Annotated in this window: 98 protein-coding genes (2 of these 98 cut by a window edge); 58 read left to right on the top strand and 40 right to left on the bottom strand. The window is 64.6% G+C overall.

Annotation, left to right across the window (positions count from 1 at the left end; translation table 11 throughout):
• The 5 genes from AC3WLM_RS19260 to AC3WLM_RS19240 form a co-directional block, all read left to right on the top strand.
• A protein-coding gene (locus AC3WLM_RS19260) for a TonB-dependent receptor (RefSeq protein WP_193828593.1) crosses the window boundary here: on the top strand, positions 1-365 show its 3' end. 1,996 nt of this gene lie to the left of the window's left edge; only the last 365 of its 2,361 coding nucleotides appear in the window; its start codon lies off the left edge, out of view; its stop codon occupies positions 363-365.
• Between the two features lie 132 nt (positions 366-497).
• Positions 498-1,271: an enoyl-CoA hydratase/isomerase family protein gene (locus AC3WLM_RS19255; RefSeq protein ID WP_492478520.1), complete on the top strand. Its 774-nt coding sequence runs from the start codon at positions 498-500 to the stop codon at positions 1,269-1,271.
• A gap of 75 nt (positions 1,272-1,346) precedes the next feature.
• Positions 1,347-1,574 (top strand): hypothetical protein, encoded by a 228-nt coding sequence (locus AC3WLM_RS19250; RefSeq protein ID WP_039335700.1) that lies wholly within the window; start codon positions 1,347-1,349, stop codon positions 1,572-1,574.
• A gap of 194 nt (positions 1,575-1,768) precedes the next feature.
• Positions 1,769-3,895, top strand: coding sequence for a catalase (locus AC3WLM_RS19245; protein ID WP_492478519.1), 2,127 nt, complete (start codon positions 1,769-1,771; stop codon positions 3,893-3,895).
• An 11-nt stretch (positions 3,896-3,906) separates the two neighbouring features.
• On the top strand, positions 3,907-4,512 hold the full coding sequence (locus AC3WLM_RS19240; protein WP_082734507.1) for a hemerythrin domain-containing protein: 606 nt from the start codon (positions 3,907-3,909) through the stop codon (positions 4,510-4,512).
• Here AC3WLM_RS19240 and AC3WLM_RS19235 read toward each other — a convergent pair.
• Positions 4,509-5,486 carry a quinone oxidoreductase family protein gene (locus AC3WLM_RS19235; RefSeq protein ID WP_492478486.1) on the bottom strand — a complete coding sequence of 326 codons (978 nt, stop codon included), beginning with the start codon at positions 5,484-5,486 and terminating at the stop codon, positions 4,509-4,511. The two genes, AC3WLM_RS19240 and AC3WLM_RS19235, sit on opposite strands and share 4 nt — an antisense overlap.
• Before the next feature lie 87 nt (positions 5,487-5,573).
• Between AC3WLM_RS19235 and AC3WLM_RS19230 the strand changes: the two genes are divergently transcribed.
• From AC3WLM_RS19230 to AC3WLM_RS19210, 5 genes are read left to right on the top strand one after another with little or no spacing between them, the layout of a single operon-like run.
• Positions 5,574-6,596, top strand: coding sequence for an alpha/beta hydrolase (locus AC3WLM_RS19230; protein WP_244885371.1), 1,023 nt, complete (start codon positions 5,574-5,576; stop codon positions 6,594-6,596).
• Entirely contained in the window at positions 6,593-7,633 is a 1,041-nt protein-coding gene (locus AC3WLM_RS19225) for a DUF3089 domain-containing protein (protein WP_492478485.1), read from the top strand. The genes AC3WLM_RS19230 and AC3WLM_RS19225 overlap by 4 nt, the downstream gene beginning before the upstream one ends.
• Positions 7,634-7,664: 31 nt before the next feature.
• On the top strand, positions 7,665-8,039 hold the full coding sequence (locus AC3WLM_RS19220; protein WP_492478484.1) for a c-type cytochrome: 375 nt from the start codon (positions 7,665-7,667) through the stop codon (positions 8,037-8,039).
• Positions 8,039-8,944: an alpha/beta hydrolase family protein gene (locus AC3WLM_RS19215; protein WP_492478483.1), complete on the top strand. Its 906-nt coding sequence runs from the start codon at positions 8,039-8,041 to the stop codon at positions 8,942-8,944. Before AC3WLM_RS19220 ends, AC3WLM_RS19215 begins: the two co-directional genes overlap by 1 nt.
• A 20-nt stretch (positions 8,945-8,964) precedes the next feature.
• Positions 8,965-9,471, top strand: coding sequence for a DUF3237 domain-containing protein (locus AC3WLM_RS19210; protein WP_062343750.1), 507 nt, complete (start codon positions 8,965-8,967; stop codon positions 9,469-9,471).
• On the opposite strand, the gene AC3WLM_RS19205 is transcribed toward AC3WLM_RS19210, so the two are convergent.
• From AC3WLM_RS19205 to AC3WLM_RS19195, 3 genes are all read right to left on the bottom strand, one after another.
• Positions 9,456-9,974 carry a hypothetical protein gene (locus AC3WLM_RS19205; RefSeq protein WP_492478482.1) on the bottom strand — a complete coding sequence of 173 codons (519 nt, stop codon included), beginning with the start codon at positions 9,972-9,974 and terminating at the stop codon, positions 9,456-9,458. The genes AC3WLM_RS19210 and AC3WLM_RS19205 overlap by 16 nt on opposite strands.
• Positions 9,971-11,302 (bottom strand): TonB-dependent receptor domain-containing protein, encoded by a 1,332-nt coding sequence (locus AC3WLM_RS19200; protein ID WP_492478481.1) that lies wholly within the window; start codon positions 11,300-11,302, stop codon positions 9,971-9,973. The genes AC3WLM_RS19205 and AC3WLM_RS19200 overlap by 4 nt, the downstream gene beginning before the upstream one ends.
• 149 nt (positions 11,303-11,451) lie before the next feature.
• Positions 11,452-12,147 (bottom strand): TonB-dependent receptor plug domain-containing protein, encoded by a 696-nt coding sequence (locus AC3WLM_RS19195; RefSeq protein WP_492478480.1) that lies wholly within the window; start codon positions 12,145-12,147, stop codon positions 11,452-11,454.
• A gap of 326 nt (positions 12,148-12,473) precedes the next feature.
• On the opposite strand from AC3WLM_RS19195, the gene AC3WLM_RS19190 reads away from it, so the two are divergent.
• Together AC3WLM_RS19190 and AC3WLM_RS19185 are read left to right on the top strand one after the other, a co-directional pair.
• Entirely contained in the window at positions 12,474-12,746 is a 273-nt protein-coding gene (locus AC3WLM_RS19190) for a hypothetical protein (protein ID WP_492478479.1), read from the top strand.
• Positions 12,747-12,768: 22 nt separating this feature from the next.
• The gene (locus tag AC3WLM_RS19185) at positions 12,769-13,389 is read left to right on the top strand and encodes a hypothetical protein (protein WP_492478478.1); all 621 of its coding nucleotides are present in this window, start codon (positions 12,769-12,771) and stop codon (positions 13,387-13,389) included.
• On the opposite strand, the gene AC3WLM_RS19180 is transcribed toward AC3WLM_RS19185, so the two are convergent.
• The 4 genes from AC3WLM_RS19180 to AC3WLM_RS19165 form a co-directional block, all read right to left on the bottom strand.
• A complete protein-coding gene (locus tag AC3WLM_RS19180) occupies positions 13,381-14,022 on the bottom strand; it encodes an isochorismatase family protein (protein WP_492478477.1) in 642 nt (213 codons plus the stop codon). The genes AC3WLM_RS19185 and AC3WLM_RS19180 overlap by 9 nt on opposite strands.
• Positions 14,019-14,648 carry a 3-isopropylmalate dehydratase small subunit gene (leuD, locus tag AC3WLM_RS19175; RefSeq protein ID WP_492478476.1) on the bottom strand — a complete coding sequence of 210 codons (630 nt, stop codon included), beginning with the start codon at positions 14,646-14,648 and terminating at the stop codon, positions 14,019-14,021. The genes AC3WLM_RS19180 and leuD overlap by 4 nt, the downstream gene beginning before the upstream one ends.
• Positions 14,648-16,054 carry a 3-isopropylmalate dehydratase large subunit gene (gene leuC / locus AC3WLM_RS19170; protein ID WP_492478475.1) on the bottom strand — a complete coding sequence of 469 codons (1,407 nt, stop codon included), beginning with the start codon at positions 16,052-16,054 and terminating at the stop codon, positions 14,648-14,650. Before leuC ends, leuD begins: the two co-directional genes overlap by 1 nt.
• Before the next feature lie 74 nt (positions 16,055-16,128).
• Positions 16,129-17,175, bottom strand: coding sequence for an alpha/beta fold hydrolase (locus tag AC3WLM_RS19165; protein WP_492478474.1), 1,047 nt, complete (start codon positions 17,173-17,175; stop codon positions 16,129-16,131).
• A gap of 198 nt (positions 17,176-17,373) precedes the next feature.
• On the opposite strand from AC3WLM_RS19165, the gene AC3WLM_RS19160 reads away from it, so the two are divergent.
• Together AC3WLM_RS19160 and AC3WLM_RS19155 are read left to right on the top strand one after the other, a co-directional pair.
• Complete coding sequence (locus tag AC3WLM_RS19160) at positions 17,374-18,879, top strand: aldehyde dehydrogenase family protein (RefSeq protein WP_492478473.1); 1,506 nt, start codon at positions 17,374-17,376, stop codon at positions 18,877-18,879.
• Between the two features lie 37 nt (positions 18,880-18,916).
• Positions 18,917-20,296 carry an MFS transporter gene (locus AC3WLM_RS19155; RefSeq protein WP_492478472.1) on the top strand — a complete coding sequence of 460 codons (1,380 nt, stop codon included), beginning with the start codon at positions 18,917-18,919 and terminating at the stop codon, positions 20,294-20,296.
• Between the two features lie 105 nt (positions 20,297-20,401).
• Here AC3WLM_RS19155 and AC3WLM_RS19150 read toward each other — a convergent pair whose 3' ends face one another.
• Positions 20,402-23,356: a TonB-dependent receptor plug domain-containing protein gene (locus AC3WLM_RS19150; RefSeq protein WP_492478471.1), complete on the bottom strand. Its 2,955-nt coding sequence runs from the start codon at positions 23,354-23,356 to the stop codon at positions 20,402-20,404.
• A gap of 371 nt (positions 23,357-23,727) precedes the next feature.
• On the opposite strand from AC3WLM_RS19150, the gene AC3WLM_RS19145 reads away from it, so the two are divergent.
• The 3 genes from AC3WLM_RS19145 (at position 23,728) to AC3WLM_RS19135 (ending at position 27,719) form a co-directional block, all read left to right on the top strand.
• The gene (locus AC3WLM_RS19145) at positions 23,728-24,960 is read left to right on the top strand and encodes an MFS transporter (protein WP_492478470.1); all 1,233 of its coding nucleotides are present in this window, start codon (positions 23,728-23,730) and stop codon (positions 24,958-24,960) included.
• Positions 24,957-26,573, top strand: a complete 1,617-nt coding sequence (locus tag AC3WLM_RS19140) for a glycoside hydrolase family 43 protein (RefSeq protein WP_492478469.1) — start codon at positions 24,957-24,959, stop codon at positions 26,571-26,573. Before AC3WLM_RS19145 ends, AC3WLM_RS19140 begins: the two co-directional genes overlap by 4 nt.
• Positions 26,574-26,654: 81 nt before the next feature.
• Positions 26,655-27,719, top strand: a complete 1,065-nt coding sequence (locus AC3WLM_RS19135) for a LacI family DNA-binding transcriptional regulator (RefSeq protein WP_492478468.1) — start codon at positions 26,655-26,657, stop codon at positions 27,717-27,719.
• Here AC3WLM_RS19135 and AC3WLM_RS19130 read toward each other — a convergent pair.
• Positions 27,716-28,873 carry a serine hydrolase domain-containing protein gene (locus tag AC3WLM_RS19130; RefSeq protein WP_492478467.1) on the bottom strand — a complete coding sequence of 386 codons (1,158 nt, stop codon included), beginning with the start codon at positions 28,871-28,873 and terminating at the stop codon, positions 27,716-27,718. The two genes, AC3WLM_RS19135 and AC3WLM_RS19130, sit on opposite strands and share 4 nt — an antisense overlap.
• A gap of 279 nt (positions 28,874-29,152) precedes the next feature.
• On the opposite strand from AC3WLM_RS19130, the gene AC3WLM_RS19125 reads away from it, so the two are divergent.
• Both AC3WLM_RS19125 and AC3WLM_RS19120 read left to right on the top strand, forming a co-directional pair.
• Positions 29,153-30,361, top strand: a complete 1,209-nt coding sequence (locus tag AC3WLM_RS19125) for an FAD-dependent oxidoreductase (RefSeq protein WP_492478466.1) — start codon at positions 29,153-29,155, stop codon at positions 30,359-30,361.
• 58 nt (positions 30,362-30,419) lie between these two features.
• Positions 30,420-31,166, top strand: coding sequence for a maleate cis-trans isomerase family protein (locus AC3WLM_RS19120; RefSeq protein WP_492478465.1), 747 nt, complete (start codon positions 30,420-30,422; stop codon positions 31,164-31,166).
• 44 nt (positions 31,167-31,210) lie between these two features.
• Here the strand turns inward: AC3WLM_RS19120 and AC3WLM_RS19115 are convergent, their stop codons facing one another.
• From AC3WLM_RS19115 to AC3WLM_RS19060, 12 genes are all read right to left on the bottom strand, one after another.
• On the bottom strand, positions 31,211-32,044 hold the full coding sequence (locus AC3WLM_RS19115; protein WP_492478464.1) for a kinase: 834 nt from the start codon (positions 32,042-32,044) through the stop codon (positions 31,211-31,213).
• A gap of 54 nt (positions 32,045-32,098) precedes the next feature.
• Positions 32,099-33,202, bottom strand: coding sequence for an NAD(P)-dependent alcohol dehydrogenase (locus AC3WLM_RS19110; protein ID WP_492478463.1), 1,104 nt, complete (start codon positions 33,200-33,202; stop codon positions 32,099-32,101).
• Positions 33,203-33,282: 80 nt separating this feature from the next.
• The gene (locus AC3WLM_RS19105; RefSeq protein WP_492478462.1) at positions 33,283-35,925 is read right to left on the bottom strand and encodes a TonB-dependent receptor; all 2,643 of its coding nucleotides are present in this window, start codon (positions 35,923-35,925) and stop codon (positions 33,283-33,285) included.
• Positions 35,926-36,020: 95 nt separating this feature from the next.
• Positions 36,021-36,950 (bottom strand): helix-turn-helix domain-containing protein, encoded by a 930-nt coding sequence (locus AC3WLM_RS19100; protein ID WP_492478461.1) that lies wholly within the window; start codon positions 36,948-36,950, stop codon positions 36,021-36,023.
• A gap of 75 nt (positions 36,951-37,025) precedes the next feature.
• Positions 37,026-37,556 (bottom strand): VOC family protein, encoded by a 531-nt coding sequence (locus tag AC3WLM_RS19095; protein WP_427465223.1) that lies wholly within the window; start codon positions 37,554-37,556, stop codon positions 37,026-37,028.
• Positions 37,553-38,992 carry a dihydrolipoamide acetyltransferase family protein gene (locus tag AC3WLM_RS19090; RefSeq protein WP_492478460.1) on the bottom strand — a complete coding sequence of 480 codons (1,440 nt, stop codon included), beginning with the start codon at positions 38,990-38,992 and terminating at the stop codon, positions 37,553-37,555. Before AC3WLM_RS19090 ends, AC3WLM_RS19095 begins: the two co-directional genes overlap by 4 nt.
• Positions 38,993-39,003: 11 nt before the next feature.
• A complete protein-coding gene (locus tag AC3WLM_RS19085) occupies positions 39,004-40,017 on the bottom strand; it encodes an alpha-ketoacid dehydrogenase subunit beta (protein WP_062343830.1) in 1,014 nt (337 codons plus the stop codon).
• 17 nt (positions 40,018-40,034) lie between these two features.
• A complete protein-coding gene (locus AC3WLM_RS19080; protein ID WP_039335658.1) occupies positions 40,035-41,009 on the bottom strand; it encodes a thiamine pyrophosphate-dependent dehydrogenase E1 component subunit alpha in 975 nt (324 codons plus the stop codon).
• Positions 41,010-41,021: 12 nt separating this feature from the next.
• Positions 41,022-42,236: an acyl-CoA dehydrogenase family protein gene (locus tag AC3WLM_RS19075; RefSeq protein WP_492478459.1), complete on the bottom strand. Its 1,215-nt coding sequence runs from the start codon at positions 42,234-42,236 to the stop codon at positions 41,022-41,024.
• Between the two features lie 5 nt (positions 42,237-42,241).
• Positions 42,242-43,393 carry a thiolase family protein gene (locus tag AC3WLM_RS19070; RefSeq protein ID WP_492478458.1) on the bottom strand — a complete coding sequence of 384 codons (1,152 nt, stop codon included), beginning with the start codon at positions 43,391-43,393 and terminating at the stop codon, positions 42,242-42,244.
• Entirely contained in the window at positions 43,390-43,785 is a 396-nt protein-coding gene (locus tag AC3WLM_RS19065; RefSeq protein WP_492478457.1) for a Zn-ribbon domain-containing OB-fold protein, read from the bottom strand. The genes AC3WLM_RS19070 and AC3WLM_RS19065 overlap by 4 nt, the downstream gene beginning before the upstream one ends.
• Positions 43,786-43,907: 122 nt before the next feature.
• Positions 43,908-45,074, bottom strand: a complete 1,167-nt coding sequence (locus AC3WLM_RS19060; protein WP_492478456.1) for an FAD-binding domain-containing protein — start codon at positions 45,072-45,074, stop codon at positions 43,908-43,910.
• Positions 45,075-45,183: 109 nt separating this feature from the next.
• Between AC3WLM_RS19060 and AC3WLM_RS19055 the strand changes: the two genes are divergently transcribed.
• From AC3WLM_RS19055 to AC3WLM_RS19035, 5 genes are all read left to right on the top strand, one after another.
• Positions 45,184-45,633 (top strand): DUF3429 domain-containing protein, encoded by a 450-nt coding sequence (locus AC3WLM_RS19055; RefSeq protein ID WP_492478455.1) that lies wholly within the window; start codon positions 45,184-45,186, stop codon positions 45,631-45,633.
• 115 nt (positions 45,634-45,748) lie between these two features.
• Positions 45,749-46,081: a c-type cytochrome gene (locus tag AC3WLM_RS19050; protein ID WP_052242517.1), complete on the top strand. Its 333-nt coding sequence runs from the start codon at positions 45,749-45,751 to the stop codon at positions 46,079-46,081.
• Positions 46,078-47,706 carry an FAD-binding oxidoreductase gene (locus AC3WLM_RS19045; RefSeq protein WP_492478454.1) on the top strand — a complete coding sequence of 543 codons (1,629 nt, stop codon included), beginning with the start codon at positions 46,078-46,080 and terminating at the stop codon, positions 47,704-47,706. Before AC3WLM_RS19050 ends, AC3WLM_RS19045 begins: the two co-directional genes overlap by 4 nt.
• A gap of 1 nt (position 47,707) precedes the next feature.
• Complete coding sequence (locus AC3WLM_RS19040) at positions 47,708-48,460, top strand: SDR family NAD(P)-dependent oxidoreductase (protein ID WP_039335649.1); 753 nt, start codon at positions 47,708-47,710, stop codon at positions 48,458-48,460.
• A gap of 10 nt (positions 48,461-48,470) precedes the next feature.
• On the top strand, positions 48,471-49,364 hold the full coding sequence (locus AC3WLM_RS19035; RefSeq protein WP_492478453.1) for an MBL fold metallo-hydrolase: 894 nt from the start codon (positions 48,471-48,473) through the stop codon (positions 49,362-49,364).
• Between the two features lie 69 nt (positions 49,365-49,433).
• On the opposite strand, the gene AC3WLM_RS19030 is transcribed toward AC3WLM_RS19035, so the two are convergent.
• Complete coding sequence (locus AC3WLM_RS19030) at positions 49,434-50,201, bottom strand: helix-turn-helix transcriptional regulator (protein WP_039335645.1); 768 nt, start codon at positions 50,199-50,201, stop codon at positions 49,434-49,436.
• A 144-nt stretch (positions 50,202-50,345) separates the two neighbouring features.
• Between AC3WLM_RS19030 and AC3WLM_RS19025 the strand changes: the two genes are divergently transcribed.
• On the top strand, positions 50,346-51,440 hold the full coding sequence (locus AC3WLM_RS19025) for an acyl-CoA dehydrogenase family protein (RefSeq protein WP_492478452.1): 1,095 nt from the start codon (positions 50,346-50,348) through the stop codon (positions 51,438-51,440).
• 42 nt (positions 51,441-51,482) lie between these two features.
• On the opposite strand, the gene AC3WLM_RS19020 is transcribed toward AC3WLM_RS19025, so the two are convergent.
• Positions 51,483-52,856 (bottom strand): methyl-accepting chemotaxis protein, encoded by a 1,374-nt coding sequence (locus AC3WLM_RS19020; protein ID WP_492478451.1) that lies wholly within the window; start codon positions 52,854-52,856, stop codon positions 51,483-51,485.
• Between the two features lie 314 nt (positions 52,857-53,170).
• On the opposite strand from AC3WLM_RS19020, the gene adh reads away from it, so the two are divergent.
• The 5 genes from adh (at position 53,171) to AC3WLM_RS18995 (ending at position 58,983) form a co-directional block, all read left to right on the top strand.
• A complete protein-coding gene (gene adh / locus AC3WLM_RS19015; protein WP_492478450.1) occupies positions 53,171-54,691 on the top strand; it encodes an aldehyde dehydrogenase in 1,521 nt (506 codons plus the stop codon).
• A gap of 154 nt (positions 54,692-54,845) precedes the next feature.
• Positions 54,846-55,154 (top strand): EthD family reductase, encoded by a 309-nt coding sequence (locus tag AC3WLM_RS19010; protein ID WP_492478449.1) that lies wholly within the window; start codon positions 54,846-54,848, stop codon positions 55,152-55,154.
• A complete protein-coding gene (locus AC3WLM_RS19005; protein WP_492478448.1) occupies positions 55,151-55,576 on the top strand; it encodes a DUF779 domain-containing protein in 426 nt (141 codons plus the stop codon). Before AC3WLM_RS19010 ends, AC3WLM_RS19005 begins: the two co-directional genes overlap by 4 nt.
• Positions 55,577-55,630: 54 nt before the next feature.
• Positions 55,631-56,776, top strand: a complete 1,146-nt coding sequence (locus AC3WLM_RS19000; protein WP_492478447.1) for an FIST N-terminal domain-containing protein — start codon at positions 55,631-55,633, stop codon at positions 56,774-56,776.
• Positions 56,773-58,983 (top strand): hybrid sensor histidine kinase/response regulator, encoded by a 2,211-nt coding sequence (locus AC3WLM_RS18995; protein ID WP_052242515.1) that lies wholly within the window; start codon positions 56,773-56,775, stop codon positions 58,981-58,983. Before AC3WLM_RS19000 ends, AC3WLM_RS18995 begins: the two co-directional genes overlap by 4 nt.
• A gap of 25 nt (positions 58,984-59,008) precedes the next feature.
• Here AC3WLM_RS18995 and AC3WLM_RS18990 read toward each other — a convergent pair whose 3' ends face one another.
• The 5 genes from AC3WLM_RS18990 to pedF form a co-directional block, all read right to left on the bottom strand.
• Positions 59,009-60,298: an NADH:flavin oxidoreductase/NADH oxidase family protein gene (locus tag AC3WLM_RS18990; RefSeq protein ID WP_492478446.1), complete on the bottom strand. Its 1,290-nt coding sequence runs from the start codon at positions 60,296-60,298 to the stop codon at positions 59,009-59,011.
• A 64-nt stretch (positions 60,299-60,362) separates the two neighbouring features.
• Entirely contained in the window at positions 60,363-61,046 is a 684-nt protein-coding gene (locus tag AC3WLM_RS18985) for a response regulator transcription factor (protein ID WP_193828866.1), read from the bottom strand.
• An 83-nt stretch (positions 61,047-61,129) separates the two neighbouring features.
• Complete coding sequence (locus tag AC3WLM_RS18980) at positions 61,130-62,872, bottom strand: methanol/ethanol family PQQ-dependent dehydrogenase (protein ID WP_492478445.1); 1,743 nt, start codon at positions 62,870-62,872, stop codon at positions 61,130-61,132.
• 279 nt (positions 62,873-63,151) lie between these two features.
• Positions 63,152-64,012: a substrate-binding periplasmic protein gene (locus AC3WLM_RS18975; RefSeq protein WP_492478443.1), complete on the bottom strand. Its 861-nt coding sequence runs from the start codon at positions 64,010-64,012 to the stop codon at positions 63,152-63,154.
• A 5-nt stretch (positions 64,013-64,017) separates the two neighbouring features.
• Positions 64,018-64,464 carry a cytochrome c-550 PedF gene (gene pedF / locus AC3WLM_RS18970; RefSeq protein WP_039335630.1) on the bottom strand — a complete coding sequence of 149 codons (447 nt, stop codon included), beginning with the start codon at positions 64,462-64,464 and terminating at the stop codon, positions 64,018-64,020.
• Positions 64,465-64,612: 148 nt separating this feature from the next.
• Between pedF and AC3WLM_RS18965 the strand changes: the two genes are divergently transcribed.
• The 4 genes from AC3WLM_RS18965 (at position 64,613) to AC3WLM_RS18950 (ending at position 71,549) form a co-directional block, all read left to right on the top strand.
• Positions 64,613-65,587: a PQQ-dependent catabolism-associated beta-propeller protein gene (locus tag AC3WLM_RS18965; protein ID WP_492478442.1), complete on the top strand. Its 975-nt coding sequence runs from the start codon at positions 64,613-64,615 to the stop codon at positions 65,585-65,587.
• Between the two features lie 129 nt (positions 65,588-65,716).
• Positions 65,717-67,138, top strand: a complete 1,422-nt coding sequence (locus tag AC3WLM_RS18960; protein WP_492478518.1) for a porin family protein — start codon at positions 65,717-65,719, stop codon at positions 67,136-67,138.
• A gap of 119 nt (positions 67,139-67,257) precedes the next feature.
• Positions 67,258-69,294, top strand: coding sequence for a TonB-dependent receptor (locus AC3WLM_RS18955; protein ID WP_492478441.1), 2,037 nt, complete (start codon positions 67,258-67,260; stop codon positions 69,292-69,294).
• Entirely contained in the window at positions 69,294-71,549 is a 2,256-nt protein-coding gene (locus AC3WLM_RS18950) for a TonB-dependent receptor (RefSeq protein ID WP_492478440.1), read from the top strand. Before AC3WLM_RS18955 ends, AC3WLM_RS18950 begins: the two co-directional genes overlap by 1 nt.
• Here the strand turns inward: AC3WLM_RS18950 and AC3WLM_RS18945 are convergent, their stop codons facing one another.
• Both AC3WLM_RS18945 and AC3WLM_RS18940 read right to left on the bottom strand, forming a co-directional pair.
• Positions 71,550-72,488 (bottom strand): quinoprotein relay system zinc metallohydrolase 1, encoded by a 939-nt coding sequence (locus tag AC3WLM_RS18945; protein WP_492478439.1) that lies wholly within the window; start codon positions 72,486-72,488, stop codon positions 71,550-71,552.
• Entirely contained in the window at positions 72,485-73,237 is a 753-nt protein-coding gene (locus AC3WLM_RS18940) for a quinoprotein dehydrogenase-associated SoxYZ-like carrier (protein WP_492478438.1), read from the bottom strand. The genes AC3WLM_RS18945 and AC3WLM_RS18940 overlap by 4 nt, the downstream gene beginning before the upstream one ends.
• 86 nt (positions 73,238-73,323) lie before the next feature.
• On the opposite strand from AC3WLM_RS18940, the gene AC3WLM_RS18935 reads away from it, so the two are divergent.
• Entirely contained in the window at positions 73,324-73,914 is a 591-nt protein-coding gene (locus tag AC3WLM_RS18935; RefSeq protein ID WP_492478437.1) for a rhodanese-like domain-containing protein, read from the top strand.
• A gap of 47 nt (positions 73,915-73,961) precedes the next feature.
• Here the strand turns inward: AC3WLM_RS18935 and AC3WLM_RS18930 are convergent, their stop codons facing one another.
• From AC3WLM_RS18930 to AC3WLM_RS18920, 3 genes are all read right to left on the bottom strand, one after another.
• Positions 73,962-74,327: a c-type cytochrome gene (locus AC3WLM_RS18930; RefSeq protein WP_193828554.1), complete on the bottom strand. Its 366-nt coding sequence runs from the start codon at positions 74,325-74,327 to the stop codon at positions 73,962-73,964.
• 73 nt (positions 74,328-74,400) lie between these two features.
• Positions 74,401-75,177 carry a ThuA domain-containing protein gene (locus tag AC3WLM_RS18925; protein ID WP_039335621.1) on the bottom strand — a complete coding sequence of 259 codons (777 nt, stop codon included), beginning with the start codon at positions 75,175-75,177 and terminating at the stop codon, positions 74,401-74,403.
• The gene (locus AC3WLM_RS18920) at positions 75,174-76,574 is read right to left on the bottom strand and encodes an aromatic ring-hydroxylating oxygenase subunit alpha (protein ID WP_492478436.1); all 1,401 of its coding nucleotides are present in this window, start codon (positions 76,572-76,574) and stop codon (positions 75,174-75,176) included. Before AC3WLM_RS18920 ends, AC3WLM_RS18925 begins: the two co-directional genes overlap by 4 nt.
• A 151-nt stretch (positions 76,575-76,725) precedes the next feature.
• Here AC3WLM_RS18920 and AC3WLM_RS18915 point away from each other — a divergent pair, with 151 nt between their 5' ends.
• The 6 genes from AC3WLM_RS18915 (at position 76,726) to AC3WLM_RS18890 (ending at position 86,653) form a co-directional block, all read left to right on the top strand.
• On the top strand, positions 76,726-77,508 hold the full coding sequence (locus AC3WLM_RS18915) for an SDR family NAD(P)-dependent oxidoreductase (RefSeq protein ID WP_193828552.1): 783 nt from the start codon (positions 76,726-76,728) through the stop codon (positions 77,506-77,508).
• A 5-nt stretch (positions 77,509-77,513) separates the two neighbouring features.
• A complete protein-coding gene (locus AC3WLM_RS18910) occupies positions 77,514-78,329 on the top strand; it encodes an SDR family NAD(P)-dependent oxidoreductase (protein ID WP_492478435.1) in 816 nt (271 codons plus the stop codon).
• On the top strand, positions 78,326-79,105 hold the full coding sequence (locus AC3WLM_RS18905; protein ID WP_492478434.1) for an SDR family NAD(P)-dependent oxidoreductase: 780 nt from the start codon (positions 78,326-78,328) through the stop codon (positions 79,103-79,105). Before AC3WLM_RS18910 ends, AC3WLM_RS18905 begins: the two co-directional genes overlap by 4 nt.
• Positions 79,106-79,314: 209 nt before the next feature.
• Complete coding sequence (locus AC3WLM_RS18900; protein WP_230487893.1) at positions 79,315-82,281, top strand: TonB-dependent receptor domain-containing protein; 2,967 nt, start codon at positions 79,315-79,317, stop codon at positions 82,279-82,281.
• Between the two features lie 488 nt (positions 82,282-82,769).
• Complete coding sequence (locus AC3WLM_RS18895) at positions 82,770-85,382, top strand: glycoside hydrolase family 2 TIM barrel-domain containing protein (protein ID WP_492478433.1); 2,613 nt, start codon at positions 82,770-82,772, stop codon at positions 85,380-85,382.
• Between the two features lie 23 nt (positions 85,383-85,405).
• Complete coding sequence (locus AC3WLM_RS18890; protein WP_492478432.1) at positions 85,406-86,653, top strand: MFS transporter; 1,248 nt, start codon at positions 85,406-85,408, stop codon at positions 86,651-86,653.
• Positions 86,654-86,668: 15 nt separating this feature from the next.
• On the opposite strand, the gene AC3WLM_RS18885 is transcribed toward AC3WLM_RS18890, so the two are convergent.
• From AC3WLM_RS18885 to manD, 4 genes are read right to left on the bottom strand one after another with little or no spacing between them, the layout of a single operon-like run.
• Positions 86,669-88,534: a sulfatase-like hydrolase/transferase gene (locus AC3WLM_RS18885; protein ID WP_492478431.1), complete on the bottom strand. Its 1,866-nt coding sequence runs from the start codon at positions 88,532-88,534 to the stop codon at positions 86,669-86,671.
• 33 nt (positions 88,535-88,567) lie between these two features.
• Positions 88,568-89,446 (bottom strand): sugar kinase, encoded by an 879-nt coding sequence (locus AC3WLM_RS18880; protein ID WP_492478430.1) that lies wholly within the window; start codon positions 89,444-89,446, stop codon positions 88,568-88,570.
• Positions 89,446-90,963, bottom strand: coding sequence for a hypothetical protein (locus AC3WLM_RS18875; protein ID WP_039335608.1), 1,518 nt, complete (start codon positions 90,961-90,963; stop codon positions 89,446-89,448). Before AC3WLM_RS18875 ends, AC3WLM_RS18880 begins: the two co-directional genes overlap by 1 nt.
• A gap of 27 nt (positions 90,964-90,990) precedes the next feature.
• Entirely contained in the window at positions 90,991-92,199 is a 1,209-nt protein-coding gene (gene manD / locus AC3WLM_RS18870; protein ID WP_039335606.1) for a D-mannonate dehydratase ManD, read from the bottom strand.
• Positions 92,200-92,299: 100 nt separating this feature from the next.
• Here manD and AC3WLM_RS18865 point away from each other — a divergent pair, with 100 nt between their 5' ends.
• From AC3WLM_RS18865 to AC3WLM_RS18855, 3 genes are read left to right on the top strand one after another with little or no spacing between them, the layout of a single operon-like run.
• Positions 92,300-93,052 carry a FadR/GntR family transcriptional regulator gene (locus AC3WLM_RS18865; protein ID WP_039335594.1) on the top strand — a complete coding sequence of 251 codons (753 nt, stop codon included), beginning with the start codon at positions 92,300-92,302 and terminating at the stop codon, positions 93,050-93,052.
• 41 nt (positions 93,053-93,093) lie between these two features.
• On the top strand, positions 93,094-94,509 hold the full coding sequence (uxaC, locus tag AC3WLM_RS18860) for a glucuronate isomerase (protein ID WP_039335592.1): 1,416 nt from the start codon (positions 93,094-93,096) through the stop codon (positions 94,507-94,509).
• Entirely contained in the window at positions 94,506-95,870 is a 1,365-nt protein-coding gene (locus tag AC3WLM_RS18855; protein ID WP_492478429.1) for a mannitol dehydrogenase family protein, read from the top strand. The genes uxaC and AC3WLM_RS18855 overlap by 4 nt, the downstream gene beginning before the upstream one ends.
• 10 nt (positions 95,871-95,880) lie before the next feature.
• Here AC3WLM_RS18855 and AC3WLM_RS18850 read toward each other — a convergent pair whose 3' ends face one another.
• Positions 95,881-96,549, bottom strand: a complete 669-nt coding sequence (locus tag AC3WLM_RS18850; protein ID WP_062346523.1) for a GntR family transcriptional regulator — start codon at positions 96,547-96,549, stop codon at positions 95,881-95,883.
• A gap of 131 nt (positions 96,550-96,680) precedes the next feature.
• Between AC3WLM_RS18850 and AC3WLM_RS18845 the strand changes: the two genes are divergently transcribed.
• Genes AC3WLM_RS18845 through AC3WLM_RS18790 form a run of 12 tightly spaced genes read left to right on the top strand, consistent with a single transcriptional unit; the run spans position 96,681 to position 112,726 of the window.
• Entirely contained in the window at positions 96,681-98,429 is a 1,749-nt protein-coding gene (locus AC3WLM_RS18845; RefSeq protein ID WP_492478428.1) for a CocE/NonD family hydrolase, read from the top strand.
• Positions 98,430-98,483: 54 nt separating this feature from the next.
• Positions 98,484-101,186 (top strand): TonB-dependent receptor domain-containing protein, encoded by a 2,703-nt coding sequence (locus AC3WLM_RS18840; protein ID WP_492478427.1) that lies wholly within the window; start codon positions 98,484-98,486, stop codon positions 101,184-101,186.
• A 17-nt stretch (positions 101,187-101,203) separates the two neighbouring features.
• Positions 101,204-102,307 (top strand): CapA family protein, encoded by a 1,104-nt coding sequence (locus AC3WLM_RS18835; protein ID WP_492478426.1) that lies wholly within the window; start codon positions 101,204-101,206, stop codon positions 102,305-102,307.
• Positions 102,304-102,753: a TRAP transporter small permease gene (locus AC3WLM_RS18830; RefSeq protein WP_492478425.1), complete on the top strand. Its 450-nt coding sequence runs from the start codon at positions 102,304-102,306 to the stop codon at positions 102,751-102,753. Before AC3WLM_RS18835 ends, AC3WLM_RS18830 begins: the two co-directional genes overlap by 4 nt.
• Entirely contained in the window at positions 102,753-104,060 is a 1,308-nt protein-coding gene (locus AC3WLM_RS18825; RefSeq protein ID WP_492478424.1) for a TRAP transporter large permease, read from the top strand. The genes AC3WLM_RS18830 and AC3WLM_RS18825 overlap by 1 nt, the downstream gene beginning before the upstream one ends.
• A gap of 2 nt (positions 104,061-104,062) precedes the next feature.
• Positions 104,063-104,941, top strand: a complete 879-nt coding sequence (locus AC3WLM_RS18820; RefSeq protein WP_427467528.1) for a hypothetical protein — start codon at positions 104,063-104,065, stop codon at positions 104,939-104,941.
• The gene (locus tag AC3WLM_RS18815) at positions 104,938-107,025 is read left to right on the top strand and encodes a CaiB/BaiF CoA-transferase family protein (protein ID WP_492478423.1); all 2,088 of its coding nucleotides are present in this window, start codon (positions 104,938-104,940) and stop codon (positions 107,023-107,025) included. Before AC3WLM_RS18820 ends, AC3WLM_RS18815 begins: the two co-directional genes overlap by 4 nt.
• The gene (locus AC3WLM_RS18810) at positions 107,022-108,323 is read left to right on the top strand and encodes a 2-hydroxyacyl-CoA dehydratase subunit D (RefSeq protein WP_052242614.1); all 1,302 of its coding nucleotides are present in this window, start codon (positions 107,022-107,024) and stop codon (positions 108,321-108,323) included. Before AC3WLM_RS18815 ends, AC3WLM_RS18810 begins: the two co-directional genes overlap by 4 nt.
• Positions 108,320-109,351 carry a TRAP transporter substrate-binding protein DctP gene (gene dctP / locus AC3WLM_RS18805; RefSeq protein WP_039336793.1) on the top strand — a complete coding sequence of 344 codons (1,032 nt, stop codon included), beginning with the start codon at positions 108,320-108,322 and terminating at the stop codon, positions 109,349-109,351. Before AC3WLM_RS18810 ends, dctP begins: the two co-directional genes overlap by 4 nt.
• Positions 109,348-110,271, top strand: coding sequence for an alpha/beta hydrolase (locus tag AC3WLM_RS18800; protein WP_492478422.1), 924 nt, complete (start codon positions 109,348-109,350; stop codon positions 110,269-110,271). The genes dctP and AC3WLM_RS18800 overlap by 4 nt, the downstream gene beginning before the upstream one ends.
• Positions 110,268-111,443, top strand: coding sequence for a CaiB/BaiF CoA transferase family protein (locus AC3WLM_RS18795; protein WP_492478421.1), 1,176 nt, complete (start codon positions 110,268-110,270; stop codon positions 111,441-111,443). Before AC3WLM_RS18800 ends, AC3WLM_RS18795 begins: the two co-directional genes overlap by 4 nt.
• Positions 111,440-112,726: an alpha/beta fold hydrolase gene (locus AC3WLM_RS18790; RefSeq protein WP_492478420.1), complete on the top strand. Its 1,287-nt coding sequence runs from the start codon at positions 111,440-111,442 to the stop codon at positions 112,724-112,726. Before AC3WLM_RS18795 ends, AC3WLM_RS18790 begins: the two co-directional genes overlap by 4 nt.
• Positions 112,727-112,744: 18 nt before the next feature.
• On the opposite strand, the gene AC3WLM_RS18785 is transcribed toward AC3WLM_RS18790, so the two are convergent.
• On the bottom strand, positions 112,745-113,677 hold the full coding sequence (locus tag AC3WLM_RS18785) for an alpha/beta hydrolase (RefSeq protein WP_492478419.1): 933 nt from the start codon (positions 113,675-113,677) through the stop codon (positions 112,745-112,747).
• Positions 113,678-113,763: 86 nt separating this feature from the next.
• On the opposite strand from AC3WLM_RS18785, the gene AC3WLM_RS18780 reads away from it, so the two are divergent.
• On the top strand, positions 113,764-114,912 hold the full coding sequence (locus AC3WLM_RS18780) for a CapA family protein (protein ID WP_492478418.1): 1,149 nt from the start codon (positions 113,764-113,766) through the stop codon (positions 114,910-114,912).
• A protein-coding gene (locus tag AC3WLM_RS18775) for a hypothetical protein (RefSeq protein WP_492478417.1) crosses the window boundary here: on the top strand, positions 114,909-115,343 show its start. It continues 594 nt past the right edge of the window; 435 of the gene's 1,029 nt are visible here — the first part of the coding sequence; the start codon lies at positions 114,909-114,911; the stop codon falls past the right edge of the window. Before AC3WLM_RS18780 ends, AC3WLM_RS18775 begins: the two co-directional genes overlap by 4 nt.

The raw sequence follows: 115,343 nt of genomic DNA, 5'->3' as shown, positions 1-115,343 counted from the left end.
ACCTTGCCGGCAACACCCCGCCGATGACGCCCGAGTGGACGATCACTCTGGCCTACGACAAGGTGATCCCGCTGGGCGACATGGGCAGCCTGACGGCCAGCGTGTTCTCCACCTTCAAGAGCGCGTACTTCGGCGACGTGTTCAACTACCGCGATTCGAAGCAGACGGCCTTTACCCAGACCGACCTGTCGCTGACCTATGCGCCTGAAAACAAGCGCTTCAGCCTGCAGGGCTTCGTCCGCAACATCGAGAACACCCGTCCGCTGACCTATGCCGGGTTCACCGTGGCGGGGCCGGACGACATCTATAACTGGCAGTTCGCCGCGCCGCGCACCTATGGCGTGCGGTTGAGCGTCGACTTCTGATCGGCGTGATCGCCTGACGGACAGAAGAGGCGGGCCGCAAGGTCCGCCTCTTTTCATTGGGCGTCACGATATTGCCAAGCGACGGTTGCGCGTCCAGAGCGGCTCGGGTTGGACGACGATCGGGGATGCGCGATGGGTGACGAGGCGGGCACAACCTTGCGGCTGGAACGCGATGGCGCAGTGGCGCGCCTGCTGATCGACCGGGCGGACAAGCGCAACGCCTTCAACATCGCGATGTGGCAGCGCCTGCCCGAATTGCTGGCCGAGGCCGACGCCGATCCGGACGTCAGGGTGCTGGTGGTGAAATCCGCCAATGGCGGCGCGTTCTGCGCTGGCGCCGACATTGCCGAACTGCTCGCCAACAAGGACGATGCGGCATGGCGCGCGGCAAACCAGACCGCGATCAACCGCGCGCAATACGAATTGACCCGCTTTCGCCTGCCGACCGTGGCGATGGTCGAAGGCGATTGCGTGGGTGGCGGCTGCGGCATCGCGCTGGCCTGCGACATCCGCGTGGCGGGGCCTGAGGCGCGGTTCGGCATCACGCCGGCCAGGCTGGGCCTGGTCTATCCGCTGCATGACGTGAAGCTGCTGGTCGATCTCGTCGGGCCGGGACAGGCGCGGCGGATGCTGTTTACCGGCATGCTGCTGGGGGCAGAGGAGGCGAGGGACGTCGGGCTGGTCGAGGAACTGGCCGCGAGCGAGGACGCGCTGGTGGCGCAATTGCTGGCGGCATCGCCCTTTTCCACGCAGGCGATCAAGGGCTTCGTGCGTAGCGTGCTCGACGGGCAGGTTGGCGATGACGCCGAAAGCCTGCAGGTGTTCGCCTCGGCATTCGAAGGCACGGATTTCCGCGAAGGCACCACCGCCTTTGTCGAGAAGCGAAAGCCGGTGTTCGGCAAATAGCGTTCGGCAGTTAGCGTGCCCTTTGGAACCAAGTCCGGCCCGCGCGGTTCTGGAAGGGTTCCAAAGAGGTAATCCATGATAGGCAAGATCATTTCCGCAGTGGTCGGCAAGAAGATTGCCGACCGCACCCCCGGCATGAGCGAAGGCACTGGCGCGCTGATCGGCGTTGCTGCGGCCACGGTCATGCGGCGCATGGGGCCGCTGGGCATGCTGGCAGCCGCCGGCGGCACCTGGGCGGTATCGCGCGCCATGAAGAAGAAGCAGGCCCGTCAGGGCGCTTCGGGCACGACACGCACGTATTGATCCCGTTCCCCTCGGACCGTCGCGCGCTCTTCCCCCCTCCCGGCGCGCGGCGGTCCACCCCTCGGGAACCGACTTTCTCAACCTTTCCCGCGTGGACGGGCGGGCGCAGTGTTCCTGCGCCCCTCACCCGTGCGCGCAATCCAAGGACACGCGCCATGGCCAAGACCGGCAAGACCACCAATGAATCGTCCTCGATGTCGCCCGCGCTCGACAATGCGCTTGCCGATCATCAGCCGGGGGCCGGGCAGGGCGCCTATGCCACGCAGACCGGCAATGCCGGTGAAACGCATCAGGACGCTGCCGCCGGAGCCGATGGCGCGGCCTATCTTACCGACAACTTCGGCCACCGCCTGTCGGACAACCAGAACAGCCTGAAGGCGGGCACACGCGGGCCGACGCTTCTGGAAGACTTCATCCTGCGCGAGAAGATCTTTCACTTCGATCACGAGCGCATTCCCGAGCGCATCGTCCACGCCCGTGGCTCTGCCGCGCATGGCGTGTTCGAGGTGACCAAGGCGATCCCGGAACTGACCAAGGCGGGCCTGTTCCAGAAGGAGGGCACGACCTGCCCGGTGTTCGTGCGTTTTTCGACCGTGGCCGGTGGTGCCGGATCGATCGACACCCCGCGTGACGTGCGCGGCTTTGCGGTCAAGTTCTATACCGACGAAGGCAACTGGGATCTGGTTGGCAACAACATCCCGGTGTTCTTCATCCAGGATGCGATGAAGTTCCCCGACCTGGTCCATTCGGTGAAGATGGAGGCCGATCGCGGCTATCCTCAGGCAGCGAGCGCCCACGATACGTTCTGGGACTTCGTGGGCCTGATGCCCGAGACCATGCACATGATCATGTGGGCGATGAGCGACCGCACCATCCCGCGGACGCTGCGCATGATGCAGGGCTTCGGCGTCCACACCTTCCGCTTCGTCAATTCGGCGGGCGAGGGCAAGTTCGTGAAGTTCCACTGGAAGCCGGTGCTGGGCATGGAATCGCTGATATGGGACGAGGCGGTGAAGATTGCCGGGGCCGATCCCGATTTCCACCGCCGCGACCTGTTCGAAAGCATCGCCATGGGCAGCTTCCCGGCATGGGACCTGGGCGTGCAGGTTTTCGACGAGGAGTTCGCCGCAGCGCAGCCCTATGACGTGCTCGACGCGACCAAGCTGATCCCCGAAGAGGACGTGCCGGTGGAGATCATCGGGCGCATGACGCTCAACCGCAATGTCGACAATTTCTTTGCCGAGACCGAACAGTCGGCGTTCCTGCCGAGCAATGTCATCCCCGGCATCGACTTTTCGAACGATCCGCTGCTGCAGGGGCGGCTGTTTTCGTACCTGGATACGCAGAAATCGCGCCTCGGCACGACCAACTTCCACCAGATTCCGGTCAATGCGCCCAAGTGCCCGTTCCACAACATGCAGCGCGATGGCCTGATGCAGACGCTGGTGCCGACGGGACGCGCCAATTACGAACCCAACTCGCTGAACGAGGCGGGCGAGGATAGCGGTCCGCGCGCTTGCCCCGACACCGGCTTCACTTCCTTCCGCGAGAACGGCGAACGCAACGATCCGACCGAGAAGGTGCGCGTGCGGGCCGAACTGTTCGCCGATCACTACAGCCAGGCGGCGCTGTTCTATCACTCGCAGACCGAGAACGAGCAGGCGCACATGGCCTCGGCGCTGGTGTTCGAGCTTTCGAAGTGTGCAATGGAGCATGTGCGGATGCGCGTGCTTTCGCGCCTGCGCAACGTGGACGAGAATCTGGCCGCACGGGTGGCTGATGGCCTGGCCATGGACCTGCCCGAGAAGGCGCCTGCTGCGCGCGAGCCGGTGGAGATGAAGCCATCGGACGCGCTGTCGATCCAGAAGCAGGCGAAGATGACCTTCGAGGGCCGCAAGGTCGGCATCCTCTTTGCCGAAGGATCGGACAAGGCGACGATCGACAAGCTGAAGGCGGGCGTGGAAGCGGCGGGCGGATCGGTGTTCCTGGTTGCGCCCAAGGTTGGCGGCTTGTCCGTCAAGGGCGGAACGCTCAAGGCCGATGGCAAGCTTGATGGCTCGCCCTCTGTCCTGTTCGATGCGGTGGCTTCGGTGCTGATGCCGGCGGAGGCCGAGAAACTGTCGAAACAAGGCGCGGCGGTGCAGTGGTTCATGGACGCCTTTGGCCACTGCAAGACCATTGCCCACTGCAATGGCACGAAGGTCATCCTCGAGAAGGCGGGCGTGGAGCCGGACGAAGGCGTGGTGCCGAACGAAAAGCTGCTGGAAGTGGGGCCGGTGCGCCACTTCGGGCGTGAGCCGAAAATCCGCGATCTCGCCTGAGGAGACGACAGATGGCGACAGTGACCAAGATGAAGCCTGCCGAGGCCAAGGCGAAGGCTATCGCCAAGGCCAAGGCGATTGCTCCTGACGTCCCGGCGCAGATCGGGCAGACCCCGGCAACCGATCTGCGTGGCCTGCCCGACGTGTTCGGGCGGCTGATCGAGGACCATGACCGGCACCGTGCGCTGCTCGCCATGCTCGAGGCGACGGGCGGCAAGGGCGATGATGCCCAGGCGCTGTTCGAGGAGCTGGTCTATGAGCTGAAGGGCCACGCCGCTGCCGAGGAGCAGGCGCTGTGGTCAACCGTGCTGCGCAATCCTGAAACCACCGAGTTTGCCCGCCATGCCGTGGCCGAGCACAAGGACATCGACAAGATGCTCGATGATCTTGCCGCGCGCGACATGGGCACGCCCAAGTGGCTCGAGCGCTTTGCCGCGCTCAAGCATGAATACCTGCACCATATCCGCGAGGAGGAGCAGGAGCAGTTCGTCGAAAGCGAGAAGATCCTGACCGCGGCTGATCGCAAGCACATGCTGGCCGTGTTCGAGCGGCGCAAGGAGGCGGAAAAGGCGGCGGCGGAAGTGAAGCCGAGGCTGAGGATCAACGATATCGCCTAAGGCATCAGTACCGTCGATCCGGTGGTTTTCCTCGCCTCGAGATCGCGGTGCGCCTGGGCGACTTCGGCGAGCGGGTAGGTCTGGCCAATGGTCACGGCAACCGCGCCGCTGGCGATCATGTCCCACACCCGCGCCGATCCCGCCGCGCGTTCGGCCGGGTCGGCGTAGTAGTGGTGGAGTGTAGGGCGGGTCACGAACAGCGAACCCTTTTGCGACAATGTGCCGAGCGCGACACCGCTGACCGGACCGGAGGCGTTGCCATAGCTGACGATCAGCCCGCGCCGCGCGGTGGAATCGAGGCTGGCTTCCCAGGTATCCTTGCCCACGCCATCGAAGGCGACGCGCACTCCGGCGCCGCCAGTCCGTTCACGCACGCGCGGGCCGACGTCCTCGCGCGAATAGTCGATCACGTGGTCCGCTCCGGCAGCGCGTGCAATCTCGGCCTTTTCAGGCGTGGAGACGGTGCCGATCACCGTGGCGCCGATGTGCTTGAGCCACTGCACCAGCATCAGACCGACGCCGCCCGCTGCGGCATGGACCAGCACCGGCCAGCCCGGCTGAACCTGTGCGCAGCGCTCGACCAGGAATTCGACGGTGAAGCCCTTGAGAATGGCGGCCGCAGCGGTCGCATCGCTGATGGCATGGGGCAGCTTGAACAGTGCGCCTTCGGGATAGATGCGCGCCGTGGCATAGGCGCCAAGTTCCGGCCCGAAGGTGGCGACGCGATCACCGGCCGAAAACGCGGTAACGCCATCGCCCACCGCAACCACGCGCCCTGCCGCTTCCACGCCCAGGCCGCCGGGAATCGGGATCGGATAGAGCCCGCCACGGTGGTAGGTGTCGATCATGTTGAGGCCGACAGCGGTATGTTCGACCAGCACTTCGCCCGCAGCCGGTGCAGGCAGGTCGATATCCGCCCACGCGATAACTTCCGGGCCTCCGGTGGCGGCAAGGCGGACGGCTTTGGCGTGCATGGGGGGCTCTCCTTCGATGGCGAACGGTTTGGCCGACCCTAGACCGCCGATGCCGCGCTTTGCAAACCGCTGACCGATGGGCGGATAGTGGCGACGCAGGCCTGCTGCGCAGGCGCGCGCATTGCCACTGTCCCCGCTTTCGAACCTTCCGGAGAAGCGTGGATGCTGCGGATCGTCCTTGCCGGCCTTGCCCTGCTGCTTTCGCTGCCAGCCTTGGCGCAAGAGGGCGAACTTGCGCCGATGCCGGTGTGGCCCGCTGGCGTGCCTTCGATGAAGGGATGGCCCGGCTTGGCCAAGGTGCCGGTGCAGGAAGGCCTGCTCGAGAATGGCGAGCAGGTGTGGAACGTCACCGTGCCGACGCTGCAGCCGTTCCTGCCCGATCCGGCCAAGGCCACCGGCATGGCGGTGGTGATCGCACCGGGCGGGGGCTTTCGCCTGCTGGCGATCCACCACGAAGGCACGCGCGTGGCGCGCTGGCTGGCGGCGCACGGGATCGCGGCTTTCGTGCTGAAGTACCGCCTGATCCAGTCACCTCCGGGTGAGACCAACGAGGCGATGCGGCAGCGAGTGCAGGCAACGCTGGCGCCGGGCGTGGGCGGCATTCCCGGCGTCGAGGACGGGATGGAAGCGTTGCGCATCGTCCGTGCCAATGCGGCGAAGTGGAAGATCGATCCGCATCGCGTGGGCGTGATGGGCTTCTCGGCGGGCGGGCATGTGGCGGGGATGACGATGCTTGCGCCCAACCCGGCGGAGCGCCCGGATTTCGCCGCGCTGATCTATGGCATGCCGTTCGGGCCGACGCCGCCGATTCCGCCCGCGAACCTTCCTTCCGCGCATGGCACTTCAAAGAAGCCGTGGCTGCTGCCGCCACCGGCCCCGGCGCCGGGCCGCCTGCCGCCGATGTTCATGGTCATGGCGCAGGATGACATGGCCGTGGATCAGGGATTCCGCGCCTTTTACGACCGGGTGTTTGCCGCAGGGTATCGGCCAGAGCTGCACCTCTATCAGCGGGGGGCACACGGTTTCGGCATGGCAACGCGCGGCACGACGGCCGACCACTGGATCGAGCAGTTCGGCTGGTGGCTCGACGCCGAGATGGTGCGCAAATGAGGCTGGTGACGTTGCTCGGCATGGCGCTTGCCGCGATGGGAGTGCCCGCGCTGGCCGATGTGCCGGTGCCCGATTATGCGCAAGGCCAATACTGGAGCACGGTGGAGAGCCTGCCGCAGGGCATGGCGGCGCCGAAGGGCCTGCGCGGCGTCGACGTGTTCTGGATCCACCCGACGACGACGCGCTCGCCAACGGATTACAACCACGATCCGCTCGATCCCGCAGTGCTCAAGTGGACCGAGGAAAGCGCGGTGCAGCGGCAGGGAAGCGCGTTTTCGGCGTGCTGCCGGGTGTTCGCGCCGCGCTATCGCGCTGCAACGACCAAGGCGCTGGCCGATCCTGCCAATCGCGAGAAGGCCTTTGCGCTCGCCTATTCGGATGTCGAGCGCGCGTTTGACTGGTACATGGCCCACGAGAACAAGGGCCGCCCCTTCATCATCGCCGGGCACAGCCAGGGCGGGGCGCATACAACCTCGCTGCTGGAAAAGCGGATCAAGGGGACGAAGCTGCAGGGCCGCATGGTGGCGGCCTATGTCATCGGCATCAACCTGATGGAGGGTGACCTTTCCCCGCGGCTGGCGGGCATTCCGTTTTGCGAAAGCCCCGCGCAGACCGGGTGCTTCGTGCAGTGGAACGCGGTGTTGGCGGGCAGCGACAACGCCCCGATGCTCAAGTCCTACCGCGACATTTTCGTGGCGCAGAACGGTGGCGAGGCCAGTGGCAGGGACGGCGGCAAGCCGCTCTGCGTGAACCCCGTCACGTTCGACATGCGCCGTGGGCTGTCGCTTTCCGCCGAGGCGAAGGGCGCCGTTGCCGGTGATCCGGGCTTCGGGCCGATGGGGCCGCTCAAGGCCGGAGCCGTGGCCGCCGAGTGCCGCGATGGACTCCTGACCGTCTGGCCTGCGCCATCGCTGGGCCTCAAGCCGCTGCCGGGCGGTTCGATGCATTATCACGACGTCGGCCTGTTCTGGGCCGATATTTCCGCCAATGCCGCGCTGCGTGCCAAGGCTTGGCTCAAGGCGCATGGTTCGCGTTGATCGCGCGCTGCAAACAATGGAAAAGACTGCAATGCTGAAGTTTGTTGCCCCCCTCGCCGCCGCCCTGGTTCTTGCCGCCCCTGCACAAGCGCAGGATGACGCTGCGGGCAAGCGCGCGTTCCTCAAGTGCGTGGCCTGTCATTCGATCGCCAAGGGTGCGCCGAACAAGATCGGCCCGAACCTGTTCGGCGTGGTCGGCCGCAAGGCGGGCACGGCGCCCGGCTTCCGCTATTCGGCGGCGATGAAGGCCAAGGGCGCGGCCATCGTGTGGAACCCGGCCACGCTCGACAATTGGCTGGCGCGTCCTTCGGCGGTGATCCCCGGCACGTCGATGGCCTTTGGCGGCGTGCCCAACGCTGCCGAGCGCGCAGCGATCATCGCCTATCTCAAGAAGCCGGTGCCCTGATGGCCGGAATCCCGATCGATCGGCGTGGTCTTCTGGTCGGGGCAGGGGCGCTGGTCGCCTCGGCCCGGCTGAGCGCAATGGCGGCAAGGCCAGCGGCAGAGCGGCAGTTCAGGCTGGCCGGACCCGGCGGGCGCGAGATCCGGGTGAGCGAGTGGAAGCCGCGGGGCAAGGCAAAGGCGCTGGTGCTGTTCAGCCATGGCGCCGCGTCCTCGCCCCGGTTCTGTGAGGCAATCCTCGCGCCCTGGCTGGCGGCGGGATTTCACATCCTCGCCCCGCTGCACGTCGATTCGAGCGAGCATCCGCACACCAAGGACTATCCCGGCCTTGCCAGCTGGAAGGCCCGGCTGGAGGACATGCGCGCACTGTCTGCCCACGTTGGCAAGCGGCCCTGGATCGCGGCCGGGCATTCCTATGGCGACCTGGTAGCGCTGACCATGGGCGGCGCGGCGGCAGTTCCGCCCGAAGGCTGGAGCGGCCCGATGCGCGATCCCAATGCGCGCGCGGTGGTGGCGTACAGTCCGCCCGCGCCGATCCCGGTGCTATGTACGGCCGAAGGTTATGGCAAGATTGCGGTCCCGGCGGTGGTCCAGACTGGCACCAAGGACATCGTGCCGGGCATCACCAGCACCGATGGCGACGGCTGGCGCGGCCATCTCGTGCCTTATGAGGCGGCAGCGCCGGGCGGAAATCGCTATGGCCTCGTGCTCGAAGGCGTGGACCACTACTTCGGCGGCGCGATCTGCCGCTATGATCTGCCGGGGCCGAAGCAGCTGGATCGGCTGGCAGATGCGGCGCTGATATCGGCGTTGTTTGTCGACGCTTACGGGCGGGGCGAGAAAGCTGCGGCCAAGCGGCTCGATGCAATGTTGACAGACCGCCTGCCGGTGATGCTCTTGCGCAAGTAGGAGCATTGGCGGGAGAAAGCATGAAATCTGGATTTGCCGGGGCCATTCTGGCCCTTGTGGGCGCAGCATCCGCATCTGCGGCTGACAAGCCTCCGATGCCCGAGCCCTCGCTCGAATTCGTGTTCGAGGAAGAGGTCCTTCTCGCCCAGAGTGTCACTCCCGGCACGACGCCGCTGGGTGGGCGCAACATCATTCCGATTACCGGCGGCACGTTCAGCGGCCCGGGGATCAGTGGCGCGGTCATGCCCGGCGGGTGGGACTGGCAACTGATCCGCCCCGATGGCTGCGTGCAGCTGAAGGCCGACTATTTCCTAAAGACCGACGACGGCGTGGTGATCAACATCGTCAACACCGCGACTGCCTGCCGCGATGCGCAAGGCAAGCCCGTGCCGGTTCGGACACACGCCGTGTTCGAGGCGCCGAATGGCAAGTACGACTGGCTCAACCGCCAGACCTTCATCGGCGCGCTGGTGCCGGGGGATGCCAAGGTCCCATCGGTGCGAATCCGGTTCTACCGGGTGAATTGAGGGCTTCGCGAACCAAAGTTCCTCGTCACCCCGGGCTTGACCCGGGACAGGCGGCGCAGGAAATCCTGGCGGCGCTCCTCGCGCTCTTCCAGCGCGGCCTGATCGAGTTCGAGCGTCTCGATGCCGGCGGCAAGATCAATGCCCGATGCCTTGGCCACGCGCTCTGCGCTGTCCATGCGGTCACGCAGGACCGAGACTTCGTTGGCCAGCACCATGACCATCGACATGACGTGATCGAGGCCGGGGGTTTCGTAGAATTCCGGGCGCTTGCGGCGGGCGTGGCGGATGACGTGGGGGCGTTCGGTCATGGTTTCGGTTCCGGTCATGCTGCCATCTGCTTTTCGAGCGGCTTGCGGGCGATCAGCACTTCCCAGCCGCCGCCGGGGGCAAATTCGCCCGCGGTGAAATTTACGTTCGGCCACGGCCTCGCTGGCTTCCTGGCTGTAGCCTTCGGCGGCGGCGGCAAATTCCATCACCGCCATGGGCGCGGTATCGAACTTCACGTCCGCCCGATCGAACCCGGCCTTTTCGGCCAGCGCGACTTGTAATTCACGTCGCTGCGGATGAACCAGGTAGCATTGTCGCGGCCCGGAATGTCGCCCGAGAATTCTGGCGTGATCGCAAAAGAGTACTTTGAAGTCAGCGGCAGGCTGTTGCCCTTGAAGCCATCGCCCGTAACGCCCGTGACACGAGTGATCGCCGGGTCATTGAACGAACGGATGTTGGTGTCGTTGTAGGCCCCCGAGAACGTGAGCGACACGCCTTCCATGGGAAGGATTGTCGTATCGAGTTCGATTCCCTTGACCTTGGTCCGGCCCGAGTTTGCGATGCCGGTGACGGTTGAGCTCAGCGGCGGGTTCAGCGAATTGTCCACGAAGAAGACGCTGCGCGTGTTGTACTGGTTCTTCCAGTCACCGTAGTAAGCCGAAAGAGCAAAGATCAACTTGTTGTCAAAGGCCCGGCCCTTGAGGCCGATTTCGTAGTTCGTCAGCTTTTCCGGAACGGTAATGCTACGCAGGCCAAGCGACTGGGACGCGGCGATTTCGCCGGCGGTGCCCGAGAACAGACGGGCGTTTAACGACGAGATGCTGACGTTCGCTGCCTTCGACCATGACGCGTAAGCCATGATTTCGGGCGTGATCTTGTAGTTGACGATCACGCGCGGCATGAAGTTGTCGTAGTTCTTCGAAAAGAACTGCGTCAGCGGCGCATAAGTGCCAGCCGGAACACCGTTTTCAGCAGCAGCGGCCGCCGAGATCGTTGCGCCCAGACCACCGGTGAAACCGAACACCTTGTCGCGCTGGTAACGGCCTTCAAGGCTGATCTCGAGCGCGTCGGTAGGCTTGATGTTGACGCTGCCGAAGATACCCTTGGTTTCCACCCGCTGCGGGGCAGAAGCCGTGCCAGCACCGCGAGCCAGGCCCAGAACAGCTTCTCCATAGACGTTGAACAGGTCACGCTTGACCTTGGTGTCCATGTAGTTGGCGCCGATCATGCCCGAGATCATGCTGCCATTGTCAAAGGAAGCGCGCAGTTCCTGCGAGAAGTCCTTGTTGTGGCGTTCGATCGCGAACGGGAAGTTGTAATAGGGAAGCAGGCCGTTGGTCGGCGTGGCGGCCGTGTTGATCAGCGACGAGCTGTTATAGTTGTCGAGCTCGGACATCTGCGACCACTTTTCGTCGTTGACGCCGGTGAGCGACGAGAGCGTGATGCCCGTGTCGCCCAGTTCGTAATCGATGTTGGCGTGGGCATGGAGGTACTTGCGCTTGAGGCCATAGCCCTGAACGCCATCGCTGGGCGAGACGGGGCGGAAACGGCCAACGGCCAGCACGGCCGAGGTCTTGGCATCGATGTAGGTGTTCTGGGCAGGCGAGAACGCTGCCGGCAGCGCCGGGGCCTGACCGCAGATGAACGGGTTGACGCCGTTCAGCGTGCAGTTGGACAGGCCGGGGACGATGATCGTGCCGTTGGTGTTTCCGCTCAGCGCCGGGATGTTGACGACGCCGTTGTCGAGCGGACTTCGTAGGTCGAAAGCATTCCCTGTGCGGCTGGGCCGTCATTGTCTTCGCTGTAAAGACCAAAGACCTTCATCGTCAGCTGGCTGGAGGGCGTGAACATCAGCATGCCGGTGACGGTGCGGGTGCGCTGATCGCCGAGACGCTCGTTGGGGTTTGCGCGATTGCGGTAGGAACCGCCGCGCTCGAGCGCGCGCCCGGAAATGCGGAAGCTCAGGATGTCGCGCGCGATCGGGCCTTCGAGCGAGCCCTGCACATCATAACCATCGCGGCTGAAGACCGAGGCGTTCATGCTGCCGCCAAAATCGCTCTTCGGGGTCTTGTTGACCACGTTGACCGCGCCGGCGAAGGCGTTGCGGCCAAAATAGGCGTTCTGCGGGCCCTTGAGCACTTCGACACGGGCCGGATCCGTGATCGAGTTCAGCGCAGAAGCCGACGAAACCGGCACGCCGTCGATAAAGGTCGCGGTCAGCGTCGAGTCCGTGGTCGAGGGCGTGAAGCCGCGCAGCGAGATCTGCTGGAACGAGCGGTCATTGCGGCCCGAGTTGTTGCCGGTGACGTTGATGCCGGGCGTTGCGTCGATCAGGTCGGTCAGCGAGATGATGCCGCGCTGGCCGATTTCCTCAGACGGCATCGCAGCAATCGCGATCGGCGTAGTCAAAAGGGTTTCAAACGCCGATATCCGGCAGGCCAATATTGATCGAGATCATGGACTGAGCTGTAACTCCATGCCCTGACTCCATCGAACAATGGCAAAGTTGCGTCGCTGCCTCGCAGCGAATCTTTGGCGTGTCCGTCTGTCGGATGGAAGCGCGTTCTCCGCGAATGCAGTGGTGGAATGCTTCAGAAGCGTTTCGGTGGCCGATTGTGAGAGCAAACGTCTGTCCGCTCAGTGGCTTTTTGGCACTCGTGATCCCTGCAATCGGATGTGCATGATTTCGCTGCCCCATGATTGCACTGGATAACGGGTTTCAGGAAGTCGTCGGCATGGTTGCCGACGCGGACGAAGCAAGTCGGCGCCTCGCTGGCGCGCTGGGGTATGACATCAGCTACGCTGGCGATCTTGCAGCTCCACTGAGTGCCGCATGGGGTGCGGATCAGGGCGCGAAAGGTCGCGAGGTCCTGATCGTCCATCGCGACATGGCCCGGGGTGCCATTCGCTTGTTTTCCTTTGGCGGCGAGCATCCCGCCCTTATGCGCGACGGCGCGCAGCCATGGGATGCTGGCGGCATTTTCGACATCAATATGCGCCCTGGATGATATCGAGACTCTGCATCACGCCTTGGGCCGTGCCGGACATCGCGCATTCGCGCCGATCACCAACTGGCAGTTTGGCGCATTGGCTGTCCGCGAAGTCGTGGAGAACGATTCCGACGGGCTCTGCATTGCCCTGATGCAGCGCATGAGTCCGCCACTGCAAGGATACGAAGGCGTGGGCGGTAATGCCTCATGGGTGTTCAATTCCACTCAGGTGGTCACTGATTTTGTGCAGGCCCGTGCGCTTTTCGTTGACCATCTGGGCTGGGTGCCGGTGCAGGAAACGGAAGGGGTCGCCGGCAACGCTGGCGGCGTCAATTGCATGGGTCTGCCGCTTTCCCTTGCCGAACAGATCCCGATGCGGATCGGCATCTACCAGGCGCAGGGCCGCATGGAAGGTTCGGTCGAGATCATCAGCTTCGGCCTCGGCGGGCACGACTTTTCCGAGGCGCGCCCTCCCTTGCGAGGGTGGGCGGCCCTGCGTTTTCCGGTTTCCGAACTCGACGGCTTTGCCAAAGCGATGATCGCAGGTGGATGCGAGATCGTTGACGAAGGCCGTTTCGAGTGGGCGCCTTATGGCAGAGCCGAATTCGTTGCTGCGGTTACGCCTTGGGGAGCCCGGCTGGAGGGTCTACGGTTAGACTGAGGGCCGCAGGGTTTCCAGAAACGCGATCGTCTCCGCTTCGCTGACCACGTCGGCATATTTTGCGTTCATGTCGAACAGGTTCGCCTCATGCGGCCCTGCGTGACGATCGCCGCAGGCCTCGGCAACGACGGCGGTCTTGAAGCCATGGCTCATCGCGTCGACACAGCTCGCGCGGACACAGCCCGATGTCGTCAGGCCGGTCAGGATCACGCAGTCAATGCCGGCGGCCGTGAGCGTCGATGCGAGCGAGGTGCCGAAGAATGCGCTCGGATACTGCTTGGAGACGACCAATTCCGTTTCCAGCGGTTCAAGGCCCGGTCCCCAGGCGGCCATCGGATTGCCTTGCGTGAAATTGCGCAGCGGCATGGCCTTTTCGAAGAAGCGACCGCCGTTGAACCCGCTGGGGTGGTAGACAACATTCGTCAGGATAACCGGCACCCCGGCCGCATGCGCGACAGAGCGGATGCGCAGCGCGGATGCAAGCGCCTCATCCACCTCGGCATAGAGGGCATTGCCCTTTTCAAAGTAGGCCTGGCAGAAATCGATCAGCAGCAGTGCCGGCCTTGTCCCGAAACCAACCCGGTTGTCATAGGCCTTCTTGTAGTTGGCCAGCAGGTCTTCTTCGGTGCTCACGCGGCAAACTCCCTGGTGTAGAGCCACGGCTGGCTCTGGCGCTGACGGACCTCGAACGCCTCGATCTCGCCACTGTACTGATTCACGATCTGATCGGTTTCGTCCCACCCGTTCAAAAGGGCAAGACGGCGTTGAGGCGGGATCGAGAACGAGATGGGCGCAAGGCCTTCTGCGCTCAGCTGCTGACTCTCAAGATCCACGGAAACGTTTGCGCCTGCTTCTGCCAGATCCATCAGCGCGGCAACCTGTCCTTCGGGCAGGACGATCGGCACAATGCCGTTGCGCATGCAGTTGGACTGGAAAATCTCGCCGAAGCTGGAGGAGATAACGGTCCGGACGCCAAGGCCGAGGAGCGCCCAGACGGCCTGTTCGCGGCTTGAGCCCGACCCAAAATTGGCACCGGCAATGATCACGGGGGCATCGGCAAAGCGCGGATCGTTGAGGACGTAACCTGCGACCTTATGGCCGTCGCTGGCAAAGCGGCGGTCATGGAAGGCATAATCACCGAGGCCCGCCTTCGCCGTGATCAGCAGGAAACGCGCGGGGAAGATGATATCGGTATCGATATTGTCCTCGCGCATGGCTGCGGCGCGGCCCGATACGATGGTGAAGGGCTGGGCAGGCATCAGGCAAGGCTCCTTGCATCGACGAGATGACCGGTCACGGCAGCGGCAGCAGCCATGGCCGGGCTGACCAGGTGGGTGCGACCACCCGGACCTTGCCGTCCTTCGAAGTTGCGGTTTGACGTGCTGGCACAGCGCTGGCCGGCAGAAAGGCGATCGTCGTTCATCGCCACGCACATCGAGCACCCGGCAAAGCGCCATTCGAACCCGGCCTCGAGGAAAACGCGGTCAAGCCCTTCGGCCTCGGCCTGCGCCCGAGTGGCGGCGCTGCCTGGGACCACGATGGCCTTCACCCCTTGCGCGACCTTGCGTCCCTGCGCAATCGCCGCGGCGCTGCGCAAATCCTCGATCCTGCCGTTGGTGCACGATCCGATGAACACGTGATCGATGGCGATATCGGCAAGGCTCTGTCCCGGAACGAGGCCCATGTAGGCGAGCGCCTTCTCGGTTTCGCGGCGCTCTATGGGATCGGCAATACTCGCAGGATCCGGCACGGCCGAGCCGATCGGCAGGGTCTGGTTCGGGCTGGTGCCCCAGCTGACCTGCGGGGCAATGTCATCAAGATCAAGAGTGACGACCATGTCAAAGATTGCGCCATTGTCCGCCGGCAGCGTGCGCCACGATTCAAGCGCGAGCTCCCACATCGGGCCAACAGGGGCCAGACGGCGGCCCTTGATGAAGGCAAATGTCGTCTCGTCCGGAGCGACGAGGCCGATACGGCTGCCGGCTTCGATAGTCATGTTGCACAGCGTCATGCGCTGCGCCATCGACATCGCCGATACGGCAGCGCCGGTATATTCCACGGCATAGCCGACTGCGCCGTGCGCGCCGATCTTCGCGATCAGGGCCAGCGCCACGTCCTTGGCATCGACCCCCGGGCCAAGGCGTCCGACGAGTTCGACTTTCATCGTCCGCGCCCGGGTTTGCGGGAGAACCTGCGCGGCCATGACGGTGCCTTGCTCGCTTGCGCCGATGCCGAACGCCAGTGCACCGAACGCACCGTGGGTGGTGGTGTGGCTGTCACCGCAGACGATCGTCGTGCCCGGCAGGGTGAAGCCCGTCTCTGGCCCGATCACGTGGACGATCCCCTGCTCAGCCCCGTCGAGTGGTGCATAGGGAATGCCGAACTCATGGACGTTGGCTTCAAGTTCGGCGACCTGGCTGCGTGCCAGCGGATCGGCAATTTCGCCCTGTCGCGCGCGGGTCGGCACTGCGTGGTCAGCCACGGCCAGGTGAGTCTCCGGGCGCCGGAGCTTTCGCCCGGCCTCTCGCATGGCGACGAAGGCCTGCGGACTGCTGACCTCGTGCAGGATCTGGCGATCGATGTAGAGCAGCGACGCGCCACCGGGCAGTTCGGCCACGACGTGACTGTCCCAGAGCTTGTCGTAAAGGGTGCGGGGCTTGGTCATGTCCAAGCACTATGTGAGGGCACCGCAGCTTTGGCTGCTGCGGGCTGATTTAACCGAAGCGCGAATAGGCTTAATCAGGGCGCGGTGGTTTCAGCAGGCAGGTTGGGCGTCGCTGCCTCGATATAGGCAGCAATCAACTGGGCAATGCGTTCGGGAACCTCCAGTGGAGGATAGTGACCGACATCCGGCATCGACACCCGGGAAATCTGGGCGTTGGAGAGATACCGGCCGATCGCGTTCAACGCGGATTCCGGCAGCAAGGGATCGGCCGTTCCCCAGAGCAGCAGGACCGGCTTGCGCACCTTTGCCATCTCGATGGTTGCCTGCTTGCCATCGCCGATGCGCGCGATCAGGCCGATCAGGTTCTTTTCCGGTACGCGGCGGTAGAAATCGTAATATTCCTTCTGCGTTTGCGCCGAAATGCGCGCGGGATCGCCTGCGAAGAAGGTCAGGAAGTTGCTCCAGAAGTCCTGATCGCGAAAGCCCGTTTGCTGGGCGCGATCCATCGCTGCCTTGAGCCCCGTGCTGAGCTTGAGATGGCTCGTGTCCACCGGGTCCGAAGGGGTATTCGAAAGGATCAGGCGTTCGATCATGTCTGGCCGGCGCGCGGCCATGTACATGCCCATGGTGCCGCCGCTGGAAACGCCGGCAAACGTCACCTTGCGGACCTGCAGATGGTCGAGCAGGGCAATCGGAACATCTGTGGGAACGAGAGTCTTGAGAGACTCGTCAGTGGGGCCATCGGACAGGCCGTAGCCCGGCAGGTCGAGGCGAATGATGCGGTAGCGCGTCTTCAGCTTGGTGGCGATGACGTCCCAGGTGCGCAAAGAGCTTTCCGAGCCATGCACCATTAGCAAGGCGGGACCCTTGTGCGGACCTTCGTCCTTGTAGTGGATCTTCAGCCCACCCACCGTGAAGAAGCGGCTGTCCTTGTCGGCATAGATCCGGCGGAGTTGGTCGACGGTCAGGTAGGGCTTGGCAGCAGCAGGTTGCGTCGGGGCCGTGGAAGGCTGCGCGACCGCCACTTGCGGCGCGACAAGGCCGACCAGCATGGCGAGCGCGAAGGCCGAACGCCGGCTCGCTCCGGTTATCGACCTAAGCAAAGAATGCTGCAAAATCATGCTTCGGCTGTCCTTCCGGCGATAACGCTTAGGCCATTGGCATAAGCATTCCCATCATGCTCCATGCTATTCTCCTCATTTCAACTCCCGGGGTTTTCGGACAATCTTATCCGCCAAGCGGCTTTTGGCGTATGGCGCTATGGCTGATGCCGGGTCCACGCGGCAGTCAGATCGCATCCAAAGGAGCATCCCAGAGTCATGGCTTTCGATCTCGCGAATCTTCGCCCCGGCAACGTCGAATTTCTTGCGCGCCGTGCGCGTGGTGAAGGACTGCTGATTGGTGGCGAGTGGCGCAAGGCCGAAGGCGGCGCCGATTTTGCCACGCTCGATCCGGCGACCGGTGCCGAGACCGGGCGCATTGCTGCGGGCAGCCAGGCTGATGTCGATGCCGCCGTGGAAGCGGCTCGCGCCGCCTTGGCCGTGTGGAAGGCAACGGTTCCGGTGGAACGGGCCCGCATCCTGTGGAAGGTCGCAGACCTGATCGACGCTCATATCGACGACCTCGCCGAGCTTGAGACACTCGACCAGGGCAAGCCGCTGTTCGTGGGGCGGTGGGCGGAGATCCCGGGGGCGGTCAACCAGTTCCGCTTCTTCGCCGGGCAGGCCATGGCCATCGAAGGCCACAGCCTTGAAAGCTCGATCAATTATCAGCCCGCCGGTCGGCAGATGCGCACTTGGACAGTGCGTGAGCCGGTCGGCGTGGTGGCGGCGATCGTGCCGTGGAATTCCCCCCTGGTGCTGACCGCCATGAAACTCGCACCCGCTCTGGCAGCGGGCTGCACCGTCGTGCTCAAGCCGGCCGAGGATACCTCGCTCACCGCAATCCGTCTTGGCGAACTGATGGTCGAGGCTGGCGTGCCCGCCGGTGTGCTCAACGTCGTCACCGGCCTTGGCGGACAGACCGGCGCAACGCTGGCTGTGCATCCCCATGTCGACAAGATCGCCTTTACCGGATCGACCGCGACGGGACGCGCCGTGCTCGATGCGGCCAAGACGAACTTCAAGCGCGTCACGCTGGAGCTTGGTGGCAAGTCGCCTTCGATCGTGTTTCCCGATGCCGACATGGCCATCACCGTGCCGGGCGTGGCCAATGCGATCTTCTTCAACGGTGGGCAGGTGTGCATCGCCGGTTCGCGGCTATACGTTCACCGCTCGGTCCACGATCAGGTTGTCGAGGGCGTCGCGGCATATGCCAAGGGGCTGAAGATCGGCCATGGCCTGCTGCAGGACACGCAGATGGGACCGGTTGTCTCGGCCCGCCATGCCGAGCGCGTCGAGGGCTTTCTCCAGCGCGCAAAGGGCGAAGGCGCGACCATGCTGACCGGCGGCGAGCGCACTGGCGATGCCGGCACGTTCATCACCCCGACCGTTGTGGTTGACGTGAAGCCCGACATGGAAATCGTGCGCGAGGAAGTGTTCGGACCGGTCCTCGTCGTCCAGTCGTTCGATGATGAGGAAGAAGTGATCGCCGCCGCCAATGCCAGCGACTATGGCCTGGCTGCCAGCGTCTGGACCGAGAGCCTCTCTACCGCGCACCGCATGTCTGCCGACATCCGCGCCGGCACGGTCTGGATCAATTGCCATGCCATGTACGACGCCTCGCTCGCCATTGGCGGGGTGAAGCAATCGGGCTGGGGCCGCGACAGCGGGCGGCAGGCGATGGACAACTACCTCGAATGGAAGACGGTCTGCGCCTGCGTCTGACGCCTCACCCTCTCCCCAGAACACCCGGATCCCAGCCATGAACGCCAGCCTCGCCGCAAAATCCACCCTGCCCGACGAGGTGCCTACAGGCGTCGTCCTGCGCTATGGCGTGGGCCAGTTGGGCGCGCAGGTGTTCCGCGATACGCCTGCGGTTCTGCTGCCGCTGTTCATGACGACGATGCTCGGTGTGCCGGCTTGGCTTGCGGGCCTCGTCGTGCTGCTGCCCAAGCTCTGGCTGATCGTCTGCGATCCGTTGGTCGGGGCCTGGTCGGACCGGATGAAGACGGCAATTGGCCGCACGCCCTTTCTGATCGCCGGAGCGGTCGGCACGACGCTGGGCTTCATCGCGCTCTTCACCTTCACCGAATACCCCAGCCCTTACATCGCTGCCGCAGCAATCTGCGCCCTGTTCTTCCTCGCATCGACGGCGTTCAGCATCTACTCGGTGCCGTATCTCGCCATTGCTGCAGAGCTGTCCAGCGATCCGCACCAGCGCAACCGCATCATGGTGCTGCGCATGTTCTTCGCAACGCTCGGCGTGCTCGTCGGCGTGGGCCTTGCCCAGCCGGTCATCGAGCATTTCGGCGGCGGCGCTGCCGGTTGGCACGCGATGAGCTGGATCTTCGGCGGGTTGTGCTTCGCTTCGATGCTCACGACGGCAAGCGGACTGCGCCGCGTGCCGCTGATCAATGCCGGCTCAGTGCCCGGATCACTGCTTGACCAGTTGCGCACTGTTGCCGCCAACAAGCCCTATCTCGTTCTCCTTGCCACGACCTTCGTTTCGAACACCGGGCAGGCGGCGAGCTACACCGTCATCGGGTTCGTGTTTCTCTATGTGGTTCAGGCGATCTGGCTGATTCCGATCTTCATCCTGTGCATGTCTGCCACCAGCCTTGCTTCGCAGCCGCTGTGGCTCTGGTTGCCAAGGCGCATTGGCAAACCGCGCGCCTATGTTCTTGCCGCGGCCATCTGGGCAGCGGTGACGATCACCTGGCTTTGGGTCGGCAAGGGCGGGGTCGATGTTGCCACGCTGCCGGGCGGGCAGCCGGTCAACACCCAGCACCTGCTGATCCTGCTGCGTGCCATGGTCATCGGGGCGTTCAATGGCGGGTTCATCCTGCTTGCCCTGTCGATGATGACCGATACGGTCGATTACCAGCGCCGGATGCAGGGGGTGGCCAACGAGGGCGTCTTCGCCGGGCTGTTCTCCGCGATGGAGAAGCTGGCGTTTGCCCTTGGCCCGGTCATCGCCGGGATCGTGATGAGCGCGTTCGGTTTCGTTTCATCCACTGGTGGCGCCGCCGCGCAGAGCGAAAGCGCGCTTACCGGCATCATCCTGCTTTACAGTGCAATCCCCGCCAGCCTGCAGGTGATCGCCCTGTTGATCTTCAGCCGTTATCGCTTGCCCGACGCCTGACGGAAAGGGGGCCGGGCCATGTCTTTCCGGGAGGGTGTGGAACGGCATGGCCCGGTCTGCGCGGCGGCGTGTGGTGAGTAGGTCCACCGCGCGAGGGAAGTTCGATCAGAAGCGGAAGCGGACGCCCGCGCGATAGATCCGGCCGAGCCCGTCATAGAGCGCGGGGTTGGAGAAGATGTTGGTCCGCGCCGGGGCCGTGTCGAACACGTTGTCGACCTTCGCGTAGGCGACGATTTCCTTGGTGATGTTCACGCTGCCGCCGATGTCGAGGTAGAAGGCCCCTGGCAGGAAGTTCTTGTCGATTGTCGGGCGTTGCGAGGTCGAGGTCGGGCAGGTGCCAGCCGAGCATACCACGTACTGGTGGCCGATCACGCCGTCGCTGAACCAGCGCTCCTGCACCAGGAGCGAGAACTTGTCATTCTCGTAGCTCTGGATCAGCAGGAACTTCCAGTCCGGCGTCGCACCGTTGTTGTTGCCTGCTGTATCGACCGGAAGCGTGCCCGGAAGGCCGGTGTCGGTGATGAACTTGATCACGTGCGTGGCAAGGCCGCGGAAGGTGAAGCTGCCGGGCAGGCCCAGCGGCTGCTGCCAGCGGTACGAAGCTTCGATGTCAAACCCGCTGGTGTTGATCGAGGCGAGGTTGAACGCCTGCACGTTGATGAAGTTGGGACCGTTCGTATTGCTCAGGTTGAAGGCGCTGCAGGAGGAGAGCAGCACCTTCTGGAAGCAGAGCTGGACGATATCGTTGGCGCCGAGGCTCGAGATCACGTCCTTGATCTTGATCTGGTACCAGTCGAACGAGACGTTGAGGCCGGGCAGCCAGGAAGGATTGGCGAGCGCGATTCCCGCCGTGTTGTTGCGGGCAAACTCCGGCGTCAGCGCGGTGTTGCCGATGGTGTTCTGGATCGCCAGCACGTTCGAATTGGTGAACGGATCGAAGAAATTGGGCAGCGTCGTGGTGACGGGCGCCGCGAACAGTTCCGAAAGGTTCGGCGCGCGCACATCGCGCGACATCACACCACGAACGCGCAGCCCGTCGACGGGCAGGTCCCAAGTGCCGCCGACCTTCCACGCCCAGACCGTGCCCGAGGTGCTGTAATCGGTCACGCGGCCAGCGGCGTTGATGTTGAGCTTGCCGGTGCTGTCCGAATTGAGGATCGGCACGTCGACTTCCAGATAGGCTTCCTTGACTGTGTAGGTGCCGTTGCCGTTCTTGTAATTGCCTGCATACCAGTTGTTGCCGCCCTGGATGAGCAGCGGGTCGGCCGGGTAGTCGCCCCCCGCCGGCGTGTTGGCAAAGCCCGCGCCATAGGGGTCGGCGGTCACGCGGTAATGCTCGCGCCGCCATTCACCGCCGAAGGCAACGGAAAGCGGGCCGGCCCACAGTTCGACCGGCGAGCCCGAGAAGTTGATGCTGGCCACGTCCTGCGTCTGGCGCGTGCGCTGGTAGGGCCCGGCTTCGGGCATTATGTAGTTCCGGGCAGCTTCCGAAGCCTTGTCGCCGAAGATGTTCAGCGGCACGCAGCCATTGGCCCGCGCGACCGGATTGCGGCATACGATCACGCCGTTTTCGAGTACCGCGTCGATCGCGTTGTTGAAGCGGTTGCTGAGCAGGATGTTGTCGACGTCGATGCGCGTGCGATTGACGCCGTGCTCGTAGTAGGTGTCGTAAGTCCACTCGGTGCCACCGATCTCGGCTGCACCCTTGGCGCCGATCACCGCGCGCACTTGCTCGCGATCGGTATGGACCTGCGTGTTGCCAAGCGAGGCATTGCTGGTGCCGAAGCGGAAGCTGGTGATTCCGGCGTTGGCGCAGGCAGCGGCGATGCTACCCGGCAGGAACGGATTGGAGCACTGGATCGTCAGGCCCGGGCGGTTCTGGCCATTGACCGGCTGGTTCTGCGTTTTCACCCGGCCATAGTTGAACGTGGCGTAGACTTCGCTGCCCGGCGTGAACTCGAAACCGACGCGACCATAGCCGTTGTAGCGATCTATCCGAGACTTGAGCGAGCGGCCCGCATCGACGTTGCCGGTCAGGTCACCTCCAAGGCAGAAGCCGGGGAAGCAGCCGCTGATGTTTCCAGCCGCATCCTTGGCAGGAACGCCATTAGAACCGTACTGGAACTGGAACGGATTGCCCGCGGCGTCGAACGCAATGCCCTGCAGCGGACCTGCCGTGATCAGGCCGTACTTGGTGAAGGTGGTCGATTGCGCGAAGTCGCGCACGAGGAACTGCGGCGAACCGTCGTTGAGCACGCCGCGGTTGATCAGCGTGGTCTGCTTGAACCAGTCGCGCCCGTTGGCAAGGCCGATGCCCCATTCGCCGCCGCCGACGCCACCTTCATGCGAGTATTCGACGTTGCCGATCACGCGCAGGCGGTCGTCAGCAAAGGCGGTGCCGAACGCGAGCTGGGCCACGGCCTGCTCATCATCGCCGTAGTTGGTGATGCCGCCCTGGATATTGCCCTTGATGCCCTTGAAACGGGTGTCGGTGACGAAGTTGACCACGCCGCCAACCGCGTCCGAACCATAGGATGCCGAGGCACCGCCATTCACCACGTCGACACGCTGCGTGAGGAGCTGCGGGAACAGGCTGATGTCGGGCACGCCCGTCACGTTGGCGCCGACGACGCGCTGGCCGTCGAGCAGGGTAAGCGTCCGGATCGTGCCGACTCCGCGAAGCGAGAAGGAACTCAGTCCCTGCGCGCCGCTTGAGGTGCTGAAGGTGTTGACCTGCGTGCCGCTCGACCCCTGCAGCGAGGGAAGCTGCGAGATAGTGGTGAAGATGTTGGGCTGGGCGTTTGCGGCGATCTGCTCGCTCCCGATCACCGTCGTCGGCGTCGGCGCGGTGAAGCCGCTGGTGTTGATGCGCGACCCGGTCACGATGATCTCTGCCGCGCTGGGCCTGTCGTCAGCTTGATCCGCATCTTCGGCGGCGACAGAAGGCGCAGCCGCGTCCTGGGCGCTGGCCGCGATCGGTGCAAGCGCGGCAATCGCCACGACCCCAAGCGATGCGCCTTGCAGCAGCAGGCGACGACAATCCAGCAAGTTCAACAACATCCCACTCCTCCACATAGAATTTCGTGTGCTCCGCATCGGATCGTGCGGCGTTTTTCACTGACAAGTATGATCGGGAGAGTTTCCGCCGGTAACTGCCGGTCACCGCGCAGACGCTCCTGGAAGCGTCTGCGCTGCGAGTCGGTGGTTAGGCTTTTCCTCCCCGATCCTTGATGTTCCGGGGCTTTACTAAGCGGAATTCCCCGATTAGTGATAACGTTAACGCATTTTTCTCTAGGTCGCGAATCCTCTCTTGTCAATAGTCTGACAAATTGGCATTGCCTCCGCAGTAGCAGAACTGCCTGCAGATGATCGTTCGGCGCCGTCGGCCGAAAAATCGTGTTTTGGGAGATACTTGGTTGCCAGGCTTGAGGATGACCCGAATCCGGTGGACGATCATTGCGCTTTTCGTCGGCGCGATGGTTCTGAACTACCTGGCGCGCTCGGTCCTTGGCGTCGCTGCGCCGGTCGTGCTGGAAGAGCAGGGCATAACCAGCGAACAATATGGCTGGATCACCGGCGCCTTCCAGCTCGGCATCATGCTTCAGCCGTTGGCCGGATATTTGCTCGACAGCGCCGGCTTGCGCGTCGGCTTCGCGATCTGCGCAGCGGCGTGGTCGCTCATCACCATGGCCCACGTCTTCGCCTCCGGCTGGTTGAGCTTCGCGGCCTTGCGCGGGCTGCTGGGCCTTGCCGAAGGATCGGCGCAGCCGGCAGGGCAGAAACTCGTCGCCACCTGGTTTCCGGCGCGTGAGCGGGGTACGGCCGGCGGCATCTACAACATCGGTGCATCGTTCGGCGCCGTCTTCGCCCCGCCGCTGGTGGCGTGGGCCGTGCTGGCTTACTCCTGGCGTGCGGCTTTCGTGGTGGCCGGCGGCTTCGGGCTGCTGTGGGTCATGCTGTGGCTGTTCTGGTATCAGAGTCCCGACCGGCACCGTCACATCGCAGAGAATGAGCGGGAACTGATCGCCAGCGGGCAGGAAGCACATCTCGCCGCCACCGAGCGACGCCCCTCGATCCCGCAGATCCTGCGCCGCCGCAACCTCTGGGGCATCGCCCTGCCGCGGCTGCTGGCTGATCCTGTCTGGGGCATGCTGTCATTCTGGATGCCGCTTTACCTTGCGCGGGTTCACCGTTTCGACCTGACGCAGATCGCCATCTTTGCCTGGCTGCCATTCCTTGCCGCCGACCTTGGCTGCCTGTTCGGCCCGGCGGTGGCGTCAGCGCTCAACCGGCGCGGCGTCGACCTTGTCGATGCGCGGCGTTTCGCTTTTACGCTGGGCGCAGTGATGATGACCTGCATGGCCTTCGTCGGCATGGTCAGCAGCCCTTACGTTGCCATTGCGCTGCTCTGCCTTGGCGGATTTGCCCACCAGACGCTGTCGGTCACTGTCATCACCATGGCGTCCGACCTGTTCCGCCGCAACGAAGTGGCCACCGCCGCCAGCCTGGCGGGCCTTGCCGCCAATCTCGGCGTCCTGATCTTCTCGCTCCTGCTTGGCGGGCTGGTCGACCGCGTCGGCTATGAACCCTTTTTCATTGTTCTGGGCTTGCTCGACCTTTTCGGCGCGGCCCTCCTCTGGACCCTGGTGCGAAAGCCCGCATGACCCATTTCGCCAATCCTGTTCTCCGTGGCTTCAACCCCGATCCTTCGATCGCCAGGGTAGGCGACGACTTCTACATCGCGACGTCGACCTTCGAATGGTATCCGGGGGTGCAGATCCACCACAGCCGCGATCTTGTTCATTGGAGAACCGCGGCGCGCCCGTTGCACCGGCCCAGCCAGCTCGACATGCGCGGCGATCCCGATTCCTGCGGCGTTTGGGCGCCCGACCTCACTCATGCGCGTGGCCGGTTCTGGCTGATGTTCACCGATGTGAAGCGCTATGGACAGACCACCGTCAGCGGTGCCACCGGCGCGTCCCTACGCGACTTTCACAACTATCTCGTCACCGCGAAAGAGATCGATGGCGAGTGGTCCGATCCGGTTCACCTCAACAGCAGCGGGTTTGATCCCTCATTGTTTCACGATGACGACGGGCGGACGTGGCTGGTGAACCTGCTTTGGGACCATCGCCCCGGCCGCAGCCGGTTCGGCGGCATCATGGTGCAGGAGCTCGATCGCCAGACGATGCGCCTTGTTGGCAAGCGCCGTCTTGTCTTTGGGGGAACCGAGCGCGGCTTTACCGAGGCCCCGCACATCTACAAGCGCCATGGCTGGTATTACATCCTCGTGGCCGAGGGCGGTACGGGCTGGGACCATGCTGTGGTCATGGCCCGGTCGCGTGATCTGTTCGGGCCCTACGAAGTCCATCCCGATGGTGCCGTGCTGACCTCGGCCGGGCGCCGGGAGGGTGATCTGACGCGTGCCGGTCATGGCGATCTTGTCAATCTGCCAGATGGCAGCACCTGGATCGCCTATCTCTGCGGTCGACCCTTGACCGGTCACGAACGCTGCGTTCTCGGGCGTGAAACCGCGGTCCAGCCGATGGTTTGGGGCGACGATGGCTGGCTGCGGACCGTCGCGGGCGACGGCGCGCCCGACCCGGCACCGCCGCTCCCGCCGTTGCAGGCCGCCCCCGAGATCACCGATCCAGACTGGGATGGCAGCTTTGAGGCAGGGTGCCTGCCGCTTCCTCTGCAATGGCTCCGTACTCCCTGGCCCGAGCGCCTGTTCAGCCTTTCGGCGCGGCCGGGCTGGTTGCGGCTCTATGGTCGAGAGACGGTAGGCAGCTTCTTCGAGCAGGCGCTCGTCGCGCGCCGGCAGGAGCATTTTGCATTCGAAGCCAGCACGATCCTCGACTTTGATCCACAGGATTTCCAGCAGTCCGCCGGACTCATCTGCTATTACAACAGCACGAAGTTTCACTACCTCAACGTGACTGTCGAAGGGGAACGTCGCCAGTTGCAGGTGCTTTCCGCAGTGCCAAACGAGGAGACGGCTGCCTATGTCGTCGCCGAAGAGCTGCCCGATGGTCCGATCGAGCTGCGGGTCGAGGTTGTGGGACCTGATCTGCGCTTCAGCTGGCGTTGCGGAGATGACGGGTGGATCGAGTGGCCGCATGTACTGGATGCCAGCGTGCTGTCGGACGAAGTATCGCTGCCCGGCTTGCCCAACTTCACCGGCACGTTCGTCGGCGTTGCTGCGCAGGATCTGTCCGGAGACGGCGCGCATGCAGACTTCCGCTTCCTGCGATATCGTGGGAAAGACCTTGCTTGAGCGAGACATTTGCCGGGTGCCGCAAGCGCGGGCTTATGTTAACGTAAAACCAAGTTCGATCAAGGATATGTCTGATTTAATATGAAGCAGGGCAAGGGGCGGGGCCGGGACAAGAGCGGTGAAGGCGAGCGCCAGCAGCGTGGCGCCACCGTTATCGATGTTGCCGCGCGCGCCGGTGTCTCGGCGATGACCGTGTCGCGCGTCATCAACGGGCAGGGGCGGGTAAAGGCCGAAACCCGTGAGGCGGTGGAGAAGGCGATCGCCGAACTCGCCTATGTTCCCAACGTCGCCGCCCGCAGCCTTGTCCGGTCGACGGAATTGCGTATCGGCGTGGTCTATTCCAACCCGAGCGCGACGTTCATGAGCGATTTCCTCACGGGCGTTTATGAAGAAGCGTCGGCGCGAGGTGCCCGGCTGATCCTCGTCAAGGGCGAGGGCGGGCAACCTCCATCCGAGGACGCGCTGCGCGAACTGGTCCGGTCAGGCGTGCTTGGCGTTCTGGTCACGCCTCCGTTGGGCGAATCGCCCCGCGTCCTGCGCATCCTCGGTGAGGCGGGACTGCCCATCGCTGCTGTGGGCGCCTATGGGACGACCGGCGTGATCCGCGTCCGCATAGACGACCGCAGCGCCGCCTGTGAAATCACTCGCCTGCTCATCGGCCTCGGCCATCGCCGCATCGGCTTCATCCTGGGCAACCCTGACCAGTCCGCCAGCGCCGAGCGTATGGCCGGATTTCACGATGCAGTGCGCGAGGTCGAGGGCGTGGAGACGATGGTGGTCGCAGGCGACTACCGCTACGAATCCGGTCTTGTGGCCGGCGAACAGTTGCTAGGCAGCGACAACCCACCCACCGCCATCTTCGCCAGCAACGACGAGATGGCCGCCGCTGTCGTTTCGGTGGCGCACCGCCGCCAATTGCACGTGCCGGATGAACTCACCGTCGTCGGCTTCGACGATACCACCGCCGCTGTCATGCTGTGGCCGCCGCTCACCACCGTGCATCAGCCCGTCCATCGCCTCGCCAAGGAGGCGCTGGGCCTGCTGGTGCAGAAGATTGCGTCGGGCGCGGACGGGGCCGCCGAGGGGCGCGACCTCATTCTCGATCACGAGATCATCGTTCGCCAATCCAGCGCCCCACCAGCCTAGTGCCGGGTCAGCCCGCGGATCAGTGTGTTTGGCAGAAACGCATTGTCCCATTCCGCGCTGCCGTTGTTGGGTGCAGGAGGCGTCGGCCCCACTCGCAGGGTGATCAGCCGATGCTTCGGGCTGATCGCCACGATCTGGTTGGAGTTGCCATCGAACAGGTACAGGCCCGGATCGAGATAGGGTTCGGAATGAAGCACTTGCGGCCCCAACGTGCCCGGAGCACCGAAGCCGCGACGCAGGCGATAGGGATCCCCGATCCAGATGCCGAGGCCGAAGTTGGGATTCTGGGCCGTGCCTTTGCGCATTTCAGCGACATAACCCTTTGGTAGCAGGCGCTTGTTTTGCCACTTGCCATCGTCGAGCAGAAGCACGGCCATGCGCAGGTAGGTATCTGCCGGCAGAAAAGTGCAGCAGCCGGAATGGGCAAGGCCGCCCGGCTTGCCGACCCAGATCCTGCCGCCTTGCGCGCCTAGCGGAGCAAGCACTTCGCGGCTGAGAAAGTCGCCATAGCGCTGCCCGGTCGCCCCTTCGATGACCATCCCGACAAGGTCGCTCGGCGCATTGGCATAGGAATAGCGCGTGCCCGGCTCATAAGGCATCGGATAGCTCTCGATGATCCGCTGGCCGAAGTCGTTGTCGAGCAGAGCAGAATTGTAGGGATGCGCAGGGTCGGGGCTGAACCCTTGGTCGAGCATGCCTGATCGCATGTCGAGCAGATAGCGGATGGTGATCTTCGCTTTCGGCGTACCTTTTGCCGAAGGGATGAAATCGGCAATGGACTGGTCGAGGGAGCGGATCTTGCCCAATGCCATCGCCCGGCCGACCGCAATGGCGGTCAGCGGCTTCGACAGCGACTTGGAGACCAGAGGCGTTCGGGCATCCACCCCCTTGCCGTACCATTCGTTTTCAATCCGGCCATCGCGCCAGACGATGAAGGCGCTGCTGTTCATCGCTTGCGCATAGGCGCGCGCCTTCTCGAGAGCCTCGGGCGCAATGCCGCTCTGTTTCGCGCTTGCCTTCGGCAACGGTTTCCAGCGGCTGGTACCGGCGAGAGGTTCCATGGGGGCATAGGGAAAGTTGCCCGGGTCCTTGATGAAGACGGCAAGGCGCTCGTCAAAGACTGCGCGCGAGTCGGACCAGTTGGGCTGTGCCACCGCATTTGTGCCGATAATGGCAAGAAAGAGACCGGTTTGCGCAATGCGTAGTGCAATACGAGTTGGGTTCATGCCCATTCCCCATTCTGCGGCCTGATCCTTGGCGTTCTGCGCCGTCGGCCGCGTCTGCAGTTCTCCGATTTTCTGCGTGAATGTGCGCGCTCTCCGTCGCTTGCCCTGCTTTATCACCGCAAGGCGGATAGTTTGGTGGCTTTCGCAACCTCCCGCAGCGGCCCGGTCCATACCCCGTATCAGAAGTTAGATTGGAGTCCGCTGGATATGACAGGGGTTGAACGGTGCCAGGTGGCGATTGTCGGAGCTGGTCCCGTAGGGACGGTTCTGGCCACGCTGCTGGCCCAGGCGGGGGTTGATGTGGTCGTGCTCGAATCGGGCGAGGACTGTGCGCAGGATCTGCGTGCGTCCACGTTCCACCCGCCGACGCTCGAAATGCTCGATACCATCGGCATCACGCCGATGTTGCTGGAAAAGGGCCTGAAGGCGCCGGTCTATCACTGGCGCGATCGCAACACGGGCGAAGTGATCGATTTCGATCTCAGCGAGATCGACGACGTCACCCGCTATCCTTTCCGCATCCAGTGCGAACAGTATCATCTGTCTCGCGCGCTGGCTGGCGGCCTGGAAAAATACTCGAACGCCAAGATGCATTTCAGCACGCGCCTGCTGACCTTCAAGCAGGATGAAAGCGGCGTCGATCTGTGGGCTGAAACGCCCTACGGCATCAATCGCCTGCGTGCCGAATTCCTGATCGGGGCTGACGGCGCCAATTCGATCGTGCGCAAGTGGCTCGGGATCGAGTTCGACGGGTTCACTTACCCGGAACGCTTCCTGTGCCTGTCGACCGACCTTGAGCTGGCCGATCACCTGCCGAACCTGGCCTACGTGAATTACGTGTCCGATCCCAAGGAATGGCTGGTTCTGCTGCGCGTGCCATCGCTGTGGCGCGTGCTGGTGCCGACCGATGGCTCGCTCAGCGATGAAGAGTTGCGTTCTGACAAAATCAAGAACGGCATCTTCGATCGCCTCGTCGGCGATGGCGCTTCGGTAAAGACGGAGCACCGCACGCTCTATCGCGTGCACCAGCGGGTGGCCAAGTCGTTCCGCGAAGGCCGGGTCATGCTGGTTGGCGATGCCGCACACCTCAACAATCCGCTTGGCGGCTTCGGCATGAACTCGGGTGTCCACGATGCCTTCAACCTGTTCGAAAAGCTTGAGCCGGTGCTGAAGGGCAAGGCTGCGATGGAGCCCAGCCTCGCGCTCTATGATCGCCAGCGCCGCGAGGTAACACACAGCTTCACCCAGATGCAGACCAAGGAAAACATGGCCTTCATCAAGGGCGGGCAGGACGGAGCGCACGAAGCGCGTCGCGCCAAGATGCTGGAAATCAAGAACAACGACGAAACCCGCCGCAATTATCTGATGCGGCAAGCCATGTTCGACAGCCTCGCCCAGGCGGCTGCGATCGTTTGATGCGAAGCGGCGTCGCGGTGGTGGGACTGCGGCGCGGCTTTTTCCGGAGACAAATCCAATGGTTGACGTCCAGGGTTACCGCGCCTGTCTCGGCGTGATTGCCCCTTCCACCAACACCACCGTCCAGCCCGACATGGAGCGCATGCGCCCTGCCGGCGTGACCAATCACTTCTCCCGCATTTTCGTGGAAGACCCGGTCGCCCTCTCGAACGAGGATTTCATCGCCGGCACCACCGCGATTGCCGAAAACACGATGGACGCGGTGCGCTCGGCGATGACACTGCGTCCCGAATACCTCGTGCTCGGCATGTCGGCGATCACTTTCTACGGCGGGGTCGAGGGTGGCAAGAAGTTCAAGGCCGAGGTCGAGGAACTGGCCGGCGTAGGCGCGTCGACCGGATCGGAATCGGTGGCGGCGGCGCTGAATGCCTATGGCAACGTCAAGACCGTCAGCTTCGTTTCGCCCTATTACCCCGTCGCCAACGCTGAGGTACGCCGTTTCCTTGAGGAATCCGGCTTTTCGGTGGTGCGGGACGTGCCCCTGCAGTGCAAGCGCTGGACCGACATCGCCAAGGTAACGCCCCAGCGTTTGCGCGAGGTGATCGACCATCTCAACGGTAGCGACGTGGATGCAATCGTGCAGGTCGGCACCAACCTTTCGATGGTCAGCCTTGCCGCCGAATACGAGCTCAAGCTCGACAAGCCGGTGATCGCGATCAACACCGCAACATATTGGCACGCCTTGCGCACGCTCGGCATTACCGACCGGATCGAAGGCCTCGGAAGACTCCTCTCCGAGTTCTGAGGCCACGGGTGCGCGCGCGGTTCTCCCTCCGCAGACGCGCACCCTCAACGCCTTTGGCGGTTGACCTTCACCGAGGCTGGCCGCCGATGCGCGTCTAGTGCGATCACGAGTTCCGCCCGAGCCGGCATTTCATCGAGAATGTGCCGTGTGATCCGTTCGTAGTACATCACGAAACGTTCGATCGCATTTCGGTCCATCAGGCCTGAAACGTCACGGCCTTCGCTAGCCAGAGCGCGGCGCAGGGTCTCCTCCTGCTCCAGACGCCACTCGGCCACGACCTCGAAGCCGGGGGCCTGCAGCAGCACCAGCATGTCGAACTTCGCGAAGAACGCCTGATACTCTCCGGCGAGGCAGGCGTTCACGTGGCTCCGCCAGACCGCATCCGGGTCTTCGTCCCGTTCCAGCGCGTTGATGGGAGCGCTGAGCAGGCCGGCTTCCTGCGGCCGCGCCCCGATGCACCAGCCTTCGAACAGGACGATATCGACGGGGGTGTCTACCATCCGCCAGTCCTCGTGGGGAACCTGGTCGTCCTTCGCCTTGTCAAAAGCCGGCAAGGCGAGGGATCCCGTTCCGCCAAGCGCATCGAGAATGCGGATGCCTGCTGCAACGTCATGCGTGCCCGGAACGCCCCGCACCGCAAAGAGCGGATGGACCATCTCAGCCAGCCGCTGCCGGCCGGCCTTGGGCAGATAGAGATCATCGAGCGACAGCGTTACCGTTTGTAGGCCGTCTTGCTCCATGCGCTCGGCCAGCAGGCGAGTGGTCCACGTCTTGCCGGAACCTTGCGCGCCGCAGATGCCGACCGCGAAGGGACCTTTGCGGTCTTGCGGAAGTCGATCAAGGATCGCTTCTGCCAGAATCTCGACGGTGCTTGTCATGAGGTGTCCTCAAGATGGACACCGATTATCAGGTGCGACTAACAGCGCCGCAACCTAGAACCGCAGGATCGGCTTTACCACGCGTCCCGATTCTGCAGCCGCAAAAGCCTCGGATATTTCGTCGAACCTGAACCATTCGACGAGGCGGTCGAACGGGAAGCGACCTGCGCGGTGGTATTCGATGAGTTCAGGGATGAAGGTTTGGGGATCGGCGCTGCCTTCGACAACGCCGCGGATCACGCGGCCCGCGCTCATGACGTGGGTGGTGTCGGCCCGCACTTCGGTGCCGGGGGCATAGGCGCCGACCAGCGCGATTTCGCCCCGCGGCGCGAGGGCAAGGATCCCGGCATTTACCAGCGAGGCAATGCCCGTGGTATCGATGATATAGTCGAACCCGGCCGGACAGCCCGCTTCCGCCGCCAGCGCCGTGAAGTCATCACCGCTCCGCAAGACGTGGGTCGCGCCCAGTTCAATGGCGAGGTCGAGCCGCGCTGGATTGACGTCTATCGCCGCAATCGCTCCTGCGCCGGCGACGCCCGCTGCCATGACCGCAGACAGGCCGACCGCGCCCACTCCGATGACCGCGACGCTCGCTCCCGCGCGCACGCGGCAGGCGTTGAGCACCGCGCCCGCGCCGGTCTGGATGCCGCAGCCCAAGGGGCCGAGCAGCTCGATCGGCAGATCCTCGGACACCTTCACCGCATTGCGCCGGTTGACCACGGCATGCGTTGCGAATGATGATTGGCCGAAGACATGGCTATGCACCGGTGCGCCACCTGCGTCGGTCAGCGCGGTAGAGCCATCGGTGCGCGCACCGAAGAAATTCAGCGGTACCCGTGAATGGCAATAGGCGGGCGCCTTCTCGTCGCAGCTGGGGCAATCGCTGCAGAACATGAAGCTCAGCACGACATGATCGCCCACCATGAGATCGGACACGTCGCTGCCCACCGCCCGGACGACGCCCGAACCCTCATGACCCAGCACCACGGGAAGCGGCACTGGCAGGTGCCCGTCGCGCATAACCATATCCGTATGACAGATGCCGACGCCGCGCATTTCGACGAGCACTTCGTCGGCGCGCGGAGCGTCAATGGTGACAGTCTCGATCCTTGGCGCTGCGCCCGCAGTGCGCAGGACTGCGGCGTTGCCGGTGGTCATGTCGGATTTCCTGTGAATGGCAAAAGCGATGGAGGCGAAGCCCCGTCCACGGTTCGGATTTGTGGCGGGGCTTCGGACGATCAGAACTTGAAGCCGACGCGGGCGTACCATTCGCGGGGCCGGTTGTAGCTGCCGAAGTAAACCCCGGCCGCGTCGTTGGCGCCTGCCGAAACGAGGTAGCGCTCATCGGTCAGGTTCGTGCCGCCCACGGTCAGGTCCCACTTTCCGCCCGGTTCGCGGTAAGTGAGGCTGGCGTTGACGATGTCGATCGGCTGGCGGCGCAGCGGCAGATAGCGCGCCACGTCGTTCCACACCGCGCTCTTGTGCGTCCAGTCAGCCAGGAACACCATCGAGCCACCGTTGCCAAGGCCGAGTTCATAGCGCGGCGCCAGATTGGTGGACCACTTCGCGGTCTTTGGCAGCTGTCCGCCAACCACGGCACCTTCGCGCAAGCCGGGGATCGGGCCTGCCACGTCGGGGCGCAGGACGCTGGCCGAAAGCGCCGTAAAATAGGCATCGAGATAGCCGACCGACGCGTTGATCGTCAGGCCCTTGACCGGAGCGACGATGGCTTCGAGTTCCACGCCCTTGATCCGCGCTGTGCCGGCATTGTCGATGGTGGGCGAAGTGCCGACCTGCTGGTTCAACTGGACGTTCTTGTAATTGGTCGAGAAGGCCGCGACGTTTACTTGCAGGCGACGGTCGAGCCAGGTGGACTTCACGCCAACTTCGAAGGTCTCGGCAATTTCCTCGTCGAAATCGGGCGCCACGTTACCTTGCGGGTTGGTCAGTCGCGTGGTCCAACCGCCGGTCTTGTAGCCCTCGGAATAGCTGCCATAGACCATCACGTCGTCATTGGGGTGCAACTGCACGCCGATCTTCGGCGCGAAGTTCGAGAAGGTCTTGCGGTTCACGCCGGGCACATAGACCCGTACCGGATTGGTGGGATCAGGATAGGACAGCGCGGCAAAGCAGGGCGGGCCGCCCGCAGCCTGCGGCGGGGCCAGCGGGAAATCGCCGAACGGGAAGATCGTGCCCGCAGCATTCGCGCAGCCGAACAACTTGTAGTTGCCGCCGTTGAGGTCCTGCTGGCCGCCTTCGAACAGCTTCGTCTCCTTGGTGTATCGCCCGCCCAGTGTGATGCCGATCCAGTCATTCACGCGGAAATCGACCTGGCCGAAGAAGGCATAGTTCTTGGTGTCGAAGCTATTCGGACCGTCGACCTGAAGCAGGCCTTCGTCGAAGGTCACGTAATCGTGCAGATCGCCGTCTTCCTTGAAGTAGTATGCGCCGGCCACGAAGTTCAGCTTGCCGTCGAGCAGGTTGGAGCCGAGCAGCTGCACTTCCTGGCTGAACTGCTGCTGGTTCTGGCTGAAGGTCAGCTCAAGCATGGAAAGCGGCGAACCGTCGAGGTCGGATCCCGCCTTCCAGTTGGTCTTGCGGTAGCTGGTGATCGAGCGGACCATCAGCCCCTCGGCAAGGTCATACTCCAGATTCCCGGCAAAGCCCCAGGCGCGCAGCTTGTTGAGCGTCGGACCGGTGGCATAGGTCTTGTCCGGATCGCCGGTGATGAAGCGCCCATCCCATGGCAGGCGATTGTTCGTGGGGTCGGCATCGGTGTTGACGCCTGCCAGCGAACCCAGGAGGCGACCGGGGTTGACGCTGGTGCCGCGCGCGCCACAGATCGCGCTGGCGCCGCGTGCGGCGATCTCCGCCTGTGTCGAGCCGATGCAGAAATTGTAGAGCCCGGCGAAGAGGAAGCCGCCGGCCGGATCGATCGGGTTGATGCCGGTTCCGGGCAGGGGGTTGGTCGGGGCAAACGGTCCCGGCGGGAAGGACACGCCGAGCAGCGAGTTGTTCTGCCCCGAGGAATCCTGATTGGTGTAGTCACCCGAAAGCGTTGCGCGGAAGGCACCGCCATCGTCCCACCGCAGCTTGCCGCGCAGGCTCATGTTGTTGTCCGCGCTCTGGCGCGATGACGTCGAGTAGTCCGCGTTGTTGAACGAGGTGAAAGAATCGGAATTGGCAATAGCGCGCATTTCCGCCGCGTTACCGTTGTAGGGGATACGCTTCTGGAAGCCGCTGCGGCTGGTGACCGCGCCCGTCAGCGAGGCGGCAAGGCTGTCCGTCAGTGGCAGGTCCAGCGTGGCGCGAGCGCGCAGCAGGTCGAAGCTGCCAGTGGTAAGGTCACCGGTCAGGCGGAACTCCTTGCCGGGATTGTGCGTGACGATCGAGATCGCACCGCCGATGGTGTTGCGCCCGAACAGCGTGCCCTGCGGTCCCTTCAGCACCTCGATGCGCTCCACATCTGGCAGGTCCTGGTTGGCGCCGACGGTACGGGCCAGGAATACGCCGTCGAGGTAGATGCCGACGCCCGGATCGATGTTGAACGCAAAGTCGTCAGAACCGATGCCGCGGATCGTTGCGGAAAGCACGGCCGACGATCCCGAGAACGGCGTGCCGCCATCAAGGTTGACGTTGGGCGCGATGCCGCTCAACGCAGAAATGTCGGCAACCGCGCGCTCCTTCAGCGCAGTGCCGCCGAATGCGGAAATCGCGATCGGCACGTCCTGCACGTTCTCGACGCGCTTCTGCGCGGTGACGACAATCTCCTCGATGCCGCCAGCATCATCGGCCTGCGCGGTTTCCTGGGCGAACGCCGGAACGGCGAGAATGGATGCAGCAAGCGCAAAGACGCTAGCCGAAGTGAATCGAGCCTTCATGCGGAACCTCCCATGTTTATGCGATCGGTCTAGCTGTCCGTTTCAACGCTGCATGTCTGCGCGCGCAGGAAACCGGACGGATGCGCAAGGACCTGTCAGTTCATGCGGCGATAGTGGCTGGGCGTTGTGCCGAAGTGCTGCTGGAACCGGCGGGCGAAGTGCGCGGGATCGGCAAAGCCGCATTCCATGGCAATGGTGGTGACGCTCGCACCGGGCTCGCTCACCAGCCTCCTTGCCGCGCGGTGCAGGCGGCGGCGCATGATCAGGGCGCTTGGCGTTGTTCCGGTACTGGCAGCAGCGGCCTGTAGCGTGCGCAGGGGAACGCCAAGGCTCTTCGCCAAAGCCGACGGGGTGAGGTCTGGATCACCGATCCTTTCAAGGATGATGGCTTCGGCGCGCGTCAGGAGGAAGTGACTGGGCGCTTCCGTCACCTCGCCGCTGCCCTCGATGCACGAGGCAATGATGTCGCCAAGGATGCCCGCGTGCATCTGCCAATGCGCATCGGGTAGAGTCTCGGGCGCTTCCTGCCAAAGCGAGGACATATAGCGATGGGCAAGACGGGTTGAGGGTAGTTGGCCGGAAATGCGCCGTGCAACGAAATCGTCGATGTTGGGCATGCGCTCGGCAAGCGTGCGGCGATCGAACTCCACCACCATCATCTCGTGCGTCGTGCTGGTGTCGAAGCGATAGAACTCCTCGGCCGCGCACAGCACCATGTCTCCTTCCGTCAGATCGACGGTGCGGCCACGCTGTTCGAGCCGGGCTGCGCCGCGCGTCAGCAAGTGCGCGACAACCGTCTGATCGGTAGGCCGGGTATGCCTTTCGGCATGGCGCGAGATCACGGCAGCCCGCGAATAGGGGCGGACCATGCGCAGCGCTCCCATCTGCCACACGGTCAGTCGCGCGTCGAAGCGGTCGCGCGGGGCGTCGACGACCATGCCGGTGTAGGTCGAGGCGATCAGCTCATTCCAATAATCGAGCCGCTCGACCGGAGCGAGTTCGCGCGTGCTGAGAACTTCGAGCATGGTTTTACCGCCGGTTTCAGGACTCTCCGGCAGCATTGTTATAGGATATAGCAACGCCTGCCAAGCGTCCGCTTGTCAGCCCAGTTTGCGCAGCGGTTCAGACCCGTCCCAGTCTTTCGCGGCGTCCTTGATCATCTGGAAGATGGCATCGGCGCCGGTCATGTTCTGGAGCAATTCGATCACGTGGCCGGGGCCCTTTCCGGGATCGACGTAGATCACCTCGCCGTCGGCACCGACTTTGCCCTCCACGAGAATCTCGGCGCCTGCTTCGGCGCAGGCGGCTCGGGCTTCTTCGATCGAATCCACAAAGATGCAGATGTGGTGGAGACTGTCGGTCACCGCGTATTCGCCGGTGTAGATAGAAGGCTCGCTGTTTTCCGGACGGATCAGTTCGATCTGCACATCACCCCAATAGGCGATGGCGATGGAGAACACCGCGCCCGTGGGCACGCCCTTGTACTTGGCATCCCCGAGCGCGACGTTCTCCATCAGGTAGAACGGGCCGACGCCCATCGTCTCGGTCCAGTATTTCACCGCCGCGTCGAAATCCTGCGGCAGGTAGGCAAGTTGGCCGACCGGGCCGAGCTTGGTGATCGCGCGGGTCATTGGAACAGGCCCTCCGGTGCTTCGAGCAGGCCCTTGAGCGTCTGCAGGAACTGCGCCCCTGCTGCGCCATCAATGGCACGATGATCAACCGACATGGTCAGTTGTATGCGGGTCTCGAAGGCGATGCCGCCATTGTCCGCCTCCACCGCGACGCGATTGGCTCCGCCGACGGCAAGGATCGCACCCTGTGGCGGGTTGATGATCGCATCGAATTGCTCGATCCCGAACATGCCGAGGTTGGAGACGGAGAAGGTGCCGCCATCCATGTCCTCATAGCCAAGCTTGCCTGCTTGCGCCTTGTCGATCAGCGCGCGGGTGGTCGCCGCGATCTGGGCGATGTGCAGGCGGTCTGCCTGGCGGACAATCGGAGTCACGAGGCCCTTGGGGCTGGCCACGGCAATGGCGACGTCTGCGTGCGGGAACGAATGCACGCTGTCGCCATGGACCTGTACGTTGACGTCAGGGTGCTTCACCAGTGCCAGCGCCACGGCCTTGACGATGTAATCGTTGATCGACGCCTTGGTACCGAGAACGAGGTTCGCCGTCTTGCGCAAGTCCATCAGCGCATCGACCGAGGCCGAGACGCGCAGGTAGAAATGCGGGATGGTCTGCTTGGCCTCGGTGAGGCGCTTCGCCACGACCTTGCGCACCTTGTCGAAGGGCTGGACGCTCGGCTGGTTGACAACGAGTTCGAACGGCGCACCGAAGACTGGCGCAGCGGCCGTGGTCGGCTTGACCAGCGCTAGCACGTCGGCCTTGGATATGCGGCCGCGCGCGCCGGTGCCCCTGATGGAGGATAGGCTGATCCCATGCTGCGCGGCAATGCGGCGGGCGAGTGGGGAGGCGAACGCCTCGGGTGTATCTTCCACCAGTTGCGCGCTGCCCTTGTAGGATACCGCGCGTTCCGGGCGCAAAGCCTGCACCACGTCCTGGTAAGTAATGCGTCCGTTGCGGCCCGATCCTTCGATCGGCTCGATATCGACGCCTTCCGCTTCGGCGAGCTTCAGCGCTTCCGGGCTGATCGCGCGATTGGTGACGATCTTCTTCGGCTCGCGCGCCGGTGCCTGGGCAGGTGCAGCAGGTGTCGCTGCCGCCGGGGCCGGTGCAGAACCACCGCCCTTGGCCGCAACCGAGGTTTCGGCGGGCTTGAAGCCGGCGATGAACTCGTCGACCTCGGCGTCGCTGGTATCGGCATCGGCGAACACCGCCAGCAGCGCCCCCACCGGGTGCGCTTCGTCGCTCGCCGGGGTCAGCAGGCGCTTGAGCACCGCATCGTATTCGGCCTCGACCTCGTTGGTGATCTTGGCGGTTTCGATCAGGCACAGGACTTGGCCTTTGGAAAAGGCCTCGCCTTCCTTGACCATCCATTCGGCGATCGTGCCCTCGGTCATCTCGATGCCCCACTTGGGCATGCAGAACGGGCGGATATTGGCCATGTCGCGGCTCCTCAGCGGTAGCCCAGAACCTTGCGCACCGCCGCCTCGATCTTGTCGATCGAGGGGAGGTAGGCAGATTCCAGCTCGCGCGCGAACGGGATGGGGGTGTGCGGCGGGTTGACCGACAGCGGGGGCGCCTTGAGGCTGGCGAAGGCCTTTTCAGCTACCAGCGCGCAGATATCGGCCCCGAGGCTGCAGCGCGGCGGCGCTTCGTCGACGACAACGAGGCGACCGGTCACTTCGACGGAGTCGAGGATCGTTTCCTCGTCCAGCGGGCTTGTGGTGCGCAGGTCGATTACGTCGCAGCCGATGCCCTCGGCGGCCAGCTTGTCCGCCACCGCTTCGCAGAAGCCGAGAAGCAGACCGGTCGAGACGATCGTCACGTCCTGCCCGGCGCGGGAAAGGCGGGCGTGGCCGAACGGAATCATGAAGTCCGGATCGTCAGGCACTTCGCCGCTGACGCCATAAAGCGCCTTGTGTTCAAGGAAGATCACCGGATCATCGTCGCGGATTGCAGTGCGCAGCAGACCCTTCACGTCGGCAGGAGTGGTCGGCATCACCACCTTGAGGCCGGGCATGCCGGTCAGGATCTGATGCACTGCCTGGCTGTGCTGGGCAGCGGCATTATAGCCCGCGCCATAGGCCATGCGGATCACCGCCGGGCACTTGGTCTTGCCGCCGAACATGTAGCGGAACTTGGCGATCTGGTTCCAGATCTGGTCGAGAGAGACGCCGATGAAGTCGGCAAACATCAGCTCGGCAATCGGGCGCTTTCCCGAAAGCGCAAGGCCCGCAGCCGCACCCATGATCGCGCTTTCCGAAATGGGCGTGTCGATCACGCGGTCCGCGCCGAACTTCCCGAACAATCCGGTCGAGGTCGACCAGATCCCGCCGATGGCTTCGGGGCCGCCGGGCGTGCCCATGCCGCCGACAATGTCTTCGCCCAGGCACACGACGTTCTCGTCGCGCTCCATTTCCTCTGCGATCGTCGAGACGACAGCGTCGCGGTACATCATTTTTGCCATTGGTCCGCTCCCTCGTCTCAGTACGAAATGTAGACGTCGGTCAGGACGTCTTCTGCGGTGGGACGATCGGCAGCCTTGGCTTGCCGGACGGATTCCTCGATGGCCTCCAGCACTTCGGCGTCGATCTTGTCGAGGTCTTCGCCTGCCAGCAGCTTGGCCTGGGTCACGCTTTCGCGGAACTTCTTGAGGCAGTCGCGCTCCTCGCGGATGCGGTCGAGTTCGCCCGGGCCGCGGTAGCGCTGCGGGTCGCCCTCGAAGTGGCCGAAGAAGCGCTCGGTATCGAATTCCACCGCCGCTGGACCGTTGCCGGGGACGCGCACGTAATCGAGCACTTCGCGCATGGTTTCATAGACCGAGAAGAAGTCGGTCCCGTCCCCGCGCCACACCTTCATGCCGAAGGCTTCAGCGCGGCTGGCGATGTCGCCATTGGTGCCGACCGCATACTGATAGCCGGTGTGCTCGGAATAGTGGTTGTTCTCGAACACGAAGATGGTCGCGGCCTTGGTAACCACGGCCATGTTCATCGCTTCAAACGTGGTTCCCTGGTTGCACGCGCCGTCGCCCGAGAATGTGATGGCGACCTTGCCCTTCCCATCGATCTTGGCTGCGATCCCGGCGCCTACCGCGATGGGAGCGCCCGCGCCGACGATGCCGTTGGCGCCGAGCATGCCCTTGTCGACATCGGCAATATGCATCGAGCCGCCCTTGCCCTTGCACAGGCCTTCGCGGCTGCCCCAGATTTCCTTCATCATTCCGTTCACGTCACAGCCCTTGGCAAGGCAGTGGCCGTGGCCGCGATGGGTCGAGACGATCTTGTCGTCATTGTCGAGATGCTCGCACACGCCGACCGCGACGGCTTCCTGCCCGCAATAGAGATGAGTGAACCCGGCAATTTCGCCGGTCTGGATATCGACGTGCAGGCGTTCCTCGAATTCGCGGATCACCTTCATCTGGCGATAGGCGCGCAATAGCGCCTCACGGCTCAGTTGCATCCTCTTCTTCCTTTACAGTCCGAGCACAGTGCGCGCGATGATGCTTGCCTGCACTTCGTTGGTTCCGCCGAAAATTGTCCATGCCCGGCTGTTGAGATAACGCGCAGACGCGACCTGCGCGCCCTCTGCGTGGATCGGTGCCGGGGCATTGTCGCCATAAAGCGGCCGCGCCAGATCGAGCTGGAGGCCGGCCGGGCCATAAAGATCCACTGCCAGCAGATCGACGTCCTGACGGAGGTTGGAGGCCAGCAGCTTGCACAGCGAGGTTTGCGGTCCGGGCGGGCGACCCTTGGCGATCTTCGAGAGAATCTTCAGCTCGATCATCTCGAGGCTCTGGATGCCCAGTCGCACCTTGGCCACGCGGCGCTTCCAGTCAGTGTCGTCAGCCAGTCTGCCGCCACGGCCATCGGGCTCGTCCTGCGCAGCCTGTTCGATCTGGGCAAGGTCGTATTCCAGCTTGGGCGAATGGCACGAACCACCGCGCTCGTTCTCGAGCAGGAACTTGGCGAGCTTCCAGCCATCACCTTCCTCGCCGACGCGGTCCTCGACTGGCACGATGGCGTCTTCAAGGAACACCTGGTTGACTTCGTGGTCACCGGCCAGCGTCAGCAGCGGCCGGACCGAGACGCCGGGCTGGTTCATGTCGACGAGCAGGAACGAGATACCTGCCTGCTTCTTCACGCTGGCATCGGTGCGGACCAGCGCGAACATCTTGTTGGCCCAGTGGGCGTGCGTGGTCCAGATCTTCGATCCATTGAGCTTGTAATGCGTACCGTCATCGGAAAGCACGGCACGGCACTGCAGGCTGGCAAGGTCAGAGCCTGAGCCGGGTTCGGAAAAGCCCTGACACCAGTAATCCTCGCCCGACAGGATCTTGGGCAGGTACTTCGCTTTCTGTTCGGGCGTTCCGAAAGTATAAATCACCGGGGCGACGAGCTTGAGACCCAGCACCGTCAGGTTCGGTGCGCCGGCAAGTGCACACTCCTTTTCGAAGATGTAGCGCTGCGTGGGCGTCCAGCCCGTACCGCCCACGTCCTTGGGCCACTGATAGGCGAGCCAGCCCTGTTCGTTCAGCACCGCGTTCCAGCGCTGGCCGATGTCCGGTTCGACGAACACGGTGGGCGACATCGCGGCGCCATGCTTCACTTCTTCAGGCAGCTTCTCGGCCAGAAAGGCGCGCACTTCGTCACGGAAGGCCAGTTCTTCGGGAGAAAGATCGATATCCATAACTGTCAACGCTCGAGAATGGTAACGGCAGAGACGCCCGGGGCGCCATAGACATGACTGTATGCGGTCTTGGGATTGCCGGGAACCTGCCTGCCGCCGCCATCACCGCGCAGCTGGACGACGTTCTCGTAGACCTGGCGCAGGCCCGATGCGCCGATCGGCTCACCACAGGCGAGGCAGCCGCCATCGGTGTTGACCGGAAGGCTGCCGCCAATCTCGGTGCGACCTTGCGCCAGCCATGCTTCCTGATCGCCGTCCTTGCAGAAGCCGTTCTCGGCCATGTGCATGATCTCCGCGCCGCATTCGGTGTCCTGCAGCTGGGCAAGGGCAATGTCTTCGGGCCCGATACCGGCCATGCGGAAGGCATCGGCGCTGGCGATCTGCGTGGCCGTGGCCTTGCCACCGCCGATGTCGATCGACGGCGCAAAAACCTCGAAGCTCTTCGGCGGGCGGGTGCGCATCGTCGCAGCCTTGAGCCGGACCAGCGGCTTGCCCAGCTCGCGCGCCTTCTTCTCGCTGGCCAGGATCAGCGCGACGCCGCCCTCAGCCGGAGAGCAGAACATGTATTTGGTATAAGGGTCCGAAACGAGCGGCGCCTCGAGAATGGTCTCTATGTCCACCGGTTCGCGCCGCCAGGCATGGGGCGCATGCACCGCATTGCGAAAGGCCTTGTTGGCCACGCGCGCCAGGCTGGTCTGGCTGATGCCGTGTTCGTGCATGTAGCGCATGATCTTGGCCGCAAAGAACTGCGTGGTGATCATGTAGCCGGCATCGCCATACCATTCCGGCAGGTTGTATTCCGAAGGCAGGGCATTGAACGCGCCGCGCGGGTGCTTGTCGAAGCCGACGGCAAGACCGATGTCGAACTCGCCGCTCTTGATCGCCATCTGGGCAGAGAACAGCGCCGACCCGCCAGCCGCACAGCCATTGCGCACGTTGATGAACTGCACGCCGGTCAGGCCCAGGCGCTCGACCATCGTATCGGGATTGCCGGCCGCGTCCGAGCTGCCATAGGCAAACTGGATCTGCGGCCAGTCGATCCCGGCATCGGCCAGCGCCTCGCGCACGGCATATACGCCCTGTTCGAGGCCGGACAGCCCATCGGTGCGACCGAACGGGTGAATGCCGACGCCAACAATGCAGACATCGCCGCTCATGCCGCATCTCCTGCAGGCCGGAAGGCGGGGATCATCACCGGATCGGCGGCATCCGGATCGAGCGGTATCATGGTCAGTTCCAGCGGCATGCCGAGGCGGATGTCTTCGAAGGCGATGTCGGTCAGGCGCGATTCCACGATCACTTCGCCCGGCAGCTCGACGTAGGCGACGGCCCATGGGCGAAAGGCCTCGGGGCCCTTGTAGGGTGGCGATTTCGGGCGATAGCGCTGGATGGTGTAGGACCACAGCGTGCCGGTGCGTGACAGCGCGACTCGATCGTACCGGTCACCAGTGGGACAGGGAAACACCACGCGGCCCGTATCACGCTCGCGCCCGCCGATCAGGTGCGGCGGGTTGTCCTCGGTAATGAGCCCTTGGGCGATAACGTGCATTCCACTCCCGTCCGTGCAAGTCCGGAGGCCTGATTCCGGTTTCCTGCACTAGACCCGTCGAAGCAGCATTTGCCGACTCTGCAAAACGCTAGGGTGGGCAAAACGCTAGGGTCAGCAAAACGCTAGGGCAAACAAACGGACAGGGGCGAGCGCATTGGTCGAAGTTGGTCCAGCAGGCGCGGAATTTCGCTCTTGAGGTTGAAGAAGCCCTTGCCGCAGTGGGGCCAGCACAGGCGGTCCCACGTGCGCTGGTGTTCGGCAAGGACCATGCCGTTTGCGGCAAGTCGTGATCGCAGGGTGTCAAGCGCGGCAGCGACCGGACCGACGGGGGCAAAGCCGGTAACCACCTGCCTGCAGCCGTGAAGCGCGGCGAAGGCCACGGGATTTGCGACCCCGACAGGACATTGCCAGTGAGCAGCAGCACGAAGGGCTGCGTCGTCGAGTGCCATCCGGTCCCACTCGTTGGCCGCAAGATCGTCGGCAACAACCACGGCGCGCACGTCAAGATCTGGCAGGACAGTTTCCAGCGAGCAGTCTTCAGGCGTCAACAGGACCAGCGTGGGCAGGGCAGGGTCCAGGGCAATTGCCGTGCGGAGCGGCGTTCGCGGCAAGGGTGAAGCCGCCTCGGGAGTGCGCGCCACTCGGGCAAGGCCTTCGGGCCTGAACCTGCCCCCGGTCATCGCCGCGATCCGGTCGGCATCGGCAAGATAGGTCTTGCCCGGCGTGTGCAAGCCCGCCACCCATCGCCAGCTCAGCGTATTGGAAGCAGGGTCTGCATCGACCAGTTTCTCGAAGAACCACTGCGCACCCAGTTGCCAGGGCAGGCCGAGCGTGAAGATCCAGATCGATGCAACCTGCATCCGCGCCCAGTTGTGCAGGTAGCCAGTCGCCGCAAGCTCACGTGCCCAATGGTCGAAGGCATCGATGCCGGTGCGGCTTGCCATCGCCTCGGCAATCATGGTGCCGGGATGAAACGCGCTGACATCGGCGAGGTATGCGCTCCACACCCCGGGGCGCTGCTCCAGCCAGCCCTTCCAGTAGGTCCGCCAGAACACCTCGGCGATGAACTTTTCGCACTTGTCCGGCCGATGCGCCGCCAGAACGCTTCGCACAACTTCGTCTTCGCCGATCAGACGGCGGCGCAGCGCGGCGGAAAGGCGGGAGACATTGGCGTGGTTGCCCTGCGGGTCGACGAGATTGCGCCGCGCCGCATAGGCGCTGCCGGCGCGCGGAACGAAACGTTCGAGTCGTTCGAGAGCAGCGGCGCGGGTGAGGGGGAACCTGTCCATGCCCATGGCCTAAACCCGCTGGCAGTAATCCTCGACGTGGCAACAGGGCCGTGTTGCGAGAGGATAGGCGCAGGGGCAGAGCGGACGAACGATGAAGGAGTCTGCCCGCGTGACCCGAACCACCCTGCCTCCTGCCGTCACCGTCTTGGGACTGGCGGGCTGGCTGCCACAGGCGCTGTGCATCTGGGCAGTCCTGGACAAGGGTCCGTATCAGTGGACCGCCAAGGCGGCAGGCTGCTTCTACGCTGCGCTGATCCTGTCGTTCCTCGGCGGGCTGTGGTGGATGGCCGGGCTGCTTGGCGGGGTGCGGAAGTCCGGGCTCTATGTCGTGTCAGTGCTGCCCAGCCTTGCTGCGTGGGCTGCGCTGCTGCCGTGGAGTGAGGGCTGGCACTGGCCGGGCCCTTCGCTGGTTGCGCTGGGCCTGCTGCTGCTGGCCAGTCCGCTGGTAGACCGCAAGCTTTCCGGCGACGTCACTCTGCCGCCGGGCTGGTTGCGTTTGCGGGCGTGGATGGCGGGCGGCCTTGGCATCCTGACCCTGGCACTCGCATCACTTGGCTGATCTCGCACGCACGTTTCGCTTGGTGGAACGCTCCGGAACAGCGCCGATAGCGAGGCGCCCACAGGCGCGATAACTCTTTCGGCAAGCGGAGATCACGCCGCACCGGAGGGGATACATGCCCGATAAGACCACAGCCCTTGCCATTGCAGGGGCAACGCTGCTCGCGCTGGCCGCGCCCGCCATTGCCAGCCAGAAACTGGGCGAGACGCAACCGATCCGCGCGCCGGAGACGGTCTACGCCAAGACCTGCGGCTACTGTCATGGCCGCAACGTCGGCCCGATCATCCTTGGCCGGGCAATCCCGGCGGAGAGCGTCAAGTACATCGTCCGCCATGGCCAGAACGGCATGCCCGCCTTCCGCCCGACCGAGGTGAAGCCTGAGGAGCTGGAAGCTCTCGCCGCCTGGATCGAGAAAAGCGATGCTCGCAAGGGGGAGCACGGACAATGAGCGATCTGAACCTCGACCGTCGCGGCCTGCTTGGCGCAGGCATCATCGGTGCAGCCAGCCTTGGCCTTGGCACCGGCGCCAGCGCAAGGAACCCCGCGCCGCTCGCCCCTCACATGTCCAAGGCAGACTTTGCCGGGGCGATGAAGGCCTTCCGCGCTGTTGTTGGTGCGGAATGGGTGTTCGGCGATGAGGAAGCAGTCGCTCCCTACGCCAAGGTTTACGTGCCAGACCCGGCGAACCGCCACGTGCCCATCGGAGCGGTCTGCCCCGAAAGCGTTGAGCAGATTCAGGAAATCGTCCGCATCGCCAACAAGTACCGCCAGCCGCTCTGGCCGGTCTCCACCGGCAAGAACATGGGCTACGGGATGACCGCGCCTGCGACGCCCGGCCAGGTCGTGCTCGATCTCAAGCGGATGAACCGCATCCTTGAAGTCGACGCCGATCTCGGGACCTGCCTGCTCGAACCCGGCGTCACCTACCAGCAGCTCAAGGATTACCTGGTAGAGAACAACATTCCGCTGTGGATCGACGTGCCGACTGTCGGCCCGATTGCCTCGCCGGTAGGCAACACGCTCGATCGCGGGGTGGGCTATACGCCCTATGGCGAACACTTCATGTTCCAGTGCGGAATGGAAGTGGTGCTTGCCGATGGGCAAGTCATGCGCACCGGCATGGGCTCGATCAAGGGCAGCACCGCGTGGCAGGCGTTCAAGTGGGGCTACGGACCCTATCTCGACGGCCTGTTCACCCAGTCGAACTTCGGCGTCGTCACCAAGATGGGCCTGTGGCTCATGCCCAAGCCGCCAGTCTACAAGCCGTTCATGGTGCGTCATGGCGAAATGGCCGACGTGCCGCGCATCATCGAGGCGATGCGCCCGCTTCGCGTCTCCAATCTCGTCGCCAACTGCAACCTGATGATGAGCGCGTCCTACCAGCTCGCCATGTTCAAGCGCCGCAACGAGATCGTGCCCGATGGCGCGGCCCTCGACGAGGTTTCTCTCAAGAAGGCGGCCAAGGCCAATGGCCTGGGCATGTGGAACACCTACTTCGCACTCTACGGCACCGAACAGACCGTGGCGGGCGTCGAGCCGATCATCCGCGCCAGCCTTGAGGCCAGCGGCGGTGAAGTGCTTACCGCGGCCGAAATGGGCGATAACCCGTGGTTCCATCACCACGCCACGCTGATGGAAGGCGGCCTCAACCTTGACGAGATCGGCCTGTTGCGCTGGCGCGGAGCCGGCGGGGGCCTTGCGTGGTTCGCGCCTGTCGCCGCCGCGCGCGGCGTTGAGGCCGAGCGCCAGACCGCGCTGGCCAAGGAAATCGTCGAACGCCACGGCTTCGACTACACCGCCGCCTACGCCATCGGCTGGCGCGACTTGCACCACATCATCGCGCTGCTGTTCGACAAGTCCGATGCCGAGCAGGAGAAGAAGGCCGACGCCTGCTACCGCGAACTCGTCACCCGCTTCGGCGCGCAAGGCTGGGCGAGCTACCGCACCGGCGTGAACTCGATGGAGCTTGTCGCCCAGCAGTATGGGGCCGTGAACCGCGAATTCAACGCCAAGATCAAGCACGCGCTCGATCCCAACGGCATTCTCGCCCCCGGCAAATCAGGAATCGTGTAAGATGATGCGCTTCGAAGGAAAGGCCGTCCTCGTGACGGGCGCCGCCACCGGCATCGGCCGGGCCACAGCCATCGCATTCGCTCGCGAAGGCGCCTCGGTAATGATCGGCGACATCGACGACCGCGCCGATGAAACCGTCGCGATGATTCTCGGAGAAGGGGGCCGGGCGGCCTTCCGCAAGACCGACGTGCGCAAGGCCCCGGAGCTGGACGAACTGGTGGCGCAATGCCTCGACCGCTTCGGCCGGATGGATGCCGCGTTCAATAACGCCGGCGTCCTGCCACCACAGCGTCCGATCCACGAAATTCCGGAGGACGAACTCGATCTTGCCATCGACGTCGACTTCAAGGGTGTGTTCTTCGCCATGCAGGCCGAAATCCGCCACTTCCTGAAGGTCGGCGGCGGGGCAATCGTCAACACCGCCAGCGTCGGCGCGCTGATCGCGGATCCCAATATGAGCGCCTACTGCGCAATGAAGCACGCCGTCTCCGGCCTGACCAAGGCGGCGGCCGTGGAATATGCCCAGCAAGGCATCCGCGTGAACGCCATCGCGCCCGGCTTCGTCGTCACCCCGATGACCCAGCACTGGGCCGACAGCAACGAATTCACCCAGATGTTCTTCGCCCAGAACATTTCAGGCCGCGCCGCGCGCCCCGAGGAAATCGCTCCCACGGTGCTGCACCTGTGCTCGGACGGAGCCAGCTTCATCAACGGCGCCACTTTCACCATCGACGGCGGCCAAACCGCACACTGAGGAGACGGAAATGCGAAAGGTTCTCTCGCTTCTCGCGGCATCGGCGCTTTCAATCAGCGCAGCCCATGCCCAGACACCTGCAAAGGGGCCGCTCGAATACAAGGTGATCCCGACCAGCCCGGTCAGCATGGTGGCCAACGTCACCCTGATCACCGGTGAGAAGGACGCCGTCCTTGTCGACGTACCCTTTGCCCGGTCCGACGCCATGCGCGTTGCCGCTGAAGTGCTCGACAGCGGCAAGAGCCTCAAGGCGATCATCATCACGCATGATCACCCCGATCACTTCTTCGGACTGGACGTGCTGCAGGATGCATTCCCGGACGCGAAGATCATCGCCAATCCGGTTGCCGCCAAGGATATGGCGCGCTCGATCCCGATCAAGTTCAAGCGCTGGAGCGGACAGCTCGGCACGAATGCGCCCAAGCGCCCGGTGCAGCCCGTTGCGATGGCCGGAGACAGCTTCGATCTCGAAGGCCACAAGCTTCAGGTTCTGGGCCCGATGCAGGGCGATCACGTCCATTCGACCGTGGTCTGGGACGCCGAGACCCGCACCCTGATCGCAGGGGACATTCTCTACAATGGCGTCTACGTCTGGCTCGGCGAACATGGGCCTGCGCAGTACGATGCCTGGCTGAAGACGCTTGACCAGCTCGAGGCGCTCAATCCGGTCAAGGTCGTCGCCGGACACACCAAGCCCGGCCTGCCTGATGACAGCATGAGCATCGGCTGGACCCGCGCCTACATCAAGGCCTTCGCCGATGCGCGCAGCCGGTCGAAGACCTCAAAGGAACTCGCCGCGATCATGGCCGCGAAGTATCCCAATGCGACCGAAGTCTACGGCGGGTTCCTGCTCGGCATCTCCAGCCAGGTTGGCGCTGGCGAAATTCCGCCGTGGGATGAGTGAGGGACGATGAACGAGACGGAAGGCTGAGACCTCGAACGGCTGTTCACGCACATGCCTCGGTGACCACCCTCAAGTCGCCAGCGAGATATAGCCCAGCTGCGCCGCCTTGAAGACTGTCTGGCTGCGGTTCACCGCATTGAGCTTCATCGAGGCGTTGTGGATGTGGAAACGCACCGTGGCCCGGCTGCGGCCCATGATCATGCTGATTTCCAGGTCGGTCTTGCCGATGGCCGCCCAGCGCAGGCACTCCACCTCACGCTTTGACAGGCGCGAGCCCGAGGGCAGGGCCTGCGCCGATCCCATCGCATGGACATAGCTGGCGATGAAGGTGCGTGCATAGATGCCGAAGGCGTCGCCGTTCTCAAGGAACACGTCATCCAGTTCGGTCTGCGCAGGATCGAGCGGATTGAAGCTGACTGCACCGATCTGCCCGAACGGCAGGTGCACGGGCACGACGATGGCAGCGCGGGTCATCGCGCGAGCCTCGAAGTTGGTGAGGTCGATGGCGGTCAGGTAGTGGTTAGGCTGGCGGGTGTGAAAACCGTTGGCGTTCACCCAGAATGGCTCGCTCTCGAACCGGCACGCAGACGTCAGCGGCGAATCGAGCGCGATGCGCGAATTGCGCCACCACACCTTCTCGTCGTTCCAGCCGAATACGTCGCGTGCCAGGATGTTGCCATCGGCATCGACCGGCGTGCGCTTGTCAGCAATATCGTGCGCAGGGGCGGCACGCATGCCGGCGGCCGTTGCGATCTGGTGCAGGGCTTCTGCCGCGCGGCGCACGTCCTGCGGATTGCTGATCCTGACCGAGTCGATCGACTCCACCGAAAGCTGCACTGACCTCTCCTGTACTTATGGACATGGGTCATACCGGCCAAGTGCTTTGGAAACAACGACGGTATTGGCTCAAACGCCTAGTCATTTGCGCAGCATGGCGAGCCGTGCGAACTTGTTACAGGTCGTCTCCTTGAGGAGAGGGACGTGAATTTCGACCTGAATGAAGACGAGGAAATGCTCAAGGCCCTTGCCGAGCGCTTCGTCGATGACAACTACGACCTCGATCGCCGCCGTGTCTATCTCGGCGGGGCGAATGGCTTCTCGCCGCAGATGTGGTCCCTGCTGGCCGAACTCGGCCTCGTTGCGGCACCCCTGTCATTCGAAAGTGGCGGGATGGCGCTAGATGCCACTCCGATCGCCACGGTGTTTCAGGCGCTGGGCAAGGGCCTCGTCGTCGAACCCCTGATAGAAAACGTGATGGTCGCAGCGCGGCTGTTCGAACGCGTCGCCCCGGCCGATCTTGCTGCACAATGGATGGACGGCCTTGCCATGGGCACCCGCCGCCTTGCGCTGGCCCATGCAGAACAGCGTGCCCGTGCAGGACGGACCTTCATCGAAACGCGCGTCGATGATGCGGGCGCTCTGACCGGAGCGAAATCGTGCGTGCCCGCCGGCGCCGGGGTTGATGGCTATATCGTCACCGCGCGCGAACATGGCGCACCTGCCGATCAGGAAGGCGTGGCGCTCTATCTCGTCGCCGCCGATGCGCCCGGTCTTTCGATCAAACCGTGGCGGATGGTGGACGGATCGCTGGCAGTCTCGCTCGATCTCGCTGCGGTGCCGGCCCAGCGGCTCGGCGGCTCGCTGGCCGATGTTGCCGAAGTCGGCGTGCTTGCCTCGCTCGCCCGATCTGCCGAGGCGCTGGGCATAATGCAGCAGCTGTTCGAAGCCACGCTCGATTACCTGCGCACGCGTCAGCAGTTCGGCACGCCCCTGGGCTCGTTCCAGGCGATCCAGCACCGCATGGCCGCGCAATATGCCGCGATCGAGCAGGGTAGGGCACTGCTCGATCTTGCCATTGTCAGCCAGGGATCGGACAGGTTCGCCACCGCCGTTGACGGCCTGCGCGCCTTCGTCGCCCCGGCTTCGGTCGAACTTGGGCACGAGATGATCCAGTTCCACGGCGGCATGGGCGTGACCGACGAACTGTTCATCGGCCACGGTCACAAGCGCCTGCTTGCCCTGTCGCGCTGGCCCGACGACGGGCTTGCCGCGCTCGACCGGTTTGCTGCTGCCTGAAGGAAGATGGCCCGAACCTGAAGGTTTCAGGGCCGTCTTGCCTCAGAACTCCGACCAGTCTTCGGCAAGCGCGAGGCTGCCGCTGGTTTGCATCGGAGCAGCTGACTTTACAGGAGACTGAAGGGCAGCACCGGGCGAACGTACCACGACCGGTCCGGTAACCCTTGGCCTGGCGCTCGGCTGATCCTTGATCAGGAACGCGCCGACGCCTGCGGACAAGGCATTGGCCTGTTCCGACAGACTGCGCGCCGCCGCTGCCGATTGCTCGACCATGGCGGCGTTCTGCTGCGTCATCTGGTCCATCTCGGCCACGTCGGCATTCACGCCGGCAAGGTTGCGCACTTGCTCTGCGGTATGCGAGGCGACTTCGGTGATGAAGCTGCTGATCTCGTCGATCAGTCCGTTCAATTCGCCGAGCACCGAGCGCGTCCGCTCGACGGTCGTGACGCCCCTGGCAACCGTGCTGGTACTGCTATCGACCAGCCCCTTGATATCCCGCGCAGCTTCGGCGCAGCGCTGGGCAAGGGCGCGCACCTCGGTGGCGACAACGGCAAAACCCTTGCCGGCCTCCCCTGCGCGCGCCGCTTCCACGCCAGCGTTGAGCGCCAGCAAGTTGGTCTGGAAGGCGATGCCGTCGATCAGCCCGACAATCCGGCCGATTTCCTGAGACGATTTCTCGATCTCGTGCATGGAATCCATTGCCGAGGCGGCAACCTCGTGGCCTTCTGCGGCCTTGGCGGCTACGCTGGCCACGGAGCGGTGGGCGGTATCTGCGCGCTCGGCGGTCTGGCCAAGCGCGCTCGTAACCTGGTTCATCGCCGTCGCCGCACGCTGCAGGTTTGCGGCCTGCCGTTCGTTGCGGCGGGCAAGATCGGCTGAAGCTGCGTCAATCTCCTCCGATCCGGTCAGCACCGTTCCGGCGAGGCCGCGAATGCTGGCGAGCGCGTCCGAGATACTGGCAAGCCCCGCATTGAAGTTGCGGCGCATCTCCTCGTACTCACCAGGGAACGCCTCGGTGACTTCTGCCGTGAGGTCGTTGGCGGCCAGTCGTTCCAGCGAACTGTTCATTCGGTCGATGATCCGGCGCTGCGTTTCCAGATCGGTCGAGGCGCGGATGCTGAGGCGAAACTTCTCCATCGCCTTGGTCATGCGCCCCACGCAATCGGCATGGTTCGTATAGCGGATCGGACTCTCGGTATCGCCGCCGGCTAGCGCTTCCATGCGTACGACCGTGTCCACATAAGGCCTGCAAATCCGCTCCGTCACGGTGCGCATGATCATGAAGGTCAGGACCAGCGAGATGACTGCGGCGCCTGAAACGAGCATGAGGATGTGCTCGGGGAACAGCAGAATGGCGGGAACGTCGAAAAGGTTCAATGCCGAAGCGCCGAGCAGCGCCAGCATCATCAAGCGCATTTTTCGCGGATCGGCGCCTGCGTTTCGAACCAGTCCAACATGCAGCGGTTCCTTTCTTTCCTCGCCGCTTCCATTGGTACGCACGGCGATGAACTGCGAACAATCTCGCGAACCGTCTTACCTCTCGAGCATGAACGCCGGCCTCCATGCCCGATTGTTGAAACTCCTCATGTCCTTTGGTGCAGGTTTCGGCTTGGCCAAGGGGCAGGACCCTCGCGATGCGCGCAGCATCCTTCCAAGGTACAATTGGCCTCGTCCCGGCTTGGGCGCACACTGCTGCCAGATCTCGATAACAGGATTTCGGAGGACCGAGGATGTTGCAGCAGGCCCTTAGCCAGTTCACTGGCGTTTCACTCATTCGCGACAAGTTCGACAACTTCATCGGCGGCAAGTGGGTTGCCCCGGTGAAGGGTGCGTACTTCGACAATGTCTCGCCGGTGACGGGCCAGGTCGTGTGCCAGGTCGCGCGTGGCACGGCCGAGGACATCGAGCTGGCGCTCGATGCCGCCCACGCTGCCAAGGATGCCTGGGGCAAGATGTCGACCACCGAACGGTCGAACATCCTGCTCAAGGTCGCCGACAAGATGGAAGCGAACCTCGATTTGCTGGCGATGGCCGAGACCATCGACAACGGCAAGCCGATCCGCGAGACGACCGCCGCCGACATTCCGCTCGCCATCGACCACTTCCGCTATTTCGCCGCCTGCGTGCGGGCGCAGGAAGGTTCGATTGCCGAGATCGACCATGACACCGTCGCCTATCACTTCCACGAACCGCTGGGCGTGGTCGGCCAGATCATCCCTTGGAACTTCCCGATCCTGATGGCGGCATGGAAGCTTGCCCCGGCGCTGGCCGCAGGCAACTGCGTGGTGCTCAAGCCTGCCGAACAGACCCCGATGTCGATCCTCGTGCTTGCCGAACTGATTGCCGACATCCTGCCCGCCGGCACGCTCAACATCGTCAACGGCTTCGGCATCGAAGCAGGCAAGCCGCTTGCCACCAACAAGCGCATCAGCAAGATCGCGTTCACCGGCGAGACCACCACCGGTCGCCTGATCATGCAGTATGCGTCGGAAAACCTCATCCCCTGCACGCTGGAACTGGGCGGAAAGAGCCCGAACATCTTCTTTGCTGACGTGATGGACCACGACGACGACTTCCTCGACAAGGCGCTCGAAGGCTTCACCATGTTCGCGCTCAACCAGGGCGAAGTCTGCACCTGCCCGAGCCGCGCGCTGGTGCATGAATCGATCTATGACCGCTTCATGGAAAAGGCGATTGCCCGGGTCGAGGCGATCAAGCTCGGCAGCCCGCTCGATGCATCGACGATGATCGGCGCGCAGGCATCGAACGACCAGATGGAGAAGATCCTCTCCTACATCCAGATCGGCAAGGACGAAGGTGCCAAGGTCCTCACCGGCGGCGAGCGCGCGATGCACGAGGGCGATCTTGCGCAAGGCTACTACGTCAAGCCGACCGTGCTCGAAGGCCACAACAAGATGCGCGTGTTCCAGGAAGAGATCTTCGGTCCGGTCCTCGCCGTGACCAGGTTCTCGACCGACGAGGAAGCATTGGAGATCGCCAACGACACCCTCTACGGCCTCGGTGCTGGCGTCTGGACCCGCGATGGAACCCGCGCCTATCGCTTCGGCCGCGGCATCCAGGCAGGGCGCGTGTGGACCAACTGCTACCACGCCTACCCGGCCCACGCGGCATTCGGCGGCTACAAGCAGTCGGGCATCGGGCGCGAAACCCACAAGATGATGCTCGATCACTACCAGCAGACCAAGAACCTGCTGGTCAGCTACAGCCCCAAGAAGCTCGGCTTCTTCTGAGGCGGAAGATGGAGATACCGGCGTAACTGCTGGAGGGAGACGGCGCGGCGCAGGGAGGAAGGTCCCGCCCGCGCCGTCACCATTTGTGATCTGCCCTTTGCACTTCGGCCGCAAGAGCGCGAAGGTGAAGCGACGAACAAGAGAGGATGAACCGATGGCCCAAGTCGTCGTCAACGTGATGTACAACGCGCCTGCCGATCCGGAAGCGTTCGAAGCCTATTACTTCGGCACGCACATGCCGATCGCCGGGAAAATTCCCTCGGTCGAGAAGGTCGTCCTCCTCAAGGGCCTGCCCGGACCCGATGGGAGCCCTCCGCCGTACTACCGCCTGACCCAGATCTGGTTCGCCGATGCCGCCGCCATGGCCGCAGGCATGGGCTCGGCCGAAGCCCAGGCCGCAACTGGCGACATTCCGAACTTCGCCACAGGCGGCACATCGGTCATGATCTCCGAAGTCGGATGAGCAACCTGCCGCCCCGCGTTCTCAATACGCCTGAAGCCGGGGACTGGATCGCCCGGCTGACGGCTGCTCACGGACCGTTGATGTTCCATCAGTCGGGCGGATGCTGTGATGGCTCCGCCCCGATGTGCTTCGTGGCTGGCGAGTTCCGGGTCGGAGGGCAGGACGTGCTGCTCGGCCATGTGGCCGAGGGTACGCCGGTATGGATCGGGGCGGCGCAGTTCGAATACTGGCGGCACACCCAGGTCACCATCGACGTCGTTTCGGGGCGCGGCTCGGGGATGAGCCTTGAAGCGCCCGAAGGCGTGCGCTTCATCGTGCGCAGCCGGGTGTTCAGCGATGATGAAAGTGCTGCGCTCGAGGCCGCGGGCGAGCCGCCGCGAGGGGCCAGCGTTGCACTTGGCGAGGGCACGGCTTCGCCCTAAGCTGCGCGGCAGGCAGGAGAACCCGCAAGAGGTCAGGCCATGGAGGATGCGGTGATGGAAACGGCGACAGCAGTGGACGAGGCGCGCATGATAGCGTGCACTTCGCGCGCAGCCGATCCCCGCGCCGCAGTGGCCGAGCTTGCCGAGTGCATCGAAGACCGCAAGCTGGCCGGGGCGCTGCTGTTCTGCTCCAACGCCTATCCCCGCGATGCCCTTCAGGCCGAACTGGCCAGCGCCATGCCCGAAGTGCGGCTCTTTGGCTGCACCAGCGCAGGTGAATTGAACGATCAGGGGTATGATACCCATTCGGTCGTGCTGATCGGATTCCCCGAAGGCCCCTTTTCCATGGCCTCGCTGCGCTTTGACGATCTCGATCATTTCGATCCGCAGGCTGCACAGGGCGCCATCCGCCAGCTCGTCGCCCAGTCGCGGCGCGAACATGGCGAGGGGCTGCATCAGGTCGCGCTGTTCTTCGTCGATGGCCTTTCCCACCGCGAAGAACTGCTGACGATGACCGCGCAGCATGCGCTGGGCGATATCCAGTTGATCGGCGGGTCAAGCGGCGACGGCCTGTCGTTCCGCGACACGGCCATTTTCCACGAAGGAGCCTTCCACAAGGACGCCGCTGTCATCGTCCTTCTCACCAGCCGCCGCCCTCTGCATGTCTTCTGCAAGAGCTTCTATCGTCCCGGCCCGGCCAAGATGGTCATAACCGAGGCCGATGCCGAATCTCGGGTCGTTACCGAGATCAATGCCGCCCCCGCCGCCGAGGAATACCGCCGCCTTGCCGGAAGTCCGCCGTCCGAACTCAACGCCCAGTTCTTTGCCGCCTATCCTCCCATCGTGCGCACCGGCGGCCAGTTCCACGTCCGGTCGATCCAGACGGCCAATGACGATGGCTCGCTGACCTTCTACTGCGCGATCGATACCGGCGTCGTCCTGTCCATCGGCGAACCGGTAGATCGCATCGCCGAAATGGATGCCCTGTTCGATGAAATCGGTCGCAAGGTGGGCGAGATCGACCATGTCGTCGGCTTCGATTGCGTGCTGAACCGCCTCGATGCCGAAGACCGCCAGCAGGCCGGCATTGTCTCGCGCATGTACGTCGCCAACCGCGTTTTCGGCTTCAACACCTATGGCGAGCAGTTTCGCGCCGCGCACATGAACCAGACCTTCACCGGTCTCGCCGTCGGGCGATGAGCGGCTCGAATCTCACCGGCATTCTTGCCCCCGCCATGGTCAATGGCGAGGATGAGATCACCGCCTTGCGCGCCCGCGTGCGCCAGCTCGAAAAGATCAACGCCGCGCTGATGGACCGGGTGGAACGCTCAGGTGACATGGAGGGCGGCGCGTTCTCGATGTTCGAAACTGCCATCGCGCTCGAATCCGTGGTCCGGGACCGCACGAGCGCGCTCGAGGCGGCCATGGCCGAACTCGCCGCCGCTAACGAGGACGCCACTGCCGCCCGCGTCCTGCTGCGCGATGCGATCGAATCCCTCAGCGACGGGTTTGCCCTCTTCGACGCCGATGACCGCCTGATCCTGTGCAATCGCGCCTTCCTCAAGATATTCCCTGCCGTCGAACCGATTTCCGGTGACAGCCCCGAGTTCGCCGAAATGGCCAGCCGCGTGGCGCTGACCGGCTCGACCCTCGGCGCCGCAACCGGTCCGGATCGCTGGCTCAGCGACCGGGTCGACTGGCACCGCCGTGCCGAAGGGGCCCATGTGCAGGCGCTGGGCGACGGGCGCTGGATCCAGATCAACGAACTGCGCACCAGCGATGGCGGCATCGTCGGCATCTATACCGACATCACCTCGGTCAAGGCCGAGGACGCCCGCCAGCGCGCCTTGGAACTGGCAGAGCGCAACCTCGCGTTGCAGGCCACGCTCGATACTCTGTCCGAAGGCGTCTGCCTGTTCGATGCCCAGCGCCGGATGCAGGCGTGGAACGAAGGCCTCGTCCGCGTGCTCGGCCTTTCCGGCAGTGACCTGTTGCGCCATGTCGAAAGCCATGCCCAGCTGGTGCAGTGGTGCAGCTGGCGATTGGGCCTCGAATGTGCCGACAGCCTTGCCTGGCGGGAAGGCGATACGCGCCAGCTTTCCGCCGAATGCCTGATGGATGGCCGGCACTTCGTGATCCGCTCGGTCCCGCTCGGTAACGGCGGCATGGTCTTTACCTTTGACGACGTGACCGACCACGTCAGCCTGCAACGCTCGTTGACCGAGACCGCCGAACTGCTGGAGCGCCGGGTGCAGGAGCGCACCGCCGAACTGGTCGAAGTCAACCGCCAGCTGGTCGAGGCAAAGAACGAGGCCGAAACCGCCAACCGCTCCAAGACCAGCTTCCTCGCCGCCGCCAGCCATGACTTGCTCCAACCGCTCAACGCCGCGCGCCTGTTCGTCTCGGCAATGGACGGCCTCAAGTTGCCGGAGCGTCCGCGCGCTCTCGTCAGCCAGGCGTCAACCGCGCTGGATTCGGTCGAAGACCTGCTCGAAGCCCTGTTCGAGATTTCCCGCCTCGATGCCGGTGCCATCCAGCCCGAAATCGGCGATCATTCGCTCGGCGCGATCCTCCATGCCCTGCGCGTGGAATTCGCCCCGCTCGCCGCCGCCGGCAAGCTCGAATTCGACGTGGTCGAAACGCCGGCCTGGGTTCGCTCCGACGCGCGCCTCTTGCGCCGCGTCCTCCAGAACTTCGTATCGAACGCGATCCGCTATACCGAGGCTGGCCGCGTCGCTGTCGAAGTCGACGAGATACAGGGCATGATCCGCGTCACCGTGCGCGATACCGGCCCCGGCATCGCCGCGTCCGACCGCGAGGAAATCTTCGGCGAGTTCCGCCGCGTCGGCAAGACGCAGAAAATCCCCGGCAAGGGCCTCGGCCTTGCCATCGTGCGCCGCGTGTCGACCATGCTCGATCACCCGATCGGCCTCGATTCCGTCCCCGGCCTCGGTTCCGCGTTCTCGATCATGCTCCCCCGCGTCGAACCTGTCGCCGCGCCCGCGCCGGTCGAGCCGGCCTCGGGACCGTCGACCGGCAGCGGCGGCCTTGTCCTGGTGATCGACAACGATCCCGCGATCCTCTCGGGCATGGAAGCGCTGCTCGAGAACTGGGGCCTCGAGGTGGTCACCGCGCGCGATCCGGCAGAGGCCTGCGTCGCTGCCGCTCTTGCCCGCCGCCCTGCCATGGCCATCGTCGATTACCAGCTCGATGACGGCCTGACCGGAGAGCAGGCCATTGCCGCGCTGCGAGCCCGGGCCAACTTCGATCTGCCCGCCATGGTCATCACTGCCGACCGCAGCGAGGAGACCAAAGCCCGCTTGAACGCACTGGCGCTGCCGATCCTCAACAAGCCGGTCAAACCCGCCCAACTCCGCGCCTTCCTGCGCCAGAGGGACGTTCTATGATCCCCGGGTCCGACACCCGCTTACCCTAGAGCGCGCGCCGTGCCTTCATCCACGCCTTCGCGTGGTTCTGCACCTGCAATAGCGAGGCGAACACCGATTTGCGCGGCTCGGGCGTGCCGGTCCGCCCGATCGCATCGATCTGGGCATAGTACCACATTTGAACGCCGAAGCCCGCGATGGTGCGGACGGTATCGAATTTCTCCAGCCAGCGCAGCGCCGGGGGCAGCAGACGCAGCGTGGCCTCGAAGCGGGGCAGGTCGGCGCGGTCCTCCAGCAGATTGCGGCAGGCATCCGGCGCCCCGCACAGCGGTCGCCCGATGCCGATCAGGTCCGCCGCGCCCGTCTCCAGCGCATGCTGCATCGCCGCGCGGCTGCGGAAGCCGCCGGTCACCATCAGCGGCATCCTCGTCAGGCTCGCCTTCATCGCCTTGGCGAAGTCCACGAAATAGGCCTCGCGTGCCGCCGTCGAGGCCGGGACATCCGGCCGTTCGAAAGGGTCCAGCCCTTCCATGTCCATCATCGCCGGTTGCTCATACGATCCGCCAGAAACCTCCAGCAGGTCGACGCCCGCCTCCTCCAGCCAGCGCGCGACGGTCAGGCTCTCCTCGAAGGCAAACCCGCCTCGCTGGAAGTCTGCCGAATTGAGCTTCACCGAGATGCCGAACTGCGGGCCCACGGCTTCGCGCACCGCTCGCACGGTCTCCATCAGGAACCGCGCCCGGTTCTCCAGCGATCCGCCCCATCGGTCGGTGCGCTGGTTGCTGCGCGGGCTGAGGAATTGCGAAAGCAGGTAGCCATGCGCGGCATGGATCTGCACCCCGCCAAAGCCCGCGTCCTGCGCCGCTTTCGCACAAGTGGCAAACCGCCCGATCAGATCGAGGATCTCCGCTTCCTCAAGCGGCACCGGCTCGCCGAACTGCCCGCCCGGCAGCCCCAGCTTCACCGCCGATGGCGCCTTGGGGTGCGGGTTGACGGTGGCCTGCGTCTGCCGCCCTGCGTGGCTGATCTGCATCCACAACTGGTTGCCTGCGCGCGTCCCGGCCTTTGCCCACTGCGCCAGAGCCGCCTTCGTCGCCGCATCGGGCGCGCGATCGACGATGACATTGCCGGGGCGCTCCAGATGGTCACCATCGATCTGCACGTTGCCGGTTATCAGCAGGCCCGCGCCACCATCTGCCCACACGCCATAGAGCCGGTCAAGTTCCGGCGTCGGTCTGCCCGACGGATCGGCCAGTCCCTCGGTCATCGCGCCCTTGGCGAGGCGGTTCGGAATGACGATGCCGCACGGCAGGGCCAGCGGTGTCTTGATCAGCATGGCAATCTCCCCCGCGCCAGTCTGCCAGACCGGGCGTGTAGTGCAATTGCCGGATCGTGACCGTTTACCCCTTGAAGCCGATCTTCCCGGCCATGATCACCGCCTGCGTCCGCGAAAAGACGTTCATCTTCTGCAGGATCGCGGAAACGTGCGCCTTCACCGTCGTCATCGAGACATCGAGTTCATAGGCGATCTGCTTGTTGAGCCGCCCGGCGACGAGGTGCCCCAGGACCACCCGCTGCTGCGGGGTCAGGCTGTCGATCCGGCTGCGGATCGCGTCTTCCTCGGCAGCGGCAGAGTCATCACCTTCGAGTTCAGGCATGTAGATCTCGCCCGAAAGCACCTGGTTCAGCGCGTCGAGGATTGCCGCGCGCTTGAGACTCTTGGGCACGAAGCCCGCCGCCCCTGCGGCCAGCGCATCGCGCACCACCTTGCGGTCGGTCACGCCCGAGACCATCACTACCGGCGTCGCCGGAAAGCGGTCACGCAGGGCTTCGAGGCCCGACAGGTGAGAAACATCCGGAATGTTGAGGTCCAGCAGGACCAGGTCGACATCCCCTTCCTGCTCGAGGGTATTGAGCGCAGCTTCCAGGCTGTCTGCTTCAAGGATCGTGCAGGAGGGAAAGGCGTCGTCGAAGATCGAGCGCAGCCCATCACGCACCAGCGAATGGTCGTCCACGATCAGCACGCGATCAGGTCCGTTTACGGCCATGGCAGCGCTCCCCCTTTCGGCTGCGAACGTGGTCATTGCGATGGTATTGCTCATCTGTCTCTACCCGGGGAGGGGGTGGAGCGCCAGACCTGCGGTAAGGTCCGGCGCCCCGGGGAAAATCACTTCGGCAGCTTGAACACCCAGAGCGAACCGCCCTGGCTGATCTCCTTGAAGGTCTTGGCCACCTCGCCGCCCCACAGCGGCACCGCGCCGCCCCAGCCGGACATAACCGCGACATACTGTTCGCCGTCCTGCTCCCAGGTCACCGGCGAGCCGACCACGCCCGACCCGGTCTGGAACTTCCAGAGTTCCGCACCCGTCTTGGCGTCGAAGGCCTTGAGGTAGCCCTCGGGCGTGCCGGTGAACACCAGATTGCCGCGCGTGGCCAGAACACCACCCCACAGCGGAGCCTTGTTCTTGTACTCCCACACGATCTTGCCGGTGGCCGGGTCCATCGCGCGGAGCGCACCGATGTGGTCTTCTGCAATCGGCTTGATGGTGAAGCCTGCACCCAGGTAGGCCGCGCCCTTCTTGTAGGCGATGGGCTCGTTCCAGATGTCCATGCCCCAGTCGTTGCTGGGCACATAGAACAGGCCGGTGTCCTGCGAATAGGCCATCGGCATCCAGTTCTTGCCGCCGAGGAACGACGGGCTGGCGAACACGGTCTTGCCTTTTTCCGCGGCATTGGGCGCGCCGGGGCGGTTTTCGGCCACGTAGTTCGGACGGCCGGTCTTCAGGTCGATGCCATTGGCCCAGGTCGTCTGCATCACGAACTTGTGCGCGCCCAGCAGCTTGCCGTTGGTGCGGTCAAGCACGTAGAAGTAGCCGTTGCGGTCGGCCTTGGCGCCGAGCTTCATCGGCTTGCCCTTCATCGTGGCATCGAACGGGATGAACTCGTTCACGCCGTCGAAATCCCAGCCGTCATGAGGCGTGGTCTGGTAGTGCCACTTGATCTCGCCGGTATCGGCATCGATCGCCAGTGTCGAGGACGTGTAGAGGTTGTCGCCGGGGCGCAGGTGGCTGTTCCACGGGCCGGGGTTGCCGGTGCCGAAGTAGAGCAGGTTGGTGCCGGGGTCATAAGTGCCGCCCAGCCAGGTCGCGCCGCCCCCGGTCTTCCACAAGTCGCCGGTCCAAGAAGCGTTGAGCTTGCCGGTCATCGTGGAAGGCTTGCCACCCAGCGTGCCGATGTGGCCTTCGATGGTCGGGCGTGACCACACCAGCTCGCCCGTATCCACGTTGCGGGCCTGCACTTCGCCGATCACGCCGAACTCGCCACCCGAATTGCCGGTGATGACCATGTCCTTGACGATCAGCGGCGCCGCCGTTGCCGAATAGCCGGCTTGGTAGTCGGCCAGCTTCTTGTTCCAGATCACCTTGCCGGTATGGCGATCGAGGGCAACGAGATGCGCGTCCAGCGTCGCGAAAATCACCTTGTCGCCATGGATCGCCGCGCCACGGTTCACCACGTCGCAGCATGGCATGATGCCATCGGGCAGGCGGGCGTTGTATTCCCACTTCTTCTCGCCGGTGCGCGCATCGAACGCGAAGAGGCGCGAATACGAACCCGTTACATAGATCGTGCCGTCATAGACCAGTGGCTGCGATTCCTGGCCGCGCTGCTTTTCGCCACCCAGCGATGCTGCGAAAACGGGTACGAGATTCTTGACGTTGCTGGAGTTGAGTTTGTCGAGCGAGCTGAACCGCTGCTGCTGCGGGCCCATGCCATAGCTGATCACGTCGCCGGGCGTGGCCGCATCGTTGATGATGTCCGCGCTGGTCGGCCCGCCGGCAATGGCTGGAACTGCCGAAAGACTAGTGGCTGCCGCAAGGCCTGCCAACACGATTGAAAAACGCCGCTTCATCCTGTCCCTCCTGTTATGGGGTCTTGTTCTGCGATGGAGTGCGGTCATGCGGGAATCCCCCCGGTTCGCCACTGATCCCCTATCGTCAATGTGAGCCTATCGGTTGCAGTATGCTGCACAATTGAACCTTGGGATAAGGCCTTGTGCTTCATGTCCAGGCGCGCCAAATGCTGCGCAACACAACCGCAGCAAAAACGGTTCGGGGAACACCGGTCGCAGTCGGTGTTCCCGTCCCCCCGTTGGCCCGCCAATCGAGGATGGCGGGTGCGAGCTGACCGTTCAGGATTGTGCGGAAAGCGCTGGCTTCCAGTTCACGCCATGGCGTTGGAACAGCGCGGCCATGCGCCCATCGCCAATCATCTGCTCGAGCACTTCCTCAAGCCTGAAGCCCAGGTTGCGCGAATTTTCCTTTACCGCGATTCCAATGTCCCAGCCCGGCGACATCATCATTGGCAGCGGTCCCTTGCGCACCTTGATCCCGGCGTCGGGGTTGTCGGCGACGACAGCCTCGATCTGCGCGGTGGTGGCCACGGTGAAGTCGGCACTGCCATCCACCAGCGCGGCGGGCGCATCATAGCCATTGGGAACGTGGACCAGGTCCCTGGCAAGGACCCCGCCAGCGTGGCCGAGCAGGTAGAAGTCAGGGATCGAGGCGAGTTCGGCGGTGATCTTGCGGCCCTTGAACGACGCCGGCACCGCTTCGCAGTTGCCGCCATCGCGCGAACAGGCCGCGCCAAAGGTTTCGCGGTAATAAGGCGCAAGGAACACGACATTGTCTTCCTGCTGTATCAGCTGCCGCTCGAAGGGTACGTGCAGCATCACGTCGCATGGCTGAAACCCGAGCAGCCCCCCGCGCCAGACCACGTTGCGCAAGTCGTCGGAGATGTCCTCGCCCGCGAAGAACAGCTGGACATCGGCGCGAACGCCCAGCGCTTCGGCGAGCGCGCGCGCAATGTCGGCATCGATGCCTGCCACCTTGCCGTCCTGGTTCCACGACCAGGGCCGGTTATCCGCATAGAGTCCGACCCGAAGGACTCCGAGGTCTTTGACCTTCTCAAGCGGTGCAGCAAAGGCGCTGGAGGACGCGGCCAGCGCGGATAGCGCCAGCCCCTGCAGGAACGAACGCCTGCTGGCGCGCATTGCGGTCACTCTTCCGTATGCTTGGATTCGATCCATGTGCGGATCGCCCATCCGGCCTTCTGGCCGAGCACTTCGCCGAACGGTGGCATATAGACCTTGCCATCGCGTGACGAGCCGTGCTGGAAGCGCTGGACGAACCATTCGTCGCCGCTGTCGCCGGTTTCGAGATAACGCAGGTCAGGCGCAATTCCGCCCGAGATCGCGTCGAGCCCGTGGCAGCGCGCGCAGTTCTGGCCATAGGCAGACTGGCCGATCTCCAGCGCCTTCTCGTTACCGCGGTAGGGGTTGACCGTCACCCAGGTGTCATTGCCACCGACAAGGTCGGGCAGTGCCGAAGTGTCAACCGCTTGCGGCGTGACGTTACCATGCGCGGAAAGGCTCGATGCGATGGCGCCGGTGGCCAGCGCAGCAGCCGCCAGCAGGGCGGCACGGCCCTTGGAGATCTTGATCATCAGTCATCCTCTGCGACACGGGTGCGGATGATCGTCCGCCCCGATAGTGCTCCTTGCTTATCGCGCTGCCGGGCCATCGCAAATTGAACCATGGTACAAGACCAAGGTGTCATATGCGCGCGCACGAGCGTCGGATATGGTGCGCAGCATGGAGAGACAACTGAAGGCATTCGCAGCAACCCTGCTGCTCGGCACCACCCTTGCGCCTGCGGCACACGCAACGCGCGCCTACGTCAGCAACGAACGGTCCTCGACCGTGACGGTGATCGATGTCGAGAAGGGCACGGCCGAGGCGGAATGGCCGGTCGGCAATCGCCCGCGCGGCATCGCGATGACGCGAGACGGCAAGGCCCTGCTCGTCGCCGCCAGCGCGGACAATGCGGTGGAAATGCGCGATCCCGCCACTGGCGCGCTGCTTGCTGCCCTGCCTTCAGGTGCAGATCCGGAGCAGTTCTTCCCCGCCTATTCTGGCAACCTGCTTTTTACTGCGAACGAGGACAACGCCGCCGTCACGGCGATCGATCTCGATGCGCGCAAGGTTGCGTGGCAGGTCACCGTCGGTGACGAGCCCGAAGGCGTCGCACAAAGCCCCGATGGCAAGTGGTTGCTCGTCACCAGCGAGGAGGACAACACCGTCGCCTGGATCGACCTTGCCACGCGCACCGTGGCCGAGGAGATGGAAACCGACGCCCGCCCCCGCCACATCGAATTCGAGGGCAAAGGCCAGAAGGTGTGGATCGCCGCCGAAATGGCTGGGACGGTGCAGATCGCGGACGTCGCCACCAAGTCCATCGAACAGACCATTGCCTTCGCTCCGCCCGGCGTTCCGGCCTACAAGGTCATGCCCTGCGGCATCCGTTTCACCCCCGATGGCAAGACCGCGATTGTCGCTCTTGGACGCGCCGACAGCATCGCCGTCGTCGACGTGCCCACCCGCACGGTGCGCGGCTACGTCAAGGTCGGCGACCGCCCGTGGCACCTTGCCATAACCCCGGACGGAACCCGCGCCATCGTCGCCAACGGAGCCAGCGATTCCGTCTCGTTCGTGGATATTGCGGCGATGCAGGTTACCGCCACGATCAAGGCAGGCGGCGGCCCCTGGGGCGTCGCACTGGGGCGCTGACTGACCTTCGTCATTATCCCAAAGTCCAACGCCCAAAGTCCAATATCGCAGTTTGTTTCCGCGCAGCATTCTCTCCGCTCAGTCGCAGAATAATCGACACGACCTTTCACGGAGGGGATGGAAATGAACATGAAGAAGGCGCTTTGCGCCTCGGTTGCGCTCGCCACGATGGCGGTTGCGACCACGCCCGCCTACGCCGGCACGGCCGAACTTCTCAAGCGCCTGCACGAAAAGGGCATCCTCTCCGACGAGGAATATGCCGAGCTGCTGGCCGAGGAAAACAAGCCGTCTCCCGCCCCCGCAGCTGCCGCCGCACCTGCCGGCGATACCATGACCCGCGCCACTGAATCCGTCGATTCCAGCCGCATGGTCCGCATGGCCGCGTCGGGCATCGGCCTCGAAGTCGGCCCCGCCACGATCACGTTCTCGGGCTCCGTCAACGGCTTCTACGTGCACGACAATCCCGCCACGCCCACGGCGCGCACTGCCGTCACCGGGGGCATTGCCAGCGTCGGCGCCAACAACTCCAGCGCGATCCGCAACGGCCTGCTCCCCGGCTTCCTCAAGGTCTCGGTGGCGACCCAGCAGTCGGGTTGGGACGTCGGCGCCACTTTCGGCATGTACCCCGGCATCAACTCGACCGCCTGGGGCGCTCTCGGCGCCAACAACGGCGGCCAGCCGACCGCCCTTGCCACCGCCGGCATCGATTTCCGCCAGACCTACATGACCTTTGGGCGCCCCAACGTCGGCACCTTCAAGATCGGCCGCGATATCGGCCTGTTCGGGTCGGAGGGCATCCTAAACGACATCACACTGCTGTCCTCGGGCACGCCCGGAAACAACGTTGCGCCGGGCAACACCACACTGGGACGCATCGGCGTCGGCTATATCTACACCGATTTCCAGCCCCAGATCACCTACACCTCGCCCAACCTCAAGGGTCTGCAGGCTTCGGTCGGCGTGTTCCAGCCGCTGTCCTCGCTCACCGGCCCTGCCGAGAGCAATTCGGCCCCTGGCTTCCAGGGCAAGGTGACGTATGACGGCAAGTTCGGCGATGTTGCCGCGCGCCTGTGGGTGTCGGGCATCACCCAGAAGCACGATATCGTTGGCGGCGCCAGCTACACCGGCAGCGGCGTGGACTTCGGCGGCAAGGTCACCGTCGGCCCGGTCACGGCGACCGGCTACTACTACACCGCCAGCGGCCTCGGCACGACGGTGCTCGGCCTGTTCGACACCGGTCTTCCGCAGACCGGCAGCGGCGTTGCCAAGCGCGATTCCAGCGGCTTCTATGCCCAGGCGCTGGCCACCTTCGGCAAGGTCTCGGTCGGCGGAAGCTATGGCGAAAGCCACCTCGATTACGCAAGCAACACCGATCGTCTCGCCAATCCGAACCTGCTCGATGTGAACTCCAGCTATGTCGGCCAGGTCCGCTATGGCCTGACCTCGTGGGTCACGCTGATCGGCGAATACGTGCATTCGAAGGCCGTCGCCCACTCGGGCAACAAGGCCGAAAGCGATGCCTTGGCCGTCGGCGGAATCCTGTTCTTCTGAGCCGGATTTCATAAACTTAACATTCGATACCAAAGTCCACCCTTGTCGGCGGCGCCGATTGCTCCCAAAGCGCCGCCGACAGTTCTGTCTTCAAATCGTCATCCGGAAAGTCGCAGCAGATGGACGACACCAGTTTTCTTCGGGCCCGTTCAGTCAGGGTTGGCAGCCTCTTGGCCGCAGCCGCTCTTGCCTCCACCGCGCTTCCGGCCTTTGCCGATGAAGGTCCCGATGGCCAGATCGTCGTCACCGGCGCCGGCCTTGAAAAGACCCCGGGCACGCCCGCCTATTCCACTGTCGAGATCGGCCGCGATGCCATAACCACATCCGCCTCGGGCCGCATCGAGGACGTGCTGACACAGGTCGCCGGGTTCCAGCAGTTCCGCCGGTCAGACAGCCGCTCGTCCAACCCTTCGGCCCAGGGAGTCACGTTGCGGGCGCTGGGTGGCAATGCCACGAGCCGCGCGCTCGTGTTGCTCGACGGCGTCCCCATGGCCGATCCCTTCTTCGGCTACGTCCCGCTCCCGGCGCTCACGCCCGATACGCTGGGCTCGATACGCGTCACCCGCGGCGGGGGCTCGGGCCCGTTCGGGGCGGGAGCGCTGTCCGGCACGATCGAGCTCGAGAGCGCAGGACCCGATCAGCTTGGCCTCGTAAACGGCCAGCTCCTCGCCAGCCAGCGCGGCGAGACCGAAGTTGCCCTGAGCATCGCCCCGCGCCTCGGCTCGGGCTTTGCTGTCGTCTCGGGCCGTTGGGATCGCGGCAAGGGCTTCTTCACCACGCCGGAATCGCAGCGCGTTCCCGCCACCGTTCGTGCCCGCTACGAGTCCTGGTCCACCCAGGTCCGCGCCGTCGCGCCGCTCACCGATACGGTGGAGCTTCAGGCCCGCGCGCTGGTCTATCGCGATGATCGCCTGCTGCGCTTCAAGGGCGCCACCACGTCCAGCGAAGGCCAGGACGCCAGCCTGCGCCTGGTCGGCCGGGGCGATTGGCAGTTCGATGCCCTCGCCTATGTCCAGGTCCGCAATTTCGACAACATCGTCGTCTCCGCCACCAGCTTCAAACCCACGCTCGACCAGTACGATACGCCCGCGCAAGGGCTTGGCGGCAAGTTCGAGCTGCGCCCGCCGATGGGCGAAAACGATGTGCTGCGCCTTGGCGTCGACTGGCGCCGGGCATCGGGCACGATGAAGGAGAACGCAATCAGCGCCGCCACCGGTGCCATCACCGCACGTCGCCGGGCAGGGGGCAACAACACCGACCTCGGCTTCTATGCCGAGAACGACCTGACGCTGGGCAGCCTTGTCCTCACCGGCGGTCTGCGCGCCGATCGCACCGTGATCGCCGACGGCTATTTCGAAGTGCGCAACACGGCAGGCACTGTCACCAGCCGCACCGATTACGCCACGCAGACCGATTGGACCGTCACCTGGCGCGGCGGCGCGGTGCTGCGCGTCAGTGACATGATTGCTCTGCGCGCCGCGGCCTATACCGGCCTGCGCCAGCCCACGCTCAACGAACTCTACCGGCCCTTTACCGTCTTCCCGGTAACCACGCAGGCCAACGCCGCCCTGCGCAATGAAAAGCAGAAAGGCTTCGAGGCCGGGATCGACCTGACCCCCGCCGAGGGCATCCGCCTGTCTGTTACCGGTTTCGACAACCGGATCGAGAACGCCATCGCCAACGTCACCATCGGCACCAACCTGCGCCAGCGCCGCAACGTCGACGAGATTCGCGCCCGCGGCATCGAAGCCTCCGCTCACGCCGAAGTGGGCATCGTCCGCTTCGACGGCTCGCTGGCATGGACTGACGCCGAAGTGCGCAACGGCCCCTTGTCGAACCTCACCGGCAAGCGCCCGGCACAGACCCCGCGCCTTGCCGCGTCCGCCACGCTTGGGCTTAGCCCTGCCGTAGGCTGGGACATTGCAGCCACCCTGCGCCATGTCGGCCAGCAGTACGAGGACGACCTGCAGATCGACAGCCTCAAGGCCGCAACCACGCTCGACATGTTCGCGCAAGTGCCGCTGCCCCGCGGGATCAGCCTGGTCCTGCGCGCGGAAAACCTGTTCGATACCGAAATCGTCACGCGCAATGCGGGCGGCTCGATCGATCTTGGCAATCCGCGCACGCTCTGGGCAGGGGTGAGGGTCAAGATCTGATGATGCGCAAGCTGATCCCGCTGCTGTTTGCCGCCGTTTCCGCACCCGCTCTCGCCCAGACCGATCCGCAGATCGTCGTCAATGCCCCCGGTGGCATGATCGACCTCGATGAGGCCCGTGCGCTGGATCTTGCAGCCATTGATGCCTCGGGTCGCGCCGATCTTGGCCGCGCGCTCGAACGCGCCATTCCCGGCCTGACGCTGGGTGAGGCGGCAGGCAATCCGTGGCAGGCAACGCTGAACTGGCGCGGGTTTTCCGCCGGCGCGCTGCAGGGCATGGAGCAGGGCATCGCCGTCTATCTCGATGGCGTGCGCTTCAACCAGCCGTTCGGCGATGTCGTCCTGCTCGATCTCATGCCCGATACGGTGCTTGTCGCGGCGCAGGTCAACGATGCCAATCCGGTGTTGGGGCGTAATGCGCTGGCCGGATCGGTTCTTGTCCAGACCGGCGACGGCGTGACCCTGTCCGGCCTGCGCGGCCAGGGCGATGTCGACAGCGAAGGCATGGCGGGCGGCGCGGTCAGCTATGGCACCGGCACCGCACAAGGCAACCTGCTTGTCGCCTTCGAAGCGCGGCATGACAAAGGCTGGCGCGTGGCCAGTCCGTCGACGCTCTATCGCGGCTTTGCCAAGGGCATCCATCAGGGCGAGGGCTGGGGCATCGAGCTCTCCGCCCTCGGCGCTGCGACCGACCTGACCGGCAACGGCGTCTCGCCCGTCGAGCTGCTCGATGCGAAGTACGATGCGGTGTTCACCCGGCCCGACAGCACGCGCACCCGCTTTGCCCGCGTTGTCGCCGCGCCGTGGCTGTCCATGGGCGAGACCTCCCGCATCGAACTGCGCGCCCACTGGCAATACCTCGATCGTCGCAATGCCAACGGCGATCTTGCCGATTTCGGTGCCTGCGATGCCAACCCGGCGCAACTTTGCGTCGAGGATGATGACGACGGCTACAGCGATCCTCTCTTTGCCAATGGCGTTCCCGTTGCCGCCGACGCAGCTGGCGACGATCCCGCGGTGTTCAATCGCGGGAAGGAGCGCACGCAGGCCTATGGCGTCACCCTGCAATGGCAGGACACGGTCGAAACCGACCTCGGCACGCGCCGCATCGCACTGGGCGGCACATGGGAGCACGCCCGCACGCGCTTCGGCGCGCAGACCGACCTTGGAGAGCTGGAAGAAGACCGCTCGGTCGAGGATCTCAGCCTGCCGCTGGTCTCGGCGGAAGGGGCGATCCAGCCGGTGTCGCTGGTATCGAAACTGGACGATTTCGCCCTCTTTGCCAGTCTCGAACTGCCGCTTACCGCGGCCCTCTCGGTCGAGGCAGGGGCGCGTTATTCGCACAATCGCGTGGTGATGGAGGACCAGTTGGGCACCGCGCTGAACGGGCGCCACACCTTCGATCGCTTCAATCCTTCGATCGAATTCGACTATGCACTGGCCCCGGGCCTTCACGCCACCGCCGGTTTTTCGCTCACCAGCCGCAATCCCACCCCTGCGGAATTGAGCTGCGCCGATCCGGAAGCGCCTTGCACCCTCGCGAACTTCTTCATCGCCGATCCGCCGCTCAGGCAGGTAACGGCAACCAACTGGCATGGTGGGCTGAGTGCAACCGGCCGAAGGCTGGCCTGGCGCGTCAACCTGTGGCGCTCGGAGACCAGCAACGATATCCGCATGATTGCCTCCAGCGTGCGCGGGCGGGCCTATTTCGCCAATCTCGGCCACACCCGCAGGCAGGGCATCGAAGCCTCGGCGGAGTGGCGGCACGATGGCTGGTATTCCTCGGCCAGCTTTGCCTTCACCGATGCGCGCTTTCGCGATGCCTTCACCCTTTCAAGCCCGTCGAACCCGGCGGCCGATGACGAGGGCACGATCATGGTCGCGCGCGGTGACCAGCTGCCTGCCGTGCCGCGCCACGCCCTCAACCTGCGCCTTGCGCGCGAGGAGCGGAACTGGTCTGCCGGTGTCACGATGCGCGCCCGCTCCGGCCAGTATCTTGCTGGCGACGAGGGCAACGACAATGCGCGCACGCCGGCCTATGCCGTGTTCGATCTCGATGGCGCGGTTCGCCTTGCGCCGGGCATCCGCCTTGTCGCGCAGGTCCGCAATGTGCTGAACAAGCGCTATGCCACTTTCGGCACCTTTTCCGAAGTCGATGAGATCGATCTTGCCGAAGCGCCCGGTGCCGAAGACCCCCGCGCCTACGCCCCCGGCGCCCCACGCCGGATGACGGTATCGCTCAGGGCGGAGTTCTGATCACAACCGCGGCAGCAGTTCACCCTCGAGCGCTGCGTAGAAGTGCGAGACGCTGCGCTGCAATTCATACCGCGCGGCCTTGAGCGTTGAAAAGCGCGGCGGAATCGGCAGTTCGCCAGCCTCGCTCATGTCGAGGCCCCGGGCCACCGCATCGCGCAGCGTCGCCTCGATCCAGTCGAGCCAATCGCGGGTCTGCGCAATCGCGGCTCCATTGCGGTCAATCGGCCCGTGCCCCGGCACCAGCAGCTTGTGCGGCAGGGCGGCAAGCACATCCAGCGAAGCGCGCCAGTCTGGCAGCTTGGCATGCGGCGTCGAAGGTGCGCGGTCGTGGAACACGAGGTCTCCGGCGATCAGCGTGCCCGTCGCCTCGTCAAGCAGAGCAAGATCGCCGCCGGAGTGGCCCTTGAGCGCCATCAGACGGAGCTTGCGCCCGCCAAATTCCACTGCGCCTTCAGACACATCGCCCTGCGGGAGGACGATTGCCGTGCCCTTCATCCAGTCGGCCAGCAGGCGGTACATCGCGTCCGAAAATCCCTCGCCATCGCGCTCCAGTTCGGCGCGGGTGGCGGGCAGGGCGTGAACGATTGCCGGGTCGAACGCCGCTGCGCCTATCGCATGGTCGGGGTGGAGGTGGCTGACATAGACGCGGCCCACCGGCTTGCCGGTCAGCCTTTGCGCCAGCGCTCCCAGCGCAAGGCCGTGTTCACGTGAGACGCCGGGGTCGAATAGCACTGCGCCCGCCTCTGTCGCGATAATCGCGCTGTTGGCAATGGCGCCGCCATTGGCAAAGGCAATGGCCTCGTCCGCGCCGCGCACCATCCACACACCGTCCGCGATCGGCTCGGCCACGGGATTGTATTTGCTCGCAAATTTCTCGGCGAAGGCGGCGGCGGGGCTGAACAGTCCGACCAGCAAGAGCGCCCTGCGGTCCAGCCTCACGCACCCACCTTGCCGGGAAACTCCAGGCCGGCGCTGTCGCGTGCCTCGAAGGCAATCGTTCCCGTTGCCTTGACGACCACCGTAAACGCGGGGTCTTCGGCGACGGAGCCGAAAATCTGCATTTCGCCCAAGAACTTGCCACTGGCGTCGCGGACTGTCAGTCGCTCGATGTTATAGGCGGGAATGTTCTCCACCAGCCCGGTGTCCATCGGATGCCGGAAGGTCAGACGCAGGCGGGTTTCTCCAGCCTTTTCAGGCCACTGCGCCCCGCGCACTTCCCCCAGATGATCCGCCCAGTCTCCTTTCACGCGGCTGACCGGCGGCGCGGAGCAGCCGCCGCCTGCGGCATCGATCCAGGATCCGCCAACGTGCCAGGTTCCGTCCTGCGTCTGCACCGCCGCGCGCACCGGGGTGCGCTGATCGAGCTTGATGCGCGTGGCGAGGAACGGTTGGGCCCGCGTGGGGGCGTAGTCGACGGCGACGGGGATGGGGTTGAGATCGGCAAAGAGGACGATGCGGCGCACGTTGGGCAAAGCGCGCGCGTCCACCGTCACAGGGAAAACACGTTGATTTTCAGCAATTTCGGGAATGTGGACGGCAACGCGGTCATCGAACACGATAGAGTCCTTGCCGAACAGGCGCGCGGCGTGATGCTCCCACATTGGCGAGTGCAGGGGATCGGCAGGCGCTGCCAGCGCGGGCGCCGAACCCACCATAAATAGGGCAGCAATCGTCATCCTGGCCATCATGCGCATTCTCCCAAAGCACACTATGCGCGCATTGCCAGAGCGATCATATTGGACCTTGGAATAAGGCGTAGGGGGCGGAAAAGGCCATGAAAACAAGGCATGTAGCGCTTTTCCTGGCGATCTTCGCCGCTTTCCAACTCCTCGGCAACTCTCGGGGGCAAACCGCCAACTCTGCCACAACTCCCCCCGAGCTGTTCGACGCTGCGGGCTATCGCAAGGCACGCTATCGCGCTCCGGTCGATCGCCCGCCGACACCGGCCGTTGCCATCTCGGCGGAAGAGGCGCTCCACCTGAGGCCGGGGGTCGATGCCCTGTTCATCGATGTGCTTCCGGCAGAGGGTGGCGTGCGCGATCCGCTGTCGGGAAGGTGGACGCTTGCTGCGCAGCATGAGACGATCCCGGGTGCAGCATGGCATCCCGAAACAGGGCGCAGCCATCCCGATCCGGCGCTTTGGCAGGGGCTGCGCACCGCGATTTCTGCCGAGCGGGCGAGGCACCCTTCGCTTCCGGTGGTGGTGTTCTGCCGCAGCGATTGCTGGATGAGCTGGAACGCCGCGCGTCGCCTGGCCAGCGAGGGATTTGCGCAAGTCTACTGGTTCGCCGAGGGTATCGAGGGCTGGAATGACGCCAGACGGGCGCTGGTCAAGGCGGAGCCGGTGACGATAGCGCCACACTGAGACCCTCCCCGTTTTAGCCCAGCACTATCGGGGAGGATTTTCCGGCGTTACTTCAGCGTCTTGAGGTAGGCGATGAGTTCGGCGCGCTTGGCCTTGTCCTTGATGCCGGGGAAGCTCATCCGGTTGCCGGGGACGAGTTTTGCCGGGTTTTCCAGCCACTTGTCGAGCGTGGCGTCATCGAGCTTGAGGCCGGATTTCTTGACCGCGTCAGAGAACTTGTAGGTGCCCTTGACGCCCATCTTGTGGCCATAGACGCCGTAGAGGTTGGGACCGATCTTGTCGGGCGCGCCCTTGGTGTTGCTGTGGCAGACGGCGCAGCGGGCCCAGGTTGAGGGCGGAGCGGCGGGGCCGGCTTGCGCGGCGTTGGCGGTCAGCAGGGCGCCGGCGATCAGCGCTGTGCGGAGGATGGTCATGTCGTCTCTCCCGGATTCGTTTACCCGGAAGGGTGTGACATGACCCCCTTGCCGCCAAAATTGGACTTTAGGATCAAGACTTGGGCGCGCGATCCTTGAGCCAGCCGATCCCGCGCCGCAGCAACTCGTAGAACACCGGCAGGTCCCAGGCGCAGCGGTCGACTGTCGGCCACCAATCAAGCATGGGTTGCAGGTCATAGTGCCCGCGGCAATGGCCGAGCGTGTTGTAGAGCACGCCGCCCTTTCCGTGGTCTTTCAGATACATGACGGCATGCTTGCCGATGGCGTCTGCCGCCTCGACGAAGCCGGTGCCCTCCACGGTGCAGTCGGTTTCCAGCAGCACATGTAGCTTGCCGTGGTACTCCATGTGATAGAGTTCGTCCGTGGTCTCGAACGGCTCGATACCCTGCACCAGCGGGTGATCGGGGTCCGCCACCGTGACCGTATAAGGCGCAATCGGCGGGTGGCTGAGGAACTGGCTGCCAAGCAGGTCCATCATCAGCGGCGCCCAGCGCGGCGCGTCCCACAGGTCCTTGTTGGGGCCTTCGGTGAGGAAGCGCAGGACGGAGTTGGTGCCGTGCAGCGCATACCAGCGCCCGCCCGCCTGCAGCCAATCGCGCAAGGCTTCCTGCGCCTTCAACGAGGGCGTGACGTCGCAAGTGTAGGTGATCAGGATGTCTGCTGCCTTGATCGCCTCGATGTTCTCGTAATCCTCGAAGACGCGGGTGCGGATCGCCGGGTCCTCGGCCAGCAGCTTGAGGATCTCCAGCCGGGCGAAGTCCATGTCATGCCAGACGCCGCCGCAGATGAGCACGCAATCGATGCGTGGAGGGTGGGCAACTTCGCTCATGCGTTCAGGTACTTGTCGAGCGTCTGGTGGAACTGGCGGATGCGGATTTCCTGATAGTCGCCCAAATTGACCTCGCCGGTCTTCGACGCATGGAGGCCCTCCTGCACGTAAGGCAGGTTGTCCATGTCCTGTTCGAAGACGTGGCCGAGCACGCCGAGTTCGGGCGCATCGGTCCACTTCTGGCCGTTCGACAGCAGCTTCATCGGCACACCGTGCGGCATGGGATCGCCCTTCTTGACGCGGGCGAGGATGCGCACTTCCATCAGGCAGGTGTCGGGCGTCTTTCCGGGGCGCCAGCGATAGACGATGTTCGGCATGAAGCCGCCCCACGGTGCGAAATTGGGGAAGACGTTGTAGACGAGGCCATCGAGCAGCTCGGCGTCGGTGGCGTGGTCGTGGTCGTAGCCGGTCTGCGCGGTATAGCCTGCGCGCATGGCGGCGCCCAATGCGGCGCGCGCGGTCATGCCTTCGGGCACGCTGACCGCGAAGGGATCGCCCGAGGCATCGTAGTTGTCGGCGCTGCGGCCGTTGTACTTGCAGAACTCGTCGACGATCCACTGCTGGGTCTTGCCGTTCGGATCGACGTGCGGAGACATGATGCCGAACGGAACGTGATTGACGTTCACGTTGTCGCCATAGGTCCAGTAGGCGCTGTTTGCATCGCCGGTGAAGGGCAGGAGCTGCGGGTGGGTGACGACGGTGTGCCAGGCTTCCATGAAGGCTTCGGCGGTGACCTTCCAGTTTGCCGGAACTTCCTTGGCCACCCAGATCACCGTGGTGCATTCCTCGTGGCGCCAGCGCTTGAAGAATTCGGGCAGCGGGGCGAGGTATTCCTCGAGAGTGGGGCCGCCCGGTTCCTCGCGCAGGAAGATGTAGCCGCCCCAACGGCCGACTTCGGCCTCGGGCAGGGCCATCTTGTCGGCTTGCAGGTGCTTGAAGTCCCACGAACAGGGCATGCCGGCAAAGCTGCCGTCCTTGTTCCAGGCAAAGCCGTGGAACGGGCAGGTGAAGGTGTCGGCGGTGCCGTCTTCGGTGCGCAGCTTGCGTCCGCGATGGAGGCAGACGTTGTGCATCGCCTTGACGCTGCCGTCTTCCTGGCGGGAGATCAGCCAGGAGCGCCCGGCGTTTTCGAACACGGTGTAGTCACCCGCTTCGGGGATGTCCTCTTCGCGCGCGGCGAATTGCCAGACGTGGGGCCACATCTTCTCGCGCTCGAGACGGGCGAAGTCTTCAGACGTGTATCGCTCTGCCGCCAGCGGTTCGGAGCCGCGGTACTGGTAGCTTTCCTCGGTGAGCATCGCCGGAGCGGGGCGCGAATCCTGGGCCAGCAGTTCCTGCCAGCTGATCGCTTCGCAACGGGCTTTTCCGCCGCCCATGTTAGGGTCACTGTCAGCCATTATGATTCCTCACCCAGATTCCGGTATTGGTGCCGGTTTTGCCGCCCATGCGCGCGCGCGTCACCTTGCTGAAAGCATAGGTTGCACGACTGCCGCCTGCGCGTAACCACTGACATCATAAACTGACGCAGATTCTTGCGGGAGAGAGCAATTGTCCAAGAGGCTTGAAGGCAAGGTCGCCCTGATTACCGGTGGCACCACCGGCATCGGCGCGGCCACCGTGGCACGACTGACCGAGGAAGGCGCCAAGGTCTGGTTCACCGGATCGAAGGAAGAGGCGGCCGCCACCCTTTGCGCCGAAACGGGCGCGGTGTTCCGCAAGCTGCGCGTGCAGGATGCCGCTGGCTGGCCGGGCCTGGTCGACGAGATCATCGCCGCCGAAGGCCGGCTCGACATCGTATTCGCTAATGCCGGCACCGAAAGCGGCGATGCCAGCATCGAGGATGTTTCGATCGAGGGCTGGGACAATGTCGTCGCCGTCAACCAGACCGGCGTGATGCTGACCGTTCAGAACGCCATCAAGGGCATGAAGCGCAATCCCGAAGGTCCGCGCGGGTCGATCATCATCAATTCCTCGATGAATGCCACGCGCCCATTGGGCAATTACGTGACCTATTCCGTGACCAAGGCCGCTGTCTGCGCGCTTGCCAAGTCTGCCGCAGTGCACTGCGGGCAAAAGGGCTATGCCATCCGCGTCAACGCGATCCTGCCCGGTGTGGTGGAAACGCCGCTGATCCAGCAGATCATGAACAGCCAGCCCGATCCTGCCGCTGCGCGCGCGATGTATGAGGGCATGGCGCCGATGAAGCGCATGGCGCAGTTGAACGAGGTGGCCGGGCTGGTGGCCTACCTTGCCAGCGACGAGGCCGGGTTCATCTCCGGCGCCGAATACGCGATCGACGGCGCGACGACCGCCGGCATGATGGGGGTCTGAGGAACATGGAATTGTCTGCACAGCGCCTGAAGGGGCGCGTTGCCTTCGTATCGGGCGGCCTGCGCGGGATCGGTCTGGCTTGCGCCGAGCGATTCCTGGCCGAGGGGGCCGAAGTCGTGCTCTCGGACCTCGATGCCGAGGATAGCGATACCGCGCGCGAAGTGATGGGCAGGCTGGGGCAGGCGGCCAGCTACATCAGCGCCAATGTCGCCAAGGAAGAAGACTGGGAGCGCGCGGTTGCCCTCGTGAAAGAGCGCCACGGCAAGTGCCACGTGCTGGTCAACAACGCCGGGATCGACCTGACCGGGCCGGTCGAGAGCCTTTCGATGGAAGGCTGGCGGCGGATCATGTCGATCAACGTCGATGGCGTGTTCCTTGGCACCAAGCATTTCGTCCCGCTGATGGCAGAAAGCGGCAAGGATTTCCGCGGCGGTGCCTCGATCATCAACGTCAGCTCGATCATGGGTCTCGTCGGCATGAACGAGGTTTCGGCCTATAATGCCAGCAAGGGCGCCGTGCGGCTGTTCACCAAGGGCATCGCCATCGAATTTGCGCAGAAGAAGACGCCGATCCGTGCCAATTCGCTGCACCCCGGCTTTGTAGAGACGCCGCTGCTCAAGGCCGGCTTCCAGCGCTGGGTCGATCAGGGCTTTGCCGAAAAGCCCGACGATCTGGTGGCAGGCGTGGTCGGCGCAACGCCGATCGGGCGGCTGGCGCAGCCTTCGGAACTGGCGTCGGCCGCGTTTTTCCTGGCCAGCGAGGATTCAAGCTACATGACCGGCGCGGAGCTGGTGATCGACGGGGGATGGACGGCGCAATGACAATCGCTCTCAGCAATGTGGTCGCCGTCGTCACAGGCGCAGCGGGCGGGATCGGGCGTGAGCTGGTCAAGGCGCTGAAGGCCGCGAACGCCACGGTGATCGCCACCGACCTTGCGCCAGACGCGCAGATCGAAGGGGCGGACCATTACCTCAAGCATGATGTCACGAGCGAGGCCGACTGGCAGGCCGTCGCGGCGCTGGTGCAGGACAAGTACGGGCGCCTCGATGCGCTGGTGAATAATGCCGGCTATTCGATCGTGACCAAGTTCGAAGAGACTCCGCTGGCCGATTTCCACCGCGTCAACGCGATCAACGTGGATTCGATCATTATCGGTACGCAAGTTCTGCTGCCGCTGCTGAAGGAAGGCGGCAAGGCGCGCACTGGCGGTGCTTCGGTGGTCAACTTCTCCAGCGTTGGCGGCCTGCGCGGGGCGGCGTTCAACGCGGCCTATTGCACCAGCAAGGCGGCGGTGAAGATGCTGAGCAAGTGTCTCGGTGCGGAATTTGCGGCGCTGGGCTACAACATCCGCGTCAACTCGGTGCATCCGGGCGGCGTGGACACCGGCATGCTGAACTCGATCATGGACCGCTATGTCGAGCTGGGCGCGGTGCCCTCGCGCGAGGTGGCGATGCAGGGCATCGTGGCCAACCACCCGATCGGCCGCATGGGTCGGCCTGAGGAAATGGGCGGCGGTGTGGTCTATCTGTGCTCTGACGCGGCGAGCTTTGTCACCTGCGCAGAATTCGTGATGGATGGTGGGTTCAGCCAGGTCTGATGAACGTTCGTTTAATTTTTTGTCACAGAATAGAAAGACAATTCAGGGGTTTAGGGAAAAGATTCGTCATACTCTGTGATGAAAATGCATCATCCTGAACTAAAGTTATGGGGCTGCCCGGAAATGACCCTCCGGGCAGTTGACCCTGTTAATCTTTGAGTGGAATTCCCGGCCAAGCGCTCAGACGCGACCGATCAATGGGGATTTCCATGACGAAAATGACACTCCTGCGGGCAGCCATGCTCGTTTCTGCCAGCAGCATCGCCACCCTGGCATTCCCTGCCCTTGCGCAGGATGCGCAGACGGCCGAACCGCAAGTGGCCGAGCAGGGCGCAGAAGCGACCGAAGACAGCGGCACCATTGTCGTGACCGGCAGCCGCATCCAGCAGCGCGCCGACTACAATGCGCCCAACCCGATCGTGTCGGTAACGTCGGAAACCTTGCAGCAGGCCGGCAACGTCCAGATCGTCGAGACGCTGGCCCAGAACCCGGCGCTGCTGAACTCGTTGAGCGGCGCGCGCACCTCGGGCTCCAACGCCGACTTCGGTGCGGTCGGCGTGCAGTTGCTCGACCTGCGCAATCTTGGCGAGAACCGTACGCTGACGCTGGTAAATGGCCGGCGCCACGTCGCCAGCCTTGCCGGTACCGCCGCTGTGGACATCAACTCGATCCCTACCGACCTGATCGAAAGCGTCGACGTCCTGACCGGCGGTGCTTCGGCGATCTATGGTGCGGACGGCGTCTCGGGCGTGGTCAACTTCCGGCTCAAGCGCAATTTCGACGGAGTGGTCGCTTCCGGCCAGATCGGCATCTCGGATCAGGGCGACGCCGGGCAACGCTATGGCTCGGTCACTGCAGGGCGCAACTTCGCAGACGGCCGCGGCAACATTGCGGTGGCCTATGAATTCCGCGAGATCGACCGTGTCAGCAGCTTCCGCCGCGACTTTACCGGTGATCCGCGACGCAGCTTTGGCCTGGTCCGCAATCAGGCGGACCTGCCGGACAATCCGAACTTGCCCGACCGGGTGCCGACCAACGACCTGCGCTACGCCGACAGCTCGGTCGATGGTGCGATCGACCTCGACTTCGACGGGATCCCCGACTTCACCGGTTCCGGCAAGGTCTATGACCGTGGTCGTTTGCTGAGTTCCGCCGGCGGCCTGACGCAAGGCGGCGACAGCACGCCGCTGGCCGGCTACCAGGGCGACTTGCAGGCCTACAACCGGACCCACAACGTCAATCTGCTGGCGCACTATGATTTCAGCGATGCGCTGTCGGTCTATGTCGAAGGAAAGTACGTCAAGAACCGGACCTTCACGCAGAATCAGCCCTCGTTCGATTTCTTCACGTACCTGACGCCGGACAACCCGTTCCTGCAGGATCGCTACGCCGGCATCGCCGACACCAGCGGCGGTGCGCTGCTGTCGCGCGACAACTTCGACCTTGGCGTGCGCGGCGAACGCAACGATCGCGAGACGATCCGCGCCGTCCTCGGCTTCGAAGGCCGCATTTCGGACCATGCACGCTATGACGTGTCCTACGTCTTCGGGCAGACCAAGTCGAACATCCTCCTGACCAACTACCGCATCGCCGATCGCTATTTCGCGGCCGTGGATGCGGTGCGTGATGGAGCGGGCAATATCGTCTGCCGTTCGACCATCGACCCCACTGGCAACATCGATCCCAACAACTACGATGCACCGGCCACGACCTTCACGCCAGGCGCGAACAGCGGATGCCTTCCGCTGAACCTGCTGGGCAACGGCGTGCGCAGCCAGGCCGCACTGGATTGGGTCAACGCCGACATCGTGAACCGGGCGCGCATTCGCCAGAACGTGATCTCGGGATCGATCTCGGGCGATTTCGGCCAGTTCTTCGAACTGCCGGGCGGCCCGGTCGGCTTTGCGCTGGGCGGCGAATACCGCAAGGAGTCGAGCCGTTTCGTGCCCGACGATCTGCTTCAGCAGGGTGCGCTGGCCGACTTTTCGCTGCAGCTGCCCGAGCAAGGCTCGTTCGACGTCAAGGAAGCGTTTGCCGAGCTTTCGGTACCGGTCCTGCGAGAAATGCCTTTTGCGCACAACCTGACGCTGGGCGCGGCGATCCGCCTTTCGGATTATTCCACGGTGGGCAAGACGACCACCTGGAAGATCGACGGTACTTATGCGCCGATCCCCGACGTGACGTTCCGTGGCACGCTGTCTGAGGCAGTGCGCGCTCCGAACATCACCGAACTGTTTGCGCCGCGCAACGGTGGCTTCTCGTTCATCAGCGATCCGTGCGATCCGGTGTTCATTACCGAAGGCACGCAGTTCCGCGAGGCCAACTGCCGCGCTGTGCTGACTGCAGCCGGCCTGACGCCCGCGCAGATCGCAGCCTTCAACCCCGAGAACGATCCGACCGCTACGGTCAGCCTCCCCGGCTTCTCCGGTGGCAACCGCAACCTTCGCGAGGAGACGGCGCGGACGTGGACCGCTGGCGTGGTGTTGCGTCCCAGCTTCATCCCCGGCCTCGTCGCCTCGTTCGACTGGTGGGACATCAAGCTGAAGAACGCGGTGAACACGCCGACGGCCCAGGACGTTGCCGAACTTTGCGTCGACCAGCCGAGCCTCGACAACGTGTTCTGCCAGAACGTGGGGCGCGCAACCGGCACCGGCTATATCAACACTTACTTCGTGCAGCCGGTGAACGTGGCGAACTTCCGCACGGCAGGTGCGGACTTCCGCCTGAACTACAGCTTCCGGACGGACAAGCTCGGCTCGTTCAGCCTCAGCCTGATCGGCGGCTATCTCGACCGGCTCGAGTTCATCCCGACCCCGGGCGCGAACGTGGATATCGATCGTGAGGAAACCTACAGCCCCAAGTGGAACGCCACTGGCGACATTACCTGGAAGATGGATGGCGTGACGGTGAACTACGGCATCAGCTGGTTCAGCAAGACGCGTCGCTACGAGCTGGAAACACTGGCCGCCAACCCGGACATCGTCGCGCCCGAGTACTTGTGGATCAAGGAACGCTGGCAGCATGACGTGCAGGTGGCGTTCGACGTGGACGACAAGTTCCGCTTCTACATTGGCGGCAACAACATCTGGAACCAGAAGCCGGACCGCTTCTCCAGCAACTATCCGATCAGCTTCGTCGGCCGCTACCTCTATGCAGGTGCCCGCGTGACCATGTGATCGCCCAAGAGCTCTGATTGCGAAGGCCGGTCCCGCTGGGGCCGGCCTTTTGCGTTGTGGATCGCTTTGCAAGTGCCGCCTTGTTTCAGGGCAGGGTGACGACGCTGTGAGCAAATTTGGACTGGCCAATTCCCGTAGTCTCGGCTTTATGCTGGCGGCGCCATCGTGCCACTGGCTCTGCAGAAGCCTCTGATTGTTATGCAGAATGTCCAAATGTCCGACCCAAATGACCGGCCCAAGTGTCGAACAGGGCAAAAAGTGCTTTGTGGTCAGGCCAAATTTTGCGTAAGTCATGAAGATTGGACGGTGAACCTTCGCCGGATTGGATCGACAGGCGCTTTGCCTCAGGTTCGATCAAGTTCCGAAGGGCTGCCGGTCAGCAACGCAATAAGCAGAAGCTTACCTGGAGAGGTTGAATGGGGTCATTTCGAGCAGGTCGTGCGAGCGCAATCATTGCCGCTCCCGTCGCTTGCCTGGTCATCGCCGGCATGTTGCCTGCCTTCGCGCAATCTCGGCGGGACGTGATGGTTCTGGATGCGGGCTGGCGGTTCTCGGCAGAAGACGTGGCGGAGGCGAGCGCCCCGGATTTTGCCGATGCGACGTGGACGCAGATTTCGGTTCCGCATACCTGGAACCGGGTTGGTTATTACAAGCATGACCTTGGCGGCACGAACACGGCCGCGACAGTGGACAAGCGGCAGGGCATCGGTTGGTATCGCCTGCATTTTGCAACTCCGACGGGCGCCAGGGGCAAGCGCCATTGGCTGGAGTTCGATGCGGCGAGCCGCGTGGCCAAGGTCTGGCTCAACGGGGTTTACCTTGGCGAACATCGCGGCGGGTTCTCGCGCTTCAGGTTCGATGCCACGGCGGCGATGAAGGCTTCTGGAGAGAACGTGCTTGTCGTCCGGGTGGACAATGCACAGCCCAAGGCCGGTGGCTCCACCGCCGACGTCCTGCCGCTTTCGGGCGACTTCTTCGTGCACGGCGGGCTCTACCGGCCGGTGCGGCTGGTGACGACCGCACCGTTGCATATCGATCTCGCCGATGCTGGTGGGCCGGGCGTGCGCGCGACTACGGTAAAGGCCGACAAGGATCAGGCGCAGGTCGACCTGGTGGTGCGGGTGCAGAACGATACGGCCAAGGCTTCCAAGGCCAGCGTCAGGGTGCGGCTGATCGACCGAGACGGTGCCGAAGCGGCCAGCGCGACTGTTCCGGCGACGCTTGCGCCGGGCAAGGTCGGCGAGGTTGCCGCTAGGCTGACAGTGGCGGGTCCGCACCTGTGGCACGGCACTGCCGATCCCTATCTCTACGATCTGGTCACGCAGGTGGTTGCCGCCGATGGCACAGTGTCGGACGAAGTGCGCCAGCCTTATGGCTTGCGCACGATGGCGTTCGATCCAGATCGCGGCTTCATCCTGAACGGCCAGCCCTATCGCCTGCGCGGCGCAGGCTATCATCAGGACCGTGACGGCAAGGGCTGGGCGATTTCGCGCGAGGATGTGGCCGAGGATATTGCCACCTTGCGCGAGATGGGCGCGAACACGATCCGCCTGACCCACTACCAGCACGGGCAGGACGTGCACGATCTGGCCGACCGCGCCGGAATGGTGGTGTGGGACGAGATCCCGCTGGTTTCGGTGTGGACGCTGGGCGGCAGCAAGGTGCCCGATCCGGCGCTGGTCGCCAATGCCAAATCGCAGCTGACCGAATTGGTGCGCCAGAACCAGAACCATGCCGCTTCGGCCATCTGGAGCATCGCCAACGAGGTGGACTTCGGCAATTCGATCCCGTCTTTCATGTTTGGCGGGGCTGATGGCCGGGAGGTCGATCCCATGCCGCTGCTGAACGAGTTGCAGAAGACGGCCAAGGCGCTCGATCCTTCGCGGCCGACAGCGCTGGCGACGTGCTGCGAGGCGCGGGCATTCGGCAATGATATCGAGATCCCCACGACAGCCGCGGCAGCGGACCTTGGCGGGGCCAACCGCTATTTCGGGTGGTACTTCGGCAAGCCCGGCGACCTCGGGCCGCATCTCGAAGGACTGCGCGCCAAGCGGCCGCAGCAGCCGCTGGCCGTGACCGAATACGGCGCCGGCGGCGCGCTGACCATGCACACAGACAATGTGCTGGGCGGGCCGGCCGATTCACGCGGCGCGGCGCAGCCGGAGGAATACGAGAGCCATATTCACGAAACCGCGCTGGCGCAGCTGGATGCGCGGCCCTGGCTCTATGCCACGTGGCTGTGGAACTCGTTCGACTTTGCCACGACGGTGCGGACCGAGGGCGATGCGCAGGACATCAATACCAAGGGCCTGATCGCCTACGACCACAAGACCCGCAAGGACGCCTTCTGGTTCTACAAGGCGAATTGGAACTCCGAGCCGATGGTCCACATCACCTCGAAGCGCTATGTCGACCGCGCCTATCCGGTGACGGACGTGAAGGTCTACAGCAACACCGCGAGCACCGAGCTGCTGCTCAATGGACGCTCGGTGGGGGTGAAGAGCGATTGCCCGCAGAAGGCCTGCGTGTGGAGCGGCGTTCGCCTGGACGAGGGCAGCAATGCGCTGGTGGCGCGGGGCGTCCACGCCGGCGGCACGGTCGAGGACAGCGCACGCTGGATGCTGGCGCCGGAGACTGCGCGGCGCTTCGTGATCGATGCCGGGACGCTTCTGGCAGCGAAGAGCGAAGGGCGCGTGCTGGGTTCGGACAACTGGTTCGAGGGCGGGCAGGCGGGTTCGCTCGACAAGCCGGCCGACTTTGGCAAGCCCGCGGTGCCCACCGCGATTGCCGGAACGACCGACCGGGCCGCGCTGGCGACTTATCGCAGCGGCACCTTCTCCTACCGCGTGCCGGTGGCTGACGGGCGCTACAAGGTGACGCTGTGGTTTGCCACTGCGCCAACGCAGAAGCCGGGCACGTTCGAGGTGAAGAGCGGCAAGAAGACGCTGTTGCGCAAGTTCCAGCCAGCCATTCCGGCGAGCGGGGCGGTGGCTGAAGCGCGGACCTTCACGGTCAAGGCAAAGGGCGGCCTCGCGCTCGACTTCATCAGCGGCACCACCGATGCGCGGGTCTCGATGATCGAGATCGAGCGGCTGCGCTGACCTCAAGGCAACGGACAGAAGCTATGCTCAGGAAACTTCCGCTGCGCTGGTGGATCATCGCGCTGATCACGCTCGGCACGATATTGAACTATCTGGCGCGCTCGACGCTGTCGGTGGCGGCGCCGACGCTCAAGACCGAGTTTGCGATGACGACCGAGCAGTACAGCTGGGTCGTGCTGGCGTTCCAGGCGAGCTACACGGTGATGCAGACGGTTGCGGGCGCGGTGCTGGATGCGCTCGGCACGCGGCTGGGGTTCTTCCTCTTCGCCGTGGGCTGGGCGCTGAGCAACATGGCCCACGCGCTTTCGACCGGGTGGATGAGCCTTGCCTTCTTCCGCTCGCTGCTGGGCGCAAGCGAGGCAGCGGCAATCCCGGCGGGCACCAAGACCGTGGCGCAATGGTTTCCGGCGAAGGAGCGGCCGCTGGCCACCAGCCTGTTCCAGATGGGCACCAGCGTTGGCAACATGATCGCGCCGCCGCTGGTCGCGTTCTGCATCCTTGCCTGGAACTGGCAGGCGGCGTTCCTGGTAACCGGTGCGCTGAGCCTTGTCTGGGCGGGGATGTGGTGGATCGGCTATCGCGATCCCGCCGTGCACCCGCGCCTTTCGCAGGCGGAACGTGACGCGATTGCCGCGATGAACCAGCCCGACGCGACCAAGCCGGCAACCAAGGGGCAGGTGCTGCGCAGCCGCTCGTTCTGGGCGATTGCCGTGCCGCGCTTCCTGGCCGAACCGGCGTGGCAGACCTTCAACTTCTTCATCCCGCTCTACCTCGTGGCGGTGTGGAAGCTGGATCTCAAATCCATCGCGCTGTGGGCTTGGCTGCCGTTCCTGGCGGCAGACTTCGGCAGTCTGGCTGCGGGGCTGCTGCCGCCGTGGCTGATGAAGCGCGGTTCTTCCATGCTGTCATCGCGCAAGATCACGATGACGATGGGGGCGCTTTGCATGGTCGGGCCTGCCTGTATCGGGCTTGCCACCTCGCCCGAGATGGCCATTGCCCTGTTCTGCATCGGCGGGTTTGCGCACCAGCTACTCAACGGCGCGCTGATCACGCTGTGCGCCGACGTGTTCGACAGCCGCACCGTGGGTACGGCCAGCGGCATGGCCGGGACTTCGGCATGGGTCGGCGGCATGCTGTTCACGCTGCTGATCGGCCAGAGCGCCGACGTGTTCGGTTACAACCCGCTGTTCGTGGCGCTGGCAGGGCTTGATCTGCTGGCGGCGGTGGTGCTGTGGGTGCTCCTCAGGGAGCGCAAGATTGGCCGCGCCTGAGCCAGACGCGGCCGATCACCATTCACGCCGGCCGAAGGTGCGCGAGGGATCGTAAGTGCCGGAAAGCTTGGCGACCGTAGCGCCGGCAGCACGGCTGAGGTACTGATCGCGCTCTGCTGCCACCGGCCGCAGTCTGTCCAGCAAGGGCAGTGCAACCTGCCCGAGTTCCTCGATGGCGTTGAGGCTTTGCAGCCGGGGTGGAAATGGCAGGGCCGTGCCGGACGCGATCTGCCCCAGCACGGCCAGTGCCTCGTCCACCTTGCCCAAACGGCAGCATGCCTCCGCGGCGACGACGCGTACGGCAGGCCAGTTGTCCCGCGTGGCGGCGGAGCGCAAGGCTTCGATGTGTGGGGCTGCGGCATCGCCGACGATCAGGAGGCCGGTCGCCGCCCAGTATCTGATGACCCCGTTCGGGTTTTGCAGTTGCCGGGCAAAGAGGCCCGCCTTTTTGCGATCCCCGCGTGCAGCCGACTGCGCGAGCTGCATGATGCTCTTCAGCGGATAGGTCGCATTGTCCCGCGTCTGGTCGAACCCTTCTGCCGGCGTGCCTTCGGGAATGAAGCCATTGTCCCGGTTTTCCAGCATGTGCCGATCCAGCACCCGGCGCAGGCGATGCAGCAACGGTGCATGGGCGCTGTTTGCGGCGAGGTTGTTGATCTGGTCCGGATCAGCCGAAAGGTCGTAGAGTTCCTCATAGGCCTTGGGCCTGAAGAACTTGTCCTGCACTTCGTTCAACCGGCCAGCCAGATGCTCGCGCTCGAGTGACTGGTAACCCTTGGTGATCCATTCGAAATCCACGCGCATTCCCAGCATGCGATGGGGCATGTAGTTGCGGATATAGCGATGCCTGCCATCAGTGACGGTGCGGACGAAATCGTAGCGCTCGTCCATGCGGTTGCGCATCCCGAAGGCGTAGCGCGGCAGGTCCTTTGCAAACCGGCCCATCAAGGCGCGGCCCTGCATGGTCACAGGTGGTTCGACTCCGGCCAGCGACAGCACGGTGGGCGGCAGATCGAGCAGGCTGACCGGTGCCTTGACGGACGTGCCGGGCGCGAATGGCGAAAGATGACGCCAACGCGGCGGGACGTAGGCAATAAGCGGAACCCGCAGTCCCTCCTCGTAGCAATAGCGCTTGGTTCGAGGCAACGACCCGCCGTTGTCGCTATAGTAGAAGACGATCGTGTTTTCGGCGAGGCCGTCGCGGGCGAGATCTTCCAGTCGGGCGCCCATTTCGGCGTCCATCATCGTGATCAGGCGATAATAGTTGGCAAAATCGCCCTGGATTTCAGGCGTATCGGGCAAGTACTGCGGGATCTTGAACGGACCGTAGCGATCGGCGCCCGGCTGGCGCTGGAACTGCCGCGATTCATGCGTCGTCATTGAATTGAACACGGCGAGAAAGGGCCTGCCTTCCGGCCGGTTGCGCCAATGCGCCCGCGTGCTGCTATCGTCCCAGATCGCGGCGGGATCGACGTCGCAATTGTAGTCGGTCTTTTCGTTGTTGGTGCAATAATACCCGGCGCGCCGCATCAGGTCGGGGTAGGTGGGCAGGATGGCCGGCAGATGGGCATTGGCGCGCATGTGCTGTGCCGGCGCACATGAGGATGCATAGATGCCGGTCAGGAGCGTGAACCGGGACGGCGCGCAAACCGGAAAATTGGAGTAGGCGCGTTCGAACAGAATGCCCTTCTGTGCCAGCGCGTCGAGGTTCGGCGTCTGCGCCAGACGATCACCATAGCAGCCGAGGAACGGGTTGTTGTCCTCGCTGACGAGCCAGAGGATATTGGGGCGCTCGCCTTGTTCAGCCGCAGCCGGAGATACTGCAGCGGCGATCGCCGCGCCCAATGTGCCTTTGAGAATATCGCGCCGGTTGCGATGCATCGCTCGTTCCAATCAGGTGTGTATATGGCACGGTCAGCGCGGCGGGATCGCGCCCGGGCGCATGATTGTCCAACCAGCAAGGTCGTGCCCCGCTTTCGCAGCCTGTGCAACCGGTTCGCCACAAAGGCGCGCGCCAAGGTAGCCTGCGTTGAAGGCATCGCCCGCGCCGCTGGTATCAACGGGCTTCAGGACTTCGGCAGGAGCGAGGATCTGGCCATCGGGTAGGCGGCAGCCTTGCGCGCCCATCTTTACGATGGTTTCGCCGCAGCCAAGGCCTTGCCAGTGGGCGGCGACGGTAGCGGCATCTGCCTCGCCCGAGAGCATGGTTTCATCCTCGAGCGTGGGCAGGCCGATGCTGGCGACGGCGATGGCGGCATTGCGCGCGGCTTGGGCAGTTTGCCGGTCGGGCCAGAGGCGCGGGCGGTAGTTGCCGTCGAAGGCGACGAGGCCGCCCTTGGCGCGGACCTTGCGGGCGAGGGCAAGCAGGGCCTCCCTGCCGTTTTCGGGCAGGATGGCCAGCGATATCAGCGAGAAGGCAAGCAGGTCCGCCGCTTCGGCATGGGCCAGTGCGGCCTCGATGCCGTTGCAATCGAACAGAGCGCGCGCCGCGCTTTCGCCGCGCCAATAGGTGAAGCTGCGCTCGCCCGCATCGTCGCAGGTGATCGCGTAGAGGCCGGGATTGCGCGCAGGGTGAGCGAGGACAAGACTGGTGTCCAAACCTTCGGCCGCCCACTGCGCCTTGATATCCGCGCTGAACGGATCGGGGCCGAGTGCGGTCAGATAGGCGGTCTCCACCCCGCTGCGGGCGAGGTGGATCGCGGTGTTGAGCGTATCGCCGCCATAGGCGAGGCGCCAGAGGCTGCCGTCCTGCGACAGCTCCAGCATCGCCTCGCCGACAAGGACTGCGCGCATCAGCGGCAGGCCGGGTTGGCGGCGCCGGGCATGGCGTAGAAGGCGATGGACTGGCCGGGCAGGGTGACCTTGCCGTTGACCGCCGTGCCTTCAAGGCCGGTCAGCTTGTAGTCCGCAGACAGGGCAGGGGCCTTGCCGTTGACCAGCACCGCGCGCGTGTCGAGCGGCTGCCCGGTCATCGTCCAGCCCATGCCCTTGCCGCCGAGGTTGACGCGCTGCGCGGCCTCGCCAGTATTGAGCGCCATGACAGTCACGCCACCGGGCTGGCCGGGCATGCAGTGGGCATAGAGCCGCAATGCGGGCGAGGGCGATGCCGGCGAGGCGAGTACGGTGCTGCCCATCGTGCGCTTCCACAGCACAGCGGCCCAGTAGTTCGGGCGCGGGGTCAGGGTATCGCGGTCGATCAGGGCATAGTCGCTGGCGGCGAGAGTATTGTGCATGACGACCTGCAACCCTTGCTGCGCCAGCGCGGCGTTCTGGTTGAGGTAGCGGAAGGTATCGAGGAAGGTCGAGGCCCACGGGCTGCCACCACAGGCGGCCTGAGCGGTTTCGGTGTTCCACATCGGCTTGCCGGGCTCGAACCGGTCGCGCAGCGCGGCGTAATAGCGGTAATCGCGCACGGTCATGTCGAGCCACTTGGCGGTGAGCGCGTCGGCCTTCTGTGCAGTGCCGATGCCAAGGCCCGCACAGCGCTGCGAGACGCTGCCGTAGAAGTGGTAGGAGACCCCGTCCACGCTGTTCGGGTTGGCCTGCATCATGTCTTCGCTGCTGACGTGGGTGCCCATTTCCGCGGGTACGGGCACGTCCTTGAGCAGACCAGCCTCACCAACACCGCCGGCGCCCAGAATCTTCATCTCGGGCACGGCCTTGCGCGCCCAATCGCGGAACAGGCGGAATTCGGCGCCGTAGTTGGCAGCGGTGTAGCCCTTGGGCATCTGCGGCGCGGCGCTGGGCATGTTGGCTTCGTTGAAGAACTCGGCGGCGTAGAGCGAGCCGCCCGCCTCGCGGGTAAGATCAACCAGGCGCTGCGCTTGCGCTGGCGTCCACACGCCATTGGCATCGCGCGTGCCGTTGCTGACGGCGAAGCTGGTGACGATGGGGGCATCGACGGCCTTGGAGAAGGCCACCACGTTCTTCCACTGATCGCGGGTCAGCACCTGTACGAAGCCTGCGGGCGGGGCGGAGAGATGTTCGCCTTCGGCTTCAAGGTAGGTGTTATTGGCCCAGGTGCCGCTGACCCGCACGAGGCTGGGGCCGAGTGCCTTGGCCAGCGCGACGAGCTTGGGATCGGTCAGGTCGATCGGCGGGCGCTGGCGATAGCGTTCGTCCGCCGGGCCGCCATAGGGCGCCCAGAAGCGTCCGCCGGTCACTTCGACCATCTCGATGTTGTAGGACTGATAGCGATCGCTGACGGTACCGACCTTCGCAAGCCTGGCAAGCTGGAGCGAGGGGGCGGGAACGGACGTCGCGCCGGTCAAGGCAACCATGGCGGTCGCCGCAAGAAATGCCTTCTTCATGATATCCTCACTGTTGTCGTTGTTGTCCTACCAGTTCCACATTGTTCCGTCCTCGAGCCGTGCGACGGGGAGGTATGCTGGTTTGTAGGGGTATTTGGCGGCGAGATTTTCGTCGATGTCGACGCCGTGTCCGGGGGTATCGCCGATGAAGAGTTCGCCCTTTTCGAAGTGGTAGTCGTGGGGGAAGACTTCGTCGGTTTCGGGGGTGTGGCGCATGTATTCCTGGATGCCGAAGTTGGGGACCCAGGTATCGAAGTGGAGGGCGCAGCCCATGGTGACGGGCGAGAGGTCGGTGGCGCCGTGGCAGCCGGTGCGGATCTGGTAGAGGCTGGCGAGATCGGCGATGCGGCGCAGGTGGGTGAGGCCGCCGGCACCGACGACGGTTGCGCGGATGTAGTCGATCAGCTGGTTCTGGATGAGATCCTTGGCATCCCAGATGGTGTTGAAGATCTCGCCCACGGCCAGCGGGGTGACGGTGTGCTGGCGCACCAGCCTGAAGGCTTCCTGGTTCTCGGCAGGGGTGCAGTCCTCCAGCCAGAACAGCTGGTAGGGCTCGAGCATCTTGCCAAGGTTGGCCGCTTCCTGCGGGGTGTAGCGGTGGTGGCCGTCATGCAGCAGGTGATGGTCGAAGCCGTAGGTCTTGCGCAGCTCCTCGAACATCTTGGGCACATAGTTCAGCGCCTTGCGCGTGTCCCACCCGGTGACCGAGGGCAGGGCAGCATCGGCCGGTTCGTAGTAGAGCTTGCCGCGGCCCACGCCATAGGCATCCTTGATGCCGGGAACGCCGGTCTGGGCGCGGATCGCCTTGTAGCCCATGTCGATGTAGTGGCCGACCGCTTCCACCGTCTCGGCAATGTCCGCGCCGTTGGCATGGCCATAGACCATGATCCCGTCGCGGCTGCGGCCGCCCAGCAACTGGTAGACCGGCATGCCGGCCATCTTGCCCTTGATGTCCCACAGCGCCATGTCGACCGCGGCGATCGCGCGCATGGTGACAGGCCCCCGGCGCCAGTAGGCCCCGCGATAGAGATACTGCCAGATATCCTCGATGCGGCGCGGGTCCATGCCGATGAGGCAGGGGATGACGTGCTCCTCGAGATAGGCGACGACCGAGAGCTCGCGGCCGTTGAGGGTGCCATCGCCGATGCCGTAGACGCCCTGGTCGGTCTCGATCTTCAGCGTCACGAAGTTGCGGCCCGGGCAGGTGACGATGACGCGGGCGGCGGTGATTTTCATGGGGGACACTCGCTAAGGACAGGCGGATTGTGGTAATACCGATTGACGGACCGGTTTCGGTCTGTCAAGTTTCTTGAATTGGTAATACCAGAAAGTTTCCATGACAACTGGCAAATCACACGACCGGCTCTATCAGGATCTCGCCCGCTCGCTGCTCGATGAACTGGCCAGCGGGCGCTATCCGGTGGGCAGCCGCCTGCCGGCCGAGCGCGACCTTGCGCTGCGCTACGAGGTGAGCCGGCCGACGGTGCGCGAGGCGATCATCGCGCTCGAAGTGCAGGGGCTGGTCGAGGTGCGGGTCGGCTCGGGCGCCTATGTCAAGCGGCTGCCCGGCGAGAACGACCGTCCCGGCTTCAACGTGACCGCGTTCGAACTGACCGAGGCGCGGCTGCTGTTCGAGGGCGAGGCAGCGGCACTGGCCGCCACGCAGATGACCGACGAGGACCTTGCCGAGATCGAGGTGCTGGTCCAGCAGATCGCCGAGGAGAACCGGAGCCCCAACGGCACCGAGACCGCCGACCGCGCGTTCCACCTCGCCATTGCCAAGGCGACGCGCAACGTGGCGGTCTACAACACCGTGGCGCAGCTGTGGGACCTGCGCGGCACATCGCCCGAGGCCGCGCTCCTGCACGAGAAGGCCCGCCACGCCAACATCAAGCCGGTGGTCGAGGAGCATACCGCGATCCTCGAGGCCCTGCGCGCGCGTGACCCCAACGCCGCCCGCACCGCCATGCGCACCCACCTCTCCGCCGTGCTCGACGGCCTCCTCTTCGCCACCGAAGAACGACTCCTCGCCGAAGCACGAAGAGCAACACAAGCCAAACGCGATCGCTACGCCAAAGCCACGGCGTGAATTTCGCTGGATCACTTCAAATACGGTCTGAAAGAGTAGAAATGCCCCGCATCCTTGAGCTTCATCCGGACCGGCTTTTGCCGGCTGATCCATCGGTGCGCGCGATTGCGCGCGAGCTTCATGCAAGCGTTGCGGGTTTGCCGATCGTCAGCCCGCATGGTCATACCGATCCGCGCTGGTTTGCGGGCAACGAGACCTTCGGCAATGCCACCGACCTGTTGCTGGTGCCCGACCACTACGTCTTCCGCATGCTCTATTCGCAAGGGGTGGCGCTGGAAGACCTCGGCGTGCGCAACAAGGCGGTCGATCCGCGCGCGGCATGGCGGCTGTTCGCCGAACGCTACTGGCTGTTTCGCGGCACGCCTTCGCGGATGTGGCTCGACTGGGTCTTCGCCGAGGCCTTCGGCATGGGCGTGCAGCTGGGCGCGGAGACTGCCGACCTCTATTTCGACACGATCACCGAGATGCTGGCCAGCGACAGCTTCCGCCCGCGCGCGCTGTTCGATCGCTACAACATCGAGGTCATCGCCACGACCGAGAGCCCGCTCGACACTCTGGAGCACCACGCCGCGATCCGCGCCGAGAACGCGCGCGCCGGCGGATGGCAGGGCCGCGTCATCACCGCCTATCGTCCCGATCCGGTGATCGACCCGGAGTTCGAGGGTTTTTCAGCGAACCTCGACCTGTTCTCGGGGCTGACCGGCGAGGACTGCCGCACGTGGGCCGGCTACCTTGCCGCCCACCGCCAGCGCCGCGCCTTCTTCAAGGACATGGGCGCGACCAGCACCGACCATGGCCATCCCACGGCAGCAACCGCCAACCTTTCCGCATCCGAAGCGGCTGCGCTGTTCGAGCGGGTGGTTTCGGGCGAGTTCCATTCCTCGGACGCCGAGCTGTTCCGCGCCCAGATGCTGACCGAGATGGCGGCGATGAGCCTGGACGATGGCCTTGTCATGCAGATCCACCCCGGGTCCTTCCGCAACCACAATGCCGCGCTGTTCGAACGCTTCGGGCGCGACAAGGGCGCCGACATCCCGACCCGCACCGACTTCGTCCATGCCCTGAAGCCCCTCCTCGACCGGTTCGGCAACGAGAAGGACCTCTCGATCATCCTCTTCACGCTGGACGAGAGCGCCTATGCCCGCGAACTCGCGCCGCTGGCCGGGCACTACCCCTGCCTCAAGCTCGGCCCGGCCTGGTGGTTCCACGACAGCCCGGAAGGCATGAAGCGCTTCCGCCAGATGACGACCGAGACGGCGGGCTTCTACAACACCGTCGGCTTCAACGACGATACCCGCGCCTTCCTTTCGATCCCGGCACGGCACGACGTTGCCCGGCGCATCGATTGCGGCTTCCTGGCGCAGCTGGTGGCCGAGCACCGCATCGAGGACTGGGAAGCGGCAGAGCTTGCGCAGGACCTGTCGTACAATCTGGCGAAGAAGGCCTATAACCTGTGAAGCGCCTGTCCCCGGACACGCTGGCAGCCCTGCCCGCAGAGGTTGCTCGCCCGCTCTACGATCGCGAAAGCCAAGAGGTTGGCATCGTCCACTTCGGCATCGGCGCATTCCACCGCGCGCATCAGGCCTGGTACACCGATGCGGCGATGAATGCTGGTGACCGTGACTGGATGATCACCGGTGTCTCGCTGCGCTCGGCAGGCGTTGCGCGGCAGATGAACCCGCAAGGCGGGCTCTATACGGTGGCCGAGCAATCGGACGACGGGATGCGCGCGAGGATCGTGGGATCGGTCCGCAACGTGCTGGTGGCGAGCGAGGAACCCGATGCGGTGATTGCCGCCGTGGCTGCGCCTGCCACCCGCATCGTCAGCCTGACGGTGACCGAGAAGGGCTACTGCCGCAATCCTGTTGGCAGCCTCGACTTCGACCTCGCGCATTCCTTGAGCTTCTACTACTTCGTCACGCAAGGCCTGCTGGCGCGGGCCAAGGCGGGACTGCCCGGCGTGACGCTGCTGTCGTGCGACAACCTGGCCGAGAACGGCGCGATACTCGAGCGCCTGATGCGCCAGTACCTTGCCCGGCACGAGCCTGATCTGGTGGACTGGTTCGATCGGAACTGCACCTGCCCCGCGACGATGATCGACCGCATCGTGCCCGCCACGACCGACGAGGACCGCGCGGCGGTGGCAGCAGCGCTGGGCGGTCCTGAAGACGAGGCCTGCCAGGATGAAGCCTGCCAGGATGAAGCTTGTGTCGTCACCGAACCGTTCAGCCAGTGGGTGATCGAGGACCGCTTTGCGTCCCCGCGTCCGCGCTGGGAAGCTGTCGGCGCGCAGATCGTCTCCGAGGTTGCCCCTTACGAGACGGCCAAGCTGCGCATGCTCAACGGCGCGCACTCGCTGCTGGCATACTGCGGGCTCAGGGCGGGCCATGAATATGTCCACGAAGCCATTGCCGATCCTGCCTTGCGCAGCCTTGCCGAGCAGTTGATGCGCAACGAAGCCGCACCGACGATCGCGACCGCACCGGGGCAGGACCTTGCCGCCTATGCCGATGCGCTGATCGCCCGCTTCGCCAATCCCAGCCTCAACCACCGCCTGATCCAGATCGCCATGGACGGCTCGCAGAAGATCCCGCAGCGCTGGCTCGAGACGCTGGCGCACAACGAGAAACACGGCCGCACCTGCCCCGCCATACGCGAAGGCCTGACCGCCTGGATCCACCACCTGCAAGGCCACAACGGACCCGTCGACGACCCCCTCGCCGACAAACTCTCCCGCGCCGCCAAAAGCGCCGATCCCATGACCGCGCTGTTCGGGGACGGCGGGCCGATGGCGGGAGTCTGGACGTTCAAGCCGTGACGGGACCCGGTCAGCGGTAGAATTCGTCCTCGATGCGGGCGAGGGTTTCGAACCCGTCGCCGATGTGCTGGCGCATGGCGCGTTCGGCACCATCGGCGTCCCCGGCGAGAATCAGTGCAAGCATGGCCTGATGATCGGCGTTGGCGGTCTTCAGGCGCTCCTCGTCATAGAAGCTTTCGAAAAGAAGGCGATGGATCGGCACGTTCAGCCGCTGGAGGTGATCGGCGATGACCTTGTTGCCCGATCCTTCGACGATCAGGCGATGCCATTCATTGTTGAGCCTGCCGAACCGGTCCGGCGCGCGTTCGCGCACGCAGGCGTCAAGCTGGTCCTGCAAGGCCTTGAGCCGGCCCAGCATGACGGCATCGGCATTCACGGTGAAATCGTGCGCCGCCATGCCTTCGAGCGCCATGCGCGCCCGATAGATCTGGCGCACCTCGTCAAGCGTGGAGCTGCGGACCGACGCGCCGCGAAATTCCTCGATCTCGACAAGGCCTTCGCCTTCGAGCCGCTTGAGCGCCTCGCGCACCTTTGACCGGCTCGCCCCGGTCTGGCGGATGATATCGACCTCGACCAGTCGCTGGCCCGGCACGAAGCGGCCGGTCCGGATGCGTTGACGGACCCAATCGGCGATTTCCTGCCCCGAAGGGGCGCGATCAATGGCTGCATCCTGGACCATGCGCAACCTTATCGCTGGTTATGGACGAAATTGTCAACAATATCGTTGTCCATTTTTCAGTTGTAAGCGCTTGCGGGATAGGTGATCACAGGGTTGCAAGAGCGGCGGATCGATCCGTCCGGGAGAGCATCGTGAAGGGAATCCGCAATCTTACGGGCGCCATCGTGGCGCTGGCAAGCGTGGCCACGTTCGTCGCTGGGCCCGTTGCTGCCGCCGCGGATGGCTATCCTGATGTCGTGCGCCAGTCGATCTACGTGCCGGTGCGCGATGGCACGAGGCTGGCCGTGAACATCTACCGGCCCGCCAGTGGTGCCACGGTTGCGCCTGAGCGTCTGCCGGTGATCTTCTCGTTCACGCCCTATCGAGCGCGCTTCAGGGACAAGGATGGCAAGGTCGTCGAACTTGCGCTTGATGATCGCCTCGCCATGCGCTCGCTGATCCGGGCGGGTTACGTTGTGGCCACCGCCGACATTCGCGGCAAGGGCGCTTCCTTCGGACACCGTCGGGGATTTCAGGATCGTACCGAGGCCTATGACGGTTACGATCTGGTCGAGTGGCTGGCGCGCCAGCCGTTCTCCACCGGCAAGGTGGGCATGATCGGATGTTCCTACCTCGGCGGATCGACGTTCCATACTGCCACGACAACCCCGCCGTCGCTCAAGGCCGTGTTCATCGGCGCTTCCGACCTCGACAAGTATGCCTTCGTGCGGCGCGGCGGCATCCCTGCGCAGTTCAACACCCGGCCTGACGAGCCTGCCGAAGTCGACCTCGCCAGCGTCCCGGTTGACGCCGACACGGATGGGGCGATGCTGAAGGCCGCCGTGGCCGAGCATGCCGCCAACACGCCGATGGCCCCGCTGTGGTACGGCATGCCTTATCGCGACAGCGTTTCGGCCTTCACCGGAAACGAGTTCTGGAACGAGGTCGGCACGTTCAACTACCTGGACCGCATCCGTGCCGCAGGCATCGCCACCTACTTCTGGAGCAACTGGCAGGACGAGCCGACAGCGCAGGCCCTGATCAGCGCCGCCAACATGCCGGGCTCAAGGTTCCTTGCCGGGCCCGGAAGCCATTGCGTGCCGCCGCCGGGGTTCGACTTTACCGGTGAGGTCACGCGCTATTTCGACCACGCTCTGAAAGGCGCGGCCAATGGCATGGAGTCTGCCCCGCGCGCGACCTACTGGCTCGAAGGCCTAGACGGGAAGGGTGGTTATGTTCGCTCCAACCTGCTGCCGGGCGAGGGGGCCAAGCCGGTGTCCTGGTTCCTTGAAGAGGGGAAGAGCGGCACGGCGCGATCGGTGAATGATGGTCTGCTCCGCGCCTCGGCGGGCGGACGCGGCGCGGATCGCTTCACTGTCAACTACGATCTTCCGGACCCCGAGTACTTTGCATTCTGGGCGCAGCCGATGGACGCCAATGGCCTGTCCTATACCACGCCCGCGCTGACTGCGCCGGTGAAGCTGGTGGGCTTCCCCGTGGCGCGGCTGGCGGTTTCGACCGACAAGACTGACGCAAACGTCTTCGTCTACCTCGATCAGGTCGATGCGAGCGGCAAGGCCGAGGTCGTGGCGTTCGGGCGGCTCGCGCTTTCGCACCGCAAGGAGGGCAAGGCCCCCTACGACACGATGGGCTTGCCGTGGCATTCGGGAATGATGGCCGATGTCGCGCCGGTTCGGCCCGGTCAGGTCGTGCGCGTCAACATCGACATGACGCCGGTGTCGCGCGTGGTGCCAGCGGGCGCGCGGCTGCGGCTGACCGTGGCGGGGGCCGATCCGCGCCAGCGCAATCTCAAGGACATTCGCCAGAACCCGGCGCCGGTCATCACCGTGCATCGCGGCGGCGCCAATGCATCCCGGCTCGATCTGCCGGTAAACGACTGAGTTCTTTTTGAAATGCAAAGCCGCATCGACGGCTCAGGGAAGGAGTAGGGGATTATGAAGGGCAAGAGGATCGGGGCCTCGCGGGCCATGCTGAAGCTGGGGTGCTGCGCGCTGGCGATCACGCTTTCGGGTGCGGCCTTCGCGCAGGAGGCGGCGCAAGATACACCTGAAGAGGGCGCGGCCAGCAACGCCGAGATCATCGTCACCGGCAGCCGCGTGCGCGGCGAGGCGCCGGTCGGCTCCACCGTCACGACGCTGGGTCGCAAGGAGATCGAGGCTTCGAGCCAGGTCACCGTCGACCGCATGATCAAGGAGATCCCGCAGGTCTTCGACCTCGGCGTGTCCGAGAACTCGCGCGGACAATCGGGCGGCAGCGGCAACATCACCTATGGCAACTCGGTCAACCTGCGCGGCATCGGACCTTATGCCACGCTGGTGCTGGTCGATGGCCACCGCGTGACCAACAACAGCCGCTCGATCGATCCTTCGGTCATTCCTTCGCTGGGCATCGAGCGCGTGGAAGTGGTCGCCGATGGCGCTTCGGCGATCTACGGGTCCGACGCGGTGGCGGGCGTGGTCAACCTGATCCCGCGCCGCTCGCTCGATGGTGGCGAAGTGTTTGCCCGCACCGGCATCTCCAGCCGGGGCGACTTCCATGAATATACCTTGGGCGCAGCGCTGGGCAAAGTGTTCGAACGCGGCCAGATCATGGTCGCCTACGAGCATGTCGAACGCTCAAACCTTTCGGGCGACGACCGTGATTTCTTCACCAGCGACCAGCGTCGCTTTGGCGGCGGCGATTATCGCATCGTCCGCTGCGCGCCGGGCAATATCAACGCCAACGGCACGACTTATGCGATTCCCTCCAGCGGGGTGACGCAGGCCACCGCAGGAAGCCTCACTGCCGGTTCGCTCAACAAGTGCGACGAGCTCGACAATCAGGACCTGATCCCGCGCCAGAAGTATGACTCGGTCAACAGCACTGGCCGCTACGAACTGACCGACTGGCTCGACGTGTTCTACGACGGGTTCTATTCCAAGCGCTCGTTCTATCGCATCTCGGCCTATTCGAATGCGCGCCTGACGGTGCCGCAGACCAATGCCTTCTTCGTGCGGCCCGATGGCTTTACCGGCTCGAGCTACACGCTCGACTACAACTTCCGGAACGACCTGCCGACCAACGATTCCTATGGCTACGCCCGTTCTTGGCAGATCACGCCGGGGATCAAGGCAAAGCTGCCCGGAGGCTGGGAAGCCGAGGCCCTGTTTGGTTATGGCAAGACCAATGATTTCTCGGGCTCCTACTTCGGCGTGAACAATGCAGCCCTCAACGCCGCGCTCGCCAGCAGCAATCCCGCGACGGCGTTCGATCCCTATGGCCTCGGTCGCACCAGCCAGGCCGTGCTTGATGGCATCGCCAACCAGATCTTTCTTGCGCCGACAAATGGCCGCCTGCGTACGTACGAAGCGCGGCTCAACGGCGGGCTCTTCGCGCTGCCGGGCGGCGAAGTGAAGCTGGCGACGGGGTATGAGCGGCAGGACTTCAAGGTCGCGCTCGGCTCCGCACGCGGCGCGCCGACGAATCCGATCACCTTCCGCAACTTCGGCCGCAAGGTTGATTCGTTCTATGGCGAGCTGTTCATTCCCGTGTTCGGGCCGGACAATGCCATGCCCGGGTTCCAGCGGCTCGAGATCAATGCCGCGGTCCGTCATGACAAGTACAGCGATGTCGGCAGCACGACCAATCCCAAGTTCGGCGTGAACTGGGTGCCGGTCGACGGGATCAAGCTGCGCGGCAGCTATGGCACATCGTTCCGCGCGCCGACGATCCCCGAGATCTACGGCAATTCCAACAACCTGTTCGGCCAGTCCTACCAGAACCCGGCGGGCGGCGCGCCGTTGCAGGGCTATGCCCTGTCGGGCCCGAACCTCGATCTGAAGCCCGAGACGGCGACGTCATGGTCGGTCGGTGCGGACTTCGAACCGACCCGCAACCTGCGCTTCTCGGTCACGTACTGGGACGTGAACTACAAGAACCAGGTGCTGGCGAACCTCTCCAACCTCGCCATCCTTGGCACCGAGGCGCAGTATGCAGGAACGGGCATCATCCTGCGTGGCACCGATGCCGCGACGCGCGTGCAGCAGCTGCTGGCGCAGGGCGTGACGCTGGCGGGCGGGTCGTTCCCTGGTGGCAACCCGGCCAACGTGACCCTGTTCGTTGACGGGCGCAGCCAGAACCTTGGCGTCTCGATCACCCGTGGCATCGATTTCACCGCCACGTGGCGCGCCGAACTGGGCAGCGAGGATGCGCTGACCTTCAACGCTTCGGGCACGTACCTCACCAAGTACCGCGTGGCGCTGACGCCCAAGGCGCCGCTGATCGATCGGCTGGACTTCATCTTCAACCCGCTCAAGTTCAAGGCGCGGGGCAGCGTGACCTGGGATCACGGTCCGTTCAGCGCGCGTGTGCAGGCGATCCATGTCGGTGGCTACTTCAACAACCTGACGGTCGGCGGCCAGAACGTGAAGAGCTACACCCCGGTTGACCTCAACCTCACGTTCCGCATCGGCGACCAGCAGGCAAGCGGGTTCTTCGAGAAGGGCATGACGCTCGGCCTCGAAGTGCGCAACGTGTTCGACACCGATCCGCCTTACGTGAACCTTGCGCCAAGCGGCAACGGCAGCGGTGGGTATGACGCCACCGCCAGCGATCCCATCGGGCGGCTGTTTGCGGTAAGCCTGCGCAAGTCGTTCTGAGAACTGAAGGGTCGCAAGTGCGCAAGGCGGTTACCATGGTGCTGGCGGGGGACCTCGTGCTCGACGAGCCCGATGCCCCCTACTGGCTGGCGGGAATTGCCCCGGCGCTGAAGGAGGCCGACCTTGCGGTGGGCCACCTCGAGGTGCCGCACACCGGGCGGGGACAGGAGCTACAAGGCGACGTTCCCGCGCCGGGCGCGCCGCCTTCGAATGTTGCCGCCATCGCTGCGGCGGGGTTTCACATGCTGAGCCTTGCCGGAAACCACATTGCCGACTGCGGCGCGGAGGGAATCGCCGATACCCTTGCGCTCATGGCCGAGGCAGGTCTCGTCGGATCGGGCGCAGGACTGTCGCTGGTCGAGGCGCGCAAGCCGGCGATGGTCGAGCGCTGCGGCATGCGCATTGCCCTGCTCAGCTACAACTGCGTCGGGCCTGAAAACAGCTGGGCTGGCGATACCCAGGCCGGTTGCGCCTATCTGCGGATCGAAACTGCTGATGGTGGACCGATCGCCCCTGCCGCCGATCTTGTCGGCGTGACGGATCAGGCGCTCGAAGTGCTCCGCAAGGATATCGCGGCGGTGCGCGAAAAGGCAGACTTCGTCATGGTCGCGCTACATAAGGGGGTGGTGCACACGCCCGCCCGCCTCGCCCCCTACGAGCGCGCGATCAGCCATGCAGCCATCGAGGCCGGGGCGGACGTGGTCATCGGGCATCACGCGCATATCGTTCGCGGGATCGAATTCCATCAGCGCAAGCCGATCTTCCATGGCCTCGGCAATGGTTGCGTCGTGACGAGTGCGCTAAGCCCGGCGCAGGACCACCCGGCGCGGCGCGAGTGGGCCGAGAGGCGCAAGGCACTGTTCGGTTTCGAACCGGACCCTGCCTTTACCCTCGCGCCGTTTCATCCGGAAGCGGTCAATGCCATGCTCGGGCGACTGACAGTCCATGAAGATGGCCGGATCGAAGCCGGGATCATCCCGGTGGACGTGCTGGCACCCGGAAGGCCCGTTCTGGCCGAAGGCGAGAGGAAATCCGAGATCGCCCGCTATATCGAAGACATCACGCGGAAGGCCGGACTGCCGCCGATCACCATCGCCGCTGACGGCATGGTGCGCGCATGATCGGGGTGCGCAACGCCATCACCCTGCTCGGCGGGGTCGCGCTGCTCGGCGCAACCGCAACCGATACCGTTGCGGTGATCGGCCGCCATGTCGGCCTGCCGCTGCGGGGCTCCATCGAACTGGTCCAGTTCTTTGTCCTCGTTGCCGGATCGCTGGCCTTGCTGGTCGCAACTGCGGAGCGGGCGCACGCCAAGGTGCATCTGGTGGTGGACCGCATGGGCGATGCCGGGAAGGCCGCCATGGCGCGGCTTTCGGGCCTGCTGGGCGCGGTGTTCTTTGCGGGGCTTCTCGCCGGGTCGTTGTGGCTCATGGCCGATCTGTGGAGCGGGCACGAGGAGAGCGAACTGCTCGGCATCTCGTGGCGCTGGATGCGGCTATTCGCCAACCTGGCACTGCTGGCGACGACCGCAGTGCTGCTCGCGCAAGCCGTCAGGGGGCGCAAGTGATGTTTGCGACGCCCGCGACCGGCGTGATCGGTGTCCTGATCCTCTTTGCGCTGCTGTTGTCGGGCCTGCCGATCGGCGTGGCGCTGGGCCTCGTCGGACTTGGCGGGCTGTGCCTTGTGCTCGGCCTTGAACCCGCACTGATCAAGGGCGGGGTAGTGCTGGTCGATACGCTGACCCGTTATGAACTGGGCACGCTGCCGCTGTTCATGTTCATGGCGCACCTGTTCTTCTCTTCCAACGCCAGCCGCGACCTGTTCGATGCGGCGGCCAAGCTGGTCGGCCATCGGCGCGGCGGGCTGGCCTATGCCTCGGTCGGCGGGTGCGCAGGCTTCGGTGCGATCAACGGATCGAGCCTCGCCACGGCAGCGACCATCGGCCTTGTTGCCCTGCCAGAAATGCGCAAGCGCGGCTATTCGGACGCACTGGCGACCGGGACTGTCGCGGCGGGCGGCACGCTGGGCCAGATGATTCCGCCTTCGGGTGCGCTGATCGTGTTCGGGATCATTGCCGAACAGTCCATTGGCAAACTGTTTACCGCAGCAATCGTGCCGGGGCTGACGCAGGCGCTGCTCTATTGCGCGGTCATCTGGATCGCCGTGCGCCTGCGCCCGCATATTGCCCCGGCCAGCGACCGCGCATCGTGGGCAGAGCGGTGGCAGGCCATCGGCAGGATCGCCGACATGATCGTGCTGATCGCGCTGGTCATCGGCGGCATTGCGCTCGGCTGGTTCAGCCCGTCCGAGGCAGCGTCGATCGGTGCAGCGGGCGCGCTCGCCATCGCGGCGTGGCGCAAGCGCCTCAATCGCGCCATGCTTATGCAGGCCTTCGAGGAAACGCTGCGCACGAGCGGGCTGATCCTCATGGTCATCATTGGCGCCCTGGTCTTCTCGGTCTTCGTTTCGGTTACAGGGTTGACCGACGCCATCGGCGCCTGGGTCACCGGCCTTGGCCTCGGCACGATACCCACGCTGATCCTTGTTGCGGTGATCCTGCTGCTGCTGGGTTCGGTGCTCGATGGCCTTGCGCTGATGCTTCTGACCACGCCGATCCTGCTGCCGGTGGTCGAAGGCGTGGGTATGTCTGCCATCTGGTTCGGCATCTTCCTGTGCCGCGCGATGGAAATCGGCTTCGTCCATCCGCCGTTGGGCATGAACCTGTTCGTGATCCAGGGCGTGGCCAAGGACGTTTCGATCAACCGCATCTTCAAGGGCGTGCTGCCGTTCCTGGCGAGCGACCTTTTGCACCTGCTCATCCTGATCCTGTTCCCCGCGTTGGCGCTGGGGCTGCCCGAATTGCTTGGAAACTGACGATGTTTGCTTATGCCGGACCAAACTTGCCGCATGACCTGTTGGAGGCGACCGGGCGCAATGCCGGACCGCTGACGTGGAACGTGGATCGCGCCATGCCCGCGGCGGACCGCTGGCTGGAAAGCAAGTTCGCGCCGTGGACCCGGTCGGTGCTGCAGGACTGGGCCGACGGCGCGCTCGACCATCTCGAGGCGGTCGTGTTCTCGCGCGCCGACGATAGTGCGCAGCGCCTTTACTACTACCTGTGCGAGTTGCGACGATCCGGCGCGATCAAGGGCCCAGAACCGTTGGTGCTCGACATTGCCAAGAGCCCGCGGGAAAGCAGTATTGCCCGCGACGAGGTGGCGCTGCGCAAGCTGGCGGAGCAGCTGGGCGTGGGCGAGGCGGCGCTGCACTCGGCCATCGCGGCAGGAAATGCGCGGCGCGCAGGCACCGTTGCCAGCACTGGCGGAGGGAAAGTGTGCCTGATCGCAGGAAGCCCTCTGCCCGACGGGCGGATGCACCGGATGGTGGAACAATCCGGATGGTCCGCCATTGGCCGCACCCTTGCCGAGGAGTGGGGCGACATGGGGCCAGCGGTAGACGAGGGACCAGAGCCCTTCGCCGCGCTTGCTCGCCAGCTTCACGCCCGTCACCTCGACACGCGGGGCTTCTTCGACCGATCGGGCGCGCTGACAGAGGTTGCGCGGCGTTCGGGCGCAAAGGCCGCGATCCTGTGGCTGATCGAGGAGGACGACACCACCGTCTGGCACTTGCCGGCCATGCGCGCCGCGCTTGAGACGCAAGGGCTGCCGGTCATGGTCGCCACCCGTCGCGACTGGTCGTGCCGTGACGGGATCGATGCCGAAATCTCTGCCTTTCTCGCAGGAGTGGCCGCATGAAGCTGCTCAGCGGACACCGCGTTGCCGTACTCGGCGGCATGGCGGATCGTGCGCTCGCACGCTTCCTGGCATCGCTTGGTGCGGAACTGGGCGGGCCGGTTGAAGGCGCGTCGTTCGTGATCGATGACCTTGGGCTGGAAGGGCTCGAGGGCGTCAGCATTCCCGAAGCGGCCGTGCACGTATCCGTCACCCCCTTCGGTTCGGGCGGGCCACGCTCGGCCTGGAAGGGCAGCGAGCTGGTCGCCTCGGCGATGGGCGGGGCCTTGCGGGTCACAGGCGAACCCGGCCTGCCCCCGGTCAAGGAGGCGGGCGACGCCTGCACCTTCCACGCCGACATGGTGGCCGCCTCGGGCGCGCTGGCGGCGCACTATGCACGTGGAAGCCACGGGAAGGGCCAGCACGTCGATGTTTCGATCCAGCAAGTCGCCTTCAGCCGGAATTTCAACGGCGTGCTGGTGTGGCAGTTCGACAGGCGCAAGCTGGTCCGCGTTGGCGGCGCACTCGCCTATGGCAAGGCGACGGTGCGGGCGATCTGGCGGCTCGCCGATGGCTGGTGCTTCCATTCGCTGATGACCGGGCGCCTCGGCGCGCCCGCCAACCAGGCGCTGTCAGACTGGATCGACGAAGCGGGCATGCCCAATCCCATGGCTGGGACGGACTGGCTTTCCTACAACCGCTCCACTCTCCCTGCTGAAACCCGCAGTCTGTGGGAAGGGGCCATCGCCGCATTTTTCCTCTCGCGAACCAAGCACGAGATCGCGACCGAAGGCTTGCGGCGCGGGATCAACGCCTGCGTTGCCAACGAACCGGCAGACGTGCTGGCGGACCCGCATCTTGCCGCGCGGGGCTTCTTCGACACGGCGGATGGCCTGCCCGAACGCTTCGCTGCGTTCCGTGAAGGCAGCGCGCAAGTTGCCGCGCCCGCCATCCACACCGGCACCCGTCCGGGGCCGCTTTCGGGCGTGAAGGTGCTCGATTTCGCGTGGGCGCTGGTCGGTTCGATCACCACCAAGACACTGGGCGACCTTGGCGCGGAAATCGTCAAGATCGAGACGCGGACCAGGCCCGATCTGGCCCGTCTGGACGTGCAGGTCTCGGCCTCGAAGCCCGGCAACTGGGACGACAAGCCGTGGTTTTCGCACCTCAACACCTCCAAGCGCAGCCTTTCGCTCAACATGAAGAAGGCCGAGGCCCGCGAGCTGATCGATCCCCTGATCGACTGGGCCGATGTGGTGGTCGAGAACTTCTCGCCCGGCACGATGGCCAAGCTGGGTCTGGATTACGAAAGCCTTGCGGCGCGCAACCCCGGGATCGTGATGGTCTCGGGCAGCGTGTTCGGCCAGACCGGGCCGATGGCGCAGGAATGGGGCGTCGATGGCACCGGCGGGGCGCTCTCGGGCCGCACTTACCTGACCGGCTGGCCGGATCGCGATCCGGTTATCCCCGGCGCGGTCCCGTTCGGCGACGTGATCGTGCCCTATGTCATGGCGGCAGGGGTCGCCGGCGCGCTGCAATATCGGCGCGAGACCGGGCGCGGCTGCCATATCGATGCTTCGATGTACGAGATCTGCGTCCAGCAGATGCGCGATTATCTTGAGCAGGCCAAGCGGGGCGAGCGGCCGCAGCGCATGGGCAATGCCGATGCGCGGGTGTTCTGGCAGGACGTGCTCCCCGCGGCGGGCGAGGACCGCTGGGTGGCGGTCTCCTGCCCGACCGCGGCTGACCATGCGAAGCTTCTGGCGATCACTGGCGCCGATCCCGCCGCATGGACGGCATTGCGCGGGGACCACGCCATCGCCGCCGAGCTTCAGGCCCACGGCATCGCCTGCGGCGTGGTGCAGGATTGCGAGGACATGATCGAGCGCGACGCCCAGTTGATCGGGCGCGGCGCGCTGGTCACGCTCGACCATCCCCTGCTCGGCCCCTTCGGCCACATCGCCACGCCGCTGCGCTTCTCGCGCGATCGGTTCCAACCCTTCCGCGCGCCCGGCATGGGCGAGCATGTCCATGAAATCGCGCGCGATCTGTGCGGCCTGTCAGAGGCCCGGATTGCCGAACTCGAACAGGCAGGAGTCTTCCAGTGAGCGCCGAACCCATCACAAAACCCTCGGGCCAGCGCAGCCGCAAGGACCTTGCCTGCACCGCCGCTGCGAGCGCCTACCAGAAGCAGTTCGGAGCAGACCTCAGGCGCCGCGTCGTCGACGAGGGCGAGCCTTTTGCCATCGTCCAGGCCGATACGCCGCACGAAATATTCCACGTGATGGACATACCGATCATCACCAACCAGTGGTGGTCGGCCTACATCTCGGCCAAGCAGCTCTCGAACCATTATTTCGAGGTGATGGCGCAGGCCGGTTACCCGAAGAACAGCTGCAAGTACTGCTCGCTCGGCCTTGCCTGCACGCTGGCTAACGACCCCAGGACCGCGCCATGGGGCGGCTTGCCAAAGCCCACGGTGCTTGTCGCGCGGATGACCTGCGATTGCATCCAGCACGTGTTCGGGCAGTGGGCCGATGCGCTGGGCAGCGAATTCTTCCCGATGGAAGCCCCCGCGTGGGAGCACAAGGATCCGCGCTGGTTCGCCCATTCGAAGGACCAGTGGGAACAGGTCTATGACGCGGATCGCATCGCGCTCGCCGTTTCGGAAATGCGCGACCTGATCGCGCTGCTGGAGAACCGCACCGGTCGCAAGTTCGATGAGGAAAAGCTCCACTACCTGATGGAGCGCATCAACGAGCAGGAAGGTTATATCTGGGAAGCGGCGCAGGCCATCGGCAAGGCACGGCCGTGCCCGGTCTCGATCGCAGAGCAGATGCCCAACACGATGATTCCGCAGTGGCATCGCGGCTCCGACTGGGCGGTGGGGCATGCCAGGCGCTTTCGCGACGAGGTGATGAACCGCATCGCCGCGGGCGAGGGCACCGCTGCGAATGAGAAGATTCGCCTGATGTGGATCGGCGCGGGCGTGTGGCACGATCCCGGCTTCTATCAGGCGCTGGAAGAGCGCATGGGCGCGGTCTTCGTCTGGTCGATGTACATGCCCTTTGCAGGTCCGCAGTACATCCGCGAAGTGCAGGGCCGTCCGATGGAGGCGCTGGCCAGCCGCATCTGCTCGATGAACGAGGTGCTGCACCTGCCGCCATGGATGAACGGCTGGATGACTAGCGAAGCAGAGCGCTGCGGCATCGATGCTTGCGTTGTCCTGCTGCCACCGGAGAACCGCCTGTCGCAATCCGGCACCAAGATCACCGCCGAGGCGCTGGAAAAGGCAGGCGTGCCGGTGCTGATGATCGACGCCGACATGGTCGATGCCGCCAATTGGGATCATGACAGGATGGTCGGCATGGTGGCGGAGTTCCTGCAGAAGCGAGGGCTCGCGTGAGGCTCTTCGCCGCCCTGCTGATCCTGCTCCTGGCGGCCTGCGCGCGCCCGGTCGATCCGGGCGTGACCGAACTGACTTATGCCTCGCCCTACAGCCCCAACCATCCGTTTTCCAAGGCCGACCAGGAATGGATGGCCTTTGTCGAAAAGCGCTCGGACGGGCGCATCCGGATCAGGCCGGTATGGTCGGGCGCGCTGCTTTCATCGGACATGTCGATGGAGGAACTGCGCCACGGCGTGGCCGATATCGGCCTGATCACGCCGATCTACGTGCGCGGCGGCACGCACCTCATCCGCATCCAGTCGGGCTTCTATCAGGGCGCGGACAGCGTGGAATCGCAGGTTGCGCTCTATGGGTGCATCGCCAGCGCCAATCCGCAGGTCGGGCATGAACTGGCAGGGCTCAAGGTGCTTGCGGTGCAGGGCGGCACGCTGCCCGGTCTCGTTACGGCCAACCGGCAGGTGCGCAGTCTGGATGACATCAAGGGCCTGCGCATCCGTGCGCCGACCGAACTCCTGAGCGTGCTGGACTCCCTCGGTGCGGACCCCGTCAACATGCCGATGGGCGAAGTCTACTCTGCCATGGCCAAGGGCGTGATCGACGGCGTGATCGCGCCGGAAGACACCTTCAAGTCGCTGCACTTTGCCGAAATCTCGAAGCACTTCTACCAGATCGCCGTGCCCCGAGGTGCCTATCCAGCGCGCGCGATGAGCGAGAAGCGCTGGAACGCCTTGTCCGAGGCTGATCGTCAGGTCCTGACCGATGGCATCGTCGTGTGGGAAGCGGCGCTGGCTCGCCAGGTTCGCGCCGCGGTCGAGAAGGGCAAGGCCGAAGCCGTGGCGGCCAAGGTCACCTTCAACCCTGCCAGCGTGGCAGACCAGCAGCGCTTCGACGCAATCTACCTGCGCGATTCAGAAGCCAATGCGCGCGGCCTTGCCGCCTATGGCATCGATGGCGAGGCTGCATTCCGTTCCGCCCGCGCAGCGGTGAAGGGACGGGACCGGATTACCTGCGGGAGTGGCACATGAAGAAGATGACATCCTTCCTGCTGGGCCTCGCGCTCGGCATCGCCCCGCTCACAGCAGAGGCGCAGAGTGCCCGGACGATCGGTATGCCTGCTGGTTCCGGCGGAATGCCTGCCATTGCGCAAGGCCGCGCCGATGCGCCGGGTTACACCATCTACCGCCCCGCAAAGTGGCCGAGCAAGCGCTTGCCACTGGTGCTGTGGGGCAATGGCGGCTGTCGCGACAACGGCCTGTCGGCCAGCCATTTCCTGCGTGAGCTAGCCAGCCACGGCTATATGGTCGTTGCCAATGGCGCCCCGCGCGAGGAGCGGCCGGTGCTTGCCGCACTTCCTCCCGCAAACGGCCCGCGCCCAACAGGGGCTCCGCCGGCCCGAGCAACGCCGGACGAAACGCAGGTAAGCCAGTTGCTTGGCGCGATCGACTGGGTCAGGGGCAGCGATCTCGCGCCCCATGCCGATCTTTCACGCATTGCCGTCATGGGGCACTCCTGCGGCGGCCTGCAAGCCCTTGCAGCCGGTGCCGATCCACGCATCGGCGCGGTCGTCGCCTTCAACAGCGGAGTCTATGTGCGCGCAGGCTCGGGCCTGAGCGGCGTTGGCATTACCAAGGACGATCTCGCCAGGCTGCACACGCCCGTTGCCTACATCCTCGGCGGGCCTGACGACATTGCCTACCCCAACGGGTCTGACGATGTGTCGCGCATTGCCCATGTGCCGGTGTTCTTCGCCAACTCGGCCATCGGCCATGGCGGCACCTTCGGCCTTGCCAATGGTGGCGATTATGGCCGCATCGGCGCGGCCTGGCTCGATTGGCAATTGAAACGCAAGGCCAAGGCGGGCGCGATGTTTACCGGCCCCGACTGCGGGCTGTGCAAGGACAAGCAATGGACCGTGGTCCGCAAGCAATTTCCGGAGAAGCCATGATTTCGCCTCCAGCCACCGGCCCGCTCTCCGGCATCCGGATTGCCGACTTCAGCCACGTCATGGCTGGGCCTTACGCTTCGCACCTGCTGCGGATGATGGGGGCCGAGGTCATCAAGATCGAGCCCAAGGGCGGAGATGGCTTCCGCAACTATGGCGCTGACCGGCGCTACGACGGGATGTCGCCCGCGTTCATCGCTGCCAATGCCGGCAAGAAGTCGATCGCGCTCGATCTCAAGGACGAGGGCGATCTTGCCATTGCCCGGGGCGTGATCGCCCGGTCCGACGTCTTGCTCGAAAACTTCCGGCCCGGCGTCATGGCGCGGCTCGGTCTTGGCTACGAGGCTGCGTGCGATCTGCGTCCCGACCTAATATACTGCTCGGTTTCCGGCTATGGCCAGGAAGGCCCGCACCGCGATTGGCCGGCCATCGACAATATCGTGCAGGCCACCAGTGGCATGATGATGCTGAGTGGCGACGAGGGTGATCCGCCGGTGCGCGTGGGCTTCCCCATCGTCGATACGCTGACCGGACAGACCGCCGCCATGGCGATCCTCGGCGCGCTCATGCAGCGCGAGCGTGGCGGTGGGGGCAGCAAGCTCGATGTATCGATGTTCGATGCCAGCCTCGCCTTCATGACCTCGGCGCTGACTCCGTTCCTCGTGACCGGCAAGCCGATGAGCCGCATGGGCAACACCGGCTATAGCGGATTGCCGACGGCGTCGCTGTTCACCACGCGCGATGGGCGGCAGATCTCGCTCGGCGTAGTCCAGCCGCCGCAGTTCGCTGCACTCGCGCGCGAACTCGGACACGAGGACTGGCTGGCCGATGAACGCTTTGCCACGCCCGACGCCCGCCGCGCCAATTTCGATGCCATGCACGCCGCTCTCTCGGCCGTGTTCGCCACGGGCGATGCCGCTGATTGGGAGCAGCGCCTGAGCAATGCAGGCATTCCCTGCGGCATGGTGCGTCGCGTGGACGAGGCTGGGGCGCTTGCAGGCAAGGGCGCACTGGTGGATCTTCAGATTCCCGGTCTCCCCCAGGAATGCGTTCAAATTCCCGGCCCCGGCTACCGTGTGGCGGGGCAGGCGGGTCCGACGCTTGCCGCACCGCCCCGTCTAGATGCAGACCGTGCCGATATTCTCGCGTGGCTGGCGCAGGAGCCAGTGGCGTGAAGCTGCGTCTGCTGCTCGCCCCTCTGGCGATGCTTGCCGCTCCGCTCGTCGCGCAGGATGCAGCGCCCGTTTCGCGCATGATCGAGGGCACACTTGCCAGCGGGGCGAAATGGCAGGCACTGGTTCCGGCAAACTTCAACGGCAGCCTGCTGTTGTGGAGCCACGGCTACTCCCCCCGCATCGACCCGGCCGAACCCGCGCCTGCGCAGTACCGTGATCTGCTGCTCGCCAAGGGTTATGCGCTGGTGGCGTCGGACTATGGCGCGGGAGGGTGGTCGCTCGAACAGGCTGTGCCCGCGCAGCGCGCCACGGTCGAGGCCTTTGTCGCGCGCGAAGGGCGCCCGGCACGCGTGCTGGCCTGGGGGTCGTCGATGGGCGGCCTCATTTCCACCGCGCTGGCCGAGCAGGACAGGCCAGTGATCGACGGCGCTCTCGCGATGTGCCCTTCGATCGGCGGCGCGGTCGGCATGATGAACATGGGGCTGGACGGGGCTTTTGCCACCGCCGCCCTGATCGCGCCCAATTCCGGGCTGTCGCTGGTCAACGTCGCTGACGACATGGCCAATGGCCGCAAGGCCATGGCGGCAATCGATGCTGCCCGTCAAACCCGCGAAGGCAGGGCGCGGATCGCACTGGCGGGTGTGCTCGGCGGCATTCCCGGCTGGACCCGGCCCGAGCGTCCCGAACCCGCTGCCGACGATACCGAAGCGCAGGTTGACGAGATCGCCGCAACGCTGGTCATGGGCACCTTCATGCCGCGCAATGATCAGGAGAGCCGCGCGGGCGGCGTCTTCTCGTGGAACACCGGCGTGAACTACGCCCGGCAACTGGATCGTTCGGGACGTCGGCCCTTCGTGGAGGCGATGTATCGCAAGGCCGGGCTGAGCCTGAGCCGCGATCTCGCCACGCTTGCCCGTGCCCCAAGGATCAGCGCCAAGCCATCAGCCGTGCGCTACATGCTTGATAACTATACGCCATCAGCTCGCCCGCGCGTGCCGCTGGTGTCGCTGCAGGCGGTGGGCGATGGGCTGACCTCACCTTCGCTGCAGCGCGCCTATGCCGACGCTGCGCCGCCTGCGATGATGCAGCCACTCTGGCACAAGGGAGCGGGGCACTGCCGCTTGCCCCCCGAACAGGTACTTGCGGCGATTGCGCATCTTGAACAGCGCATCGCTTCGGGGAAGTGGCCAGCGCGTCCGACCCAGTTCGTCGATCACACGCCGCCACCGATGTTGCGTCCGTGCCTGCGGCAGGAGGGCCCGTCCGGCCCGCGCTGCCGCTAGGCACCAGGCGCGCCCGTGTCAGTCGATCCCTTTCTTCTCGATTGTCCAGCCGGGCACGACGCACAAGCGGCAGTTGCTGCCGGTAAAGCTGCGCGCCGCAGTCTTGTCGCCGCGCAGCTGCCACTCAAGCCAGTCGACCGACAGCGCCGCCACCGCACCGCCGTTCAGGGTGCGGAAGGTGCCACCGTGGCCCACGGGCAGTTGAACCATGGCAGCCGGCACCTTGTCGATCCGCTTGAAATCATCGGTGCCGTTGGGAAAGGCGATGTCGTCCGGCCCGCCCAGGACATAAAGCACCGGCGTGTGCAGTTTCTCGAGCATCGCCTTGTTCACGGTGATGCCGCGGATCGGGTTGGTGCCGTCGGTAAACACGCCGCTGTTGTGGACCAGTACGGTGCGGATGCGCGGATCGGGCGCCACTTCGAGCGCCTGCAGGCCGCCGCAGCTGTGCCCGGCCACGGCCAGCGCCTTATCGTCGATCCTGCCGTAGAGCGCGCTTCCAGCCTTGGCGTTCTCGGCCAGTGCCCAGTCGAGGCCCGCCTTCACGTCGGCACTGGTTGTTGCAACTGGCGGCAACTGGCCGGATTTATCCGGCGCCCGCGGTTCGCGCTTTTTTGTCGCGCCCGGGCCGCTCATGATGGCGCCGGGCGCAATCACTACATAGCCATGGCTGGCGATCTCCAGCAGGTGCTGCCTTGCGCTCGCGCCATCGGCGCTGCATCCGCCATTGCCCCATACAAGCACCCCCAGCGCCTTGGCTTCCGCAAGATCCGCCGGTCGATAGATCACATGCGCGGGCAGGGCCGGATCCTGCGTCATCACTGCCGGATAGGGCCCGGTGCCGGGTCCATTCGGCATCGTGTCGACGCTGTTGGGCTGGTCTTGCGCAGCCAGCGGCGCTGCCATCATGGCCATGCCGAGCGCTGCGCCCATGATGTGATGTCTGCTCAAGCGATCCTCCTTCTCTTGCACCGCACATTTGTCTGACAGGTTCTGCAATGCAAGCGCTTGCGTAAAACGTTTGCCGCCTTTAAGCAATGGACCATAACAATGAAGGGAGAGACGTGATTCACACTGTTCTGGCCACTGGCGATCTCGCGATGGACCGCGATGATTACGACGCCTGCTTTGCCGGGACGGCGGCTGTCCTGCGCGCTGCGGACGTGGTGTTCGGCCAGCTTGAGACCAGCTTTGCCGAAAAGGGTGTCCGTCTGCCCCAGGCGCGCCATGCCGTGCTCGCCAGGCCCGAAGGTGCAGCCGCTCTGGGTCGCGCCGGGTTCGATGTGATCTCCATGGCCGGCAACCACGTCATGGACTGGGGTCACGAAGCCTTCTTCGAAACGCGCGGGCATCTTGAAAAGGCGGGAATGAGCGTGGTCGGGGCCGGGGCCAACATTGCCAAGGCTCGCCGCCCGGTGATCCGCACGCTGGGCGATGGAACGCGCGTGGCCTTCCTCGCCTATTCCAGCATTCTCCCGCATTCCTACTGGGCTGACGAACGTCGGCCCGGTTGCGCCCCGATGCGCGCCTTCACCGTCTATGAGCAGATCGAGCACGACCAGCCAGGCACCCCGGCGCGAGTCCACACCTATCCCCACCGCGAAGACCTCGCCGCAATGGAGGCAGACATCCGCGCCGCGAAACAGCAGGCCGACGTCGTCCTCGTCTCGCACCACTGGGGCATCCACTTCGTCCGTGCAGTGATTGCCGATTACCAGCGCGATGTTGCCCGCGCCGCGATTGCCGCCGGGGCCGATGCGATCTTCGGCGGCCATGCCCACATCCTCAAGGGCTGCGAGCTGATCGACGGCAAGCCGGTGTTCTATTCGCTTTGCAATTTCGCCACCGATCTTGCGATGGACGAGGCCCACGCCAATTCGAAGAGTTTCAACGAGATCCGCGTCCTTGCCGAAGAGTGGGAGCCGGATTTCGAAAGTCTCTACAACTTCCCGAAGGCCGCGTGCCTGTCCATGATCGCGCGGCTCGAAATCGCCGGTGGCAAGGTGCTGCGCGCGGGCCTGCTGCCGCTAGTCATCGGCCGGGATGCCGTGCCGCGCCTGGCCGAGCCGGGCAGCGAAGATCATGCCGCGGTGGTTGACTATCTGGCCGCCGTCACGCGGGAAGCCGGGCTCAACGCCGCGTACCGCGAAGACGCAGGCATGGTCGTGCTGGAGCAGGCAGCATGAAGCCGCGCGCCGTCGCGTTTCCCCTCGAGGGCTACGTCCTGCTTTACCTGCTGGCGTACCTGCCGAACGTGATCGTGACCAAGCTGGTCACCTCGCAGCCGCACGCCGGGCTTGGCCGTCCGCTCACCGGCCTCGAAACCCTGCCCGCGTCGCTGATCATCAACATGGTGCTGACCTGGGGCTTCATCTGGCTGTCGGGCTGGCACCGTGATGCTAACAAAGTCTCGTTGGGGCCGGTCCGCCTGCCGTTCCCGACATTCTACACCTTCCTTTCCGGCCTCGGCACTTCGCTGGTGCTGTTCAGCGTGCCGCTCAGCTTCACCATCCCCAATGTCAGCATCCCGTTCATCCAGCTGGTCATGCGCGGCGACATCCTGATCATCGCGCCGCTGGTCGACGTGATGTTCGGTCGCCGCGTGCGCTGGTGGAGC

Source organism: Novosphingobium sp. FW305-C-30-35 (assembly GCF_058783135.1).
This window is presented reverse-complemented; position numbering and strand designations above follow the sequence as displayed.

Bases quoted from the DNA above. Each gene is read 5' to 3' on its own strand.
- AC3WLM_RS19145 (WP_492478470.1), top strand. From the start codon at position 23,728: ATGACCCGAATCCGGTGGACGATCATTGCGCTTTTCGTCGGCGCGATG.
- AC3WLM_RS19215 (WP_492478483.1), top strand. From the start codon at position 8,039: ATGGCCGGAATCCCGATCGATCGGCGTGGTCTTCTGGTCGGGGCAGGG.
- AC3WLM_RS18995 (WP_052242515.1), top strand. From the start codon at position 56,773: ATGAGCGGCTCGAATCTCACCGGCATTCTTGCCCCCGCCATGGTCAAT.
- AC3WLM_RS18890 (WP_492478432.1), top strand. From the start codon at position 85,406: ATGCTCAGGAAACTTCCGCTGCGCTGGTGGATCATCGCGCTGATCACG.
- pedF (WP_039335630.1), bottom strand. From the start codon at position 64,464: ATGATCAAGATCTCCAAGGGCCGTGCCGCCCTGCTGGCGGCTGCTGCG.
- AC3WLM_RS19090 (WP_492478460.1), bottom strand. From the start codon at position 38,992: ATGGCCAATATCCGCCCGTTCTGCATGCCCAAGTGGGGCATCGAGATG.
- AC3WLM_RS19085 (WP_062343830.1), bottom strand. From the start codon at position 40,017: ATGGCAAAAATGATGTACCGCGACGCTGTCGTCTCGACGATCGCAGAG.
- AC3WLM_RS19105 (WP_492478462.1), bottom strand. From the start codon at position 35,925: ATGAAGGCTCGATTCACTTCGGCTAGCGTCTTTGCGCTTGCTGCATCC.
- AC3WLM_RS18940 (WP_492478438.1), bottom strand. From the start codon at position 73,237: ATGATGGCCAGGATGACGATTGCTGCCCTATTTATGGTGGGTTCGGCG.
- leuD (WP_492478476.1), bottom strand. From the start codon at position 14,648: ATGCCTGCCCAGCCCTTCACCATCGTATCGGGCCGCGCCGCAGCCATG.
- AC3WLM_RS18830 (WP_492478425.1), top strand. From the start codon at position 102,304: ATGATCGGGGTGCGCAACGCCATCACCCTGCTCGGCGGGGTCGCGCTG.
- AC3WLM_RS19000 (WP_492478447.1), top strand. From the start codon at position 55,631: ATGGAAACGGCGACAGCAGTGGACGAGGCGCGCATGATAGCGTGCACT.
- AC3WLM_RS19080 (WP_039335658.1), bottom strand. From the start codon at position 41,009: ATGCAACTGAGCCGTGAGGCGCTATTGCGCGCCTATCGCCAGATGAAG.
- AC3WLM_RS19065 (WP_492478457.1), bottom strand. From the start codon at position 43,785: ATGCACGTTATCGCCCAAGGGCTCATTACCGAGGACAACCCGCCGCAC.
- AC3WLM_RS19140 (WP_492478469.1), top strand. From the start codon at position 24,957: ATGACCCATTTCGCCAATCCTGTTCTCCGTGGCTTCAACCCCGATCCT.
- AC3WLM_RS19210 (WP_062343750.1), top strand. From the start codon at position 8,965: ATGAAATCTGGATTTGCCGGGGCCATTCTGGCCCTTGTGGGCGCAGCA.
- AC3WLM_RS19050 (WP_052242517.1), top strand. From the start codon at position 45,749: ATGCCCGATAAGACCACAGCCCTTGCCATTGCAGGGGCAACGCTGCTC.
- AC3WLM_RS18885 (WP_492478431.1), bottom strand. From the start codon at position 88,534: ATGCATCGCAACCGGCGCGATATTCTCAAAGGCACATTGGGCGCGGCG.
- AC3WLM_RS19005 (WP_492478448.1), top strand. From the start codon at position 55,151: ATGAGCAACCTGCCGCCCCGCGTTCTCAATACGCCTGAAGCCGGGGAC.
- AC3WLM_RS18905 (WP_492478434.1), top strand. From the start codon at position 78,326: ATGACAATCGCTCTCAGCAATGTGGTCGCCGTCGTCACAGGCGCAGCG.
- AC3WLM_RS18975 (WP_492478443.1), bottom strand. From the start codon at position 64,012: ATGCGCGCCAGCAGGCGTTCGTTCCTGCAGGGGCTGGCGCTATCCGCG.
- AC3WLM_RS18935 (WP_492478437.1), top strand. From the start codon at position 73,324: ATGAAAACAAGGCATGTAGCGCTTTTCCTGGCGATCTTCGCCGCTTTC.
- AC3WLM_RS19150 (WP_492478471.1), bottom strand. From the start codon at position 23,356: ATGTTGTTGAACTTGCTGGATTGTCGTCGCCTGCTGCTGCAAGGCGCA.
- AC3WLM_RS19020 (WP_492478451.1), bottom strand. From the start codon at position 52,856: ATGCGCTTGATGATGCTGGCGCTGCTCGGCGCTTCGGCATTGAACCTT.
- AC3WLM_RS19225 (WP_492478485.1), top strand. From the start codon at position 6,593: ATGAGGCTGGTGACGTTGCTCGGCATGGCGCTTGCCGCGATGGGAGTG.
- AC3WLM_RS18955 (WP_492478441.1), top strand. From the start codon at position 67,258: ATGGACGACACCAGTTTTCTTCGGGCCCGTTCAGTCAGGGTTGGCAGC.
- AC3WLM_RS19115 (WP_492478464.1), bottom strand. From the start codon at position 32,044: ATGACAAGCACCGTCGAGATTCTGGCAGAAGCGATCCTTGATCGACTT.
- AC3WLM_RS18815 (WP_492478423.1), top strand. From the start codon at position 104,938: ATGAAGCTGCTCAGCGGACACCGCGTTGCCGTACTCGGCGGCATGGCG.
- AC3WLM_RS19255 (WP_492478520.1), top strand. From the start codon at position 498: ATGGGTGACGAGGCGGGCACAACCTTGCGGCTGGAACGCGATGGCGCA.
- AC3WLM_RS19235 (WP_492478486.1), bottom strand. From the start codon at position 5,486: ATGCACGCCAAAGCCGTCCGCCTTGCCGCCACCGGAGGCCCGGAAGTT.
- AC3WLM_RS19250 (WP_039335700.1), top strand. From the start codon at position 1,347: ATGATAGGCAAGATCATTTCCGCAGTGGTCGGCAAGAAGATTGCCGAC.
- AC3WLM_RS18950 (WP_492478440.1), top strand. From the start codon at position 69,294: ATGATGCGCAAGCTGATCCCGCTGCTGTTTGCCGCCGTTTCCGCACCC.
- AC3WLM_RS18895 (WP_492478433.1), top strand. From the start codon at position 82,770: ATGTTGCCTGCCTTCGCGCAATCTCGGCGGGACGTGATGGTTCTGGAT.
- AC3WLM_RS19060 (WP_492478456.1), bottom strand. From the start codon at position 45,074: ATGGACAGGTTCCCCCTCACCCGCGCCGCTGCTCTCGAACGACTCGAA.
- AC3WLM_RS19040 (WP_039335649.1), top strand. From the start codon at position 47,708: ATGATGCGCTTCGAAGGAAAGGCCGTCCTCGTGACGGGCGCCGCCACC.
- AC3WLM_RS19125 (WP_492478466.1), top strand. From the start codon at position 29,153: ATGACAGGGGTTGAACGGTGCCAGGTGGCGATTGTCGGAGCTGGTCCC.
- AC3WLM_RS19220 (WP_492478484.1), top strand. From the start codon at position 7,665: ATGCTGAAGTTTGTTGCCCCCCTCGCCGCCGCCCTGGTTCTTGCCGCC.
- AC3WLM_RS18800 (WP_492478422.1), top strand. From the start codon at position 109,348: ATGAAGAAGATGACATCCTTCCTGCTGGGCCTCGCGCTCGGCATCGCC.
- adh (WP_492478450.1), top strand. From the start codon at position 53,171: ATGTTGCAGCAGGCCCTTAGCCAGTTCACTGGCGTTTCACTCATTCGC.
- AC3WLM_RS19010 (WP_492478449.1), top strand. From the start codon at position 54,846: ATGGCCCAAGTCGTCGTCAACGTGATGTACAACGCGCCTGCCGATCCG.
- AC3WLM_RS18820 (WP_427467528.1), top strand. From the start codon at position 104,063: ATGTTTGCTTATGCCGGACCAAACTTGCCGCATGACCTGTTGGAGGCG.
- AC3WLM_RS19155 (WP_492478472.1), top strand. From the start codon at position 18,917: ATGAACGCCAGCCTCGCCGCAAAATCCACCCTGCCCGACGAGGTGCCT.
- manD (WP_039335606.1), bottom strand. From the start codon at position 92,199: ATGAAAATCACCGCCGCCCGCGTCATCGTCACCTGCCCGGGCCGCAAC.
- AC3WLM_RS19245 (WP_492478519.1), top strand. From the start codon at position 1,769: ATGTCGCCCGCGCTCGACAATGCGCTTGCCGATCATCAGCCGGGGGCC.
- AC3WLM_RS19045 (WP_492478454.1), top strand. From the start codon at position 46,078: ATGAGCGATCTGAACCTCGACCGTCGCGGCCTGCTTGGCGCAGGCATC.
- AC3WLM_RS19095 (WP_427465223.1), bottom strand. From the start codon at position 37,556: ATGACCCGCGCGATCACCAAGCTCGGCCCGGTCGGCCAACTTGCCTAC.
- AC3WLM_RS19035 (WP_492478453.1), top strand. From the start codon at position 48,471: ATGCGAAAGGTTCTCTCGCTTCTCGCGGCATCGGCGCTTTCAATCAGC.
- AC3WLM_RS19110 (WP_492478463.1), bottom strand. From the start codon at position 33,202: ATGACCACCGGCAACGCCGCAGTCCTGCGCACTGCGGGCGCAGCGCCA.
- AC3WLM_RS18850 (WP_062346523.1), bottom strand. From the start codon at position 96,549: ATGGTCCAGGATGCAGCCATTGATCGCGCCCCTTCGGGGCAGGAAATC.
- AC3WLM_RS18980 (WP_492478445.1), bottom strand. From the start codon at position 62,872: ATGAAGCGGCGTTTTTCAATCGTGTTGGCAGGCCTTGCGGCAGCCACT.
- uxaC (WP_039335592.1), top strand. From the start codon at position 93,094: ATGCCCCGCATCCTTGAGCTTCATCCGGACCGGCTTTTGCCGGCTGAT.
- AC3WLM_RS19240 (WP_082734507.1), top strand. From the start codon at position 3,907: ATGGCGACAGTGACCAAGATGAAGCCTGCCGAGGCCAAGGCGAAGGCT.
- AC3WLM_RS19160 (WP_492478473.1), top strand. From the start codon at position 17,374: ATGGCTTTCGATCTCGCGAATCTTCGCCCCGGCAACGTCGAATTTCTT.
- AC3WLM_RS19165 (WP_492478474.1), bottom strand. From the start codon at position 17,175: ATGATTTTGCAGCATTCTTTGCTTAGGTCGATAACCGGAGCGAGCCGG.
- AC3WLM_RS18795 (WP_492478421.1), top strand. From the start codon at position 110,268: ATGATTTCGCCTCCAGCCACCGGCCCGCTCTCCGGCATCCGGATTGCC.
- AC3WLM_RS18865 (WP_039335594.1), top strand. From the start codon at position 92,300: ATGACAACTGGCAAATCACACGACCGGCTCTATCAGGATCTCGCCCGC.
- AC3WLM_RS18900 (WP_230487893.1), top strand. From the start codon at position 79,315: ATGACGAAAATGACACTCCTGCGGGCAGCCATGCTCGTTTCTGCCAGC.
- AC3WLM_RS18965 (WP_492478442.1), top strand. From the start codon at position 64,613: ATGGAGAGACAACTGAAGGCATTCGCAGCAACCCTGCTGCTCGGCACC.
- AC3WLM_RS18880 (WP_492478430.1), bottom strand. From the start codon at position 89,446: ATGCGCGCAGTCCTTGTCGGCGAGGCGATGCTGGAGCTGTCGCAGGAC.
- AC3WLM_RS19100 (WP_492478461.1), bottom strand. From the start codon at position 36,950: ATGCTCGAAGTTCTCAGCACGCGCGAACTCGCTCCGGTCGAGCGGCTC.
- AC3WLM_RS18960 (WP_492478518.1), top strand. From the start codon at position 65,717: ATGAAGAAGGCGCTTTGCGCCTCGGTTGCGCTCGCCACGATGGCGGTT.
- AC3WLM_RS18985 (WP_193828866.1), bottom strand. From the start codon at position 61,046: ATGACCACGTTCGCAGCCGAAAGGGGGAGCGCTGCCATGGCCGTAAAC.
- AC3WLM_RS18910 (WP_492478435.1), top strand. From the start codon at position 77,514: ATGGAATTGTCTGCACAGCGCCTGAAGGGGCGCGTTGCCTTCGTATCG.
- AC3WLM_RS18990 (WP_492478446.1), bottom strand. From the start codon at position 60,298: ATGCTGATCAAGACACCGCTGGCCCTGCCGTGCGGCATCGTCATTCCG.
- AC3WLM_RS19135 (WP_492478468.1), top strand. From the start codon at position 26,655: ATGAAGCAGGGCAAGGGGCGGGGCCGGGACAAGAGCGGTGAAGGCGAG.
- AC3WLM_RS19070 (WP_492478458.1), bottom strand. From the start codon at position 43,393: ATGAGCGGCGATGTCTGCATTGTTGGCGTCGGCATTCACCCGTTCGGT.
- AC3WLM_RS19190 (WP_492478479.1), top strand. From the start codon at position 12,474: ATGGTTGCCGACGCGGACGAAGCAAGTCGGCGCCTCGCTGGCGCGCTG.
- AC3WLM_RS19075 (WP_492478459.1), bottom strand. From the start codon at position 42,236: ATGGATATCGATCTTTCTCCCGAAGAACTGGCCTTCCGTGACGAAGTG.
- AC3WLM_RS18930 (WP_193828554.1), bottom strand. From the start codon at position 74,327: ATGACCATCCTCCGCACAGCGCTGATCGCCGGCGCCCTGCTGACCGCC.
- AC3WLM_RS18840 (WP_492478427.1), top strand. From the start codon at position 98,484: ATGAAGGGCAAGAGGATCGGGGCCTCGCGGGCCATGCTGAAGCTGGGG.
- AC3WLM_RS18875 (WP_039335608.1), bottom strand. From the start codon at position 90,963: ATGAAGAAGGCATTTCTTGCGGCGACCGCCATGGTTGCCTTGACCGGC.
- AC3WLM_RS18925 (WP_039335621.1), bottom strand. From the start codon at position 75,177: ATGAGCGAAGTTGCCCACCCTCCACGCATCGATTGCGTGCTCATCTGC.
- AC3WLM_RS18825 (WP_492478424.1), top strand. From the start codon at position 102,753: ATGTTTGCGACGCCCGCGACCGGCGTGATCGGTGTCCTGATCCTCTTT.
- AC3WLM_RS18920 (WP_492478436.1), bottom strand. From the start codon at position 76,574: ATGGCTGACAGTGACCCTAACATGGGCGGCGGAAAAGCCCGTTGCGAA.
- AC3WLM_RS19120 (WP_492478465.1), top strand. From the start codon at position 30,420: ATGGTTGACGTCCAGGGTTACCGCGCCTGTCTCGGCGTGATTGCCCCT.
- leuC (WP_492478475.1), bottom strand. From the start codon at position 16,054: ATGACCAAGCCCCGCACCCTTTACGACAAGCTCTGGGACAGTCACGTC.
- AC3WLM_RS18780 (WP_492478418.1), top strand. From the start codon at position 113,764: ATGGACCATAACAATGAAGGGAGAGACGTGATTCACACTGTTCTGGCC.